Raw genomic sequence first — 110,754 nt, forward strand, 5'->3', positions numbered from 1 at the left:
CCCCCAAGCGATCGGGGATAAGCCGACGATCAAGGATATGTGACCCGTCCTGCACAAAATCTACGCGTCTTCGCCGATTTGCCGGCGTAATCGTGGATTTTATCGGACGCGCGCGGGGAACCGCTGCGATCGAAGGGCCGGGAGCCAATCCATGATAACCAGACGCGGGTTCCTGCGCTTCATCGGCGGGTCGTTCGTGACGGCCGCCGCGCTTGGCGCCTATGCCGTCGGCATCGAGCCGATGCTGCTGACGCATGTGAAGCGCTATGCGCTGACGCCGCCGCATTGGCCTGATGGCCTGAAGCTGCGGGTCGTCGCGCTCGCCGATATCCATGCCTGCCGGCCGTGGATGACACCGGAGCGGATAGCCTCGCTTGTCGAGGATGCCAATGCCCTGCAGCCGGATGTGATCGTTCTGCTTGGCGACTATATCGCCGGCATGCGCCTGGTGACAGGCGGGGTGACGCCATCGCAATGGGCGTCCGCTCTGTCGGGGCTCAAGGCCCCGCTCGGCGTGCTGTCGATCCTTGGCAACCATGACTGGTGGCACGACGGCTTCGCGCAGCGGGCCGGAGCCGGTCCAACCATAGCGCGCAAGGCCTTGGAGAAGGTCGGTATCCCGGTGCTGGAGAACGATGTCGTGCGCCTGGAAAAGGATGGGCACGGTGTGTGGCTCGCCGGGCTGGCCGACCAGCAGGCCCTGTTGCCGACCAAGGAGCGTCCCGGATTGACGGGGCTGGACGATCTCGACGGTACGCTGGCCAAGGTCAGCGACACCGCGCCGATCATCCTGCTCGCCCATGAGCCTGACATTTTTGCCACCGTGCCGTGGCGGGTGTCGCTGACCCTGTCGGGCCACACCCATGGCGGGCAGGTGCGGCTGTTCGGCTATTCGCCCGTCGTGCCGTCGCGTTTCGGCAATCGCTACGCCTATGGCCATGTCGTCGAGAACGATCGCAACCTGATCGTCTCGGGCGGCCTTGGCTTCAGCATCATGCCGGTTCGTTTTGGGATGCGACCCGAAATCCTGCAGATCGACCTCGGCTGATCTGAAGAATAGCTCTCAGTAAAGTGACCGGATCACGTCCATCACATCGGGTTCGGCCTTGTCGCCGTTGAATGCGTCGACGATGCCGAAGGCGCCGCCATAGCTCCACACCGACCATGAGAAGCCGTGCGCCTCGGCGCGGGCGGCCATATCCTTGACATAGGCGGCGCGGTATTCGGCGGGCATCACATAGGCATTGCCGTATTCCTGGCGGATCATGCCGAACTCGCCCAGCGTGATGTTTTCCGGCTTGATGCCGTTGGCCTTCGCCCATGCATCAACTTTCGTGAACGGCGCATCCATCAGGCCAAGCAGCTTGTCGGGGCTGTCCATGCTGGCGACCTGCTCGTCGAGATAGGCAAGCAGGCCGCTCTGCCGTGTCCAGGGCGCCTCGGCCTTGATCCGGGCGCGAATCGTGTCGAGCGTCACATCGAGCTGCGCCTTCGGCACCGCGGTCAGCGGATAGGGCAGGCCGGTCACATAGGGGATGAAGTCGCCGGCCCAGGTCGCGCCCTGATGGGTGAGCAGGAAGGGATCGTAGGAGTGGAAAGTCCAGATGACATTGTCGTCGGGGATCGCCTTGGGATCGATCTTTTCCAACGACGAGGCGGCGGAATAGCAGGCGCCGGTCAGCACCAGCGTCAGTTTTGTCGCCGAGGAACGGGCCGCGGCGAACAATTTCTGCTGGCGGTCCGGCCACAGGCTGGTGCCGTCGCTGTCGCAATCGACGATCGGTTCGTTCATCAGTTCGAAGGCGACTTGTCTGGGATCTTCGCCAGCCAAAGTGCGACCCATCTTGCGCACCATGTCGACGTAGAGGTCGAAGGTCTGCGGATCGTCCATCACCTCAGCCATGCCGATCTTGCGGCTGCCGCCGGCCGGGATCAGATGCATGTCGACGATCACCTTCAGGCCGGCGCGGTTGATCATGCGCACTGAATCCAGCACGCTGGCATAGAGGTCATCACGCAACGCTGTTGTCTGGTCGGACAGGAAGAGCGAGGGGTCGACAGGCATGCGCAGGAAATCGAAGCCCGCTTCCTTGAGTGCCTTGAGATCGTCCTCCTTGAGGAACTTTCGCCATTCCGGATAGGGCAAGATCGCCTTGGCGTCGCCCCATTTGTCCTCGCTTGGCCAGGTGACCCACTGGTCGAGATTAAGGCCGCGCTTCATCGAGAATGTCGCCGCCTGGCTGGGCCACGCCAAAGCCAACAGCACAAGCAGCGCCGCCATCAAACCCTTGATCATCGCCGTCAACAGTGCCATCCGATGCCATGTCACGTGAGGACAGGTGCCTCGTCGAGACCGAAAAAGGAAGCGCAATGGGCGATCATGGTGAATCGGCGACGCTGCTGGCCGGGCTTTCCGGCGCACTGACGACGTTCGGCCACCGGCTGATGGCGCGGGTCTATTATGCCGACACCGATTTCTCGGGCGTCGTCTACCACGCGCGCTATCTCGAATTCCTCGAGCGTGGCCGCTCCGACTATCTCAGGCTCACCGGCGTGCATCACACGGAACTCGCCGACGGTAAGCATGGCGAGAAGATCGTGTGGGTGGTGCGCCGCATGGAGATCGACTTCCGCATCCCCGCCCGCATCGACGACATCCTGACCGTCGACACCCGCACCGACAGCATTTCCGGCGCGCGCATTTTCATGGCGCAGCAGCTCAAGCGCGGCGACGAGGTGCTGGTTGAGGCCAGGGTCGAGGCGGCGATCATCGGCGAGAATGGCCGGCCAAGACGCTTTCCCAAGGAATGGGTGGCAGCCTTTATGCCCAAGTCTCATGCTTCAGCTGATTAAAGTGGTATGACAGTGTCATACATTGTGCTATTTGGGAGGACAAGGAAACAAATCGCCATGAGAACCAGCAAGCCCATAAGCGTGACGCTCGGACGCCAGCAGAGCAGCGTCGACACTCGCTTGGCGTCGGGAGCGTACGAATCCGCGAGCGAAGTCATGCGTGCCGCGCTTCGCGCCCTTGACCGCGAGGAGCAGGTCATCACCGCCATTATGCGGGCCAAGGTGCAGGAAGCTCTCGACGATCCGCGCCCGGACATCTCGGCCGAAGACGTGTTCAAGGCATTGCGCGAGCACCATGCGGACCGCATGAAGGCCGCCAAGCGTGACGCATAAGGTCGTCTTCAGACCCTCGGCGCGGTCCGACCTCTTTGCCATTTACAACTACATCGAAAAGGAAAGCAGCGCCGCGCGTGCCGGGGGCTACATCGACCGCATCGAGGCGGCGTGCATGGCGCTATCCACGTTCCCGGAACGTGGCATCGTTCGCGAAGCCATCGGACCTGGGATTCGGGTCGTCGGCTTTGAACGGCGCGTGTCGATCCTGTTCCGGGTCGACGAAGAGCAGGTGCTCATCCTGCGTGTCCTCTATGGCGGGCAGGATTACCCCACCCACCACGTGGACGAAACCGACTCCTAACAACATCGGCACAAATCTTATGCCTGTGCCCCACTGCCGGGCGCGGCAATGCGCCGCGCCTTATCTACTAACCCATCCTTAACCATAACGGTTCATGAAGAGATTGGCGAAGATTGGCGCGATCCTGCGCCTTCCTTTCACCAATATTTGCCCCGAAAAGGCCGCTAACGGCACAGTTTGGGGTTGTTCCGGTAGCTTCGTGCGAACCGACCACAAGGGATGCCATGGGCCAGCCGCCAGCTTTGCCCGGAAAATCTTAAGGACGTAACGATGGAAAATATCGCACTCGCCGATCCGGGCGCGCAATTGTCGGTTTGGTCGCTGTTCCTTTCGGCCAGCTGGGTGGTCAAGCTGGTCATGATCGGCTTGCTCTGCGCCTCGGTCTGGACCTGGGCGATCATCGTCGACAAGCTCGTCTCCTATGGCCGCATGCGGCTGGCGCTCAACCGGTTCGAGCAGGTCTTCTGGTCGGGGCAGTCGCTGGAGGAGCTCTACCGCACGCTCGCCGACCGCAAGACATCAGGCATGGGCGCCATTTTCGTCGCCGCCATGCGCGAGTGGAAGAAGAGCTTCGAGAAGGGCGCCAAGACGCCACTCGGGCTGCAGACCCGCATCGACAAGGCGATGGACCTGGCGCTGACCCGCGAGATGGAGAAGCTGGAGGGGCGCCTCGGCTTCCTCGCCACCACCGGTTCGGCCGCCCCCTTCATCGGCCTGTTTGGCACGGTCATCGGCATCATGACCTCGTTCCAGGCCATTGCCGGTTCCAAGAACACCAGCCTGGCGGTGGTTGCGCCCGGTATCGCCGAGGCGCTGCTGGCGACGGCCATCGGCCTGCTCGCCGCCATCCCGGCGGTCATCGCCTATAACAAGCTGTCATCGGATGCGAGCAAGATCGCTGTGCGCATGGAAGGGTTCTCCGACGAGTTCTCCGCCATACTCTCGCGCCAAATCGATGAAAAAGTCGCGCCGAAGGCCTGAGGAGTAACGAGATGGGTATGTCCGTAGGCATGGGAGGACGCGGCGGGCGCGGCCACCGGCGGCGCGGTCGTCACCACGCATTGATGTCGGAAATCAACGTCACGCCGATGGTCGACGTGATGCTGGTGCTGCTGATCATCTTCATGGTCGCGGCGCCGATGCTGACGGTCGGCGTGCCGATCGACCTGCCTGACACGCAGGCCAAGGCGATGAATGCCGACACGCAGCCGATCACCGTCTCGATCGATGCCTCCGGCAAGATTTTTCTCCAGGAAACCGAAATTCCGATCGATGAGCTGGTGGCCAAGCTGCAGGCTATCTCGAAGACCGGCTATGAAGAGCGCATCTTCATCCGTGGCGACAAGTCCACCGACTATGGCACTGCGATGAAGGTCATGGCCCGCATTTCGGCGGCTGGTTACAAGAATATCGGTCTGGTTTCACTGCAGGAACAGGATCAGTAGACGCGCGATGAAGACCGGCCTCACCACATCGGTGATCTTGCATACGGCGGCGCTGACCTTCGGCCTGTTCACGCTGACGGCGCCGGCCGCGCTTCCGTCCGCCGATGCCGAGTCGGTCGCGGTCGAGATCGTGCCGATGGAAGCCATTGCGCAGACGCTGCAGGGTGACAAGAAGGCCGTGATGCATGAAAAGCCGGCGCCGTTGCCGACGCAGCGCCCGGATATCGTGCCGGCTTCGCAGAAGGTCGGCGAAAACAGCGTCGACACCGACAAGCCGATAACGCCGGAAGCCAAGCCGAAGCCCGTCGATACGACCTCGGCCCCACCACCCGCGCCGACCCCAAAGGAAACACCGAAGACCGAGGACGTGCCAAAGCCGCAGGAAAAGCCGAAGCCCATTCCGGCGACGGAAGTGGCGCCGGCACCGACGCCCAAGGAAGAGGTCAAGCCTGAGCCGGTCAAGCAGACCGAGCCCAAGCCGACGCCGGCCAAGCCAGCGCCGACCCCGCCGCCACAGGACAAGACCGCTGCCATCGATCCGACGCCCGAGGTCAAGCCGGATGCCGTCGCTGAGGCCATAGCCAAGGATCCGCCCACCGAAGAGACGCAATTGCCGAGTTCGGCGCCGGCGCCGGAAGCGCGGCCGAAGCCGCAGCCGGCACAGGCTGAAAGCGCAAAGGCGCCGGACCGCAAGGATGCCGAAAAGCCGGTCAAGGAAGCGTCGTCGAAGCCGAAGTCCGACGACAAGCAGTTCAACGCCAACGAGATCTCCGCACTCCTCGACAAGCAGAAGCCGTCGGGCGGTGGCGCCAAGCGCTCGACGCAGCAGGCGTCGCTCGGTGGCGACAAGGATCAGGGCCAGAAGCTGTCGAAGTCGGAGCAGGGCGCGCTGGAGAGTCAGTTGGGCGGTTGCTGGACCTTGCCGGTCGGGCTGGAAGGTTCGGAGGATTTCGTCGTCGTCGTGCGCTTCAACCTGGACAACTCCGGCAAGCTCGATGGTCGACCGTCCGTCGAAAAGTCGAGCGGTAACCGGCAGTTCGATGAAAGCGCGGTGCGCGCGGTTCAGAAATGCGACGTGGCTGGCCTGCAGGTTCCTGCCGGCAAGCAGGACATCTGGAACGACATAAGGGTCACCTTCGACCCAAGGGAGATGCTGGGCCTCTAGGCCCTGACATCCGAAAATCAGTATGAGAAGCGAGAAGACATGAAATCAATCCTCAAGCCGCTCCTGATGATCGCAGCAATGGCGATGGGCATGACCACTGTCGGCACGCTGCCGGCGCTGGCGCTCGTCGAGCTCAACGTCAACAAGGGCAATGTCGAGCCGCTGCCGATCGCCATCACGGATTTCCAGGGCGGCGATGCACTTGGCGCCCAGATTTCCCAGATCGTCACCGCTGATCTGAAGCGCTCCGGGCTGTTCGCGCCGATCGACAAGAGCGCCTTCATCGAAAAGATAACGAACCCGGACGCCGCGCCTCGCTTCGACGACTGGAAAGTGATCAACGCCCAGGCGCTGGTCACCGGCAGTGTCAGCAAGGAGGCCGATGGACGCATCCGTGCGCAGTACCGGCTTTGGGACACTTTCGCCGGACAGCAGATGGCGGGCGAGCAGTTCTTCGCCAACGACGCCAATCAGCGCCGCGTTGCCCACATCATCGCCGACGCGATCTATGAGCGGCTGACCGGCGAGAAGGGCTATTTCGACACGCGTGTCGTCTTCATCGACGAGTCCGGCGCCAAGAACGCGCGCAAGAAGCGCCTGGCCATCATGGACCAGGACGGCGCCAACGTCCGCTACCTCTCGGATGGCAAGTCGATCGTACTGACCCCGCGTTTCTCGCCGAACCGGCAGGAAATCACTTACATGTCCTACGAAAGCGGCCAGCCGCGGGTCTATCTCCTGCAGATCGAGACCGGGCAGCGCGAACTGGTCGGCAATTTCCCCGGCATGACGTTTGCGCCGCGCTTCTCGCCCGACGGCCAGAAGGTGATCATGAGCCTGCTGCGCGACGACGGCAATTCCAACATCTTCGCCATGGACCTGCGCAGCCGCTCGACGACGCGGCTGACCAACTCGACCGCCATCGACACCTCGCCCTCTTATTCGCCCGACGGCAGCAAGGTGGTGTTCACCTCCGACCGCGGCGGCCGTGCGCAGATCTATGTCATGGGCGCCGACGGCTCGGGCCAGACCCGCATCTCCTTCGGCGACGGCGTCTATTCGACGCCGGTGTGGTCGCCGCGCGGCGACCTCATCGCCTTCACCAAGCAGACCGGCGGCGAGTTCCAGATCGGCGTCATGAAGACCGACGGTTCGGGCGAGCGCATCCTGTCGTCCGGCTTCCAGCAGGAAGGACCGACCTGGGCGCCGAACGGCCGCGTGCTGATGTTCTTCCGCGACTCCGCTGGCGGCCCGAAACTGGTTTCCGTCGACCTCACCGGCCGCAACGAGCAGCCGATCCCGACCGCGAACTTCGCCTCGGACCCGGCTTGGTCGCCGTTGTTGGAATAGGTTCGGCTGAATTGCCACACATGCTGAAAAGGGGCCGTTTCGGCCCCTTTTCCATGCATTGGTCGCGTTTTGGCCGTATTTCCGCCTAGGGTCCGCGCCAACTGTGGCCTCGGATCAAGAGGTTGCGGACGGGCAGCCTAAACCAGCCTAAACCAAATTTTAACCGTGTTTCTTGAATGCCGGTTAACCCAAACGTGGTTACTGGGTGATCAACGAAATCACTCGAATACGATCACTCGAAATACGAAGGAGAGGCGGCATGGGCCGTATCGCAGCACTTACCAGAAACCCGGCCATGATCGCGCTGGTGGCGTTGCTCGCCATCACCGGTTGCGCCTCGAAGAAGACGCCGAACAACGCCGCTGACCTTGGCCTCAACGGCGCCGGTGCTGCAACGCCCGGTTCGGCGCAGGACTTCACCGTCAATATCGGCGACCGCATCTTCTTCGATACGGACTCGACCTCGATCCGGGCTGACGCACAGCAGACGCTTGCGCGCCAGGCGCAATGGCTGAACCAGTACAAGCAGTATGCCATCGTCGTCGAAGGCCATGCCGACGAGCGCGGCACGCGCGAATACAATCTGGCGCTCGGCGCCCGCCGCGCCGCCGCCACACGCGACTTCCTGGTCTCCAAGGGCGTCTCTTCCAGCCGCCTGAAGACCATTTCCTACGGCAAGGAGCGTCCGGTCGCTGTGTGCGACGACATCTCCTGCTGGTCGCAGAACCGCCGCGCCGTTACTACGCTTAGCGGCGCTGGTTCCTGATCGGCAAAAATACAACACAGCTTTGCGAAAGGCGGCCCTTGGGCCGCCTTTTTCATATCCTGATGCCTGAAACAAAATTTGGCCGAAGTCTCGCGCCCTGCTATGAGCCGAGGGCGCTTGGCTGGTCCCACTCTGGTTGGAAGGCGCGAAACAGACCAACGACACACGGCGAGAGGCACATGCATTTGAGATCGGTTCTGAGCGGCACGCTTGCGCTGCTGCTCCTATCAGGCGTCACCGCCCCGGCTAGCGGCCTGGGGGCCAGCGGCACAGGGCAATCAACCGACAGCGGCTTTTCCTTCCATCTGCCCAGCATCGAGCTGCCCAGCCTTTTCGGTGAAAAGAAGAAGCCGGATCAGGTCCAGATGGTGCAATCCGATCCTACTGCCGTCACCAGCCTGGAAGACCAGCTGCGGCAGATGAATGGCAAGATCGAGGAACTCAATTTCCAGGTCCTGCAGATGCAGGAGCAGATCCGCAAGCAGCAGGAAGACAACGAGTTCCGCTTCCAGCAGCTGGAAGGCGGCTCGCAGGGCGGACAGGCACCGGCGGCACCGAAGAAGAAGTCCGACGCAACCACCGACACCAACACCGACGTGGCCGCGGCCCCGGCAACCCAGGCGCCGGCTGATGCCGGCGCCGCTACCGGCAGCGATCAGTCGACCGGCGGCAAGACGGTTGAGGATGTCATCGTCGAATCACCCGATGGCGATCCCGGCAAGGTGATCCCCGGCACGGGAGCGCCGGAAAAGACTTTTGGCTCGATCACCGTCGACAAGAACGGCAATGTGATCGATGCCGGCGGCAACACCCAGGCAACTGCGCCGGCGCAAGATGCGGCCCCTGCCACCGGCGCTCCGGCCAAGGCCGGCAAGTCCAATGGCACGATCGTCGCGGCGCTGCCCTCCACCAAGGACCCCGAAGAGCTCTACCGCAATTCCTATCAGTTCATCCTGTCGGGCGATTACAGCACCGCCGAACAGGGTTTCCGCGATCATATCTCGCGCTTCCCCCGCGATGCGAAGACGGCGGACGCGCACTACTGGCTGGGTGAATCGCTGCTTGGCCAGCAGAAATACCGCGACGCGGCCGAAGTCTTCCTCGCCGCCAGCAAGGACTACCCGAAGGCCAAGAAGGCACCCGACATGCTCTTGAAGCTAGGCGTGTCGCTGGTCGGACTCAAGCAACACGATGTCGCCTGCGCCACCTTCAGCGAGGTCGGCAAGCGCTACCCCGATATCTCCAATGCACTCAAGGAACGCGTCAAGCAGGAGAAGGCCCTGGCTGCGTGCTGATTTTTCCTACGCATGTCTCAGTCCCAAAACCGGGACCACTTTTGAGTGACATGCGTTGATGCTCGCGACTGAGCCTGATCTTTCGACCAGCCTTCTTTCCGATACGAAGAGTCTTTTTTCGCATATCGATTTTACCCACGGCGCCGTTGTGGCCGTGTCCGGCGGCAGTGACTCGACCGCCCTGCTTCTCCTTCTCAAACTGCATCTCGATCGAACCGCGCCGTCCGTGAAGCTGCTGGCCTTGACGGTCGACCATGGCCTGCGACCAGGTTCTGCGGCCGAGGCGCAGACCGTGGCGAAGCTTTGCGCCGAGCGCGGCATTGCCCACCGCACCTTGGCCTGGGCCGGAAGCAAGCCATCGACCGGACTGCCGGCGGCGGCGCGGGAAGCGCGCTACCGGCTGCTGGCCGAAGCGGCGCGCGCGGAAGGCATCGGGCTCATCGTCACCGGCCATACCGCCGACGACCAGGCCGAGACGGTGCTGATGCGTCAGGCGCGGGATGAGGGCCGAGAGTTTGCCGAAATGGCAAGCCGGGGGCTTGCTGAGATGGCAGGCCGCGGGCTTGCCGGCATGGCGCCGGCCACCCTCTATGACTGGCGCGAGTGGATCGCTCGCCCGCTTCTGGGCACGCAGCGCTCAGCACTTCGCGATTTCCTGCGGCGTGACCATGTCGGCTGGGCCGATGATCCGACCAACACCGACGTGGCCTTCGAGCGGCCGCGTGTGCGCGCCGCGCTTGCCGGCGAGAGTGTCGAGTCCATCGAGGGCAGGCTGCTGCTCGCCGGTCAGGCCGCCGTGGAGCGCAGGCAGCTTGGCGCCGGCGCCGCCGATCTGATCCATCGCTTCGCCAACCAGCCGACCACGGGTCTCATCCGCCTCGACCCGCGCCTGCTTTCGGCCGGCGACGATCAGGCGGCCATCTACGCGTTGCGTATTTTGCTGGCCACCGCCGGAGGCGCTGCCTTTCTTCCGGACCAGGCGCGCAGCGAGGCGTTGTTCGATCGGCTGAAGGCCGGCTTTCTTTGCGCCACATTGTCGCGGACCGTGGTTGATTTTCGGCGTGCCGGCATCTTCCTGCGCCGCGAGGCGCGGGGTTTGCCGCCCGCCGCTGCAGTTGTGGACAGCACCATCTGGGATGGCCGTCGCCACATCACATTGAACGACAGGTCAGACGCATTGTTGATCGCTCCGCTGGGTGCGGCCGCAGCGAAGCGCGTGGCGATCGATGATGGAAAGACCCCGGCAAGTCTGATGTGTGCCGCATTGGCTGCGGAACCGACATCCCAGCAAGCCCTTGAAAACCCGAGGTCGCCAGGGTTCGTGGTGCGGCCGGTCGTGTCGCCTTTTGCCCGCTTCCTGCCGTCCTTCGATCTGGCGCCGGCGCGGGCCGTCGCCGAGCTGATCGGCGCGCCGCCGCTGCCTGCTCTGCCATTGCTCGGCCACAGTGCCGATTGATGGTTGGTCGAAAGCTTAACCCAGACGTGCTGTTATGCTTGGCAAGGCGAGACGCTCTCCCTATGTTAGGCGCAAGTTTCCTCTCATGATGCTGTCCGTCCGCGGACGCCAACGGGACAATTGATGAATCCGAACTATCGCAACCTCGCGCTCTGGGCGATCATAGCGGTCCTGCTCATCGCACTCTTCAATCTGTTCCAGACGCCGCAGACGCGCGGGGCTTCGAGCGATGTGCCTTATTCGCAGTTCCTGCAGGAGGTCGCCGGCGGCCGGGTCAAGACGGTGACCATAGCGGGCGCTCGCATCACCGGCACCTACACCGACAATTCCACCGGCTTCCAGACCTATTCGCCCGGCGATCCCTCGCTGGTTTCACGGCTGCAGGACAAGAACGTCACCATCAATGCAAGGCCAGAGGCCGACGGCTCCAATTCGCTGTTCGGCTATCTGATCTCGTGGCTGCCGATGATCCTCATCCTTGGCGTCTGGATATTCTTCATGCGCCAGATGCAATCCGGATCCGGGCGCGCCATGGGTTTTGGCAAGTCGAAGGCCAAGCTTCTGACGGAGGCGCACGGCCGCATCACGTTCCAGGACGTTGCCGGCGTCGATGAAGCCAAGGAAGATTTGGAAGAGATCGTCGAGTTCCTGCGCGATCCGCAGAAGTTCCAGCGCCTTGGCGGCAAGATACCGCGCGGCGTGTTGCTGGTCGGTCCTCCCGGCACCGGCAAGACGCTGCTCGCCCGCTCGGTCGCCGGTGAGGCCAATGTGCCGTTCTTCACCATTTCGGGTTCGGACTTCGTCGAGATGTTCGTCGGCGTCGGCGCATCCCGTGTCCGCGACATGTTCGACCAGGCCAAGAAGAACGCGCCCTGCATCATCTTCATCGACGAAATCGATGCCGTCGGCCGCCATCGCGGTGCCGGTCTCGGCGGCGGCAATGACGAGCGCGAGCAGACGCTGAACCAGTTGCTGGTCGAGATGGACGGCTTCGAATCCAACGAAAGCATTATCCTGATCGCCGCCACCAACCGTCCCGACGTGCTCGATCCCGCGCTGCTCAGGCCGGGCCGTTTCGACCGCCAGGTAGTGGTGCCGAACCCCGACATCGTCGGCCGCGAGAAGATACTCAAGGTGCATGTACGCAACGTGCCGCTGGCGCCGAATGTCGATCTCAAGGTCGTTGCGCGCGGCACGCCGGGCTTCTCCGGCGCGGATCTGATGAACCTCGTCAACGAATCCGCGCTGATGGCGGCCCGGCGCAACAAGCGCCTTGTCACCATGGCCGAGTTCGAGGACGCCAAGGACAAGATCATGATGGGCGCCGAGCGCCGCTCGTCGGCCATGACCCAGGCTGAGAAGGAGCTGACCGCCTATCACGAGGCCGGCCACGCCATCCTGGCGCTCAACGTGCCGTCGGCCGACCCACTGCACAAGGCCACCATCATCCCGCGTGGCCGGGCGCTCGGCATGGTCATGCAGTTGCCGGAAGGCGACCGCTATTCGATGAGCTACAAATACATGATCTCGCGCCTCGCCATCATGATGGGCGGTCGCGTCGCCGAGGAGTTCAAGTTCGGCAAGGAGAACATAACCTCGGGCGCTTCCTCCGACATCGAGCAGGCGACCAAGCTGGCGCGCGCCATGGTCACGCGCTGGGGCTTCTCCGACAAGCTCGGCCATGTCGCCTATGGCGACAATCAGGAGGAAGTGTTCCTCGGCCATTCGGTGGCGCGTACGCAGAACATCTCGGAAGAGACCGCGCAGATCATCGACGCCGAAGTGCGCCGCCTGATCGACGAGGCCTATGTCTCGGCCAAATCCATCCTGACCAAGAAGAAGAAGGAATGGATCACGCTGGCGCAAGGCCTGCTCGAATACGAGACGCTGTCGGGTGAAGAGATCAAGCAGCTGATCGCCGGCAACAAGCCCGCACGTGACCTCGGCGACGACACGCCGCCGAGCCGCGGCTCCGCCGTGCCGAAGTCCGGCCGCCGCAAGAAGGGCCCCGAGCCCGAGGGCGGCATGGAGCCTCAGCCGTCAAGCTGAGCAGACATGATAGAAGTGCAACAAACGCTGCGGCTTTGTCCGCAGCGTTTTTGTTTGTGGCGGCATCGCCGGCGGTTCGCCCAGCCAAGGGCCGGCCAATTGTTAAAGTCGGCGCCGCCCCTCATTGCCCTGCCGGGCATTTCTCCCCGTATAGTGACGGGGAGAAAGTAGCTTGCCGCAACGTCGGCGCTCTTTTGCGACGTTAGTGATTGGCGAAACTATAGATGAGAGCGCCCCTCTCCCCGTCACTATACGGGGAGAGGATGCCGGCAGGCAGGTGAGGGGCAGCGCAAACACGTGTAGATCGCTCGGCAAAGAAAGCCGCGAACCTTGCGGCTCGTGGGCCTTTCTTCGTTGAGCTATTGCTGGCGATCAGGTCTTCAGCTTGGCATTGCACAGGCTGTAATAGCCGCCACCCTTCTGGATCCACTTGAGGCCGCTCAACGTTCCTGCATCCTTGTTGCTATGGTAGCCTTGGAGGCAGGTCTTCATTCGCGCCTTGGCGGGTTTCTCGGCCTGAAACTCGGCCGCGAGCGTGGTCGGGAACGTCACGCCACCCGGCGCTACGGTTGGTGCGGTCGCCGCGCTGGCTTCCTTCTTCGGCTGTTGTGTCGCCGTGTTCGCCTCGGCACTTCCCGTAGCGGACGTTGCGCATTTATCCTTGCGGAAAGCGTTCCAGTCCATGCCGTTCAGGGCGCCGCTTTCCTTGGCGGTCCGATAGGTCTCGCCGCATTCCTTCATCGTCATTGCGTTTCCCGGGATAGCACCCCAGGCAATAAAAGTCGTTGCAGCCAGCGCCGTCAATTTCAAGCCAGACATCAAACCCTCCATATCGAGTACAGATTGAACATCTTTTGTATACTGTTTGTTCTTCTTATGTTCAACTAGAATCTTCTGCCTCACCCAGAAGACCTCCCGCACCCGGCTGCCGGGCGTGGGGCGACCACGCTATCGGTTCAAGGCTTTCGCGGTAGCGGAAGCAGGGCCATTGAGCTTTTCAACGCAACGAAAAGCCCGCGAACCTTGGGCTCGCGGGCTTTGTTTTTCAGATGATGCTGTCGATCAGCTCTTCAGCTTGGCGTTGCACAGGCTGTAGAAGCCGCCGCCCTTCTGGATCCACTTCAGGCCACCAAGCGCGTTGGCGTCCTTGAGGACATAGTACTGGTCGAGGCAGGTGTGCATGCGGCCCTTTCCGGGGGTCTCGCTGGCATATTTCGCCGAGATCGCGGACGGGAATTTGACGCCCTTGGGCGCAACCGTCGTCGGCTTTGCCGGCTCCTTGGTGTAGCTTGCTTCGCTCGGAGCAGGCACGCTGTCGTCATCCGAGGCGCCGGCCCCGCATTCTGCCTTGCGGAAGTCGTTCCACTTCTGACCCTTCAGCGTGTTCGCCGTCTTGGCAGCCTGGTACTTGGTGCTGCACTCGGCCATGGTCAGACCCTTGCCGTCGGCGGCGGCCGCGGCGGCCTTGGTGGTTGCCGGCTTGGTGGTGTCGGCGGCGGCCGATGCACCAGCGGCGCATTCGGCCTTGCGGAAGTCGTTCCACTTCTGGCCGTTCAGCGTGCCGGCAGCCTTCGCCGCCTGGTACTTGGCACTGCATTCCTTGGCCGTCAGGCCCTTGGCCGTGCTGTCAGCCGCCGCGGCCGCAGCCTTGGTGGTCTTGGCCGGTTTGGTTTCGGCTGCCTTCTTCGTGTCGGCCGGCTTGGTGTCCGTGGTGGCGGCGGCGTCGGTGCCGCATTGTGCCTTGCGGAACTGGTTCCAGGTCGCCCCGGCAAGTGTCCCCGCGTCCTTGGCGGCGTTATATTTCGTGCTGCACTCGGCCATCGTCAACGCGTTGGCTGGCGCGGCCAGGAACAACGTCGCTACGGCAAGGCCGGTCAAAGTGGCAAGTCGGTGGATGAGCATAGCGTTTCTCCGTTGCAGCAGCCCATTATACGTCCCCGCGAATCAATAACGCTCAGCGGTCGGTTGCGCCAGATGCTATGTGGCGTATATATCGCCCAAAGCTTGCTCCTCCCGATAAGGTGATGAAGTTGTTGTCGCCTACCGGGTCAAAAACAAGATTTTCCGCGTGCATCTGCGTCGAATAGCTCGCCGAGCTGGTATATTGCAGTGCCACATGCCGCCATGTTGGAGTGCGGCTCTGTCGTGTGCAGTGCACAACAATGATTTTCTAAGGATTGGTAACATATAATCACACAATGTGATCATGGCGCATCGGCCAATTGTGGCATGAGATGCCGGCAAAGAACCGTCAGGGACTATAACTAGCATGGCAGGAAATTACTTCGGCACCGACGGCATCCGCGGGCGCGCCAACAAGTTTCCGATGACCGCTGAAATCGCCATGCGGGTCGGTATGGCCGCAGGGCTTTCGTTCCAGCGTGGCAGCCACCGCCATCGTGTCGTTCTCGGCAAGGACACCAGGCTTTCCGGCTACATGATCGAGAATGCGATGGTGGCCGGTCTTTGCGCCGCCGGCATGGATGTGTTCCTGCTCGGGCCGATCCCGACGCCGGCCGTCGCCATGCTGGTGCGTTCATTGCGCGCCGATATCGGCGTCATGATCTCGGCTTCGCACAACCCCTATTACGACAATGGCATCAAGCTGTTCGGTCCGGATGGCTACAAGCTCTCCGACGAGATCGAAGAGCGCATCGAGAGCATGCTCGACAAGGATATCGAACTGGCACTCGCCGATTCCGACGGGCTTGGCCGTGCCAAGCGCGTCGACGGCGTGCATGACCGCTACATCGAATTCGCCAAGCGCACCTTGCCGCGCTCGATGTCGCTTTCGGGTCTCAGGATCGTCGTCGATTGCGCCAATGGCGCCGCCTACAAGGTGGCGCCGGCCGCCCTTTGGGAACTGGGCGCCGAGGTTATCGCCATCAATGTCGAGCCGAACGGTCTCAACATCAACAAGGAATGCGGCTCGACCCATCCAGCCGGCCTGCAAAAGAAAGTGCACGAAGTGCGTGCCGACATCGGCATCGCGCTCGATGGTGATGCCGACCGTGTCGTGATCGTCGACGAGAATGGCACGATCGTCGATGGCGACCAGATCATGGCGCTGATCGCCGAGTCCTGGCACCAGAGCGGACGGCTTGCCGGCGGCGGCGTGGTTTCGACGGTCATGTCCAATCTCGGTCTCGAACGCTTCCTCGGCGACATGAAGCTGCAATTGCACCGCACCAAGGTCGGCGACCGTTATGTCGTGGAGCATATGCGCGCGCATGGTCTCAATGTCGGCGGCGAACAGTCGGGCCACATCGTGCTGTCGGATTTCTCGACCACCGGCGATGGCCTCGTATCGGCGCTGCAGGTGCTGGCCTGCATCAAACGGCAGGGCCGTCCGGTCAGCGAACTGTCGAAGAAGTTCGAGCCGGTGCCGCAGCTCTTGAAGAACGTCCGTATCGCCGGCGGCAAGCCGCTCGAGGAAGCGCCGGTCAAGGCGGTCATCGAGGATGCACGCCACCGTCTCGGCAAGGCCGGGCGGCTGGTTATCCGTCCGTCCGGCACCGAGCCGCTGATCCGCGTCATGGCCGAGGGCGACGATCCGCAGCTGGTCGAGGCCGTCGTCAACGACATCGTCGAGGTCATCTCGGAGACCCGCAGCGCCGCCTGATCCCTAGGGCACCCAAAGGGTGTCGCGACCGGCGCGCCCAAACGGCGTCACGCCGCCGCTCTCCGGTTGCATCCAAGCCCGCCCCTCCGGCGGGCTTTTTTGTTGACCGGAACCGACCCCCTGGGTGTCGAAATCATCCCCGAATCCTTCGAATTTTAGAGATTCGTGGTTAATTGACAGGGTTAAACGCCTTTTAACTTTTCCAATTCATTATCCACGCTTGAAAGCCAATCTCATTCGGACACGATCGCCGTTCCGAGGGTTCCTAGGGGTGACAAGCATGTTCAATACAGCAAGAAAGGCCCTGTTCGCGTTGCTGTTCGCGGGCTTGGCCTGGCCAGTTTTCGCAGCCGACCTGCCCGAGCCGCAGGTCGAAGAGGCACCGCCGCCGGTTTACGAGCAGCCGGCTGACATCGGTGGCTGGTATATCCGTGGCGACATCGACTATCACAAGTCCGATGTGCGCGGCATCGACTACATGACCTACACCGTCGATCCTTGTAATTGTACGGTGACGCCGGGCGGCAAGAGTTTCGACTACGGCAAGCTCAAGGGCGGCTTCTCGGTCGGCGGCGGCGTCGGCTACAAGATCAGCGATCATCTGCGCGCTGACGTGACCGCCGACTACTGGTTCAAGTCGAACTTCAACGGCGGTACCTCGGATCTCCTCACATCTTCGGTCGAAGTGTCGAAGATGAGCGCCCTGTTGCTGCTCGCCAACGCCTATGTCGATATCGGCACCTGGCACGGCATCACGCCTTATGTCGGCGCCGGTATCGGCGGCGCGCATGTCAAGTGGGATACCGTCTACGACCCGAACACCGCTGAGACCAATCCCGGAGCATCCAACTGGCGCTTCGCTTACGCTCTGATGGCCGGTGCCTCCTACTGCCTGACCGACAAGGTCATCCTCGATGCTGGCTATCGCTTCTCCCATATCCAGGGCGGCCGCATGTTCGAGTGGGATGTGACCAGCTCCGGCCCAGGCTTCGACCGCGGCATCAACACCCACGAAGTGCGCGGTGGCCTGCGCTATCAGTTCGGCGGCAACAATGGGTGCAGCGCACCGGTGGTTGCCTACCAGCCCGAACCCGAGCCGGTCTACACCAAGTAAGACCTTCACTGCCCGGAATACACGCGAACCGCCCGGCTTGACCGGGCGGTTTTCGTTTCAGCTGTCGCCAGTGAAGTATCTGGAAAGGAACGCCAATTCAGGGCGTCATGCATTAGCTGGAATGAATTCGCTAACGCTCTGTTAGCCTTAACCGTGACTTAACCACTATGGTTAACAATGCTCCTTGAAACGATGGCTGCCGCGTTCATTGCAGGTGTCGCCAAATCCGGGAGTCGGGACCATGACACTCACATCGCGTATTGTGCTGGCGCTTGCCGGACTTGGCGTCTTGCCGCTGGCCCCCGCATTCGCCGCCGACTATGACCCGCCGATCTATACCGACCAGGCCCCCGACTATGTGCCGGTCGAAGTCGGCTCGGGCTGGTATCTGCGCGGCGACGTCTCCTATCTGGCGCAGAAGAGCTTCAAGGAGGATGATTTCGCCTTCACGCCGGCGAGTTTCAGCGACAAGGAAGACCCAATCTTTGCCAGCATCGGCTTCGGCTATCACTTCAACGATTATCTGCGTGCCGATCTCAATCTCGGCTATCTGCCCGGCAACAAAATTGGCGTTGGTTACGACGACACACTGACCGTCGTATCGCCGGCAACCGCCACCGTGGCATCGGCGAGCCTGAAGAATTACGCGTATTCGCTCATGCTCAACGGCTATGTCGACCTTGGCACCTATGTCGGGATCACGCCCTATGTGGGCGGTGGCGTCGGTGTCGTGCAGAGCACGCACAAGCTTTCGGCGAGCTATTTCACCGACAATAACGACCCCACCGACGATTTCGTCCAGGGTGACGACAAGACCAAGTACTCCTTGGCCTATACGCTGAATGCCGGTCTGGCCTATCAGGTGACGAAGAACGTTTCCGTCGACCTGGGCTATCAATATTTCTCCGCCCCGGATGCCGAATATGTCACGGCCGCAAGCCTGACCTCCTATCCGGTCAAAAAGGGGATCAGCAATCACCAGGTCAAGCTCGGGCTGCGCTACGATCTCTGGTAGGCCTGGGGACGAACAGGATTTTGGCGGCGGATCCCTGCGGTCCGCCGTTTGCGTTTGAAATCACGCGATCCTGATCGCGGATCGCCGGTATCCCGGCAGCGACAAAAAATTTCCTCTTGACGCCCGAAGCCTGAACGCATATCGCCGTCCGTGGGCCACCCCTCCCCAACGAGGGGCCACTATCTGGAAGGATAGACCACGATGACGACGCATACGAAGCCCGGACTCCGTCCGGCAAACCCCAATTTCTCCTCAGGTCCCTGCGCAAAACGTCCCGGCTGGTCGGTCGAGGCGCTGAAGAATGCTGCGCTCGGTCGTTCCCATCGCGCCAAGATCGGCAAGACCAAGCTCGAACAGGCGATCGAGCTGACGCGCGAAATCCTTCAGGTCCCGGCAGACTACCGCATCGGTATCGTGCCGGCGTCGGACACCGGTGCTGTCGAGATGGCGCTGTGGTCGCTGCTCGGCGAGCGCGGCGTCGACATGGTCGCCTGGGAAAGTTTTGGCTCCGGCTGGGTCACCGATGTGGTCAAGCAGTTGAAGCTCGCCGACGTGCGCAAGATCGAGGCCGGCTATGGCGAGTTGCCGGATCTGGCCAAGATCGATTTCGACCGCGACGTGGTCTTCACCTGGAACGGCACCACGTCGGGCGTGCGTGTGCCGAACGGCGATTTCATCCCTGCGGATCGCAAGGGACTGACCATTTGCGACGCCACTTCGGCCGCCTTCGCGCAAAAGCTTGATTTCGAAAAGCTCGATGTCGTCACCTTCTCCTGGCAGAAAGTGCTGGGCGGCGAGGGCGCGCATGGCATGCTGATCCTGTCGCCCCGCGCCGTCGCGCGGCTGGAGAGCTACAAGCCTTCATGGCCGCTGCCGAAAATCTTCCGCCTGACATCGGGCGGCAAGCTGATCGAGGGCATCTTCAAGGGCGAGACCATCAACACGCCGTCGATGCTGTGCGTCGAGGACTATCTCGATGCGCTCCACTGGGCGAAATCGATTGGCGGCCTCGATACCCTGGTCGCCAGGGCGGATGCCAATGCGGCCGTCCTCGATGGCTTTGTCGGCAAATCATCCTGGCTCGGCCATCTCGCCGTCCAGCGGGCGACGCAGTCGAATACCTCGGTCTGCCTGGCCTTCACCGATCCGGATATCGCGGCGCTCGACGCCGACGCGCAGGGGGCTTTCGCCAAGGGGCTGGTTTCGGTGCTCGACAAGGAAGGCGTCGCCTATGACATCGGCTCCTATCGCGACGCGCCTCCCGGCTTGCGTATCTGGTGTGGCGCGACGGTCGAGACCTCAGATCTCGAAGCGCTGCTGCCCTGGCTCGACTGGGCTTTCGCCGCGCAGAAGGCGTCGCTGAAAGCGGCGGCCTGAGATTTCATGGCGGCCCGCGGGCCGCCATTTCCCCGACAATCCCTTTTCAAGGAGGCCGCCATGGCGCCCCGCGTTCTCGTCTCTGACAAACTCTCTCCCACTGCCGTGCAGATCTTCAAGGATCGCGGCGTCGAGGTCGACTACCTGCCCGACCTCGGCAAGGACAAGGAAAAGCTGCTTGAGGTGATCGGCCAGTATGACGGCCTCGCCATCCGCTCGGCGACCAAAGTCACCGAGAAGCTGATCAACGCCGCAACGAACCTCAAGGTCATCGGCCGCGCCGGTATCGGCGTCGACAATGTCGATATCCCGGCGGCGAGCCGCAAGGGTATCATCGTGATGAACACGCCCTTCGGCAATTCGATCACGACTGCCGAACATGCCGTAGCGATGATCTTCGCCCTGGCACGCCAGATCCCGGAAGCCAACGCCTCGACCCATGCCGGCAAATGGGAAAAGAACCGCTTCATGGGCGTCGAGATCACCGGCAAGACGCTGGGCGTCATCGGCTGCGGCAACATCGGCTCGATCGTCGCAACGCGCGGCGTCGGCCTGAAGATGCATGTCATCGCCTTCGACCCGTTCCTGTCGGACAAGCGTGCCGAGGAACTCGGCGTCGACAAAGTCGAACTCGACGAGTTGTTCGCCCGCGCGGACTTCATCACGCTGCACACGCCGCTGACCGACAAGACGCGCAACATCATCGATGCCGGGGCAATCGCCAAGATGAAGAAGGGCGTGCGCATCATCAATTGCGCGCGCGGCGGGCTGATCGTCGAGGCCGATCTGATCGCGGCGCTGAAGAGCGGCAAGGTGGCCGGCGCCGGCATCGACGTGTTCGAGGTCGAGCCTGCCGAACAAAACGAGCTGTTCGGCATGGAGAACGTGGTGGCGACACCGCATCTCGGCGCCTCGACGGCGGAAGCGCAGGAGAATGTCGCGCTGCAGGTCGCCGAGCAGATGTCGGACTATCTGATCAAGGGCGCCGTCTCCAACGCCATCAACATGCCGTCGATCACGGCGGAGGAAGCGCCGCGGCTGAAGCCGTTTGTCAAGCTCGCCGAAGTGCTCGGCGCCTTTGTCGGCCAGGTCACCGAGGATCCGATCACCGAGGTCGAGATCCTGTTCGACGGCTCGACCGCGACGATGAACACGCGCGCGCTGATCAGTGCGGCACTTGCTGGGCTGATCCGGCCGCAGGTCGCCGACGTCAACATGGTGTCGGCGCCGATCATGGTGAAGGAGCGCGGCATCATCGTCGCCGAGGTCAAACGCGACAAGTCGGGCGTGTTCGACGGCTATATCAAGCTGACCGTCAAGACCGAGCACAGGACACGCTCGATCGCCGGCACCTGTTTCTCCGACGGCAAGCCGCGTTTCATCCAGATCAAGGGCATCAATCTCGACGCCGAGGTCGGTCAGCACATGCTCTACACCACCAATGCTGATGCGCCTGGCATCATCGGCCTGCTCGGCACGGTGTGCGGCGAGAACGGCGTCAACATCGCCAACTTCCAGCTTGGCCGCAACCGGCCGGGCGGCGACGCCATCGCGCTGCTCTATCTCGATGCACCGTTCCCGGAAAAAGTGCTGGAGCAGGTGCGGGCGCACAAGTCGATCGACTCGGCCAAGCGGCTGCAGTTCGACGTGGGCGGGGTTTGATCCCTGGCTTGTTATGAAAGATCAGAAGGCGCGGCCTCGGTCGCGCTTTTTTGCTGCTCAGCGTGTCTTGGCTGGTGACCGCATCGCCATCTTGCGCCCGCTGTACTCGGCAAGCGCGATGCCGCTCAGCACGAGGGCCAGTGCCAGAGCCTGATAGAGCTGGAACGTCTCGCCGACGATCAGCAGCGAAAGCAGCGTGCCGAAGATCGGCACCAGATTGATGAACAGGCCGGCGCGATTGGCGCCGATCAGCTCGTTGCCCCTGATGTAGAATATCTGCGAGATGACCGAGGCGCCGATCGCGGTATAGACGATGACAGTCCAGCCGCGCGCATCGGGCACGATGACCTTGCCGGCGGCGATCTCCCACAGGAAGAAGGGCAGCGAGGTGATGAGTGCTGCGATCGACATGGCCAGCATCAGGCTCTGCCAATGCATCACCGGCTTCAGCCGCAAGCCGACCGAATAGCCGCTGTAAAGGATGACCGCCACCAGCATGATGGCGTCGCCGAAATTGAGCTCCAGCGTCAACAGCCGACGCGGGTCGCCATGGCAGGCGGTCAGGACGACGCCGGCAATGGTCAGGACGACGCCGGCAATCTGGGCCCAGTTCACGCGCAGCCGGAAGAAGACGAAATTGGCGACAATGATCAGGATCGGCATCGCCGCCTGTTCGATCGAGACGTTGATCGCCGTCGTGTAGTTGAGCGCCGTGTAGAAGATGGTGTTGAACAAAGTGAAGCCGCTGGCGCCAAGCGCCGCCAGGACGAACCAGTGCCGGCGCACCACGAGCCAGTCCTGCTGGATCGTGCGCCAGCCGATCGGCAGCAGGATCGCCACGGCCAGCACCCAGCGCAGGAAGACCAGCGTCATCGGCGAGACGTGATCGACCGCCAGCTTGCCGGCCACCGAATTGCCGCCCCACAACAAGGTGGTGAGCAGCAGGAACAGGTAGGCGCTTCGGTGCATCGCGGGATTCCCGCCGCGGCGGATGCGCAGCGGTGTTTGCCGGCCTATTGCCCCCGTCAGCCCAAGTAAATGATGACAAAGCCGAAAATTGTTGTGCCTCAGGGCATTTTCGGCGGCAAAGAAAGGTCGCACTCGCGAGGTCTTGACGCTATAGAGGCCTGTCGTTTCGAACCATATCCAAGCCGCTCGGCGGCGTCTCAAGGGAAAAGAAACATGGCCAATGTGGTGGTCGTCGGCTCGCAATGGGGCGACGAAGGCAAGGGCAAGATCGTCGACTGGCTGTCGGAGCGCGCCGACGTCGTGGTGCGTTTCCAGGGCGGCCACAATGCCGGCCACACGCTGGTCGTCGACGGCAAGGTCTACAAGCTGTCGCTGTTGCCGTCCGGTGTCGTGCGGCAGGGCAAGCTGTCCATCATCGGCAATGGCGTGGTCTTCGACCCGCATGCGTTCGTGGCGGAAGTGGCGAAGCTCAAGGCGCAGGGCGTCGAGGTTACGCCGGATCGCCTGAAAATAGCCGAAAACACAGCGCTTATCCTGTCGCTGCACCGGGAGCTGGACGGATTCCGCGAGGACGCCGCCTCAAATTCCGGGACAAAGATTGGCACGACCCGTCGGGGCATCGGTCCCGCTTACGAGGACAAGGTGGGTCGGCGCGCGGTGCGGGTGATGGATCTGGCGGATTTGGAAACACTGCCCTTGAAGATCGACAGGCTGCTGACGCACCACAATGCGCTGCGGCGTGGGCTTGGCCATGCCGAAGTCACGCATGACGCGATCATGAGTGAGTTGACCTCGGTCGCCGACGAGATCCTGCCCTATATGGACCGTGTCTGGAAAATCCTCGACGACAAGCGCCGTGCCGGCGAGCGCATCCTGTTCGAGGGTGCGCAAGGCACGCTGCTCGACATCGACCACGGCACCTATCCGTTCGTTACTTCGTCGAACACCGTGGCCGGGCAGGCGGCCGCCGGCTCCGGCGTCGGTCCGGGCGCCATCGGCTATGTCCTGGGGATCACCAAGGCCTACACGACGCGCGTCGGCGAAGGTCCGTTCCCGACCGAACAGAAGAACGAGGTCGGCGAATTCCTCGGTACGCGTGGCCATGAATTCGGCGTCGTCACCGGACGCAAGCGCCGCTGCGGTTGGTTCGACGCGGTGCTGGTGCGCCAGGCTGTCGCCGTCAACGGCATCAAGGGCATCGCGCTGACCAAGCTCGACGTGCTCGACGGGCTGGACGAGATTAAGGTCTGCACCGGCTATCGCCTCGATGGCGAGATGATCGATTACCTGCCGGCAAGCCAGGGTGCGCAGGCCCGTGTCGAACCGGTCTATGAGACGCTGGAGGGGTGGAAAGGCACCACTGCCGGCGCTCGCAGTTGGAACGATCTTCCGGCCCAGGCGGTCAAATATGTCCGATACATAGAGGAGCTGATCGGCGCGCCGGTCGCACTCCTCTCCACCAGCCCGGAACGGGACGACACGATACTTGTGACCGATCCGTTTCAAGACTAGTTTCTGAAGCCTTTCCGGGCATCGCGGCTGATTTGCGGGGGCCGGCGCGGAAGCAAAAATACAGGTCGACTGAAGCATGGCAGATTTTGTTGCTGTTCTGAAAAAGGCGCTCGACAAGTATGGCGAGCCGACGCCCGAGACGCGCACGCGGACCTATGACGGCGCGCGTTCCGCGCTGGTCAAGAAGCTTGCGGAATTTTCGCCACCGCTGTCGCCCGACGTCGTGGCCAAGCAGAAGCGTTCCCTGGAAGACGCGATTGCGAGCGTCGAGCGCGACTATGCCAAGAGCGTGCCTGAAGCCGATCCGCTCGCCGAGCTCGAGCACATCTTTTCCTCGATCGACCGCAACAAGAACCAGCCGAGCCACACGCGCCAGCCGGTGAAGGCGGAGTCGGCGTGGCCGGCGCCGCCGGCCGCCAAACCGGAACCCTACAAGCCGGAACCCTACCGCCCCGCGCCGCCGCCCGCCGCCAAGACCGAACCAAGCTGGCAGAAGGCCGCGCCGGTGCAACCGTCGGCTCCTGACCTTGCCGACCATGCCCTGCCGGGCATGGATGCGGACCAGGACGATGACCGCGCCGATGTCTTCCCGAATGACGACGAGCCCGCGGCTGCCGACACCTTCCAGCGTCTGCGTCCGGCCGAGCGCAAGCGCAGCTATGGCGGGCTGATCGCCGCTGTCGTTGCCCTGCTGGTCGTTGCCGGCGGCGGCTATGGCGTCTGGCTGAACAAGGACGCCTTCAGCAAGATGCTGGGCCTGGGCGGCAGCAAGGTTGTTGCCAAGACCGAACCGGTGAAACCGGCGCCGGCCAAGCCGGCGACCGACGCGGCGGCGACGCCGCCGGCGCCCGCGGCTGGTGCCGAAGGGACGAAATTCACGCAGCGGCTGACGCCTGAAGGTGGCGAAACCGACCCCGGCCCAGCCGGTGGACAGACCGGCATAGGCGAGGGTGAATCCGTCGCCGCGCTGACGACGCCGCCGACCGCTACGAATGCGCCGGTCGCGGCGCCACCGGCTGCAGCCGCGCCCGCCGCGGCGACACCTGCTGCTGCGGCACCTGCCGAGACCGCACCCGCAGCGGGCACCGCGCCCGCCGCAACCCCGCCTGCCAACGGAACCGCACCCGCGGCGCCGGCCGATGCGGCCGCCACGCCGCCGCCCGCTCCGGCAACCGTTACACCGCCCGCAGCCGCCACGCCCGCGGCGCCGGCGGCCGCTCCGGCGACGGCGACTTCGGTGCCGGTCGGCCAGAAGGCGATCTTCTATGAGGAGCGCACCAGCACGGCGCAGGGTTCGGCCGAGCCCGGCAGCATCGTCTGGTCGCTGGTGCAGGAATCGCCCGGCGGCGACCTGCCGCCCGAGCCGGCGATCCGCGCCGAAGCAACCATCCCCGGCAAGGACATCCAGTTGCGCATGACCATCCGCCGCAACACCGACCAGACGTTGCCGGCCAGCCATATCATCGAGATGATCTTCCTGACGCCCGACGGTTTCGAGGGCGGCGGTGTCGACAACATATTGCGCGTCGCCATGAAAAGCTCCGAGCAGGACGCCGGCAGCCCGTTGATCGGCATTCCGGCCAAGATCGCCGACGGCTTCTTCCTCGTCGCGCTCAACGACACCAAGGCCGACGAGGACGCCAACATGACCTTGCTGCGCGGCCAGGACTGGATCGACGTGCCGGTGGTCTACAAGACCGGCCGGCGGGCGCTGCTGACCATGGAAAAGGGCATTCCCGGCGAGAAGGTGTTCGACGAGGCGATCAAGGCCTGGCAGGCGAAGACGGCGGGCTGATAGGGCACGCCGTAGAGGCTGCCTTCGCTCAGAAGCCCTGAAATAGCATGTCGAGCGCGGCGACGATGTCGTCGTGGTGCTTCGTCAGGTTGAGCCGACTTTCACCCAATTCGCTCGCCGGAACGGTGGCAATAAGGTGTGTCGCCATGACCAGCTTCCGGCCGTTGATCTCGAAGATCGGGTGAAGTTTTCGCATCGGCGGCGGCACCGCTGCAATCGGAAGAAGCGGGACGACCACCCGTGTCTTGAAATTGTCGAGCAGGTCGGATTGAACGTCGAGCAGATAGTTGCCTTCGATGCGACCGGCGAAGACATCATAGCGGGCCATCAGAACTGCCGGTACTCTTCCAAAGGGATGCCGTTTTTCTCCACATAGTCGTTCCACGCATCCATCGTGGCCCGGTTCTCAAGCTTCCACAGCCGCGTTTTTTCAGCGGCCACCGCTTCCGCGATGCCAGCTTCTGCGGCGCGCGAGACATTGACGTCTAGCCCCTTGGCTTCCCGCATGAGGTTGGAATCGATCGACAGATTTGCTGGCTGACGGATCGCATTCAAGGCAATCTTACGCATAATGGCCTCCGCAACATGCGCATAATGTATGCGCATTCTCGTGCAGGGGCAATCGGGCGGCTCCGATGAGAGGTGCGGACGCCCGGCCCTACGCTATGGCTCCCAGCCCTCGGGCGAGCGCTTCTCACCCCTCCATCTCTTCCCGAAGCATCTCGAGTTCCAGCCATTCCTCCTCGAGCGCCGCCAGCGTCGCGCGCTCCTTGTCGAGGGCCGCGATGGTCTTCTGGAACGAGGCCGGATCGCGCTCGTAGTAGGCCGGATCGGCGATGTTGTTCTCCAGCCGTGAGATCGACGCCATCACCGCCTCGATCTTCTTCGGCAGTGATTCCAGCGCAAATTTCTGCTTGAAGGACAGTTTCTTCGCCGGTCCTTTTGAGGCTGCCGGCTCGCTCTTGCCTGGCGCCGGCGCATCGCCGACTTCGGCCTTGGTGCGGGCCTTGCGGTCGTCGAGACGGGTGCCGCCGCGCTGCGCCAGCATGTCGGAATAGCCGCCGGCATATTCGATCCAGCGCCCGTCGCCGTCCGGCGCGATCAGGCTGGTCACCGTGCGGTCGAGAAAGTCACGATCGTGGCTGACCAGGATAACGGTGCCGGCAAAACCGGCGACCAGTTCCTGCAAAAGTTCGAGCGTCTCCATGTCGAGATCGTTGGTCGGCTCATCGAGCACCAGAAGATTCGCCGGCCGCGCCAGCACGCGCGCCAGGATCAGCCGCGCCCGCTCGCCGCCGGACAACTCGCGCACCGGCGTGCGGGCCTGCTCCGGCTTGAACAGGAAGTCCTTCATGTAGGAGACGACATGGCGCTGCTCGCCATTGATCACGAGGTTTTCGCCGCGTCCATCGGTCAGGTATTGCGCCAGCGTCTCTTGAGGGTCGACGGCCTCGCGCTTCTGGTCGAGCGTGGCGATCTCCAGATTGGTGCCGAGCCGCACCGAGCCGGCATCCGGCTTCATCTCGCCGGTCAGCATCTTCAGCAAAGTCGTCTTGCCGGCGCCGTTCGGGCCGACGAGACCGACGCGGTCGCCGCGTTGGATACGGGTCGAGAAGCCCTTGACCACGGTGAGATCGCCAAAGCTCTTCTCGATGTTTTTTGCTTCGATCACCAGCTTGCCGGATTCGGCGGCGTCGCTCGCCACCATGGTGGCGTTGCCTTCGGCGCCGCGATGACCGCGAAAATTCTTGCGCATGGTCTGCAATTCGCCGAGCCGGCGCATGTTGCGCTTGCGTCGCGCGGTCACGCCATAACGCAGCCAATGCTCTTCGCGCACGATCTGGCGGCCGAGCTTGTGCTGCTCGCGCTCTTCTTCTTCCAGCACCAGATCGCGCCATTCCTCGAAATGGCCAAAGCCCTTGTCCAGCCTGCGGGTCTGGCCGCGATCGAGCCAGACGGTGGCGCGCGACACGCGCTCGAGAAAGCGGCGGTCGTGCGAGATGACGATCAGCGCCGATGAGGTGCGGACGAGTTCCTCTTCCAGCCATTCAATGACAGACAGGTCAAGATGGTTAGTCGGCTCATCAAGCAGCAGAATATCGGGCTCGGGCGCCATGACGCGGGCAAGCGCGGCGCGCCTCGCCTCGCCGCCGGAGAGATCGTTCGGCCGCTCCTCGCCCGACAGGCCGAGATGCTCCATCAGATAGCTGGCGCGGTAGGGATCGTCGGCGGGTCCGAGCCCGGCCTCGACATAGGCGCGTACGGTGGCAAATCCTTCCATGTCGGGCATCTGCGGCAGATAGCGGACGGTCGCCGAGGGCTGGCGGAAGACCTCGCCGTCCTGCGGTTCGATCAGGCCGGCGGCGATCTTGAGCAGCGTCGACTTGCCGGAGCCGTTGCGGCCGACCAGCGCAATCTTGTCGCCGGCCGAAGCCGTCAAGGCGGCGCCGTCGAGCAGCGGCGTGCCACCAAAGGTCAGTTTTATCCCGTCGAGATTGAGAAGGGGCGGGGCCATGTCAGCTTTCAGGCAAGGGATAGGGATGGGCGAGCAACAGTGCGCGGCCGTGGCCGAGCGAGATGTCGAGGCGGCCCCCGGTCTTTTCGAGCTTGACCTCGTTGGAGATGGTCAGCGACGAGCCGAAGGCCACTTCGACCTGGTTGAGCGGCCATTTGGCGCCGGTGACGGTCAGGCCGGCCAGTTCGGAAAAGCCGAGGATCGAAAACAGCGTGCCGTCGGCATAGTCGAAGCCGGCCTTTCCCAACAGCAAGGGCACGCCTTCCTGGGCGCCGCTGGTCAGCAGCACGTCCGTTCCAGCCTCGGCCAACCGCAGGGCAAGCGCCAGATGCAGGAACGCGTGGTCGGCACGCTTGCCGCCAAAGGCGCCCGCCAGCACCAGGCTGGTCGCGCCGCGCTCGAGGGCTGCAGCGATCGCCAGTTCGCCGTCGGTCTTGTCCTTTTCCGCCGGAAAGGTCTGGCGGGGCACAGCGGCGAGATCGTTCGGCAGATTGGCCGGCACGGAATCGAAATCGCCCACCCACAGTTCCGGCACAAGGTCGAGCATCCGCGCATGGCCGATGCCGGCGTCGGCGGCGATAACGCGGGAGCCCTCGACCTGGCGGTCGAGCCGGGGCGTGCGGATGAGATCGCCGCCAAGCAGGATGGTGAATGTGCTCATATCTGGTGGCCTGTACCAGCCCGGCAGCGGAAACGGAAGGCCGGCAAACTGCCACTTGCGTGGTTCCTCGGCCGGGCCTATGTGTCGAGACGCTCTAACGGGGTGCCGGCTGCGATCTTCGCGGACCGGCTGAGAGGCAATCTCGCCAACCCGCTGAACCTGATCCGGTTTGTACCGGCGGAGGGATTAGACGTTTCGGACAGTCCGACGCCTCAATTCCTTTCAATTCGAACGAAGGAGGCGCCGATGCGCACGCTTTTATACGCTCTTGTCTCAACGATGGTCGTGACGTTGTCCGGGCCGGCCTTGGCCAAGGACAAGCTCACCGTCTACACCTATGAAAGTTTCAGCGCCGACTGGGGTCCAGGCCCGGTGGTGAAGAAGGAATTCGAGGCCGAATGCGGCTGCGACGTCGAGTTCGTCTCGGTCGCCGATGGCGTCGCCCTGCTCAACCGCGTCAAGCTCGAAGGCGCATTGACCAAGGCCGATATCGTGCTCGGCCTCGACACCAATCTGACCGCCGATGCCAAGGCTAGCGGGTTGTTTGCCCCGCATGGCGCGGTCTCCGATGTCAACGTGCCGGGCGGCTGGACCGACGACACTTTTGTTCCCTTCGACTACGGCTATTTCGCTGTCGTCTATGACACGCAGAAGCTGAAGACGCCGCCCAAGAGCCTGAAGGATCTGGTCGAAGGCAGTGCCGACGACAAGATCGTCATCCAGGATCCGCGCACGTCGACACCCGGCCTCGGCCTGCTGTTGTGGGTGAAGTCGGTCTATGGCGACAAGGCGCCGGAGGCCTGGGCCAAGCTCAAGACGAAGGTGCTGACGGTGACGCCGGGCTGGAGCGAGGCCTATGGCCTGTTCACCAAGGGCGAGGCGCCGATGGTGCTGTCCTACACGACGTCGCCGGCCTATCACATGGTCGCCGAGAACACCGAGCGCTACCAGGCGGCGTCTTTCGAGGAAGGCGAGTATCTGCAGATCGAAGTCGCCGGCATCACCACCACGGGGGCCAAGAACCCGCTGGCGGCGAAGTTCATGGCCTTCATGACCGGACCGAAATTCCAGGATGCCATCCCCGAGACCAACTGGATGTTCCCGGCAGGGAAGACCGACAAGCCGCTCAACCCGGCCTTCGACAAGCTGGTCAAGCCGACCAAGACCTTGCTGTTCAGCCCCGAGGAGGTTGCCGCCAATCGCAAGGCCTGGGTGGATGAATGGCTGGCGGTGATGAGCAAGTAGGCAACGCGATGGTGCCGGCGCATCCCACGGACCATCGTGTCGGCGCCGGCATCCTGGCGCTTGCCGCAATCGCGCTGCTGATCGGCGGCGCGTTTGCCGGGCTGCTTGTCGAAGGCGCCTATGATCTTTCGGGCGCCTGGGCGGCTTTCGACCCCTATCTCCTGCGCGTCGTGCGATTCACGCTCTGGCAGGCAATCCTTTCGACGCTGCTTTCTGTCGGCCCGGCACTGTTCGTTGCGCGTGCCCTGTTTCGGCATCCGCGCTTCTTTGGCCGCGCCTTCATCCTGCAGCTCTTCGCCGTGCCGCTGGCGCTGCCGGCGATCGTCGCGGCGCTCGGCATCCTGGCGCTCTACGGCCGCGCCGGCTATTTCGCCGGCCTGTTCAGCGCGGTTGGCGGCCAGGGCTGGCCAGGCATTTACGGCCTGTCCGGCATTCTTGTCGCCCATGTCTTCTTCAACCTGCCGCTCAGCGTCCGGCTGTTCCTCGAGGCGCTGCAGACCATTCCCGCCGACCAATGGCGGCTGGCGAGCCAACTCGGCATGGGCGCGCGGCCGGCCTTCCGGCTGATCGAATGGCCGACGCTGCGCGCCGCCTTGCCGGGTGTCGCCGGGCTGGTCTTCATGCTGTGCATCACCTCCTTCACCATCGTTTTGACCCTTGGCGGCGGACCGGCCGCGACGACGCTGGAGGTCGGCATCTATCAGGCACTGCGCTTCGACTTCGATCCCGCGCGCGCGGTGACGCTGACATTGCTGCAGATCGCGCTGACCTTTGTCGTGGTGCTGGCGCTGACGCGGCTAGGCACCAATGTCGTCGGCGACACCAACCTGCCGGTGGCGCAGCGCCGCTATCTCTCGGTCGTTGGGACCGAAACCGTGTTCAACGCTGCGCTGATCGTGCTGGCGCTGCTGTTCGTTGTCGGGCCGATGGCGGCCACGGTGATCGCCGGGTTAGGGGCCGATCTCGGCCGGCTCGCCGGCGAAGCGACTGTCCGGCAGGCAACGCTGACCAGCGTCGTGCTCGCCTTCCTGTCGGCGCTGCTTTCGGTGATGCTGTCGCTGGCCCTGACCATGGCGCGGCGGGCGTTGGCGCTGGGCCGCCGCGCCGGTGCAAAGACACTGCTTGAACATGTAACCGATACCGGCGCCGGCTTTGTCCTGGTCGTGCCGCCTATCGTCATCGGCGCCGGCTGGTTCCTATTGCTGCGCCACGTCGGCGACGTCTTTGCCATCGCCCCGGTCATGGTCGTCACCGTCAATGCGGTCATGGCCATGCCTTTCGCGCTGCGCGCCGTGCGTCCCGCCTATGATGCGGCGAGCGAGCGTCACGAACGCCTTTGCGCGCAGCTGGGCATTTCCGGCTGGGCCAGGCTGCTTCTGGTCGACTGGCCGTCATTGCGGCGCCCGCTCGCCACCGCCTTCGCCTTCGCCATGGCGCTGTCGCTCGGCGATCTCGGTGTCATCGCGCTGTTCGGCAGTGATTCCGTGCAGACCTTGCCCTACCTTCTGCTTTCGCGCATGGGCAGCTACCGCACCGAGGACGCCGCGGGCCTGGCGCTGTTGCTTGGTCTGGTTTGCCTCGCCTTGGTGCTGGCAGCAGACTGGTTGGGAAGGGAAAAGGCCCGCAATGTCTGACGGGGCGATGAGCAGGAAGGGCGTTCCGGTGCGGCTGGACAAGGTCTCGTTCAGCTATGGCGAGGCATCGCACGCCTTCGATGTCGAATTCAATGCCGCAAAAATCACGGCCATCATGGGGCCGAGCGGTTCGGGGAAGTCGACGCTGCTCAACCTGGTCGCCGGCTTCGAGACACCGCAATCCGGCCGCGTGCTGATCGGCGGGGCCGATGTCGGCGCCGCGCCGCCGGCGGCGCGTCCGGTGTCGATGGTGTTCCAGGAAAACAACCTTTTCGCCCATCTTTCCGTCGAGCAGAATGTCGGGCTTGGCCGTTCGCCATCGCTGCGGCTGACCGAGACCGATCGGATCGCCATCGCCGAGGCGCTGGCGCGCACCGGTCTTGCCGGCAAGGAAAAACGGCTGCCGCGCGAACTCTCCGGCGGCGAGCGCCAGCGCGTCGCCCTGGCGCGCGTATTGGTGCGCGATCGCCCGGTGCTTCTGCTCGACGAGCCCTTTGCTTCGCTCGGGCCGGCCTTGCGCGACGACATGCTCGATCTGGTTGCCGGCCTCCATGCCGAGCGCGGCATGACCGTGCTGTTCGTCACGCACCAGCCTGAGGACGCCCGCCGTATCGGCCAGAATGTGGTGTTTCTGGACAATGGCACTGTTGCCGCCACCGGCACGGCGGACGATTTCTTTGCCGGGGCTGGCCCCGAGGCGTTCCGACGCTATGTTGGCACAAGCATCCAGACGGCTGGATCACGAGATATTGCCCGGAAGCGGACATAATTTACGCCCAAACCGGTCCGAGGCGATATGGCGCTTGCTTGCCATGACTGGAGTAGTGTGGCTAGGTCCGCTCAATACCGGTCCGGCATACGCCGTGATTTGCCTACAGCATCCGCCGTCCGCCCTGAGGGACGTGCGACGGATGCTGTAGCAGTTTGAAGTAGCGCGTGACACTCTTCGAAGATCGCCCCCGATCGTCGTCGTCATGCGCCGGGACCCGAAAGGAAGCCGTTCTGGCGATCGGCGTTGACAGGCTCAAAATGAATCCGCTGGCGCGCTTTCTGGCGCTGGCCGGTTTTACCGTGGCCTTGGCAAGCTGCCAGATGTTCACGCCTCCGGCGGTCCAGGAATCCGGCTTCCAGCCTTCCGACAAGCCGATTACGGTCGACAATGTCGGCGCCAACAACAAGCTCGCGGAGCTCGCCAAGGCGCAGCATCCGCGCATCCTGGCGACCTATGGCGGCGAATATTCCGATCCCAAGCTCGAGCGCATGGTGGCCAAGGTCGTCGGCAATCTGACCGTGGTGTCGGCAAACCCGACCCAGACCTACCGCATCACCATCCTCAATTCGCCCAACGTCAACGCCTTCGCGCTGCCGGGCGGTTATCTCTACATCACGCGCGGCCTGCTGGCGCTGGCCAATGATTCGTCCGAGCTCGCCGCCGTCATCGCGCATGAGATGGGCCACGTCACCGCCAATCACGGCTTGCAGCGTCAGCAGTTGGAGGCCGAGGAAGGCCTGGCGACGAAGGTTGTCTCGGATGTGCTGGGCGACAGCCCGACCGCCAAGGCGGCTTTGATCCGCGGCAAGCTCCGGCTGGCGCAGTTCTCGCGCAACCAGGAGCTGGAAGCCGACGCCATCGGCATCAAGTCGATCGGCGAAGCCGGCTACGATCCCTATGCCGCCGGCCGATTCCTGCAATCGATGTCGGCCTATACCGATTTTCGCTCGATCAGCGGCGCCACCGATGCCAGCCTCGACTTCCTGGCGACGCACCCCAACACGCCGCAGCGCATCGACCTTGCGCAGCGCCATGCCCGCCAGTTCGGCGCGCCCGGCGTCGGCACGCGCGACCGCGATTCCTTCCTCGCCGGCATTGACGGCCTGCTCTATGGCGACACGCCGGAAGAAGGCTATGTGCGCGGCGAGACCTTCCTGCATCCGGGCCTCGGCGTGTCGTTCACGGTGCCGGACGGCTTCATCATCGACAATTCGGCGGCGGCGGTAACGGCGACCGGCCCTGGCGACATAGCCATCCGCTTCGACGGCGTTTCGATCGACAAGAACCGCGCCTTGACCGACTATATCAGAAGCGGCTGGGTGGCTGGCCTCGACGACAGCACGGTCAAGCAGGAAACCATCAACGGCAATGAGGCCGCGACCGCGCATGCCGGTGCCGAAGGCTGGCAGTTCGACATCGCGGTGATCCGCGCCGGCGGCCAGGTCTACCGGCTGCTGACGGCGGCACCCTCTGCCAGCACCTCGCTGGAGACGGTGGCGCGCTCGGTCAGCGGGTCGTTCCGTATCCTCAGTCCCGCTGAAAAGGCGGCCTTGAAGCCGTTGCATATCCGCGTGCTCACCGTGCAGCCGGGCCAGACCATGGGCTCGCTCTCCGCGCAGATGGTCGGCGTCGACCGCAAGCTCGACCTGTTCCGGGTGCTCAATGCGCTGTCACCGGGTGCCGCGGTTTCGGCCGGCGACAAGGTCAAGATCGTCACCGACAAGTAAATCGGTGTCGGCGTTCAGTCGGCTGCGGAACAATCAATTTCGACACTGTCTGTTCCGACGATGCGCCCATGGCATCGCTGTCGTCATCCGTCACTGCCGCCACCGCTGGTGCTGTGGTCGGAGTTGCCGCCGCCATTGCCGCGCCAGAGCACTGGTCCGGTTTCACTTGGCACTGTCGGGGCCTTTGGCTTGGCGATCTTCGGCCGCGGCGGTTTTGGCACGGGTGTACGGATCACCTTTGTCTTCGTGATGACTTTGATCACCACCTTGGGCGTGCACGCCGCGACTGTCAGCGTGCTTGGCCTGGGCGAAAGACCGAGAATGCCCATAGAATAAGCCTCTTGCCGTTCGATGCCAGCCTTGAGGAAAGCCAAGGCACGGGCCGGATCGGCGGGCACGCCATTGCGGCCTTCCTGGAAGATCATCGCAAGATCGTTCATGGCGTTGATATGCCCCATCGCTGCTGCCTTGAGCATGAGGTCAAGCCCTTTGCCGGTATCGCGCTGGACGCCGACGCCATCGAAAAGGGCCTGGCCCCACGCGCTCATGGCGTAGGGGTCGCCTTTGTCGGACGCTTGCGAATAGAAATCGTTCCCCTGCGTGGCATCCACGGGCATCCCTATTCCCGAGGCGGCGAGGTAGCCGAGCTCGTAGACGGCGCGGACGTGTCCCTTGTCGGACGCCTCCTGGATCGCCTTCCTGGCCTCGTCGATGTTGCCGGCGACCAGCAGCGCCCGCCCGAGTTCGTAACGGAAGCGGGCGACATCGGGATAGGCTTTCACCGCCGCCTCGCAGGCCTCGACCGCGCCGTCTGCGATCTCGTTCGGTAACCGGCCTGGGACGACGCCTTGCAGGTCGAGCGGCTCGCCAGCGGCCTGGTCGCAGGGGTCAACGCTCGGCGACAGCTTCATCTTAGCCCGTTTCGACGTGTTGCCGGCGCGGATTTGAAAGTTAATCTCGACGGGAGCGGTCGAGCCGATCTGCGGCTCGTAGCGCAATTGGTCGACTTCAGCGGCCATCAGGCTCGACTGCGGCGATAGGACGCGATCCGGCAGGGACAGCGTTCCAGCTGCCGGATAACCGGCAAGTTTGAGGCTCGTCGAGACATCCTTGGCCGGAAAATCCAGCTTCAGCGCAACCGGACCGACGCCGACCGGGACGCTGATGTCGCGATTTTCGATAGCTTCGGCGGCAGTGCCGACCTGGATTCCGCGCTCCGCCACCTGCTGGTTTTGCTGGGCGTCGGGCGCCGCCAGCGTGGATTGCCCCGCCGCGCGCATCAGCACGACATCGTCGATCAGCGAGGAATTCTCCCACGGAACCTGCCTGCCATTGGTCGCCTTGACCACATCGCGGCGCACGGCGGCCATGACGGCGCGGATTTCCTGGTTCGGCGCCAGCGCGCGGCGCGAAAAGGCGGATGAGAAGGGGCTAAGATCGCCGGACCCGTCATAAGCGACAGCGCCGGGCCCGGTGGCAAAGGCAATCAGCGCATTCTGCGAGCCGGTCACCTCCGCGAGCCCGGTGCCGCCGGAGACGATCAATTGGTCGCGCAGCCAGTAGTCCTTGCGCGGGAAAGGATTGTTGCGGCAGGCATCGAGGATGATCAGCTGGACCTTCGACTTCGGCCGCAATTGCTGCAGTATGTCGTCAAGCCTGATGGTCTGGACCTCCATGTCGGCCGCATCCTTCAACGACGCATCGACCGGGATCAGGAAATTCTGGCCCCCGATCTGAAAGCCGTGGCCGGAATAATAGACGACGGCGAGATCGGCGCCGTCGGCTGCGGCCAGATAGTTGCGGAACTTCTCTTCGAATTGGAGCTTGGTCACGTCCTTGGCGACGAAGACGTCGAAGCCGGCCTGCCGGAACGTGTTCGAAACGTCCTCAGCGTCCTTGTTCGGATTCTTGAGGGCCGGGATTTCCCGATACTGCGAATTGCCGATCACGAGCGCAACCCTTCGATCGGCGCGTGCGTCGAATGTCGACAGGGTCATGAGGATCAAGGCAGCAAGGAACGCGCAGCGTTTCAGCATGGCAAAACCCATAGTTGTTATGGTCTTGTAGCCTAAAGAGGCTTTTTGCCATGCTTTGGTCTTTTAGAGAAATCACAATCCTCAGATTAAAAAGAATAGATTCTCCCGTGATCGTGGAATATCTTATTTAAGATAAATCTTATGTTTTATATCTCGAATCTCTGTATTGGGATCAGGCGGCTGTCGCCAGAAATTCCGGGTTCTGTTTCACCAGCGCGACCTTGAGCTTTTCCATGGCGCGGGCCTCGATCTGGCGGACGCGTTCCTTGGAAATGCCGAGCGTCTCGCCGAGTGCTTCGAGCGTGGCGCCGTCATCGTTCAGCCGGCGTTCCTCGATGATCCTGAGTTCCCGTGCATTGAGCGCGTGAAGGGCCTCTTTCAGCCACAGCGAGCGACGTGCGACATCGATCTTGTCGCCGACAATCTCATCGGGCAGGGGGTCGTCCGAGACCAGGAAGTCCATCCGCTCGGTGGCGCCCGCATCGTCGGCAAGCGGCGCGTTCAGCGAGGAGTCGGGCGCGGAGAGCCGTGAATCCATCATCGCCACGTCAGCCTCGGAGACGCCAAGCGCAACCGACACCTCGCGGTAGAGGCTTGTGTTGGAAAGCGGCTCCGCGCCGTTCGCCAGCCGGGCACGCAACCGTCGCAGGTTGAAGAACAGAGCTTTCTGCGCAGAACTCGTCCCACCGCGCACGATCGACCAGTTGCGCAGGATGTAATCCTGCATCGAGGCGCGGATCCACCACGTCGCATAGGTCGAAAACCGCACTTCGCGTTCGGGCTCGAAGCGGGCGGCGGCCTCGAGCAGGCCGACATGGCCTTCCTGGATCAGGTCGCCGAGCGGCAGGCCGTAGTGACGGAATTTGGAGGCCATGGAAATGACCAGCCGCATATGGGCGACGGTGATGCAGTGCAACGCGTTCTGGTCGTTGTCTTCCTTCCAGAGCAAGGCCAGCCGATGTTCCTCGTCCCGTTCGAGGTAGGGCGCCTTCATCGCCGCGCGGACCATGATCCGTCCTGCCGTGTCTTGCATCATGAGGTGCTCCCTGGCTCAGGCGCTATGACTGAGGTTACGAACTTGGCAGGGCACCGGTTGAAATCGCGGCGTCGCGCCCTAGAACAGCCAAAACGTGTGGTGTGCGGGAATGGTTCCCTGGCTGTTGCCAGGCGGATCATCTTGCTTGAGCGATGTCAGCACGGGCCAGTAACGACTTCGAATGTCGCCAAGAAACGACGTTTCGAGAATCTGATTTCGGAAATGCTCTGTTTTTGAAATTCAGTTCCTTATTTTTTCCGGTTGCATCTGCCATTTTCCAGCCCTCACAACATGCCGGGCAACCGGCCAAGGACGGGATCACAGAAAAATGAAATGGCTCAAGTCGTTTATCGTCGCTGGAACGCTGCAGGTTCTGGCTGTCGCATCAGGCCATGCCGGCGCCAATCTTGATCAGATCAAGCAGGCCGGCACCTTCAAGGTCGGCACCGAGGGCACCTACGCACCCTTCACCTATCATGACGCTTCGGGCGCGCTGGTCGGCTTCGATGTCGAGATCGCCAAGGCAATCGGCGACAAGCTTGGCGTCAAGGTCGAGTTCCTCGAAGGCAAATGGGACGGGTTGATCGCGGGCCTCGACGTCAGCCGTTATGACGCCGTCATCAACGAGGTCGGCATCACCGACGCCCGCAAGGCAAAGTACGACTTTTCCGATCCCTACATCGCCTCCAAGGCCGTGCTGATCGTGCGCGGGGACAACACCGACATCAAGACCTTTGCCGATCTCAAGGGCAAGAAGTCGGCGCAGTCGCTGACCTCGAACTTCGGCAAGCTGGCTGAGACGAACGGCGCCGAACTGGTCGGCACCGACGGTTTCGACCAGTCGATCCAACTGCTTTTGACCGGCCGCGCCGACGCCACCATCAATGACAGCCTGTCCTTCCTCGACTTCAAGAAGCACAAGCCCGACGCCAATGTGAAGATCGCCGCGCAAGAGGAAAACGCCGACTATTCCGGCGTCATCGTGCGCAAGGGCGATCCCGAGCTGGTCGCCGCCATCAACAAGGCGCTGGCCGACATCAAGGCCGACGGCACCTACAAGAAGATCGCCGACACCTATTTCGGCCAGGACGTTTCGAAGTAGTTTTTCGAGGCGGGGTTTGATTGTCGCCCTGCAAGGCATCCAGCGGCGAGCCGTCTTTGACGGCTCGCCGCTTTTGTCGTGATATGGCGCCTGAATTCGCATTTCGACCATTCATTCTGGAGGGCCTTTCGTGCCGCACTGGCTGCAACTGATGCTGGAGTCGCTGCCTTCGCTGCTCTGGGCCGCTCTGATCTTCACCGTGCCGTTGACGCTGTTATCCTTCGTCCTCGGCCTGACGGTTGGCCTGGGGGCAGCGCTTGGCCGGCTGTTCGGGCCAAAGCCGCTGGTCGCGCTGGTGCGCTTCTATGTCTGGATCTTCCGCGGCACGCCGCTCCTGGTGCAGCTGTTCCTGATCTTCTACGGCCTGCCGTCGGTCGGCATTCTGCTCGACGCTTTCACGGCAGCGTTGATCGGCTTCACGCTCAACATCGGCGCTTACACGTCGGAGATCATCCGTGCGGCGATAGGCTCGGTGCCGAAAGGCCAGTGGGAAGCCGCCTATTCGATCGGCATGACCTGGAGCCAGGCGATGCGGCGCACCATCCTGCCGCAAGCCGGCCGTGTCGCGGTGCCGCCGCTTTCCAACACCTTCATCTCGCTGGTCAAGGACACCTCGCTGGCTGCCGCCATCACCGTGCCGGAGATGTTCCAGGCAGCACAGCGCATCGTCGCCACCACCTATGAGCCGCTGATCCTCTATGTCGAGGCGGCGATCCTCTATCTGGCGCTGAGCTCGGTGCTGTCGGCCCTGCAGACAAGGCTGGAAACCCGGCTCAACCGCTATGGCGGCTTCTTGGAGGCACGCTCATGATCGGCCTCAGCAACATCGAAAAACGCTTCGGCGACAATCTCGTGCTGAAGGGTGTCACCGTTACCATCGCCGAAGGCAGTGTCACAGCGCTTGTCGGTCCTTCGGGCGGCGGCAAGAGCACGCTCTTGCGCTGCATCAACCTGCTCGAGATCCCGACTTCTGGCACGGTGCGCATCGGCGACGAGACGCTCGAATTCCGCCCAGGCGGCAAGGTCGCGGCCAAGGATATCCAGCGCCTGCGCCTGCAGACCGGCATGGTGTTCCAGAATTTTCAGCTGTTCCCGCATCGCACGGCGATCGAGAATGTCATGGAAGGCCTGGTGACGGTGCTGAAATGGCCGACGGAGAAGGCGCGCGAGCGGGCGCTCGCTTTGCTGGAAAAGGTCGGGATGGCGCACAAGGCCGATGCCTGGCCGGCGACGCTGTCGGGCGGCCAGCAGCAGCGCGTGGCGATCGCCCGTGCGCTCGCGCCGTCGCCGAAGGTGCTGCTCTGTGACGAGCCAACTTCGGCGCTAGACCCGGAACTGGCGCAAGAGGTGGTCGACGTGCTCGGCAAGCTTGCCAGCGAGGGCACGACCATGGTGATGGCGACGCATGATTTGCGGCTTGCCTCCAAGATCGCGCAGGAAGCGGTGTTCCTCGATGCCGGCGTCATCGTCGAGAAAGGGCCGTCCGCCGTGCTGTTCGGCAATCCGGAGCAGCAGCGGACGAAGCGGTTCATCGCGACGCTAAAGCAGGAGGCGGAGAAGGAAGGCGGCGGTCAGGCGTAGACGCGGCCCTCGTTTCGCCTGTTCGAAAAACAAAAACCCGGCGCGAGGCCGGGTTTTCTAAATTCAGAGACGAAGGGATCAGGCAGCTTCTTCCTGCTCGGCTTCCTCATTGTCGGCCTTGGCGCCGCGCTTAGGGCCCTTGTTGAGGTTGACCTCGATCAGGCGCACGGCTTCGGTTTCCGACATGCGGTTGACGGCCGCGATCTCGCGGGCCATGCGGTCGAGTGCCGCCTCATAGAGCTGACGCTCGGAATAGGACTGCTCCGGCTGGTTGTCGGCACGATAGAGGTCACGCACGACTTCCGAGATCGAGATCAGGTCGCCCGAATTGATCTTGGCATCATATTCCTGGGCGCGGCGCGACCACATGGTGCGCTTGACGCGGGCGCGGCCCTGCACAACCTTCAGCGCGCGCTCGACATAATCCTCTTCCGACAGCTTGCGCATGCCGATGGAGGTCGCCTTGGCGACCGGCACCTTCAGGCGCATCTTGTCCTTCTGGAAGTCGATGACGAACAGTTCGAGCTTGTGGCCAGCCACTTCCTGCTCGTCGATCGACACGATCTGGCCAACGCCGTGCGCCGGGTAGACGATGTACTCGCCGGTCTTGAAACCATGACGCGCACCAGTGGACTTCTTCTGGGGGGTGATCGTTGCCATTACGCCCTGAACTCCTTGTTGTGGTACCGGCGTCCTGCCGGCCCGAACTCGTGCGACCGGGGGAACCGATCGTTAGCCGCACAACAGATGAACCCCACCGGAAAGGCCGGGACCGGCAAACCGCACGAACTGCGACCGCCTGGCCCAGATCGCTCTGGTCCGGAGTGGGATCTTCACCTTTCAGTGATTTGGGGCGTCTGCGCCATAAATCGACGTTGTGTCACCGGCATGTTTCGCTGATGTAGCACAAAAAGTCGGAAGAATCAAGGTTTTGCTGCATTCGCGAAGGCCACAACCAATCGCCGCCTGTCAAGGCGGTTCATCCGACGTGCCTGTTACGCTGCGTCATACAAGCCTTTACGGCCGACTTGTCAATCGCCCTCGCCGGGCTCGGCGGAGAAGTATTTCTCGAACTTGCCGGCCTCGCCGTCGAAGGTCTTGGCGTCTGCCGGCGGCTCCTTCTTGGCGGTGATGTTGGGCCATTTGTCGGCATATTCGGTGTTGATCTGCAGCCATTTGTCGAGGCCGGGCTCGGTGTCGGGCTTGATCGCGTCGGCGGGGCATTCGGGCTCGCAGACGCCGCAGTCGATGCACTCGTCGGGGTGGATGACGAGCATGTTGTCGCCCTCATAGAAACAGTCGACCGGACAGACTTCGATGCAGTCCATGTATTTGCATTTGATGCAATTGTCGGTCACGACATAGGTCATCGGTCGGCTCCGGGACGTCCCAGCTTATTGGGCCAGTTTTCTTGGGCTTTTTCCGTGAGGTAACGCCTTTGTCGGTCGCTTGCAAGGGTTGCCATGCCCGGCAGCTTCGGCGTTTCCGGAATGGAATTCCAGACAGCAAGCGCGCCAGGGGCGTGCGATGTCGCGTCGAGCGTCTTGTTTGCCGGGTTCGGTTCCGTCGCGCCTCCGCCGTCGGCCTGAGATCGCGGCCCCCGTTCCGCTCGGCAAGCCTCAATCTTCGCCATGCAAGCGGTCGGTCTGGCGGCGCTCTCTTTTGGTCGGGCGGCCGCTGCCGGCCTCGCGCAGCGCCGGGATAGCATCGGGAAGGGCTTCGCCCTTCGGTGTGGGTGGCGGCGACATGTCCTCATAGAGGGTGCGGGCTTCCTCGGCCGGGCCGCGCCGGACGCCGGCGGCGAGCACCTTCCAGACGAAGATGCGCCGGTCGAGCGTGATGGTCAGGACGTCGCCCGGCTTGACCAGATCGGAGGCCTGCGCTGCTTTGTCGCGATTGATGCGCACCCGCCCGGCAACGACCAGCTTTGCCGCCAGCGAGCGCGATTTCACCGCGCGCGAGAAGAACAGCCATTTGTCGATACGCTGGCGGCCTTCAGCAACCATCGAACCCGCCTAGAGCATGATGCCGAAAAGTGCGAAGCGGTTTTCGGGCGACATCATGCTCCATCTCTTAGCTTAGAGGCGGATTCAGATTCAGGTCGATTCGACCTGAAATCATCCGGCTCTGGCTTACTTCTTCAGCTGGTCGCGCAAGGCGGCGAGCTTGGCGAAGGGTGAGTCCGGATCGAAGCGCACCGGACGTTCCTCGCGCGGCTTTGGCTGGAAGGCGGCTTTTGCGCCACCCTGATCGGGGCGACCGCCCTTGCCTTCGGGCCTGCCGCCCTTCCAGTCGGGCCGGCCGTCACGACGCTCTGGACGCTCGCCTTGCGGGCGGCCGTCGCGGCGCTGTTCGCCTTCGGCCTGCGGCTTGGGCTTGAACTTCGAGCGGTCGAAGCGCGGTTTGCCGGCGCCGTCGCGCCGCCCTTCATGGGCCGGGCGTTCGCCTGGCGTGGCCGCTGCCGGTGCGCCGGCGGCATCGGCCGGCGCATTGCTGCGTCCGCCGCGTGCCTGACCATTGCGCTGGCGGTTGTTGCGGCCTTCGTGATGACGGGGGCGCTGTTCGAAACGGCCCTGACGCCACAACAGGATCGGCTTGGGCGCTTCGGCTTCGGCGGCAGGCGCGTCGGCGGCCGCCTCGGCGGGTTCGCTGGCCTCACCCTCCCCCTCGTGGGGAGGGTCGGCGCGCAGCGCCGGGGTGGGGGCAGCGGCGGCTTCGTCAGCACCACCCGTATCGTCAGCGCCATCACCCCCACCCGCGTCGCTTCGCGCCGCGACCTCCCCCATCAAGGGGGAGGTGAGAGCGTCGGCGCTTTCGGCGACGACGATGTCAGTGATGGCTTCCGCTTCCGGCTCGGCAGCAGGTTCAGCAGCCGCTTCGGCGACAGCCTCCGTTGCGGGCTCTTCCGTGGCTTCTGCCGGAGCTTCGGTTGGCTCCTCAGCGACAGGCTCTGCTGCCGTTTCAGCGATGATTTCGGCCGGCGCTTCGACGGCGACCTCGGCGGCAGCCGGTTCCGAACCCTCGACTGCTGCCTCCGCCGCCGCATCTGTTGCGGCAGCCTCAGCAGCCCTGGCCTGCTCGGCGCGTGCAGCCTCTTCCGCTGCGAGCTTGGCTGCTGCGGCTTCGCGTGCGGCAGTGTCCTGCGCTTCCAGCCGCGCCTTGACCTCCGCCGGCGGCTTCGGCTCGGCGCGATAGCCGAGACCCTTGAGGATCTCTTCCATGTCATCGGCGGTGGCGCCGAGGATCGACATCATTGGCGGCGTCACCATGAAGGACTGGCCGTCATAGGCGCCGTCCGGACGCTGGCCGAGGCCGGGCTTCCAGTTGGTTGCCGGACGGATGAGATCCGCCAGCCGTTCCAATATGTCGATGCGCACGGCGCGGCGGCCGAGATTGCGGTAGCCGGCAAGCTTGTAGAAGGCCTTGTCGAAGGTCGGATCGATGACCACGGAGGTGCGGCCCGACGCCAGCGCGTGGACCACGTCGCCGAAACCAGGCTTGTCCTTGCCGTCGTTCGTCAGCGCCCATAGTAAGGTCACCAGTCCAGCGGGCGCCGGCTTGATCAGCGCCGGCACGAAGACATGATAGGCGCCGAAGCGCACGCCGAGCCGGCGAAGCGCTGCGCGACCTTCCTGGTCGAGCGACTTCATCTCCTCGGCGATGTCGCGGCGGTTGATGAGGCCGAAATTCTCGACCAGCTGGAAGGCAATGCCACGGCCGATGCCGGAAATCTGGTCGGCGTTCTTCAGGTCGACCAGCGGCTTCAGCAGACTTTCGATCTGGAAATTGACGAAACGTTCGGCGCGCGCGGCGACCTTGTCGCGCGCCGGGCCGGTCAGCTGTTCGTCGGCCAGCAGCACAAGGCGCGGCTTCAGCGCGTCTTCGCCGGAAACCAGCGTGCCGATCGGCGCGCCGATCCAGCGCAGCGTGCCGTCCGAGCCAAGTGCCAGGTCGCCATTGGCGCAGGCACCGAAACGTTCGGCTCGCGCCTCGAATTCGGCGGCCAGCGCTTTTTGCGCGGCCGTGCGCACGGCCTTGGCGTCTTCGCCGCCGGCGGTCTGGTCGGCGGTGAAGCGGAACCCTTGCAACTCGCCGACATGGTGGCCTTCGACAAGGACGGTTCCGGTAGGACTAATTTCGGCTTCAGGCATGGTATTTTCTCTAAGGCGCCGCATGAGGACGGAAGTCCTGCGGTCTACGAAGCGTTTCGTCAACCGCTCATGCAGCGCATCCGACAATCTGTCTTCGATTTCGCGCGTCTTTTCCTGCCAGTGTGCCTGATCGGCCAGCCAGCCGGGCCGGTTCGACACGAATGTCCAGGTGCGGATCTGGGCAATGCGGTGCGACAGCGTGTCGATGTCGCCCTCGGTGGTGTCGGCGCGGCGCACCTGCTCGGCCATGTAGTTTTCGTCGACATGGCCATGGCGGGCAAGGTCCATATAGATCGAGGCGATGAGGTCGGCATGCTGGGCCGGCGCGATCTTGCGGTAGTCGGGCAGCGCGCAGGCTTCCCACAGCAGCGCCACGCGCTTGGCATCGGTGGCGAGCGCGCGGATGTCCTCGTCGCGGGAGAGATATTCGAGCGCCTGCGCGTCCACCGCCGGCAGCGCGCGCGTCAGGCCCTCGACCGGCGCGTTGGTCTCGATCGAGCGTTTCAATGCGTCCAGACTGGCGAAATCGAAATGCGCGGTGCGCCATTGCAGCACCTTCACCGGCTCGAAATCATGGCCTTCGATCTTCTTGACCAGGTCTTCGTCGAGCGGGTCGACCTGGCCGGTGACGCCAAAGGTGCCGTCGCGCAGGTGCCGGCCGGCACGGCCGGCGATCTGGCCGAGCTCGGCCGCCGTCAGATTGCGATACTGGTAGCCGTCGAACTTGCGGTTCTGGGCGAAGGCGACATGGTCGAGATCGAGGTTGAGGCCCATGCCGATGGCATCGGTGGCGATGAGATAGTCGACATCGCCTGACTGGAACAGCTCGACCTGCGCATTGCGGGTGCGCGGCGAGAGCGCACCCAGCACAACCGCTGCGCCACCCTGCTGGCGGCGGATCAGCTCGGCGATGGCATAGACCTCGTCGGCGGAGAAGGCGACGATCGCCGTGCGGCGTGGCAGACGGGTCAGTTTCTTGGAACCGGCATAGGCGAGGTGCGACAGCCGCGGCCGCGTCACCACCGAGACGCCCTTCAGCAGGCGTTGGAGAATGCCGTGCATGGTGGCCGCGCCTAGCAGCAGCGTTTCCTGGCGGCCACGCAGATGCAGGATGCGGTCGGTGAAGATGTGGCCGCGCTCGAGATCGCCGGCCAGTTGCACCTCGTCGATGGCGACGAAGGCGGCGTCGGTTTCGCGCGGCATGGCCTCGACGGTGCAGACCGAATATTTCGCGCCCGGCGGCTGGATCTTCTCCTCGCCGGTGATCAGCGCCACCTTGTGGGCGCCGACCTTTTCGCAGACGCGGCTGTAGACCTCCCTGGCCAGCAGCCTGAGCGGCAGGCCGATGACACCGGTCTCGTGCGCCACCATGCGCTCGATGGCGAGGTGGGTCTTGCCGGTGTTGGTCGGGCCAAGCACTGCAGTCACGTCGCGGCCCGACAGGATCAGCGGCTGGGTTTGTTTCGGCTGGATGTTCATCGGCTCGGAAATAAGGCTTTCTGGCCTCTGGTTGTCGGGAGCGTGCCTCAACTGGCGCGTATGACAGCCGACACATAGGGATTTCGGGCGCGAAGCGAAAGCGGAATGTTCCGCCAGCGGCTCGAAGGCCTCTCTGTCAAGCCCTTAAGTGGTTGCTGATTAAGAGTTGGAACGAGTCTGGAACGAATCGGCGACGAATCAGTGACTCCGGCAGATTCAGCTTTTGTTCACGGCTACATGTGGATTTTGTGGCCATGAGTCTCACCACATGCTGAATCGCCGAACTGGCCCGTTTTATGCAAGGCGAGCTTCGTCCTTAATCTTTGCCGGGAAACCACAGAGCCGGCCCGAGGTTGGACGATTAACATTATGAAATTGTTAATCTTTCTGAACCGGGTGTTAAGCAACCACAGGCGATTCCGGGCCATTAACGTTAACTTCCGCTCAAAGCCGGAACGAATCGGCGACAAAACAGAGCCGGCGGTATTTTCCCGTTTTGTTCCGCCAATATCTTGTGTTGTGAACAGCTTATCCACCGAGAATTCACAGGCTTGCCCACAGGGTTCGCACAGGCGGCATTGCCGCCATTAACCTTTGCGTGCCGGATTGGGGCACATCCCCAAATTCAATGCGCGTCGTGACCCATGGCGTAGCGTTGCAATACGGGGCCGACATTTCGGATGATGTCTTCGTGGGATAGCGCGACCACCGGCGCAAGCCGTAACAGGTATCGGCACATGGCGAGACCCAGCAACTGACTGGCAACCAGCCCGGCGCGCCGGCCGGCATCCGCTGGGTCGCCGATCGAAGCGACCATGGGCCTCACCTGGTTGGCGAAGACATCGCGGACCTTGTCGGCTGCGTGCTCGTTCGAAGCCGCCGAGCGCAGCAGGATTATCATTCCGGGTCCGTTGGCCGGACCTTCCCAGTTCACGAGAAAGCGCCTGATCAGCGTTTCGCCGATAGCGGCTGGATCGATCCGCTGATCGGGCAGTTGCAGGTTCACGACTGCCGCCCTGGCGAACAACTCGTCCTTGCTGTGGAAATAACGGATCACCATCGCCGGATCGATCGAGGCCTGCGCTGCTACGTCTCGGATGGAGGCGCCGTCATAGCCGTGCTCGGCGAAAAGTTGGCGCGCGGCTTCGAGGATTTGAGCCCGTGTACGGTCTGACTTGGTGATTTTTTTCGGCTGATTCTCGGTCATGAAGATGCATATGCCAACGCCTGTTGACAAATGCAATGCGGTTTATTAGAAAGTCAACGGTTGTTGATAAATGCAGATGGGAAAATGCTGTCTGAAAAAACTGAAGTCCTGATCATCGGTGCCGGTCCGACCGGCATGGCGCTGTCCATTGCCCTGCACCAGGCCGGTGTCGATCACGTGCTGATCGAGAAGCTTGCTCACGGCCTGCAGACGTCACGCGCCGGTGTGATCCATGCGCAAACACTGGAATCGCTCGAACCGCTCGGCGTCACCCAGCGGCTGAGCGAGCTTTCGGTGAAGCTGAAAGATTTCGCCATACGCGACCGAAACAGGGCGCTGCTCAAGCTCGATTTCGGCAAGCTCCCATCAAGATATCCTTACTTGATGATGCTGCCGCAGAATCTGACCGAGCAGGTGTTCGCCGAACGGATCTCCGCACTTGGCGGCACCATTCATCGCGAAGTCGAGGCTGTGGCGATTGCTCAAAACAGTGACGGCGCGCGGGTGACAGTGGTTGAAAACGGCCAAGAGAAAATCATATCGGCGCGCTACGTCGTCGGTGCCGACGGCATGCAAAGCCTGGTGCGCAAGTCGACAGGCATCGAGTTCGACGGCGAGGCCTATGATGGCTCGTTTGTGCTGGCAGACGTTCGTCTCGACTGGCCGGTGGGGCCGACTGAGGTGTCGCTGTTCTTTGCCCCGGCCGGACTGGTGGTGGTGGCGCCACTTCCGGACGGATCGTATCGTGTCGTCGCGACAATGGATGAGGCGCCGGAAAAACCTGATGTCGCCGACATCCAGGCGCTGCTCGACAGCCGCGGACCGACCAGAAGGCGAGCCCGGGTGCTTGGCATCACCTGGAGTTCGCGATTCCGCGTTCATCATCGCTTGGTCCGGGCCTATCGCAAGGACCGGCTGTTCCTGATGGGCGATGCCGCCCATGTCCACAGCCCGGCGGGTGGGCAAGGTATGAACACAGGCATCATCGATGCGGTCGTGCTTGGCCAATTGCTTGGCGATGTGGTGAACGGCGTTCGTTCCGAGGCGGAACTCGAGCTCTATGAAACGCTGCGCCGCCCGGCGGCTCAGGAGGTCCTCGACCTTGCGGGCAGGATGACCGACATGGCGCTTGCCCGCAATCCGGTGAAGCGGTTCCTGCGCAATCTGGCGCTTTCCGTGGTGAACCTCAGCCCGCTGCTGAAGCGTCGCATCGCGCTGAAACTGTCAGGGCTAAGCCGGGCGCCGCTGGCCCGGCTTCCGGCGCCTTCGGGCAAGCCGGGATCAGTCGCGGCCAGCAAGTCTGAAGCCGGACCCCAACTGAAACTGGCCGCCTGACAAATCGCGATTGTCAGGCGGCTGCCGAGCGTCGGGAAGCCTCAGGCGAAATACTGGCCGCCGTTGGCCGTGATGGTCGAGCCGGTGATGAAGCCGGCATCTTCGGAAGCCAGGAAGACGACGCAGCGCGCAATCTCCTCCGGCTCGCCGAGGCGGCCGACGGGGATCTGCGGGATGATGCGCTCGTTGAGCACCTTCTCGTCGATCGCCTTGACCATTTCGGTGGCGATGTAGCCGGGACAGATGACGTTGACGGTGATGCCAGCGCGGGCGCCTTCCTGCGCCAATGCCTTCGAGAAGCCGATGTCGCCGGCCTTGGCGGCGGAATAATTGACCTGCCCGGCCTGGCCCTTCTGGCCGTTGATCGAGGAGATGGTGACGACGCGGCCGAACTTGCGCTCGCGCATGCCGTTCCACAGCGGATGCGTCATGTTGAAAACGCCAGACAGATTGGTGTCGATGACCTCTTTCCACTGGTCGCGCGTGATCTTGTGGAACATGGCATCGCGGGTGATGCCGGCATTGTTGACCAGCACCGAGACCGGGCCGAGGTCGGCCTCGACCTGTTTGATGCCTGCGGCGCAAGCGTCATAGTCGGCGACCGACCATTTGTAGACCGGAATGCCGGTCTCGGCCTTGAACTTCGCCGCCGCCTCATCGTTGCCGGCATAGTTCGCGGCAACCGAATAGCCGGCGGCTTTCAAAGCGATCGAGATCGCCGCGCCGATGCCGCGCGATCCACCCGTGACGATTGCAACCTTGGTCATATGTCCTCCCTTTTTTGTCACTGAAGCGAGTAGCGAATAGCGATTTGATGTCCCATCGCGCCGACGCCGTTCTTCCCTATTCGCTACTTCCTATTCGCTATTTGCTCAGAGTGCTTCGATGCACAGGGCGACGCCCATGCCGCCGCCGATGCACAGGGTGGCGAGGCCCTTCTTGGCGCCGCGGCGGCGCATCTCGAAAACCAGCGTGTTGAAGATGCGGGCGCCCGAAGCGCCGATCGGGTGGCCGATGGCGATGGCGCCGCCATTCACGTTGACGATCGACGGATCCCAGCCCATGTCCTTGTTGACGGCGCAGGCCTGCGCGGCAAAGGCCTCGTTGGCCTCGACCAGATCGAGATCGCCGACCGACCAGCCGGCCCTTTCCAAAGCCTTGCGCGAGGCGGGAATGGGTCCGGTGCCCATGATCGCCGGATCGACGCCGGCGGTTGCCCAGGACGCGATGCGCGCCAGCGGGGTGATGCCGCGCCTTACCGCTTCCGCTTCGCTCATCAGCAGTGCGCCGGCCGCACCATCATTGATGCCGGAAGCGTTGGCGGCGGTCACGGTGCCGTCCTTGTCGAAGGCCGGCTTCAGCTTGGTCATGGCATCGATCGTGGCGCCGTGGCGGATGTATTCGTCCTGGTCGACAATGGTGTCGCCCTTCTTGCCCTTGATGGTGAAGGCGACGATCTCGTCCTTGAATTTGCCGGCCTTCTGCGCCGCCTCGGCCTTGTTTTGCGAGGCCAGCGCAAACTGGTCCTGGTCGTCGCGGGTGATCTGGAACTGGCGGGCGACATTTTCGGCGGTGTTGCCCATGTGATAGCCGTTGAAGGCGTCCCACAGCCCGTCCTTGATCATGGTGTCGATCATCTTGTAGTCGCCCATCTTGACGCCGGCGCGCAGGTGCTCGGCGTGCGGCGACAGCGACATCGATTCCTGACCGCCGGCGATGATCACCTTGGCGTCACCCGTGGCAATCTGCTGCATGCCGAGTGCAATGGCGCGCAGGCCCGAGCCGCAAACCTGGTTGAGGCCCCAGGCGGTGGTTTCCTTGGGCAGGCCGGCGATGATCGAGGCCTGGCGGGCCGGGTTCTGGCCCTGGGCTGCGGTCAGCACCTGACCGAGGATGACCTCGTCGACTTCGGCGGCCTCGACACCGGCGCGCGACAAAAGTTCCCTGATGACGACGGCGCCGAGCTCATGCGCCGGCGTGGCGGCGAAGGCGCCGTTGAAGGAGCCGACGGCGGTGCGCGCGGCGCTGGCAATGACGATGGAATCGGACATTTTCTTCTCCAGACTTCAAGGGTGTTGTTCTGTCGTTGAGGACTTTTCTTGCCCTTTCCCAACCCCAAGTCAAACCGGAAATCGGCATGGCGCCCATGCGCAGCAAGCAGGTCGCGCATTGCTGCGCCCGCAGGCAGGCCGCTGCTGCGCAGCATATTTTGCCTGCTATGCAGCATTATGTGATCCCGCACTGCACAAACTGCTTGGAATTATGAGGCTTTTGCGCATATCCTCAAAAAGGGCGCAATCGTTACCGGCTGCTTACTCAGGCGTGCCGGTGTCCGGGGAGGATGCAGATGGCCGCAAAAGACGATCCGATCATTATCAAGAAATACGCCAATCGCCGCCTCTATAATACGGGGACGAGCACCTATGTGACGCTCGAGGATCTGGCCGAAATGGTCAAGAGGGGCGAGGAGTTCACCGTCCAGGACGCCAAGACCGGCGATGACATAACGCATCCGGTGCTGACCCAGATCATTTTCGAGCTGGAGAACAAGGATGGGCAGAACATGCTGCCGATCCCGTTCCTGCGCCAGCTGATCGCCTACTATGGCGACCAGATGCAGATGATCGTGCCGAGCTTCCTCGAACAGTCGATGCTGGCCTTCTCCAAGGAGCAGGAGCGCTTTCGCGAGCAGATGAAGGGCGCCATCGGCAAGTCGCCGCTGGACGTGATGAAGATCGCGACGCCGATCAAGGCGCTGGAAGAACAGACGCGCCGCAACATGGAAATGTTCCAGAACGCGATGCGCCTGTTCACGCCGTTCCCGCCAGCCAGCTCCGCGCCAGCCGCGGCCCCGACCGAGCCAGCCAGGAAGGAAGCGCCGGAAAAGTCCGACGACCTTCAGGAGTTGAAGAGCCAGATCGCGGCCATGCAGCGCAAGCTCGACACGATGTCGTAAACCGACCAGCCGGTAAGGCTTGGGCCAACCCGGCCGTGCCTTATCCGTCGGTCGTCATCTGCCACAATTCCCAGATCTCGTCGGCCCGCCCGTCAAGCGAGCGATAGAAGGCCTTGGCCGGCATGTTGGATCGCAGCACCGTCCACTTGATGGCGGATGCGCCTATGGCGACGGCATGGTCGCGGAGCCGTTTCACAAGGGCATGGCCGACCGACATGCCGCGCGCCGCCTCGGCTACGTAGAGTTCCTTCAGCACCACGACCGGCTTCAGATCATAGGTCCAGGGGATGAGATAGTGGACGGCGATGCCGACAATCGCCCCGTCGACTTCCGCCACGAACACGCCGAAGCGAGGTGAAGGCCCCAGCCCGTGTTCGACGATGTCCGCCTCGGTAACACGGAACTTGTCGTCATAGCCCTCGAATACGGCGAGCGCCCGCATAAGGACGAGCACCGCGCCGACATCCGGCTGCTCGAACGGCCGCACGATATCAGCCGCTTTGCGCGCTGGGCTCCGAGTTTGGATCATGCCCGCAGAGTACCAGGCTCCTTGCCTGAAGCGAAAGGAAGCTCTTCGTCCTGCCAGCCTGTTATGCCGCCGATCATGATCTTCACCGGCAGGCCGAGGTTGGCGAGTTTGAAAGCCGCCCGGTCCGCGCCATTGCAATGCGGTCCGGCGCAATAGACGACGAACAGCGTGCCTGCCGGCCATTCTGCCATCCGCTCGGCCGATATCTCGCGGTGCGGCAGATGCAGTGCACCCGGCACATGGCGGCGCTCATAGGCTTCCGGCGAACCGACGACGTGCAGAAGGACAAAGTCCGGCTCTCCGCCGCGCAGCGTCGCGGCAACGTCGGAACAATCGGTCTCGACGGAAAGCCGGCGCAGGAAATGGTCTCGGGCGATTTCCGGCGGGGCCGCCGGAATGTCTGTCACGTAGCTCATCCACGTATCTCCGTTGCTGATGCGGAGGAGATAAAGCACGAGGCCAAGTGATTGCAGCTGGCAGCTTTGCCATATATCGTCAAGATCATGCCAAATGTGCCCAATCGGCCCCTTAGCAATCCGCTGGTCGTTGCCGTCGCCTATGACGGGCTGTGCACGTTCGAATTTGGCGTGGCGGCCGAGGTGTTCGCCTTGCCCAGACCGGAGATGGGTGCGGACTGGTACCGGTTTGCCGTCGCCGGCATAGACGCGGGTGAAATGCGCGCGATGGGCGGCGTGCGCATCGTTGCCGATGGCGGACCCGACCTGATCGGCGAGGCCGGCACGGTGATCGTGCCTGGATGGCGCGGCGTGGATTGTCCGGTGCCGCGAGTGCTGATCGACGCGCTTCGCAAGGCCAATGAGCGGGGCGCACGCATTCTGTCCATCTGTTCGGGCGTCTTCGTGCTTACCGCCGCAGGCCTGCTCTCAGGCAAGAAGGCAACCACGCATTGGCGCTACAGCGAGAGACTGAGGGAGATGTATCCCGACATCACCGTGGTCCCTGACGTTTTGTACATCGATGAGGGAAATGTCCTGACTTCGGCCGGCAGTGCTGCCGGCATCGACCTGTGCCTGCACCTGGTGCGGCGCGATTTCGGCACCAAGGCGGCTAATATGGTGGCGCGCCGCCTGGTCGTGCCGTCGCATCGCGATGGCGGCCAGGCGCAGTATATCGAGAGTTCCGTTCCCGAGCCGCACGAACGCAGCCGGCTGGGGCCTTTGATCGACAGAATGCGCGCCGATATTTCCGCCGACTATCCCGTTGCCACCCTGGCCGGCCTGGCCGGGATGAGCGAGCGGACATTTCTGCGCCGGTTCGCGGCGGCGACCGGCGTCACACCGGCGCGCTGGCTGCTTTCGGAACGGCTTTCGCGGGCGCGCACGCTGCTGGAAGACACCGCCATGCCGATCGAGCGGATTGCCGAGATCTCCGGATTTGGTGCTGCGGCGACCTTGCGGCATCACTTCCGTCAGCAATTCGCCACGACGCCCGCCGCGTACCGGGCGCGGTTCGGGACCAATGCCAACGCCGCCTGACGACTTCATACGTTGTCAGGGCAACAGTCCCTCATAGCGGCCGCGTGGCCGGATGATGCTGCCGCTGACGATCTGCTCGACCATATGCGCGGCCCAGCCGACGCTGCGCCCAAGTGCGAACAGATGGAACGGTGCATCGCGCGGCAAGCCAAGACTGCGCGTCAGCACGGCCAGGGCAAAATCGATGTTCGGCTGGGCGCCGGTCGCGGCAATGGCGGCGGTTTCCAGCGACCGCAAGGTCTCGTCGGGGTTGCCGATGGCGGCCAGAAGCGCCGTGGCGCGGGGATCACCCTCGGGATAGAGCGGATGGCCGAAGCCCGGCAATGGCCGGTCATGGCCCAGCCAGCGCCGGATTGCGGCATCGGCGCCATGCCGCGCTGCATCCTCGGCAAGCTGCATCACCGCTTCGCCAGCACCACCGTGGCGTGGGCCGGACAGTGTCGCCAGGCCCGCCAGCAGGCAGGCGGCGGGTGAGGCTCCAGTCGAGGCCGCGACGCGGGCCGCGAAGGTCGATGCGTTGAGCTCGTGATCGGCGAGCAGCACAAGCGCACGCCGGATCGCATCCGCGCCGCCATCTTCGACCGACCAGCCCCGCGCCAATCGCCGATGCACCGGATCCGGCCCCGCCTCGGCACCGAGGGCACCGGCCAGCACACCGATCGCGCGTGCGGCGTCGGCGCACAAAGAGGCGGCGTTGCGGCCAAGCGAAGGCCGGCCCTGGCCGGCCAGCAAAGCAAGCTGCGCAAAGGCCGGGGCCCGGCCGAGTTGACGCGGTGCATCCGGCTGCGGCGCTTCGAAACGCACCGGCTCAGACAAGGCCCAAAGCAGAGCGGCGGTTTCTTCCAGCGTGGCATGGTCGGACAGCGCAGCGGCGTCCTGGCCGCGATAGATGAGTTGGCCGTGCCAGACGGTCGAAACCGCCGTGACGATCGACGGCTCACCCCAGGCAATGGCGCTTTCGGCGATGGCCGAGGGGCTTCGTCCGCGCGCCCGGCGCGTTGCGAGTGCGGCGATATCATCGGCGCGATATTCGCTGCGGCGCGGATCGGCCCGGTCCGGGCGCATGCCGATGCGCCCACGGCTGACATAGGCGTAGAGCGTCTGCGGCCTCACTTTGAGCCTTTCCAGCGCCTCTTCCCGCGACAACCATTCGGACATGATAGCTCCGATATTGATTCTATTGATCAAGATTGATGCTTGTATCGCCCAGCCTTATCTCCGATCCGGAAAAGCTTCAAGGAGACAAGGCTATGGCGAATGGGCTCGATGATGTGGTGGCGGCTGAAACCGTGCTGTCCGACGTGGATGGTCTGGGCGGCCGCCTGACGATCCGAGGTCATTCGCTGCCCGAGTTGGCCGGACGATGGACCTATCCGCAAGTGGTTCACTTGCTGCTCGATGGCTTCTTCGAGGATCTGCCTGGCGACACCGAACTGGCGGAGAAACTGGGCGAGGCGCGCGTCGAGGTGTTCGACCGCCTCCAGCCGTCGCTGCCCTTGCTGGCGCCGCTTGAAATCTACAGCGCCATGCGCGCCGGCATGGCCCTGTTGCCGGACGGCGAGACGCTGACGGACGCCTTGCGGCTGATCGCGGCGCCGGCGGTGCTGACGCCTGCCTTGCTGCGCCTGCAGCGTGGCGAGCAGCCGATCGCGCCGGACGGCAAGGCCGGTCATGCCGCCGACATGTTGCGGATGCTCAAGGGATCCGTCCCGTCGCCGGCCTTGGCTAAAGCGCTAGACACCTATCTGGTGACCGTCTGCGATCACGGCCTCAACGCCTCGACTTTCGCCACTCGCGTCGTTGCTTCGACATTGGCCGGGCTGACCTCGTCGGTGCTGGCAGGCCTCGGTGCGCTGAAGGGGCCGCTGCATGGCGGCGCGCCCGGCCCGGTGATCGAGATGTTGGATGCCATCCAGGCGCATGGCGATGCGGCCGGCTGGCTGCGCGACGAGATCGCTGAGGGCAGGCGCATCATGGGTTTCGGCCATCGCATCTACCGCGTGCGCGATCCGCGCGCCGATGTGCTGAAGGCGGTGGTGCGGCAACTCGGCAGCGAGGGCGAAACAGGTCGCCGGCTGGCCTTCGCCGAAAAGGTCGAACAGACGGCGCTCGAGGTGCTGCGGATCGCCAAGCCGCAGCGCGCGCTGCAGACCAATGTCGAGTTCTACACCGCCCTGGTGCTGGAAGCGGCGGGTTTTCCGCCGCGAGCCTTCAGCAATGTCTTCGCCGCCGGGCGCGTTGCCGGCTGGATCGCGCATGCGCGTGAGCAGCAGACGACCGGACGGCTGATCCGTCCGCAATCGCGCTATGTCGGTCCGGTGCCGGATCTCGTCGCCTGAAGTCCCAGCCTGTTTCGAAGGACCGGGGCCTCTCCGCATTGAAGCGGAGGGGCTTTTCGGCATGACCGAAATTTCATGTGATCACGCGACCGTGTTCGTGTTCTTGCCTTGGTCCGTCCTTATATGCTGCACTGCAACATAGAGCGTCAGTAGCTGCTTCCCTCCAATGACGTTGGGGCAGGCCGGCGCATCAGGATGACAGGAACGCCATGACCAAGAACGGCAAGGCGGAGGAAACGAAGAAGATCAACATCGCGCTTCAGGGCGGCGGCTCGCACGGCGCCTTTTCCTGGGGCGTGCTCGACCGGCTGCTGGAGGACGGCAGGCTGGAGATATCGGCGGTTTCCGGTACCAGTGCCGGCGCCATGAACGCGGTGGCGCTGGCCGATGGTTTTGTGCGCGGCGGGGTCGAGGGCGCGCGCAAGAAGCTCGACGATTTCTGGCGCGCGGTGGCGGCGAAGGGCCGGTTCAGCCCGGTGCAGCGCATGCCGTGGGATGTCGCCTGGGGCAACTGGTCGATCGAGAACACGCCGGGCTATGTCATCTTCGACACCATGTCGCGGGTGTTCTCGCCCTATGTCGCCAACCCGCTCGGCCTCAATCCGCTGCGCGATGTGGTGGCGCAGGAGATCGATTTCCGGAACGTCCGCGCCTGCAAATCGATGGAATTGTTCATTTCCGCCACCAATGTCGAGACCGGGCAGTTGCGGGTGTTTTCCGATGGCGAGATCGATCTCGACACGGTGATGGCCTCGGCCTGCCTGCCGCAACTGTTCCGCGCCGTCGAGATCAAGGGCGTTGCCTATTGGGATGGCGGCTATGGGGGCAATCCGGCGCTGTTCCCGTTCTTCAAGACGGCGGCGACGGAGGATGTGCTTTTGGTGCAGATCAATCCGGTGGTGCGCGAAGGCACGCCAAAGAGCGCCAACGAGATCCAGAACCGCATCGACGAGATCACCTTCAATGCCGGGCTGCTGAACGAATTTCGTTCGATCGCCTTCGTCAAGGAACTGATCGCCGCCGGCCGGCTGCCAAATGGCGAGTACCGCGACATCCGCATGCACCGCATCGATGCCGATGAGGCGTTCAAGGACCTGTCGGCGTCGTCCAAGGTCAATGCCGAATGGGCGTTCCTGAGCTATCTCAGAGATCTCGGCCGCACAGCGGCCAGCGACTGGCTGGAGGAGAATTACGACGCCGTCGGCAAGCGGCCGACGCTCGATCTGTCGAGCGAACTCGACGACGGCTTCAAGCCGGTGCGAGGGCCGGCGCCCGGTCGTCGGGTCAAGGAGTTTCTTGCAGCGCGCAAGAATCCGGAGGCGGAGCGCCGCCGGGCCTGAACCCGCCGGGTGCCGAAGAAGCGATAGCCGATCTGCGTCAGGCGCTGCCCGGCTATCCTCGGATCGATCAAGACCATCAGCGAGGTCTTCCGGAAGTCGGACTAGGTTTCCAGGGCGATCCGGCAAGGCAGCAACCTTTGCGTGCGGAGAACGCTTCATCATGCTGACGCCTGCTGCCACCGGCATGCCGACGATGCCGCGCGGTGTTGCTTGTAGATGAATAGCGGAACGACAGACACCGCTCCTGCAAATGGCGCGGAAAATCGTCCCGGTTTCCGCAGCCGCCCCGTGCACGTGGCAAGTCATGAACTGGTGAGCCACGCCGATCCGAGACATTCCAGTGCACGGGTACCGATGGTCTCGACGCTGGGTTCCATGTCAACGAACTGGCCTCCGGGCAGTCCCGACCTGATGGGTGTGCCTTTCCATTTTGCAAGCAATTACAATGCATTGACCAAGCTCTACTGCTCCGAGGTTTGATGTCCTCCGCTGACCAGAATGACTTGGCCCGTAGGCCAAAATCGTGGTCCTGATCAAGCCCCCGGCGGTCGATGGCGGCTTGTATTTCGGGGAGCAATGCGCAGCCTGTCGGCGATGACAGACCGATCGTCCGAGGTTGGTCATGAGAGGCCGATCTTGAGCCGGCTGCGAGGCCGCTGAACCGGTATTTTAGCAGATCGAAAGAGTTTCGCGGCGGCCAGACCTTGCCCGGCTACGCAATGCTGCTGCAACTTTCGGACTATATTGCGGTGCAACTTTGATGTAGAAGCGCGCTCGCCTATCACGGCAATTTGAACACGGTCAGGCGCGCACCCATATCGGCGACGCGCCCGCGTCATGAAGGCGCGGTGCTGGCCGAACCCGCAACGGAAAAAACGACGATGCCGAGAATCAGGTTTCACAAGCTTGCAGCCATTGTTGTGCTCATTGGTTTCGCGGCGTGGATGGCGACAGGTGAATTCTCGTCGGTCGGCAGCGTAGCGGCCAACAAGGCCAAGGCGGCCGAAGTCGAGCAGGGCAAGGCGCCGGACGCGAGCAAGCCGAAGACGGCGGAAGCCGAACCGAAGGCGCCGTTGCGCACCGTTGCGGTGGTGACGCCGCCACGCAAGACCTATGCGCGCGCCATCCGCATTTCCGGGCTGACCGAGGCCGACAAGCGCGCCGTGCTTGCCACCCGCGTCGCCGGCGTCATCGACAAGCTGCCGGTCAAGCAAGGCGATCACGTCAAGACCGGTGACCTGGTGCTGATGCTGGCCGCCGAGGAAAAGATCTCGATGGTGGACAATGCCAAGCAGCTTGTCGCGCAGCGCCAGGCCGAGCTGGAAGCGTCGCTGCGGCTGATGAAATCAGGCAATCTGCCCAAGCTGCAGCTCGACACCGCCCGCTCCAATCTGACCCTGGCGCAATCGCAGCTGGACACCGCGCAGGCCGAGCTCGACCGCAATGAGGTCAAGGCGCCTTTCGACGGCGTCATCGACCGGGTGCCGGTGGAACTTGGCAGCTCCGTCATGCAGGGCGGCGAGGTGGCGACCATCCTCAAGCTCGATCCGGTGATCGCGCGCGGCGAGATCAGCGAGCGTGACCTCGGCTATCTCAAGATCGGTGACAAGGCCGGCGTTCGGCTGGTCAGCGGCCAGACCGTCCAAGGCACCGTGCGCTATATCAGCCGCGACGCGTCGTCGGCGACCCGCACCTTCCGTATCGAGGTTGCCATCCCCAATGCCGACGGCTCGGTGCCGGCCGGCATGACGGCGGAAATCCAGCTCAGCGCGCTGCCGACCGACGCAGTCCTGCTGCCGCGTTCAGTGGTGACGCTGGGCGACAAAGGCGATCTCGGCATCCGCGCCGTCGGCAAGGACCACAAGGTGGCGTTCTTCCCGATCGACCTGGTCGACGACACGCCGACCGGCCTCGTGCTCGGCGGCATCCCGGCCGATGCGCGCATCATCGTTGCCGGCCAGGAACTGGTGAAGGAAGGCGATGAGGTCAAGCCGGTTGAAGCCGACCAGGCGACCATCAACAAGCTGATCGGCGAAGCCACCGCCGGCACGCAGTAGCGCTGTCTACGAAGGGATACTCCGGGCGGGGTCAATCGGCTGCGACGCAGCTTCTGAAATTCAACGACAGGCGTTAGCCATGGATATCGTCAAACTCGCGATCAACAACGCCCGCCTGACCATCTCGGTGCTGGTCTTCCTGCTGCTGGCAGGCTGGGTTGCCTATCAGTCGACGCCGAAGGAAGCGGAACCCGACGTTCCGATTCCGATGATGTATGTCAGCCTGATCTATCAAGGCATTTCGCCGGAGGATTCCGAGCGGCTTCTGCTGCGGCCGATGGAAAGCAAGCTGAAGAGCCTCAAAGGCCTCAAGGAAATGCGCTCGGCCGCGTTCCAGGGCGGCGGCTATGTGCTGGTCGAGTTCCAGCCACAGACCAACCTGGCGACGGCCCTGCAGGATACGCGCTCCAAGGTGCAGGACGGCAAGGCCGACCTGCCGCAGGCGGCCGAGGAGCCTGTCGTCACCGAGGTGAACATTTCCGAGTTCCCGGTGCTGGTCGTTACACTGTCGGGCGATTTGCCCGAACGCGTCTTGACCGCCGCGGCGCGCGAATTGCGCGACCGCATCGAAGAAGTACCCGGTGTCCTCGAAGGCTCGCTGCAGGGCTCGCGCGACGATCTCGTCGAAGTCGTCATCGATCCGATGAAGCTGTCTTCCTACGGCCTGCAGCTCGACCAGCTGATTGGCGCCGTCGGCGCTTCAAACAGTCTGGTCGCGGCCGGCAACATCGAAGGCTCGGAGGGCAAGTACGCCGTAAAGGTGCCGTCGCTGATCGAGACGCCCGAAGATGTTGCGTCCTTGCCGGTGGTTGCTGGTCCCAATGCCGTCGTGCAGGCCAAGGACATCGCGACGATCCGCTCGACCTTTGCCGATGCCACGACAATCACACGCCTCAACGGCAAGCCAGCCATCGCCATTGAAGTGAAGAAGCGCATCGGCGCCAATCTGATCGACACGCTGGCCAAGGTGAGGGAGGTGTCCGACGGCTATATCAAGACGATGCCCGAGGGAATGCACGTCACCTATACGCAGGACAAGTCGGTCTTCGTCAACCAGCTGCTTGGCGACCTGCAGAACCACGTGATGATCGCGGTGATCCTGGTGTTCATCGTCATCCTCTACGCGCTGTCCGGGCGAGCCTCGCTGCTGATTGGTCTCGCCATTCCGTCGTCTTTCCTGATCGGAATATTGCTGCTCGCCATGATGGGCTACACGATCAACATGATCGTGCTGTTCAGCCTCATCCTGGCGGTCGGCATGCTGGTCGATGACGCCATTATCGTCACCGAGTTCGCCGAGCGACGCATGAGCGAAGGCATGCCGAAGGCGGAAGCGTTTACACTCGCCGCCAAGCGCATGGCGGGTCCCGTCATCGCGGCCACGATGACGCGCATCGCCGCGTTTTCGCCGCTGCTGTTCTGGCCGGGCATCATCGGCGACTTCATGAAATACATGCCGATCACGCTGATCGTCACGCTCTCGGCCTCGATGCTCTATGCGTTGGTCTTCGCACCGACGCTGGGGGCGCTCTTCGCCAAGGCCCCCGAGCATCATGAGGAAGGCAATCGGGACGGGTTGTACATGGCCATCGTCAAGCAGGCGGTGCGGTTCCCCATAACCGTGGTCCTGCTGACCGTCGCGCTGCTGTTTGGCGTCGGCTACGCTTATTCGAAATATGGCGCGGGTGTCGAGTTCTTCCCCAGTGTCGAGCCCGACTACGGCCTGCTCTATGTGCACGCGCGCGGCAATCTTTCGCTGGCTGAAATGGACACCGCGACGAAGATTGCCGAGAACAGGATGCTCGGCTGGCCCGGCATCAAATCGGTCTACACGCGCGTCGGCAAGACGCAAGGCGGCGGCCAGGATGTCCCCGAGGACGTGGTCGGCGTTATCCAGTACGAATTCATCGACTGGCGCGAACGCAAATCGGCGAACCAGATCCTCAGTGATCTGCGCGTCGTCATGGCCGGGATTCCCGGCGTCGATGTCGAGGTCCGCGTGCCGGAGGCCGGTCCGCCGACCGGCAAGCCGATCCAGATCAGGCTTTCGGCCATCGATCCAAAAGGCCTCGACGACAAGGCGCGCGCTGTCGCGGCACGCATCGCCAAGGTGCCCGGCGTCATCGATATTTCCGACGGCCTGCCGCCGCCCGGCGTCGACTGGGCGATTGAGGTCGACCGCGCCAAGGCGGCGCAATACGGCATCAGTCCAACCGCTGTCGGCACCGTGGTGCAACTGGTGACGAATGGTCTGAAGCTTTCGGAATACCGGCCAGCCGGGGCGGACGACGCCGTCGACATCAGGCTGCGCCTGCCCGAAGACAGGCGCACCCTGTCGACGCTCGATGAACTCAGGGTGCAGACCGCGCAAGGCTCGGTGCCGATCTCGAACTTCGTCGTGCGCAAGCCTGAGCCGACCGTCGGCATCCTCAACCGCATCGACGGCGCACGTACGGTAGTCGTTCAAGCCAACGTCGCCGCCGGCACGCAGGTCGCTGCCGTGCAGCAGGAGGTCACCAAGGCCGTCGCTGACATGGATCTCGGTAGCGGGATACGCTGGAAGCTGGCCGGCTCGAACGAGGACAGCGCCGAGGCAAGCGCCTTCCTTGGCAAGGCATTCGGGGCGGCGATCTTCCTGATTTTCCTTGTGCTGCTGATGCAGTTCAACAAGTTCACCAGCGTGCTGATGGTGCTGTCGTGCGTGGTCATGGCGACGGTGGGTGTGTTCCTTGGACTGCTGATAACAGGCGAGACGTTCGGCATTGTCATGTCGGGCATCGGCGTCATCGCGCTGGCCGGCGTGGTGGTGAACAACAACATCGTGCTGATCGACACCTATGACCGGCTGCGCGAAGAAGGCTGGGACAAGATGGACGCGGTGCTGCAGACCTGCCGGGAACGCGCCCGTCCTGTCGTGCTGACGGCTGTGTCGGCGATCCTCGGCGTGTTGCCGATCGCCTTCGGCCTTGGGCTGGAAATCTTCCATCACGAGACGACGATCAATGCGCCGTCGACGCAGTGGTGGATCTCGCTGTCCTCGGCGATCGTTTTCGGCCTGTCCTTCGCCACCCTGCTGACGTTGGTGGTGACACCCTCGATGCTGATGATCTTTACACGCAGCAAGAACAGCCGCTTCTATGCGTTTTTCCGCCGGGTATTCCGGCGCGGCAAGGGCACGGTTTCGTCGACCGAAACGCCAGGCCGGGATGTGGATGCCGAGCCTGCGATCGCCTTCCCGAAAGCCGCCGAATAGGCACACTGCATGATTTGACCGGCAAAGGCCGCTCGGAACAACCGGGCGGCCTTTTGCATTGTTCCCCCGGGGCAATGTGAAGACATTGCCCCGAAACAATGCGCGGGGAAGTCTCATGCCAATCACCACCATCGTCATCATCGTCCTGATCCTTATCCTCATCGGTGCGGTGCCGGCCTGGCCGCATTCGCGCTCCTGGGGCTATGGACCGTCGGGCATTCTTGGCGTGGTGCTGGTGGTGGTTCTGGTGTTGCTGCTGATGGGACGGCTCTGAGCCGGCCCGCCGCCTCCAGCGTTGGTTCAAGCAGCTTTCGACGTGCCCTTCGCAGTGGCGATGCCGATATCCTCGAGGGCCTGGGCGACCGCTTGATCCAGCGGCGTGTGCGGGATTTCGCCGATGATGCCTTCCAGCCGCGTCGAGGCCAACTGGTGCGGCTCGAAGCGCAGATAGGACATCGAGACGATCTCGCGCCACATCGCGACGAACGGGCTGCCGGCGCGCAGCACCCACCAGGGCATCGAGGTCATCTTGAGGCGACGTCCGAGCGCCTTCTCGGCGGCGGCCTTTATCTGCAGATCGGTGATGGCGTGACCCGGAAAGTTCAGCGCCTCATAGGAGCCGAGCTTGTCGAGATTTTTGGCCAGCGCGACGAAGCCTACGGCGAAGTCCGGCAAATAGGCCCATTCATGCACCAGGTCGACCGGGCCGGGCGCGGTGTAGATGCCCTTGCTCATCTTCTCGGCGACGACTAGGTCGAACCAGGAGCCGCTGCCGGTGCCGCCGAAGAAATCGCCCGCGCGCAGCAGAATGGTGCGCACCCGGCCAGCGTCCGCCTCGCGGCGGAACAAATCCTCCATGGCGCAGCGGATGCGGCCCTTCTCGGTGGTCGGATGGAATGGTGTGTCTTCGGTGATCACCGCCGGCATCGGCGAGCCGTAATTGTAGACGGTACCGGGGAACAGATGCAGCGCGTCATTGGCGTGGCAGGCGGCCATGACGTTTTCGGCCATAGGCAGGCATTTGCCCCAGTCGGTGTAGATCGGGTTGAGGCCGTTGAAGATGATATCGACACCTTCGGTGGCGCGGATCAGTGACTGACGGTCCAGCGCATCGCCGGCAACCGCCGTGGCACCTTCGAGTTCTGCCGGCACCTTGCCGCTGCGGGTGATGGCGCGGACGTCGAAGCCGGCGTCGATGAAGGCTTTGGCAACCACGCGGCCGAGCCGGCCATTGGCGCCGAGAATTGCGATCTTGGTCATTTGAGTTCTCCTGGTTGAAATCCGTTTCGGTGTTTGCAGGGCGAATATGATTGCCTCATCGATGAATTAAAATTGACCATAGATGCAGATTTGATATTCATTATTGAATGGCTGACATCGACTGGAATCTGATCAAGAGCTTCGTCACGGTGGCGGAAACCGGCAGCCTGTCGGCGGCCGCGCGAAAGCTGTCGGCCAGCCAGCCGACGCTTGGCCGTCACATCGGGGAGTTGGAGCAGGCGCTCGGTGTCACGCTGTTCCGGCGTGGGCGGAGCGGCTATGCGCTGACGGAAGCCGGCGCCACGCTGTTCGAGCGCGGCAAGGCGGTCAGCGAGCAGGCGAGTGCCTTTTCACGCCTCGCCCTGGGCTCGGTCGAGGCGATCGAAGGCACGGTGCGCATTGCCGCCAGCGAGGTGGTGGCGGCCTATGTCCTGCCCGATATGATGGCGCGGCTCGGTTTCGAGGAACCCGGCGTCGAGGTCGAGATCGTCGCCTCGAACCAGGTCGAGAACCTGCTGCGTCGGGACGCCGATATCGCCATCCGCATGGTCAAGCCGGCGCAGAACGAACTGGTGGCGCGCAAGGTCTGCGATATCCCGCTCTGCGCCTGCGCGGCCATTTCCTATCTCGAGAGGCGCGGCCGCCCGCTCGGGCCAGCCGACCTCGTCGACCACGCCCTGATCGGCTTCGACCGCAGCGACGAGATGATCAGGGGCTTTGTCCAGAATGGCATCCCTGTCACCCGCGGCAGTTTCCGCTTCAGGGCCGACAACCAGATCGTCCTGTGGGAAGCGGTGCGGGCAGGGAATGGTATTGGCCTTGGCCAGGAGCCGCTGGCCGATCGCGATCCGCTGGTGGAGAAGGTGCTGCCCGGCCTGCCGCTGCCAAGCCTGCCGGTGTGGCTCGCCATGCATCGCGATGTGCGCAGCAGCGTGCGCATCCGCCGCGTGGCGGATTTTCTCCACGAGGAGCTGAAACGCTATTCGGCGGGGGCGGCGGCGAATTCGGCGCGGTGAGCGAGGCCCGCCATCAGCAGGACGACGATCAGCAGCACCGACATGGCGATGAAGATCGGCCCGAAGCTGGAATGCTCGGCGACGAAGCCGATCGCCGACGGCGCCACCAGAATGCCGGAATAGCCCATGGTGGTGACGACGCTCATGCCGGTGCCCGACGACATGCCTTCCTGGTTGCCGCCGGCCGAAAAGAGGATCGGCACCATGTTGGCGATGCCGAAGCCGCAAAGCGCAAAGGCGGCGATGGCGAGCCAGGGCGACGGCGACAGGCCGGCGACCAGCATGCCGACGGCGGCGACAATGGCCGAGCCGCGCAGCGTCGTCACAGCGCCGAAACGGTTGCGCACGCCGTCGCCGAAAAAGCGCATGATCGCCATGACGCCGGAAAAGGCGGCGTAGGCAAGACCGGCGACGGCAAGGTCGGCGCCAAGCTCCTGCCGGAGATACAATGCCGCCCAGTCGAGCACCGCGCCTTCGGAGACCATCGTCAGCAGCGCCATCAGGCCGATCAGGTAGACCAGTGGGTTTGCCGGCAGCGTGAACTTATGATGCTCGGCCGCCTGCGGCTTGTCCTCGGCGACGAGATACCCGACCGCCATCGCGATCGCCGCGAAGGCAAGCGCGGTCACGACCGCGGCGTGGGCGAGGTGGCCATAGTGCTGGATGGCAAAGCCGCCGAGGGCGCCGCCGGCGAAACCGCCGAGGCTCCAGAAGCCGTGTGAGGACGACATGATCGCGCGGGACAATTTTCGCTCGACCACCACCGCATTGGCATTCATGGCGACATCCATGCCGCCGATCGAACCGCCGAAGATGAACATGGCGATGGCTGCCAGCGGCACGTTGGGCGCCAGCGCCACGACCAGCAGGCCGAGGCTGCCGCAAAGGCCGAACCAGCGCAGCACGGTGCGCGAGCCGTGCTTCGAGATCAGGTGACCGCACCAGGTCATGGCGGTGACCGCGCCGGCGCCGAACAAAAGGATCAGCAGCCCAAGCGTGAATTTCGAGATGTCGAGCCGGGTCAGGAACACCGGGATCTGCGGCGCCCAGCTGCCGGTCAGGAAGCCATTGGCGAGGAAAATGGCCGCCACGGCCCATCGCCCGCGAATGGCAGTCTGCATAGCGCTTTGCGCGTTCATAAGGCGAATCCGGTCAGAAAATGGCTTTGTGCGGCAAATTAGATCGATTCAATTTCTAGTCAAGAACCGGACTTCAGGAAGTGCTTGGACCAAAGGGCAACCGGGATCGGTACCGCTCATGTAGATTTATCCGACGTTGGAGATTGGCGAAAACGCCCCTCCCTTCGTCATCCACGGGCGGAGCAAGGAGCGCAGCGACGCGGCGCAGACCCGAGGATCCATGCCGCGACTTGCGTGCGATGCTACGGTGCAGAACCAGTCGCGGTGAGCGCGACCTTCATTCTGAGCCGCGTGCTCTTGGCAACTGTCGCGGCATGGATCCTAGGGTTTCCGCGACGTCGCTTCGCGACTGCTCCACCCTAGGATGACGAAGCTGCGTTGTATTGGTCGGCAACGCCCGCCGGTGTGAACTCAGTGGTCCTTCGGCCGTCTTGCCTCGAATTCGGCCTTCTTGGCATCGGAGGCTTCGGTCTGGTTGAGCGCCTGCCATTCAGCATAGGGCATTCCGTAGACGATCTCACGCGACTGGTCCTTGGTGAGATCGACGCCGTCGGCATTGGCCGCTTCGCGATACCAGTTCGACAGGCAGTTGCGGCAGAAGCCGGCGAGGTTCATCAGGTCGATGTTCTGCACGTCGTTGCGTTCCCGGAGATGCTCGACCAGCCGGCGAAAGGCGGCGGCTTCGAAATCGCGCTTCTGCTCGTCGCTGAACTCAGTCATCGAAACCTCCATCATAACGGCCCGGTGCGCGAGCCGAACATCTCAACCGCATGTATATCGGGACGGCGGTCGATGGCGTCAACGATCGGTGCCAGACGCTCGGCCCAGGCAAGCGCCCCCTTCTGGTCCGCTATCAAATCCTGGCGGATCTCGATCAGCGCGTGGGCATAGCCATTGACGATGGCGTGTTTGAACATGGTGTCGCCGCGCAGTGCGCCGTCATAAGGCTCATTGTCGCCGACGACGAGGTTTCTGTCCTCGGCCAGCATATCGATCAGCGGCCGCGCCACCCGATCGTCCAGATCCCAGAGAATGCCGACATGCCAGGGACGCTGCCTGCCCTGCATGACCGGCGTGAAGGAATGCACCGAGAGGATGAAGGGCGCCTGGCCGGAAGCCTGGGCGACGGAAGCGATCATGGCGCCGACGGCGTCGTGATAGGGCCGGTAGAAGCGGTCGAGCCGTCTTTCGCGTTCCTCCGGCGCCATGGGGTAATTGCCCGGTACGACCGTGCCATCATAGAGCTGGCGAATGAGCGTCGGGTCGTCCTCGCCGCGATTGGGGTCGATCAACAGCCGCGAAAAGTTGGCGATCAGCGCTGGCACGCCCAGCGAAGCCGCGAGTTCGCGTGTCACCGCCTCGACGCCGATATCGTAGGCGATGTGGCGGTCGAATTCCGCCGAGGATAGGCCGAGGCTGCCATAGTCCTCGGGCAGGTCGCGGCGGGCATGATCGGCCAGAAGCACGATGCCCCGCTTGCGGTCGCCCTCGACAATGTCGAAAGGCGCGAAAACTGTGGATCGGGTCATTGGCGGGAAATGGTCTGTTCGCTGGCTTCCGGGGAGGGTGCTATCGTCATTCCACGAAGACGACGCGTGTGCAATGCCGTTGTTTGGCCAAGGTTTCCCGGGAAATCTGGCGCAGGGCGACGGATAGTGCGCCGGGAGCCTTCCTAAATCGATTGGAATTGATCAAAACGGCGCGTTGACATGCGCCCGGACTTTTCCGAAAAGGGGCGCAGAGAGATGCTGATGTGGTTGTTGAGGGGTTTTGGGATGAGGTCCGCCGGCAGGCAGCGCATGCGCTCTGCCTTTGCCATGCCGCTCCTGACCTTGACCGTTGGCCTGTCGGCGATGGTCATGGCCTCGCCGGCGCGTGCCGATTTCCGCGTCTGCAACGCCACGCAGAACCTGGTCGGCGTCGGCATCGGCTATCGCGCCAAGGCCGGCTGGATCACCGAAGGCTGGTGGCACATCGAAGGATCGAGCTGCAAGACGTTGATCGAAGGGCCGCTGTCATCAAGGTTTTACTATCTTTATGCAGAAGACGCTGAGCGCGGTGGACGCTGGGACGGCCCGATCAACATGTGCGTGGCTGAAAAAGAGTTCAAGATCGCCGGCGTAAACGACTGCGTCGCCCGGGGCTTCCAGCGCGCCGGATTTCAGGAATATGACACGGGCGAACAGGCAAGCTGGATGGTCCAGCTCACCGATGAGCCCGCAACGGGAGGCGCTCCAGCAGCCGCCCCGGGAACCAACAGTCAATGAGACGCAGCCGCAAGGTCAAGATCCTAGCCACAATCGGTCCGGCATCCTCTTCCGAGGAGATGCTGCAGAAATTGTTCGAAGCGGGCGCCGATGTGTTCCGCATCAACATGAGCCATACCGACCACGAGCTGATGCGCACGCTGGTCGGCCGCATCCGTGCCGTCGAGGAGAAAGTCGGCCGGCCGATCGGCATCCTCGCCGACCTGCAGGGTCCCAAGCTGCGCGTCGGCAAGTTCGCCAATGGCAAGGAAGTGCTGACACAAGGCCAGACCTTCACGCTCGACGACAATCCCGAGCCCGGCACCTCGACCAGAGTGTACCTGCCGCATCCGGAAATCCTGAGCTCGGTCGAGGCCGGTCACCGTCTTTTGATCGATGACGGCAAGCTCGAGCTGAAGGCGGTGAAGAGCGACGGCAAGTCGATCGTCTGCACGGTTGTCGCCGGCACGACGATTTCCGACAAGAAGGGCGTCAGCCTGCCCGATACCGACCTGCCGGTCGGCGCGCTGACCGAGAAGGACCGCAAGGACCTCGACGCGGTGCTCGCCACGGGCGTCGACTGGGTCGCGCTGTCCTTCGTGCAGCGGCCGGAAGACTTGGCCGAGGCGCGCAAGATCGCGCGCGGCCGGGCGCTGATCATGGCCAAGATCGAAAAGCCGCAGGCCGTTGCCCGGCTGGCCGAGATCATCGAACTGTCCGACGCGCTGATGGTCGCCCGCGGCGACCTCGGTGTCGAAATGCCGCTCGAAGCCGTGCCTGGCATCCAGAAGCAGATCACGCGCGCCGCGCGCCGCGCCGGCAAGCCGGTGGTGGTCGCCACGCAGATGCTGGAATCGATGATTACCGCACCGGTGCCGACCCGCGCCGAAGTCTCCGACGTCTCGATCGCCGTTTTCGAGGGCGCCGACGCCATCATGCTGTCGGCCGAATCGGCGGCCGGTGCCTATCCGGTCGAGGCCGTGGCGATGATGAACCGCATCGCCGCCAAGGTCGAAACCGACCCGACCTATGCCGGCATCATCAATGCGCAGCGCTCGGAACCGGAAGCGACCGGCGCAGACGCCATCTCACTGGCTGCCCGCGAGATTGCCGAAACGCTGAAGCTGGCGGCGATCATCACCTACACGGCGTCCGGCACCACCGGCCTGCGCGCCGCTCGGGAGCGTCCGCAGGTGCCGATCATCGCGCTGTCGCCGATCCTCAACACGGCGCGGCGGCTGTCGCTTTTGTGGGGCACGCATTGCGTCGTCTCGCCCGATGCCAGCGACCTCGACGACATGGTCAATCGCGCGTGCCGCATTGCGCTGGAAGAAGGCTTCGGCAAGCCGGGCGACCGCGTCATCATCACCGCCGGTGTGCCGCTGAGGACGCCAGGCTCGACCAACATGCTGCGCATCGCCTATGTCGGCTCGGAAGCGCAAGCCAGCCGGTAAGCTGGCCTCAAGACATGTGTCCGTTGATGAGCCTCGCGTGAAACTCATCAAGGGCGTGTGCTAGAGCTGCTCCACTTCGTTGTAGTTTCGAGCGCTCTTGCCGCCGCTTCGGCGTGGTCTGTTCGCTGAAGAAACCGGCGTGCACGTGGAACTGCGTCATAGAGGTACTGATCCGGGCCAAGCATCTTTCGCCGATTCAATTCCGTTCTGTCGAGCAAGTCGAAATCGACCTTTTCGATCGTGCAGTGCCAACCGGCACTGTGGGAGGCCCAGCCCCTCCGATGATGCTGCAGGAGCCGCTCGCGGCTGGAGTATCCGTGGTAGTCGAAGGCGATCCTGCCGTTCGTCACATAGACATGGTTTCCCGAAAAGGTTTCGTCCGGGATGATCCGTTCTGCGTGGAAACCTTCAAGCGGGGGATGCTTGAGGAAAACACCTGCAAGAATGTGGCATGCGCCGTAACCGAAAAAGATGCGATCCGGCAGCGCCCATCGCTTCTCCGGGTTTCTCTTTATGCTATGCTTGAGGACATACATGTCAGGTCGGCGCGAGCTCGGCCTGTGGCTCTTTGATGTCAGCGCATTTGCCCACGCCATAGGTGTCGCCGGCGATCCGCGCTTCCACTGTCTTGGCCATCACCTCCAGATCGACATCCTTGCCCGCGACCTTCTCGATGGCGCCGACGACGAGGTCGGGGGCGATCCAGTCCGGCTTATGGCCGAGATTGTGCACCCAGACGAGTTCGGCGCCTGCTATGTCGCGCACCAGGCCGACGGAATGGATATGCGCGTAGACGACCTTGTCGCGGTCGCCGGAGATGACGACTGTCGGTGCGGTGATCTGGTTGTAGTGCGGTGCGGCGCCAAGCGCATAGGCATAGAGCCCGGCAACGTCGGTGGCGTTGGCGCGAAAGGCTGCCGGCCGCAGCACCAGCGGGATCGAGGCAATGCTGAGATAGTTGTCCGGCACCTTGTTGGGCGAGAACACGCAGGTCGTGGCATCGGCCATCTGCAGCGTTCCGGCCGGATAGGTCAGTGTCTCGGAGAACAGCCGGCCGATCACCGGAATGGTGGTCAGGTCGTAGTACCAGGACGTCGCGCCGCCCGGCCAGGGATGCGTCGCCGGCGCCAGGAAGACGAGACCGAGCGTCTTGTCGGCATGCTCGCGGCCGAAAGCCGCCGTCACCACGCCGCCGAAGGAATGGCCGACGATGATCGCCTTCTTGATGCCGAGACGGTCCATCAGGGCGGCGATGGTGACGGCCTGCGCCGAGGGGTCCTCATTGTTGCCGGGCCCGCGCTCGGACCAGCCAAAGCCCGGCCGGTCGAAGAACAGCATTTCGGCGCGGCCTTCGAGCAGTGGCCGGAGCGGCAGCATCTGATCGTTGAGATTGGCGCTGGCGCCATGGATGAAAACGATCGGCGGCAGGTCCGCATTGGCAGGCGCCGGAATATGAACGTAGTGGATGCGGGCGCCGTTGATGTCTGCGAATTCACCAATAGGAGGATCGCGGCGCTCGATCAGCCACGAGCCGACGCGGGTGACGCCGACAAGGGTAAAGATGAGTGCGAAAAGGAAGGCGAGCGCGGCGTAAATCAGGTTCATGCGGGGATATACGGGGGTGGAGGGGGATTAGTTCTGGAAGGCAGTAGGGCAGTAGGGCAGTAGGGCAGTAGGGCAGTAGGGCAGTAGGGCAGTAGGGCAGTAGGGGCTTGTGTTCCGCAGGTGCAATCTACCCCTACTGCCTTACTGCCCTATTGCCTTACTCCCTTCAGGGATCAAATGCCTTCGCCGGCAAGCTCTTCCGACAGCGTTGCGACCTGGTCCTGGGCGCTGCGCATCATCGGATAGATGGCCAGCACCTTCTGCCAAGCTTCGAGCGCCGACTGCTTGTGGCCGGTCAGTGCCATGATCTGCGCCAGACCCGACAGCGCACCGAAATGGCGCGGCTCGAGCTGCAGCGTGCGGTCGATGTCGGACATCGACTTGCCGTAGTTCTTCATCATGAAATGCACGGTGGCGCGCCGGTTCCAGCCCTCGGCGTAGCCTGGCTGCAACGTCACCACCTGGTCGAGGAAATCGAGCGCGACGTCGAATTTCTGGTTGTCTATCGCCTTTTGCGACCACAGCATCATCAGGTCGATCGAGGCGCTGCCGGACTGGAACCATTCGGTCCAGATATTGCCGGCGATGCGTTCGGCGGCCTTTTCATTGCGTTCGCGCTTGAGGTCGGAGAACAGCTTGTCGAGCCGGGCCTGTTTGGTCATCGGCGCGGCTGGAGCGTCCGGGGTGGCCGGTGCTGCCGGCTGATCGTCCGCGGCTCTGGCCGGCAAGCTGATGGCGCCGGAAACAAGCAGAGCTGTCAAAAATGCAAAAAGAATCCGCATCGCCCGATCCTAGTCCCGGGCGGCGGAACAGCAAAGTGATTTTAGCGTGAGATGGTCGGCAGGCCGACAAACATCAATTGGCGGAGGCAAAAAAGCCTCCGGCCGAAAACTCAGCCCTGGCGCGCCTTGTATCGCGGAGCGGTCTTGTTGATGATGTAAACGCGGCCCTTGCGGCGAACCAGCTGGTTGTCGCGATGACGCGCCTTCAGCGCCTTAAGCGAATTCTTGATCTTCATGGTCTTGCCTGTCGGTGTGGACCCGGACCCGGGTCGAAATTTTAAGGCGCGCCAGAAGACGCGCCTTTTCAACTGGGGTGGCTCATAAACGAGGAGCCTTGTCCCTGTCAACCGCAAGCGTGCTCCACACCCCCATATCATCAAATATCCGCCATGTCGGTCGTGCGGCATTGCGCGGCCATGGGCCGGCTGGGATGATGCCGTGTATTTCAAGTGATTTGGGGACGACGATGCGCCGAATACTCCTGTCTGCCTGCCTTGTCCTGCTGGCGGGAGCGTCGGTTGCCCGCGCACAGGAATGCGACCGCTCCGACGACAGCCAGCAGATGATGAACATCTGTGCCGGCGAGGACTATCAGGCCGCCGACGCCAAGCTGAATTCGGCCTATCAGAACCTGATCAGTTCCGACGATGCCGATGCCAAGAGATTGCTGCAGGCAGCACAGCGCGCCTGGATCGCCTTCCGCGACGCCGAATGCGCGCACAACACGGCCGCCAGCACAGGCGGCTCCATCCACGCGATGGAGGTTTCGCAATGCCTGACAAGGCTGACCAATGAGCGTATCAAGCAGCTCGCCGCGTCAGCCAATTGCGAGGAAGGCGATGCGAGCTGCGCCAATTCCGACGAGGATAGCGACGAGGTGCAATAGGCACGTTTCCGGGATTAGGTACGCGGGCTGATCCGGGTGAAATGGCCCATCTTGCGGCCGGGCCGGGCCTCCGCCTTGCCGTAGAGATGCAGCATCAGGTCGGGTTCGGCCAGCAGGGCCGGCACACGCAACACGTCGTCGCCAATCAGGTTTTCCATCACGCAATCGGAATGGCGTTTCGGGTCGCCGAGCGGCAGGCCGGCCACGGCGCGGATATGCTGCTCGAACTGCGAAACGATGCAGGCGGCCTCGGTCCAATGGCCGGAATTGTGGACGCGCGGCGCAATTTCATTGGCCAGCAGCGAACCGTCAGCCAGCACGAAGAACTCGACCCCGATGACGCCGACATAGTCGAGCGCCGACAGGATTTTTGCCGCCGCTGCGCGCGCCGCGTCCGCCGTTTCAGGCTTGATGGCGGCCGGCAAGGTCGAGGTGTGAAGAATGCCGTGGCGGTGGACATTCTCGGCCGGATCGTAGGCCGCGACCGTACCGTCCAGCCCGCGCGCCGCGATCACCGAAATCTCGCGCTCGAAAGGCACGAAGCTTTCCAGGATCAGCGGCACATTGCCCATCGCCTCGCAGGTGCCGGCGAAGCCGCCCGTCTCCATGTTGCGGAAGACGCGCTGGCCCTTGCCGTCATAGCCCATGCGGCGCGTTTTCAGGATGCCGCTGCCGCCGAATGCCTTCAACGCCGCCGTCAGCTCGTCGTCAGTGTCGACCGCACGGAAATCGGCGGTGGCAATGCCGATGCCGTTGAGGAAGGTCTTTTCGCTCACCCGGTCCTGCGCCACGTCGAGCGCGCGCGCCGGCGGATAGACCGGCACCTTGGCGGCGAGCGAACTGGCGGCTGCCACCGGCACGTTCTCAAACTCGTAGGTAACGACGGCACTTGCTGCCGCCAACTCGGCAAGAGCAGCCGGGTCGTCATAGGCGGCCGTTATCTGCCGGTTGGCGACCTGTGCTGCCGGGCAATCCGGCTGCGGCTCCAGCACGATGGTACGGTAGCCGAGGCGAGCGGCAGCCATCGCCAGCATGCGACCGAGCTGGCCGCCGCCAATGATGCCGATGGTCGATCCGGCGGGCAGGCTCACGGCGTATCCGTCGGCTCAGTCGCGACCTTGGCAGTCTGCGCGGCACGCCAGGCATCGAGGCGCTGGGCAAGCTTGTCGTCGTTCAGCGCCAGCACTGCGGCAGCCAGCAAGGCAGCATTGGCCGCACCCGCCTTGCCGATGGCCAGTGTGCCCACGGGAATGCCGGCCGGCATCTGGACAATCGAGAGCAGCGAATCCTGGCCCGACAGTGCCTTCGATTCCACCGGCACGCCAAACACCGGCAGCGGCGTCATTGCCGCCGTCATGCCGGGCAGATGTGCCGCACCGCCGGCGCCGGCGATGATGACCTTGTAGCCGGCGGCCTTGGCGCCCTTGGCGAAATCATAGAGGCGGTCAGGGGTGCGATGCGCGGAGATGATCAGCCGTTTGTGCGGGACGCCGAGCGCCTCCAGCGTTTCGGCCGCATGGCGCATGGTTGCCCAGTCGGACTGGCTGCCCATGATGATGGCAACGTCGGCGCGTTGATCGTCCAAGTTCATGCTCCCCGGCGACAAAGGCGCGCCTTAGCGGAATTCGGCAGCGACGGCAAGGATGGGCAGGCATGCTTGCCGTCTGGCAAGGCGGAAACCGGCCCGCTAGATGCCTTGACGCTCGGCCTCCGGCGTCGAGACCAGAAGGGCCGAAGCGGCGTTGGCTGCGGTGACGGCCGCTCGCATACCCTCGCCACGGGCAAGTGCCGCGGCCAGCGCGCCGACGAATTCGTCGCCCGCACCATGCGTGCTGACGAGCTTGACCGGGATGGCCGGCAGCGCGAAGGCCTCGCCGGTCCGATCGCAACAGGCGACACCCTCGCCGCCTGCGGTCACGATCACCACGGGACAGAGATCGACCAGACGCCGTGCCGCTTGCGCGGCGCCGTCGAGCGTCTCGACCACCGCCATGCCAGCCAGGAATTCCGCCTCGATGGCATTGACCACGAGGATATCGACCAGCCCGATCAACTCTTCTGAGAGTTTGCGTGCCGGGGCGGCATTGAGCACGACGCGGCCGCCTTGCGCCTTCACCGCGCGAGCGGCGGCTATGTTGGCTGCTTCCGGCACCTCGTTCTGCAACAGGAGCACCGCCGTCTGGGCAATCATTCCGGAAGCGCCTGCGATATCCTTTTCGCCGAGCGTCAGATTGCTGCCCGAGACGATCACCGCGCCATAGTCGCCGCCTGCGTCGAAGATCGCCACGCTCATGCCGGAGCCGGCGCCGGCGGCTACCCGCACGAAGCGGCGGTCGACTTTGGCGCAGTCGAGATTGGCCAGCAGTGCGTGTCCGAAATCGTCGTCACCGACGGCGCCGATCATTGCGGATCTGGCGCCGGCCCGTGCCGCTGAAACCGCCTGGTTGCCGCCCTTGCCGCCGCATTTCGGGTGCCAGGCATGGCCGGTCACCGTCTCGCCTTTGCGCGGGCGGTCGGGGGCGTCGACCATGATGTCGTAATGCAGGCTGCCAAAGACAGTGACGAGTGGGGTTGTGGACGGCGTCATGAGCCCCGGTCTTTTCGTTTCGATGTCACCGCCGACATGGTGCGGCCGAGATTGCACTCCGCCGCCTGGTAGTCACGCTGCGCCACTGCCACGAACAGCGCGTCGAGTATGTTGAGCTGGGCGATGCGCGCCGCCGCGTTCTCGCCCATCAGCGGGGAGCCCTGCGCGGTCGAGCACAGCACGATGTCGGCGACCTGGGCCAGCGGCGAGTTGTCGTAATTGGTGATGGCCAGGGTGCGGGCGCCATTCTTGCGGGCGAGCTGGATGGCGTCGATGACAGCCGACGTGTTGCCCGAATGCGAGAAGCCGACGGCGATGTCATCCGCGCCGAGCAGCGAGGCCGACATCAGCATCATGTGCGAATCGTCGTAGACCGACGCGCGGATGCCGATGCGCAGGAATTTGTGCGAAACGTCGCGTGCGATCTGCGCCGAACCGCCAACGCCGTAGAAATCACGGTTCTTCGCCCGGAAGAGCAGCTCGGCGGCGCGGTCGAAATCCTCGATATCGAGGATGGCGAGCGTCTCCTCCAACGCCTGGATCGAGGTGCGGAACACTTTTTGCACGATCTCGGCCGAACTGTCGTCGGACGACAGTTCCTGATGCATCTCGGCGGTCGGCAGGCGGCTGTATTCATAGACGGCGGTGCGGAAGTCGCGATAGCCGGAGAAGCCGAGCTTCTTGGCGATCTTGACCACCATCGCCTCGGACACGCCGGATTCCTCGGCGATCTGCTTCAGCGGAATCGTCTCGTCGAAGCCGCGCCGTCCGAAGACGGTTTCCACCACTTTCGCCTCCAGCGGGGTGAGGTGGGGCATCATCATGCGGATGCGCGGTCCCACCGCTTTCCGGTCCAGCCCGCTCAAAGTCATCCACGCCCCCTCGTCACGCGATCGATCCGAGCATGATCTCCTGGACGATGGCCTGCGTGGCGACCGCGTCCTGGCGGTCGATGGCGGAGGACAGACGGTTGTCCTTGTCGAGCCGCTCGACGACGCCGAGCATGCGCTTGACGGTGGCGATGTTGACCTCGCATTCGCGCACCGGATCGAGCCCGGTCATGTCGGGAAAGGTGTCGAAGTAGATGGCGCCGGCGTAACCGTCGCGGCGGATCTGGCGCAGCAATTCGATCGTCTGCAGCGTGTGCACGGCGCCGACCATCAGGCCGTCGTCGCGCTTGGCGTAGCCGTCGTTGAGATGCACGCCGAGCAGTTTGCTGTGCCGGGCGACGAGGGCGGCGGCAAAGGCCGGCTGCTCGTCGGCGTAGAGAACATGGGCGAAGTCGAGGGTGACGCCGAGATTGGGCAGGCCGACCTCGCGGATCGCCAGCAAGGTGGTCGCGGCATCCGGCATCAGCGAGTAGGAACGCGGCTCGTTGGGCTTGTACTCGAGGCTGATCTGGCAGCCGGGGTCATGCGCGGCCACTTCACGGATTCCGTCGATTTCGTGTTGCCAGAGCGTCGCATAGTCGGCCTGGAAGGCATAGTCGAAGCCATCCTGTCCCAGCCACAGCGTCATCAGGCTGGCGCCGGCTTCACGCGCGGCGTCGATGCCGGCCTTGGTCAGGTCGATGGCCTCACGGCGCACCGCCGGATCGGGATTGGTGAAGGCGCCGAGCTTGAAGGCGGGGTTGGAGTAGTAGCGCATGGCAAAGCCATTGATGGAAAGTCCGAGATCGCCCAGTTTGCGCGCGATTTCCGCAGGCTTTTCACCGACATGGTCAGGAAAGTTGAGGTCGAGATCGGTAAGCCCCTCGACCTTGGCGGCGCGCGCCGCCATCTGCATCAGCGACGGCTTGCCGGTAAGATCGGGCCATTCGGCCTGCGACCGCGAGGCAAAGGAATTCAGGCGCGTGGCGAAACGATGGGTTGTCATGGACGATCCTTCAATCACCATGACTTCACATAAATATGAATATTTGTAAAGTTATTGTTTTGAAGGAAGCCGCGAGGCGAGCGATCTGGCTTGCAACCGGAGTTGAGCACGCACGGGCGCGCCGGCAGTTTCCCGGTCGGGCGACTGCCTCCTCAGAGCGTTAGGATCAACAATGGGGCTGGACTGCCTTCACACCGCCGCCTTGCGGAAGCGGGCGACGAAGTCGTCGAGTTCGGGCCGTTCCATGTCGGAGATCGCCCAGTAGGAGAAGGCTCCGTCGCTCCAGTGCACCATCGAGAAGCCGCCGGATGACAGGTCGTCCGGCTGGGTGGTCTTGCTGCCTTGCTGGGGCTCGGCGACCAGCGTGATCAGGTGCTCGCGGTGACGGTAGACCAGGGCCGGCACCGGCCGACCTGAGATCACTTCAACCCGGCCGCCGATCAGCGCGAAACCGTCCTGGGCAAGGTCGGGCGCCGGCGGCGAGACGCCGATGCGGGCATCAAGCCATGGCTTGACCGTATGGCGGTCGGACGAGACGATGTCGATCGGGCTTGCGGCAAGCAGGCTGCGGCGATGGCCGCTGGCGACCGCGGCGGCAAAGCCGTCATCGACGCCGCTCTGCATCACCCATTGTGTCGCCCCGCTGGCCAGCACCGCACTGATCATGATCGACGCGGCCATGGCGCGCCAGTCGAACGAGCCGAAGCGGCGCGCCCTTGGCAGCAGCCGTGTCTGGGAGGGTCGTGTTCCGGTTTCTCGTCTCTGGCCGCCGCCGGCGCCCGCAATCAATCCCGGCAGGGCCGACGGTGCGCCCCTCTGCGGCTCGTTCGCCTCGGCTGGCGCCGGCTGTTCGGTGCCGGCCATGCCGATTGCCGCAATGCGGGCGCGAAAGTCATCGCTGACATCGGGGCGCGGCAAGCGGTTGACAGCGCCTTGCAAGGCGACAATGCGGGCATGCTCGGCGGCAAGCCGGGGATCGGCGGCGATGCGCCGTTCCAAGGCCAGTGCTGCCGCTGCATCGAGTTCACCATCTACCAAAGCATGGATCATCAGCCTGATGCCTTCGGGATCGTTGGGCAGTCCGTCGTCGTGCGTCATGACGCTCTCCCCAGTTCAGACGCAAGCAGGCCGCGGGCACGGGCCAACCTCGACATCACCGTGCCGATCGGCACGGTCAGCATTGCAGATATTTCGCGATAGCTGAGGCCGTTGATATCGCGCAGCACCAGTGTTTCGCGATAGGGCTGCGGCAGGGCAGCGATCGCCGCCTCGAGTGCCGCCGTATCGGCCCTGGCAATCAGGCTGGCCTCCGGGCCATCCTCGTCGGGCAGGCTGGTGCCGTGTGCCGCCGCCATATCGTCGAGATCGCCGAGGTCGCCGACGGCCATCATGGCGCGCGGCCGGTTGCGCGACATCCAGGTGTAGGAGGTGTTGCGCACGATGGTCAGCAGCCAGGCACGGGCGTTGCCGCCGGCATAGCCCGAAATGCCGGCATGCGCCTTGATGCAAGCGTCCTGCACCACATCCTCGGCGTCGGCGGCATTGCCAGTCAGCCAGCGGGCAAGCGCCAGCGCATCGCCGAGATGCGGCAGCACCACCTGGTTGAAGCGTTCTGCCAGGGCCCTCTCGCTCAAAGCGGCACCATGATCCGATACTCCGGGCCGGGCCGCCTCAAGATGCGACGGCGACCTTGCTTTGCTCGCAGGGGCAAAGCCCCCGGAAACAGGCAGAGCCGCCTGCCTTGCCGAAACTGAATTCATCTGCGTCACCGGTGTCAAGCGCCATGGAGGAGAGACTGATGACGATCATGCGCGCCAGCATATGGTCACGGCCTGTGCCGCAGCCATGGTCGCTGTTCTCGCAATGACGGGGCATGTCGATCTCCTCAACGCCAGCCGTGGCGTATGTCGAGGAGACCTGTCGCGGCGCCGATTTATTCCCGCTTGCATCTCTTTCGTGATCACGGTGTCGTGATCTTCGGTGTCTCGCGCCTAGGCGAAGATACAGCGAACAATCCTCTGGCAATCAAGGAAGTTGAATATGTTGCGTGAAATGCAAGAACTGATCGGGTTCTTCATCCCACATGTCCGCGACACCGAAACCTTGGAACGCCTACTCCGAATGATCGATGACCGTGGTTCTTGGCCCAAGGCCCATCACCTCTTTGATCACATTCGGCACAAGACGCTACGCGCACATCGTGGTCAGGATATTCAGGCCCAGGCGCAATTCATGTTTGAAGAGGCCTGCGCCAAAACGCTGTTCAATCTTACCCACAGCACTGCACCGTTCGATTCCGACTCACCATACTGGATCGTGCCGAATGCTCTGACCTGTGCACAGAAGCTTCGGCTGGATCCGATGGATGTGGTCAGGATTGTTGCCAGGACTGACTGACACGCATTGCAATACGGCGGCGAAATGCTCTGGCGAGACCTTAGTGTTGCTTGGTGCGCATTCAATCCGGCCAGCGCAAGACGCCGGATGAATCTTTGCGGGCAACCTTCATCGCATCGGCGGGACGGTCCTTCGCGGTCAATATGGCGCGCAGCCGTTCGGCGACGATCTCCGCCTCGCCGGGATGAAGGTTGCAGGGGTCGAGGAAGAAATGGCCGCGCTCGATTTCGTGGTTGCGCACGATGATCGGCGGCGAGCCCGCCGCCAGCGCCGAGGTGAGGCCGGCGGCGCTGAAGCGGCTTTCCGGCGATACGAAGATTTGCAGCCGATCGAGCGGATTGGCTGTCGGGTCTGGAATGATCTTCGCAAAGATGCCCCGCAGCCCCTGCAAAGCGTCCTTCCACAGATTGAGTGCCGCCTCCTCGCGCAGGCGGATGCCGGCGTGGTCACGCTTCTCCCAGGCTTCGAGTGCGGCCATGGTGCCGGCGATGCTTTCCTTGCCGACCTTCATGGCGCGGGCGACGCCGCGGTTCTGCAGATAGGCTGATCGCACCAGGTCCTTGCGGCCTGTGACGATGCCGCTGGTCGGTCCACTCAGGAATTTGTGGCCGCTGTAGATGACGACATCGGCGCCGCGCGCCAGGAAGCCGCGCAAATCGTATTCCGACGCGGCATCGACGATCACCGGCACGCCCTTGGCGTGGCAAATCTCGCAGAATTCTTCCAGCGACAGCATGCCGTACTGCACGGTGTGGTGGGCAACGACGTAGAGGCCTGCCACTGTCTGGTCGTTGATCGCTTCGCGCACATGATAGTCCTGCGTCACGCTGACCGTGCCGGCGGGGATCACCTTGGCGCCGGCGACGCGGACCGACTGGTCGATCGGGGCGCCGTAATTGACGATGTGGCCAAGCTGGATGACGACCTCCGACTTGAGATCGCCGGTATCGTCAGGCAGGCGTTCGATCGCAAGCAGGTTGTTTCCCGTCATCGCACCGGCGATCGCCATGGTGATGCCGCTGGCGCAGCAGGCGGTGATGAAGCCGGCCTCGCCGCCGGTGAGGCGCGCGACGACCGTGCTCGCGGCGCGCTGCAGATCGTCCATCTCCACCCATTGCGAAGCCATTTCGGCCATGGCGCTGATCGCCTCCGGAACGATGATCGACGCGCCGAGCGCGGTCATGGTGCCGGAGACATTGATGATCGGGCGAAGGCCGAGCCGTTCGCGGATGGTGGTGTTGGAGCCGGCGGCGGAAGTGGTTTTCATGTCAGCAGATCCCGTGGGTGGCAGGTCAGGCAGCGATTTCGACGACCGCTTCGATTTCGACAGTGATGTTTCCAGGCAGCGAGCCGACGCCGATCGCCGAGCGGGCGTGGCCGCCAATATTAGCAAACACATCGGCAAAAAGATCGGAACAGCCATTCACGACTTTGGGGTGGTCGCTGAAGGTCGGCGTGGCATTGACGAAGCCGAGAAGCTTGACGACGCGCACGATGCGGCCGAGATCGCCGGCGGCGGCATGCATAACGGCAAGCAGGTTGAGCCCGGTCAGGCGCGCATGCTCATAGGCCTGCTCGACGGTGACGTCCTCTCCGACCTTGCCAGTGCAGAGCGTGCCGTCGGCGCGCAGCGGCCCTTGGCCGGACAGGAAGATCAGCCGGCCGCTCTCGGCATGGGTGACGAAATTGGCGATGGGCGTCGGCGGCTCGGGCAGCGTCAGGCCGAGTTCGGCGAGCCGGATGTAAGGCGTCATGGAAGAAGGCTCCCTTGAATGGCTTCGGCCATCCGATGTCAGAAATAAATGGCGTCAGCCGTCCAGTGTCAGAAATGCGAGGCGCGGAAGCGCGCCAGGAAGGTGCGGAGGCGCTCGTTGCTGGTCTCCGCCGCGAGGATCTCCTTGGGTGGGCCGACAGCGCTGACGCCGCCATCGGCCATGAAGACGATGCGGCTCGAAGCGTCGCGGGCGAAGGCCATTTCATGCGTCACCATCAGCATGGTCATGCCGTCCTCGGCAAGGCTGCGCACCACGGCCAGCACCTCGCCGACCAGTTCAGGGTCGAGCGCCGAAGTGATCTCGTCGAGCAGCAGGATCTTCGGCTCCATCGCAACGGCACGGGCGATGCCGACGCGCTGCTGCTGGCCGCCGGAGAGTTCGGCAGGCAGGCTGTCGGCCTTGTGGGCGAGGCCGACACGGCCGAGCCAGTGTTCGGCGGCCTGGCGCGCCTCGGCCTGGCTCTTTCCCCGCACCTTGGTGAGGCCGAGCATGATGTTGCCGGCAGCGGTGAGGTGCGGAAACAGGTTGAAGCTCTGGAACACCATGCCGGTCTCGGCGCGCATGCTGGCCAAGTCGCGCTCGCTGCGGCGCTGGCGCGTTCCAGCCTCGCGATAGCCGACCTCCTTGCCGTCGATGCGGATCGAGCCGCTGTCGTAGCTCTCGAGGAAATTGACGCAGCGCAGCAGCGTGGTCTTGCCGCTGCCGGAGGGACCGATGACGGTCACCACCTCGCCGCGGTTGACCTGAAGGCTGACGGAACGCAGCACCTCGACGGCGCCGAAGGCCTTGGAGACATCGCGCACGTCGAGCAGCGCGGGACTGGCGTTTGTGGCATCGGACATCGTGCTATTCCCGAATGAAGGCAAAGCGCCGCTCGAGCCGCCGGCTGGCGAGCGAGAGCGCGTAGTTGACCGCGAAATAGATGAGCGCGCCGAGGATATAGAGCGGCATTGCCTCATAGGTGCGGCCGATGACCTGGTTGATGGCCTGCATCAGATCGGTGATGCCGAGCAGCGACACCAGTGCGCTGCCCTTGACCGCATCGGTGACGCCGTTGATCCAGGGCGGCAGGAAGCGCCTGAAGGCCTGCGGAAAGATGACGTAGGTGAGCCGTTGGCGGAAGGTCAGGCCGATCGCCATCGCGGCTTCGGACTGGCCTTTCGGGATCGAGCCGACCGCGCCCCTGAGATATTCGATGACCTGAGCCGTCTTGAACAGGGTCAGCGCCAGCACGGCGGCCCAGAAAGACGGCAGATGCAGGCCGATGGCGGGCAGGCCGTAATAGACGAAGAACATCAAGACTAGGATCGGAATGCCGCGAATGGTGTCGGAGAAGATGCGCACCGCCCAGCGCAGCGGGGCAGGGCCATAGACCAGGCCGACACCAAGCACGACGCCGGCGATGAGCGACAGTGTGACGACCAGAAGCGACACCCACAGGGTCAGGGCGAAGCCTTTGGCGAGGAAGGGCAGGGCGTAGAGGATCTGGCTCAGCATGTCAGCGCGCCGCCCTGAACCGGCGCTCGACGAGCCTGAGCCCGAAAAGCAGGATGTAGCCGGTCACCAGATACATCGCCGTCGTCACCAGATAGACCTCGACGATGCGGAAGGTGTTGAAGTTGATCCACTGGGCGCCGAAGGTGAGCTCGGGCACCGAGATGACCGAGGCGATCGACGTGTCCTTGAACAGCGAGATGAAGGTGTTGGAGAGCGCCGGCAGCGTGATGCGCAGCATGGTCGGCAGACGCACGTGGATGAGCCTTTGCCAGGGCGTCAGGCCGATCGCCTTGCCGGCATCGAGCTGGCCGCGCGGGACGGCTTCTAGCCCTGAGCGAAACACCTCGACCAGATAGGCGCCGCTATAGACCGACAGCGTCAGGACGAACGATGTCGGTGCGCTGTAGGCGAGATCAACCACGGTCGGCAGGCCGTAGAAGACGAGATAGACCAGCAGAATCAGAGGCACGTTGCGGATGAATTCGACATAGGCGGCGATGATGGTGCGCACCGTGCGTCCTGCCGAGACATACCAGACCGCCAGCACCAGGCCGATGAGGACGCCGATGGCGATCGAGATCACCGCAAGCTCGAGGCTGAGCAGCAGGCCGCCCCAGAGCTTGTCGAAATGCCGCCAGATCAGATTGAAATTGAGGGCATAGCCCATGCCTAAGCCTTAGCACACAGCGGACCGTCGGGAGGCGGAAGGGCGCCGGGGCGCCCTCCCGCCTGATGCAGATCAGATGGCCGGGAAGCCGGGATGGCGTGCCGGCGGCTCCTGTCCGAAATAGTCCTTGAATGCCGCGTCGTAGAGGGCGTTTTCGTGGCCGAACATGGCGATGGTGAAGGTCGCGTTGACGAAGGACAGCCAGTCGAGGTCGCCTTGCCGGAGTGCTGCACCATACAGCATGCTCAGCCAGCTCTTGCCGGCGTCGAAATATTTGTCCGGGTTGCGCGAGGCGAGCCAGCGCACGGTGGACAGATCGACGGCGGCTGCGTCGACGCGTTTCGATTCCAGTGCCTGAAGCACGTTGGCCTGGGTATCGATCTGCATGACCTGGCACTGCGGCAGCACCGAATGCACCTGTGCCTCGGCATCGACATTCTGCAGAATGGAGATGCGTGTTGCGGCGCCGCCGGCGAGCAGCTTGTCGAAGGTCTTGTTCTCGGCGGTCGGAAGGCTCAGCAGGGCAACGCCCTCGACATAGTAGGGCCGGGAGAAATTGACCAGCTGCGAACGCTGGGCGCTCATCGTCATGAACTGGATGGTGATGTCGACCTTGTTGGTGGTGACGTTGGGAATGCGCTGTGCCGGATCCTGCATGACGAACTCGACCTTGGTCGGATCATCGAACAGGCCCTTGGCCAGAATGCGCCCCATGGTGATGTCCATGCCGACCAACTCGCCGGCATCGTTCTCGAAATGCCAGGGCGCGTTGGTGCTGCCGGTGCCGACGATCAGCTTGCCGCGGTCGAGCACGGTGCGCAGCAGGCTGTCGGATGCGGCCTGCGCGGCGGCCTTCTGGGCATCGACGGTGGCCAGCACGCCGGCGGTGGCCAGTCCCGCCATTCCCAATTTCAGAAAATCACGTCTTCCGGATGTGTCGTTCACGGCGACCTCCTTTCGTGTTGTGTTCCCCTATGCACAGGCAATACACGCGACGGTGATTTCAAAGCGATTGTCTCTTACAAGAGACGCATGTATCCTGTACAAGACAGATACTAACACCAGGAATCGACAATGCAAGATGGCAATGCCTTGGCAGTTTCAGCCGACGAAAAGACGACAGCTTCTCGCGAGAAGGGGCTCAACCGGGTGCTCGAAATCCTGGACTTTCTGCACACGACGCAGCGGGCGATCGGCATCGGCGACCTTGCCAAGGGGGTGAACGCTCCGCGTTCCACGACCTACACGCTGGTGCGATCACTGGTCGACGCCGGCCTGCTGGAAATGGAAGGCGACGGCAACCGCGTCTATTTCGGCAAGAAGCTCTATCTCTACGGAATGGATTATGTGCGCGGCAACGATTTGCTACGGCGCGGGCGCCAGGAGGTCGACCATCTGTCGCGCGAGACCGGCGAGACGTCGGAACTGTGCATGCTGCAGAGCGGCCGCTACACCATCGTCCACGCAAGCCCAGGCACCAGGCCGTTCCGCATCAGCTCGGCCACCGGCCTGCAGATACCGCTGCCGTGGACCGCGTCTGGCAGGTTGCTGTTGGCAGGGTTGGAGCGGGCTGAGATCGAAGCCATGGTGTCTGACGACGATCTCTTGCTACCCGATGGTCGCAAGCTGCGGCTCGATGATTTCATCGACGATATCGCCAAGGCAGGGGTGACCGGCTACTGCGTCACTTCGGGCTTGGTCGATGCCTACACGAAATGCCTTGCGGTGCCGGTCTTTTCAGCGCCGGGCAAGGTCGAGGCGACGATGTGCCTGGTGGTTCCCATCGACACGTCCGATGAGCGGACCGGCAGTCTCATCGGCCTGCTGCGCGACCGCGCGTCCAGGCTTTCGATCGGCGGATAGGCGAAAGACGGCTAAGCGATGATGTCTGGAATGATCTTGTCTTCCAGGGTCATCAGCCGGTCCTTGAGCGCCAGCTTCTTCTTTTTCATGCGCTGAATCTGCAGCGGGTCGCAGTTGGTGGCGATCATCGCGTTGATCGCGGCGTCGAAATCGGCGTGTTCCTGCTTCAGCCGGGAAAATTCGAGGCGAATATCGGCCTTTTCCTGATCGGACATTCTCTACCGTCTGCACGTCTGCGGCGCCCAAAACTGGGCCTGGTTGGGCGGGGGCGGCAATTTCTGCCACCGGCGCGCAGCCAATATCACATTTCACATTGTCGTGGAATGCTACCACGCAGCATTCGACATCCCGGTCGGAAGGTGGCAAAGTGTCATCGTGCCGTCACAGAAGCGACCTGCGGTGGACGTGTCTTTGACGGCTGCAATCGAGGAAACCATGAAAGGGAGAACCAATCATGTCTCTTGCATCCCATCTTGATGAGTTGCAGCGGAAACACGGCGACATCGAACGCGAAATCGATGACGCGATGAACCACCCATCGGTGGACGACCTCGAAATCGTGAATCTCAAGCGACGCAAGCTGGCACTCAAGGACGAGATTGAAAAATTGAGGGCGACCACGCATTGACGCTCAACTGATATAGCCGCTCATCATTTGCGGTCTTTCTTGCCGGCGGCAACCGCCGCCGGTGTCGTGGTTTTGATTTTGTCAACGGCTATGAGCCATGGCTAATATTATATCTTCAAGCTCCTTCTGACCAAGCCATTTGCGATCCTGACGGCGGCCATTTCTGGCCAGTGGCGACCTGTCGCCATTGACAAGCCATCTTTGCTCCTCCACCTCATGCCCGAACCTCAGCGCATCGGCCCCGGGGAGTGCTTGTGCGTCCAAGCGGACGCACGGAGCTTCAGAGACAAAAGGCTGCCGGCATGACCGGATATTTTTCCTTTCCTTTCCCCCGCCGCACCTCGGTCGGCGTCGATGTTGGCGGCGTGGTCGTTGGCGGCGGCGCCCCGGTTGTCGTGCAGTCGATGACCAACACCGACACCGCCGATATCGACCAGACCGTTGCGCAGGTCGCGGCACTGCACCGCGCCGGCTCGGAGATCGTACGCATCACCGTCGACCGCGACGAAAGTGCAGCCGCCGTGCCGCGCATTCATGAACGGCTCCAGCGTCTCGGCATCAATGTGCCGCTGGTCGGCGACTTCCACTATATCGGCCACAAATTGCTCGCCGATCATCCTGCTTGTGCCGAGGCGCTGGCCAAGTACCGCATCAATCCCGGCAATGTCGGCTTCAAGGACAAGAAGGACCGGCAGTTCACTGATATCGTCGAAATGGCGATCAAACACGACAAACCGGTGCGCATCGGCGTTAACTGGGGCTCGCTCGACCAGGAGCTTCTGACCCGGCTGATGGACGACAACCAGGACAAGGGTTTCCCGCTGACGGCGCAGGAGGTGATGCGCGAGGCAATCGTGCAGTCGGCGATCCTGTCGGCCGAGATGGCCGAAGAAATCGGCCTCGGTCGGGAAAAAATCATCCTGTCGGCCAAGGTCAGCGGGGTGCAGGATCTGATCGCCGTCTATACCGAGCTTGCCACCCGCTCCAACCACGCGCTGCATCTTGGTCTCACCGAGGCCGGCATGGGCTCGAAAGGCATCGTCGCCTCGTCCGCCGCCATGGGCATCCTTTTGCAGCAAGGCATTGGCGACACCATCCGCATCTCGTTGACACCGGAGCCGAATGGCGACCGCACGCGCGAAGTGCAGGTGTCGCAGGAACTGCTGCAGACCATGGGTTTCAGGCAGTTCGTGCCGATCGTCGCCGCTTGCCCCGGCTGCGGTCGCACCACCTCGACCGTGTTCCAGGAGCTGGCGCAGAACATCCAGGCGGACCTGCGCAAGAACATGCCGGTGTGGCGTGAAAAATATCCCGGCGTCGAGAACCTCAAGGTCGCGGTGATGGGCTGCATCGTCAACGGCCCGGGTGAGTCCAAGCATGCCGATATCGGCATTTCTCTGCCCGGCACCGGCGAGACCCCGACGGCGCCCGTCTTCGTCGACGGCAAGAAGGCGGCGACGCTGCGCGGACCGTCGATCGCGGCGGATTTCGAGAAAATGGTCGCCGACTATATCGATCAGAGGTTCGGTCGTGGCGGCAAGGCCGCGGCAGAGTAGACCAGATGCAGCGTTTCCTCTGGGCGGCGCTGATAGTCTTGTGCGGTATGGCCTGGTCGACGCTTGCCGGGGCCGATCCGCCGCAATCGGCCAAGCAGCGGCTGATCGACAAGGTCTGCAACCTGATCCAGGCCCATGCCGACCAGAACGGCCTGCCCAGGGATTTCTTCGCCCGGCTGATCTGGAAGGAAAGCCGTTTCGACCCCAATGCTGTCAGCCCCGTCGGCGCCGAAGGCATCGCCCAGTTCATGCCGGGCACCGCCAAGATGCGGGGGCTCGAAAATTCCTTCGACATCAACCAGGCGATCCCGGCCTCGGCGAAATACCTCGCCGAAATGAAAACCAGCTACGGCAATCTTGGCCTGGCGGCCGCCGCCTACAATGCCGGCGAAAGCCGGGTGTCGCGCTGGCTGGGCTCGGGCGGCTTCCTGCCGATGGAGACCGAGAGCTATGTCTTCGACATCATGGGCGAGCCAGCGGACAAGTTCGCCGATACCAGCTATGCCGGAACCATCCAGCCGCTCGACAAGAAGGCGAGCTTTGCGGTTGCCTGCCGCAAGCTACCGGTGATCATGTCGCAGACCGTGGCGATGGCCTCGATCAACATAAAGCCGTGGGGCGTCCAGGTCGCCGGCAATTTCAGGCGCGGGGCGGCGATCAACCAGTGGCTGCGGGTGAGGAGCCGGTTTCCGGCTCTGCTCGCCGGCCATGATCCAGTGGTGAGCCGGGTGCGCACGCCGATCGGCCGGCGCGGCATCTATGCCGTCAGGATCGGCATCGACGATCGTGCCACCGCCAATGTCATCTGCCAGAAATTACAGAGCGTCGGCGGGGCCTGCGTGGTGGTGCGCAACCGGTAGTCCGAAGGAGCATCGGCGTGAAAGCCAGGATCGTCCTGCTCAATGGCGTCGGCAGTGCCGGCAAAAGCTCGATCGCCAGGGCGTTACAGACAATAACCGCCGCCCCTTTCCTGCATGTCCAGATGGACAGTTTTCTCGAGATGCTGCCCGATGCCTTGCAGGACCATGCCGATGGTTTCTCCTACGAAACCGTTCAACAGGGCGGCAAGCCGTCGGTGGTGATCAGGGCCGGACCGGTGGGCGAAAAAACCCTGCGCGGCATGCGCCACGCCGTCGCCGCCATGGCCGGGCAAGGCAACAACCTCATCGTCGATGAGGTGCTGTGCAATGGCGATATGTCGGACTATGTCAAACTCTTGTCTGCCTTCGATCTCCATCTGGTCGGCGTCATGGCGCCGCTGGAGGTTCTGGAAGCCCGAGAAGCCCGGCGAGCAGACAGGCTGCCGGGCCTGGCGCGCTGGCAATATGAGCGCGTGCACCGGGATATACGCTACGATCTCGAAGTCGACACCAGCCGGTTTACGCCGCTCGAATGCGCCCAGCGCATCCAGCAAAGATTCCATCTATAGCGGCCGGCATCTTCTATCGCGGCGACAGCTTTCGCCATTCAACAACAATGCCGATAGCTGATGTTGCAGCAAGCGTCGGTCGGAGTGGCGTCGATTAAATCTTAATAATTTCTGCTATAGCAAAGGCAGGATCAGTATTTCCGGCGCAGATATGTTCGCGCCCTTTGACCAGGGGGCATTATACCGGTGGCAAATTTCCTCAAAAAGATTGTCGGCGAGCTCGAAACGCCCCGCTCCAAGCGGCCATTCGGTTCCGGCTGGCTGTCCGGGTCGATCGGCTTGCTTGCCGGGGTCACCGGCCTGCTGATGGTCATCGTGTTGCGCTACCCGTCGCTGACCTCGATGCCGGATCTGGCGCCTATCCATCAGATGCTGTTCTTCAAGCCGGTGCTCTATTTCGTGCTCATCTCCGGCTATATACTGGCCATATTGAGCATGATGCTGCGCAGGGAAAAGACGCTCGGCGCGGCGGCGATGTTCACCGTGCTCCTGGCATCGCTGCTCGGCATGCTCCCGGTCCGTCATCAGCTGCAGATTGACGGCGTCTTCTTCGGCCTCGATTTTTTCATTCTGAACGCGCTCTTCATGGGCGTGCTGTTCGTTCCGCTCGAACGCATTCTTGCCCGCAACAAGGACCAGACAGTGTTCCGCGACGAATGGCGCGAAGACCTGTTTTACTATCTGGTCTCGTCGCTGCTGGTGCAGATACTGACCTACCTGACCCTGGCGCCGTCCACTCTGGTCAACGCGCAGGGCGGCCTTGGTTCGGTGCGTGCCTGGGTCCACGACCTGCCTTGGCTGGTGCAGTTGGTGGCGGTGATGTTCCTGACCGATCTTGCCCAATATTGGGTGCACCGGGCCTTCCACCGCATCCCCTTTCTGTGGAATTTCCATGCCGTGCATCATTCAGCCAAGTCGATGGACTGGATTGCCGGCGCGCGGATGCATTTCCTGGAAATCATCGTGCTGCGCAGCCTGACCGCCACGCCGATGTTCGTTCTGGGGTTCGATGAATCTGCGATCCAGACCTATATCCTGATCGTCTACGTCTATTCATCTTTCATCCATTCCAACATCGGAACCAGTTTTGGCCCGGCCGAAAAACTGCTGGTGTCGCCGCGCTATCATCACTGGCATCACGGCCTCGAGAAAGAGGCGATCGACGTCAACTTCGCCATCCATTTCCCGCTGCTCGACCGGCTGTTCGGCACCTACCATCTGCCGGAGGGACGGTGGCCGAAGGGCTATGGCATTCATGGCCACCCCGTGCCGAAAGGATATTGGCGGCAATTCCTCTACCCCTTCCGGCGCGGCTAAGGCGTTCACAGGTTTCGCGGAACAGGCGAGCAGCTCCATCTCCAGCACGCCCGTCGCATCCAGCAGAAATTTCGGTTATAGGCCGCTGCCATGACCGACAGACTCTACAGCGACCCAGACCTCGTCCAGTTCTACGATATCGAGAACACAGGCGGCGACGATTTCAATTATTGTGTCGGTTTCGCCGGCAATGCCCGCTCGGTTCTTGATCTCGGCTGCGGCACCGGGCAGCTGGCCGCAGCGCTCAGCCAAGGCCGTAGCGTCACCGGCGTCGATCCGGCATCGCCGATGCTCGATGTCGGGCGCGGCAGGCCTAATGGAGATAAGGTCGACTGGGTTGAGGGAGACGCGCGAACAGTTCGGCTCGGCCGACGCTTCGATCTGGTGTTGCTGACCGGGCATGCCTTCCAGGTGTTTCTGACGGCCGAGGATCAGTCAGCTGTGCTGCGCACCATCGCCGAACATCTTGCAGCGGATGGCCGCTTCATTTTCGACAGCCGAAATCCCGTTGCGAAGGAATGGCTGGAATGGACGCCGCAGCGCTCCGAAAGGATCGTGTTGCATCCCCACCTTGGCGCGGTGAAATCCTGGAACGACGTTGAGCGCGATGCCGTGACCGGCATCGTCACCTACTCGACGTTCTATGAAATTCCAGGTGGCAACGCGGTTCTGAGCGCCGAATCGAAGATCGCGTTCCCGGCAAGGGAAGATCTTGCCGGGATGCTCGGCGAGGCCGGCCTGCTGGTCGAGCAATGGCTCGGCAATTGGCACGGCGAACCTTACGTCGATAGCGCGCCGGAAATCATTCCGATCGGCAGGTTGCGCTGATCCGGCAGCCCGACCGGGTGTATCTCACGCCGTCTTGGCGATCACCGTTTCGCTGAGCCATGTGCCGATCTTGGCGCCGAGGCGATCGGGCGAAACCGGCTTCGGCAGATAGTCATCCATGCCGGCCTCGATGCACTTGTCGCGATCGCCCTTCAGCGCATGCGCGGTGACGCCGATGATCGGGATGTGGCCGCCCGATGAGGCCTCGATCGCCCGGATGGCGCGGGTTGCCTCGTAGCCGTTCATCTCCGGCATCGAGACGTCCATCAGGATCAGTTTCGGATGCAGCGACCGGTACATCTCGACCGCCGTCCGGCCATTGCCGGCAATGCGGTAGCTCAGGCCGAGCCCATTGAGGATCTGGCCGAACACCAGCTGGTTCACGTCGTTGTCCTCGGCGATGAGGATGTCGATCGGGCCGTTGGGCGTGGCGGTCGATTCCGGTGCGGTCGCGACCGGTATTGCGGGGCCACGGATGACGGTGAAGGCCGGCGGTGCCGGCTGCGGCATCGGCTGGACCGGCTCGCGGACGAAATGCGCCTTGCCGACCTGTGAGCGGGCCTTCTGGATGACCGAGATGACCGTGCCGAGCAGGACCGCCGAGCGCGCCGGCTTGGTCAGATGCGCTGATATGCCGAAGTCGATGATCATCTTGCCGAAATCGACCTGGTCGACCGAGGTCAGGATGACGATCGGGATGGCCGACAGCCGGCTGTCGGCGGCGATGGCCCGGGCGACATCGGCGCCGTTCATGCCAGGCATCTGGTAGTCGAGGATGATGCAGTCGACGCTGGCGCCCAACTGGCAGGCGCGATCGAGGAAGGCCAGCCCCATGGCGCCGCTTTCAGCCGCAGCGCAGTCGAAGCTCCAGCTCCTGAGCTGCTCGAGCAGGATCTCGCGGTTGACCGGATTGTCGTCGATGACCAGCACGCGCGCGCCGGTGACGTCGACCGGCACGATCGCGTCGCGCGCCTCGGCATGGTGCACGGGCAGCGGCACTCCGAACCAGAAGACGGAGCCGCGTCCGATCTCGCTCTCGACACCGATCTTGCCAGCCATCAAATCAACAAGGCGGGCGGCGATGGCAAGGCCAAGGCCGGTGCCTTCGTGGCGGCGGGTGGAGGAGCCATCGACCTGCGCGAATTTCTCGAACACGTTCTGCAATTTCTCGGCCGGAATGCCGATGCCGGTGTCTTCGACGCGCAACTTGAGCTGGACGACGCCGTTGACGGTTTCGCCGCCGACATCGATCAGCACATGGCCCTTCTCGGTGAACTTCACCGCGTTGCCGACCAGATTTGTGACGATCTGCCGGAAGCGGCCGGCGTCGCCGATGACATGGGCCGGCAGGCGCGGATCCACACGCACGATCAGTTCGAGGTTTTTTTCGGCGACACGCGCCGAGACCAGCGTCGCCACATCCTCGACCGCTTCGGTAAGGCGGAAAGGGGCAGGGTCCAGCGTCAGCTGTCCGGCATTGATCTTGGAGAAATCGAGGATGTCGTTGATGATGGTGAGCAGCGCATTGCCGGATTTGACGATGACTTCGGTGAAGGTCTTCTGGCGTGGGGTCAATTCGGTCTTGGCCAGGAGTTCGGCCATGCCGAGCACGCCGTTCATTGGCGTGCGGATCTCGTGGCTCATATTGGCCAGGAATTCAGACTTGGCGCGGTCGGCGGCCTCGGCCTTGAACAGGGATTCGGCCGATTGGGCAAAGGCGTGGCGGATCGCCTGTTCCATCGGTCGGAAGACCCAGAAAGCGACGATGGCCAGGACAGCGAACAACAGGCCGCTCGCCCACAGCAGCAACCGGTCGCTGGAGGCGTCGGCCAAATGGCGCTCGTCGTCCATGGCGGTGCGGACGCGGACCAGCATCGGCTGGACGAACAGGTCGTTCTGGTTGCGGATTTCCCGATAGCTCCATTCATCGGCCTTCTGCGCCACCGACATCAGGTTGAAGTTGCGCACCATGTCGTGCGCCGACCAGAACAGGTCGCCGTTCACCGATGCGGTTTCGAGTTCGCTGATGGTCTGGGCCGACAGGCGTGAGCGTATCGCGGCGAACTGGGCGGTCAGCGTGTCGATCTCGCCGGTCAGGCGTTCGGAATGGTCGCGCGCCGAAGCGGTCAGCGCGTCGCGCGTTTCGTTGCGCCAGGCGGATCCGGTTGTCTCGGCAAAGCTGGTCGCGTTGCGCAGGTCGCGGGTGAAGACGACGAGGTTGCTGCTCAGCGCATCGATCTCATGACGGAAGGAATTGACACGGTTGAGCGCAACCATGACGGCCGTGGAAGCCAGCGCGAAAATCAGCAATCCTGAAAGATAGCGAATCCGGACAAACCGGATGAAGGAAGAATATTCCGGCATGCGCAACCCCAACACATACGCATTATTTTAACGACCGGGATTACGCTTCATTTACATTAAGATTTCGTTCGCCCGACCGGCTTGTTGGTTTGCAGCAAGCCAATGCAATGTTCCGGCGGACACAGTCATCCGCCGGCCAGGGGGAACTCGTTGGCGATCGTGACGTGATGGTGGATGCGGCCCTCGAAGTATCTGGTCAGAACGGCCTCGGTCGCGGCGCGCGATTCAGCGCGGACGGGGCTGGCAAGGGCCGCGTCGACGGCCGCCATGTCGCGATAGTTGATCGCCAGGATCAACGGGAATTCCGGCGCGCCGTCGTCACGCTTTTCGGCGAAGCTGACGCGCACGTCGAGCGCGCCGGGGAACGCCTTCCACTTTGGCAGCACGGTGTCGAGGACAGCCTGGCGGAATGCCGGGGTCTCACCGTCCTTCACCTTGCCTTCAAACAACGCATAGCGCGTGATCATGTCTCGTTCTCCTGGTCGTTGTTGCGTTGGAAGAATTCCATCAATGCGGCCTGATCCTCGCCGCCCAGCCCGGCCGCCGTCAGCAGCCGGTGTATTTCGGCGCAGACGGCCGTCAGCGGCATCGCCGTGTGTGTGCGCCGCGCCAGATCCTGTGCGGCGTTGAGATCCTTGACCATGTTGTCGATGCGGCCCGTGCGCCGGTAGTCGCGAGTGGCGAAACGGGGCAGATATTCCTGCAGGATGGCGCTGTCGGCGCGGCCGCCTTTCAGGGCCTGCGGGATCTTCAGCACGTCGACGCCGGCGTCGATCGCCAGCCGCGTCGCTTCCGCCACGGCCATGAAATTCAGCGCGCACAGCACCTGGTTGACCAGCTTGGTCGTCTGGCCGGCGCCGGCCGGTCCCATATGGGTGTAGTTGGCCGACACGTGGCGCAGCACCTCGTGCGCGTCGGCGACGTCCTGCGTTTCGCCGCCGGCCATCAGTGTCAATTCCCCGGTCGATGCTTTCGGCGCGCCGCCGGAGAGCGGACTGTCGACCCAGCGCAGCCCTTTCTCACTTGCGTCGGCCGCCAGCTGGCGAGTGGCGTCGGGGTCGATGGACGACATGTCTATGATCAGCGTGCCGGGCTTCGCCCCGGCAGCCACGCCGCCCTCGCCGAACACCGCGCGGCGCACGATCGCCGCTGAATTGAGGCTGAGGATGACGCAGTCGGCAGCGCCGGCGGCCGCGGCCGCAGTCACCGCAGCCGCGGCGCCCTTGGCGACCAACGCCGCCACCTTGGCTTTGTCGAGATCGAACACCAACAGGCGATTGCCGGTGGCGAGCAGGCGCTCGCCGATCGCCCCGCCCATGGCGCCGGCGCCGATCAGTGCGATGGTCTTGGTCATGACGGTGGAACCCCGATCCTGGCTGTTATGTCGGCAACAATCCGGTCGAGCGGCGCGTCAATCGCTATGGCGATCGCGTTCTCGTCCTTTCCCGGCACCTCCAATGTCGCGAACTGGCTGTCGAGCAGGCTTGTCGGCATGAAGTGACTGGTGCGCTCGCGCATGCGCCGGGAAATCAGTTCGCGCGAACCGTCGAGATAGATGAACAGGACCGGTGCTCCGGCCCGTTCGATGATGAAATCGCGATAGGCCCGCTTCAGCGCCGAGCAGCCGACGATGGCCCGCGTGGTTCCCGGCTTCAGGATTTCGCCGACCCGCGCCAACCACGGCCACCTGTCGGCATCGATAAGCGGGATGCCGGCGCTCATCTTGGCGATGTTGGCGTCGGGATGCAGCAGGTCGCCGTCGACGTATTCCGCGCCGATCGCGCGGGCGAGTGCCTCGCCGATCGTTGTCTTGCCCGAACCGGCAACGCCCATGACGACCATGCGGCGCGACGGATCAGATTGAAGCTGTGATACCGCCATCGACATAGAGGATGTGCCCGTTGACAAAGGATGAGGCGTCGGAGGCCAGGAAGACACAGGCCCCCACCAATTCTTCGACCTTGCCCCAGCGGCCGGCCGGCGTGCGCTTTTCGAGCCATCCGCTGAATGCCGGGTCGGCGACCAATGCCGCATTGAGCGGCGTGTCGAAATAGCCGGGTGCGATGGCGTTGCATTGCAACCCATGTTTGGCCCAGTCGGTCGCCATGCCCTTGGTCAGGTTGCCGACCGCGCCTTTCGTCGCCGTGTAGGGGGCGATGCCCGGGCGGGCGAGCGCGGTCTGCACGCTGGCGATGTTAATGATCTTGCCGCGGCCGCGCCTGATCATGTGGCGCCCGACCGCTTGGCCGACATGAAAGACGCTGGCGATATTGGTCTGCAGCAGGCGCTCGAACGCATCGGCGGGAAAGTCCTCCAGCGGCGTGCGGAACTGCATGCCGGCATTGTTCACCAGTATGTCGATCGGCCCACTGGTTAGCTCGAAAGCGTCGATGGCGGAGCGCACCGCGTCATGGTCGGTCGCGTCGAAGGCGAGTGTTCGCGCCTCTTGTATCCGCGCCGCAGCCTCGGCGAGCTTTGCCTCGTCGCGGCCATTGAGGATCACTTCTGCACCGGCTTCGGCCAGCCCCTTGGCCAGCGCAAAGCCGATGCCCTGGGAGGAGCCGGTAACGAGCGCCATGCGCCCGGTGAGATCGAATATATTGGACGACATTTTTCCGATTGCCTCTCGTCGCTGAGCGTCTTATGTTATCGATAACATCATCTGTCAAGTCAAGTGGAGCGAATACCGATGCAGCGGCCTCACATCCTTCAGGTTGGACCCTATCCCGCGTGGGATGAAGAGCCGCTCAACGAAGCCTTCACAGTGCATCGCTACTTCGCGGCCGACGACAAGGCGTCGTTCCTCGGCGAGGTCGGTCCGCTTGTGCGCGGCATCGCCACGCGCGGCGAGCTCGGTGCGAACCGCGCCATGATCGAGGCCTGCCCTTCGCTCGAGGTCGTTTCCGTCTACGGCGTCGGTTTCGACGCGGTCGATCTCGCGGCATGCCGGGAACGCGGCGTGCGCGTCACCAACACGCCGGACGTGCTGACCAATGACGTCGCCGATCTCGGCATCGCCATGATGCTGTGCCTGTCGCGCGGCATGATCGGCGCCGAACGCTGGGTGCGCGACGGCAGCTGGGCCGCGAAGGGGCTCTACCCGCTCAAGCGCCGCGTCTGGGGCCGGCGTGCCGGCGTGCTCGGCCTCGGCCGTATCGGCTACGAGGTGGCCAAGCGTCTCGCCGGCTTCGGCATGGACATCGCCTACAGCGACGTCGCGGCGAAGGACTTCGCCTCGGATTGGACGTTCGTCGCCGATCCGGTCGAGTTGGCCAGGCGTTCGGACTTCCTGTTCGTGACGCTTGCCGCTTCGGCCGCGACGCGCCACATCGTCAACAAGGATGTGATCGCCGCGCTCGGCGAGGACGGCATGCTGATCAACATCTCGCGCGCTTCCAACATCGACGAGGAGGCGCTGCTCGATGCGCTCGAGAAGAAGGTGCTTGGCACCGCCGCGCTCGATGTTTTCGAAGGCGAGCCGAAGCTCAATGAGCGCTTCCTGGCGCTCGACAATGTGCTGCTGCAGCCGCACCATGCATCCGGCACCGTCGAAACGCGCAAGGCTATGGGCAAGCTTGTGCGCGACAACCTTGCCGCCCATTTCGCCGGCCAGCCGCTGCTTTCGCCGGTGCTTTAGCCTTGTCTTACTCAGATCCGAACGGAAAACCGTCATACACTTTTCCTGGAATTGCCCGAGGAGTTCGCTAACCATGAAGTCGATCGTCATCCACGCCGCCAAGGACCTGCGCATCGAGGACCGGCCGGTCGAGGCGCCGGGCCAGGGTCAAGTGCTGCTGCGGCTGGCCACCGGCGGCATCTGTGGCAGCGACCTGCATTACTACAATCACGGCGGCTTCGGTACGGTGCGGCTGAAGGAGCCGATGATCCTCGGCCATGAGGTCTCCGGCGTCATTGAGAAGGTCGGTCCCGGCGTCGACGGGCTGCAGCCCGGTCAGCTGGTCGCGGTCTCGCCGTCGCGGCCCTGTTACAGCTGCCGATACTGCCGGGAAGGGATGCACAACCAGTGCCTCAACATGCGCTTCTATGGCAGCGCCATGCCGTTCCCTCATATCCAGGGCGCGTTCCGTGAAATGCTGGTGGCGGACGCGCTGCAATGCGTGCCGGCGGACGGGTTGAGCGCTGGCGAGGCGGCGATGGCCGAGCCGTTGGCGGTCTGTCTCCACGCGACGCGCAGGGCTGGTGAGATGCTCGGCAAGCGCGTTCTGGTGACCGGCTGCGGGCCGATCGGCCTGTTGTCGATCCTCTGCGCGCGGCGCGCCGGAGCCGCCGAAATCGTCGCCGTCGACATCACCGATTTTACCCTGTCCATGGCCATGCGTGCGGGCGCCGACAGGACGATCAACACACGAACCGATCCAGACGGGCTGGCACCCTATCTCGCCGACAAGGGGACGTTCGACATCCTCTATGAATGCTCGGGCGCGGCGGCGGCGCTGGCGCAAGGCATCGCTGCGCTGCGCCCGCGCGGCACCATAGTTCAGCTCGGCCTCGGCGGCGCCGAGATGGCACTGCCGATGTCGGCAGTCACCACCAAGGAACTGTCCATCAACGGGTCGTTCCGCTTCCATCCTGAATTCGCCGTGGGTGTCGAGTTGATGCGCAAGGGGCTCATCGACGTAAAGCCTCTGATCACCCACACCGTAGCATTCGCCGAGGCGCTGTCCGGCTTCGAAATCGCCAACGACCGCAGCCAGGCGATGAAAGTTCAGATCGCCTTCGCGTGAGTCACGGCGGTGCGTTGCATTCCGTCGTGATATCGATAACGTACGGCCATGCAGCCTTCGCCAAAACGGCCCACCATGGCCGATGTCGCCAGTCGCGCCAACGTCTCGACGATGACCGTGTCGCGCGCCTTCAAGCGCGATACCTCGGTCAGCGCCGACACGCGCGACCGCATCATGCGGGCAGCGGAAGAGCTCGGCTATGTCTTCGACAGCATCGCCGCCAATTTGTCGTCGCGCCGGTCCGGTTTCGTCGCGGTGACGATACCTTCCATCAACAACGCCAATTTCGCTGATACGCTACGCGGTATGACCGAGGGTCTGCGCGACAGCGGATTGGAAATCCTGCTCGGCTTCACCGACTACAATGTCGAGGAGGAGGAGCGCCTTGTCGGCCAGTTGCTGCGGCGGCGGCCGGAAGCGATCATCGTCACCGGCGGCCGGCATACGCCGCGCTGCCGCAAGATGCTCGAGAATGCCGGTGTCCCGGTCGTCGAGACCTGGGACCTGCCGGATGATCCGATCGGTCATGTCGTCGGCTTCTCCAACGCCGAAGCCGGGCGGCTGATGGTCGATCATTTCGTCGCGCGCGGTTACTCGAGGCTTGGCTTTATCGGTGGCGACACATCGCGCGACACGCGTGGTCTCGATCGCCGGCGTGGTTTCGTCGCGGCACTGCAGGACCGCGGCCTCGACGCCTCGCGCATTATCGCCTCCGGCGTGCCGCCGATATCGATGCGCGAGGGCGCCACCGCCATGGTCGAGATGATCTCGCGCTGGCCGGACACGCAGGCGGTGATGTGCGTGTCGGATCTTTCGGCTTTCGGTGCGCTTATGGAATGCGTGCGGCGCGGCATCCGTGTCCCCGAGGACGTCGCGATCGCTGGCTTCGGCGCCTATGACCTCGCTGAGCAGTCGGTGCCATCGATCACCACGATCGATGTCGACGCGCATGAGATAGGCATCCGTGTCGCCGAACTCGTGCTCGACCTGCTCAATGGGCGCCATGCGCCTGACGACCGGGTGATCGTCGGCATGACGCCGAAGGTGATCGCGCGCCACACCGCTTGAGCTTCGGCGAAAACATAACGGCCGGCGGGATGACCGCCGGCCGTTGACTGCGTGTTGGGACGGGTGACGCCGTCGGCGCCTATTTGCCCCAGATCTTCTTGTACGCGTCGCGGTAGCCGTTGCCGGGGTCGAAGGCATTGTTGGGACCGCCGTCAAACTCGACATTGTCCGCCGTCACGACGTGCAGTGGTGACAGATAGCCGGACCATTTTTCGCCGGCGATGGCGCGGTTGAGCTCATCGACCAGTTGCCAACCCTGCAGGTTGAGCGGCTCGGCGACTGTGACCTTCTGGAACTGGCCGGCACGGATGCGCTGATAGGCCGATTCCGAGCCATCACCGGCGGCGACATTGATCGGCGCGTCGGTGCCCGACTTGCCGGCCGCCGCCAGCGACGGGCCCATGAAGTCGAAATAGAGGTCGTTGATGGCTAGCGAGTGCGTCCACTGGTCGCCGTATTTCTGCAGCAGCGAGGTGGTAAGCTGCGGCATACGCTGCGAGGTCTCGGCGATCGGCGTGTCGACATATTCGAGCACCTTGCCGCCCAGCCGCTCGATCTCCGCCTTCATCTTGTCGGCCTTGGCGATGGCGATGGCGTAGGTCGAATCGGTGAAGATGATGACGCCGGGCTTGCCTTTGGCATCGGCATAGGCCCAGTCGGCCGCAGCGGTGGACACCTGCATCGCGTCGGTCGAGACGTTGGCGAAGACGCCGTTCTTTTCGTCGGGGCCGATCACCGGTCCGGCATGCCAGGAAACCAGCGGAATGCCGGCCGCCTTCGCCTGTTCCAGGGCCGGCGCCTGCTCGACCGCGTCGAAGCCGTTGATGACGATGCCATTCGGCTTTAGCGCCATGGCTTGGCCGAAGGCGGCGGTGCGGCCGCCGATCGATCCGGCGCCGTCGATCACCTTGACTTCCCAGCCGATCGCCTTAGCCGCCTCCTGGACACCGTTGGTGACGCCGAGAATGCCACCATTCTTGAGGTCGCCGGCGAGCACCACGATCGTCTTGCCCGGCTGTGCCTTCGGCCCGGTGGTCGGGCCGTCCCAAGTGGTGACCTTCTGGGCGTATTTCTGCACGACCGCCATGGCGTCGGCCATGGCGTCGGCGCGAGCCTGGCCGGCAAACAGGCCCGGCGCGGCGATGGTCATCGCGAGTAGGGCGATGGACGATTTCAAGAATGTTCTGCGTTGCATGGTGGTACCTCCCTTGGTTTCAAAAATTCGTGGCCTTCCGGCCGAGCGTCAGCGTCATGTCACCGTGCCGAGATGTCCTGCCACCGGACCCGACCCGGCTGGATGCGCGTTGACATAGATGGAATAGAGCGACGTCTGCGCGGTGATGTAGAGCCGGTTCCGACTCGGGCCGCCGAAGCAGACGTTGGAGACAAATTCCGGAACCAGGATGCGGCCGATCAGCGTACCGTCCGGCGAGTAGACGCGGACCGAATCGGCGCTGGAGGCCCAGATGTTGCCGTCTCGATCAACGCGGAAACCGTCGAAGATGCCTGCTTCGCATTCGGCAAAGATGCCGCGTGCCTGGGTCGAACTGCCGTCGGCCGCGACATCATAGGCCCTGATGGCGCGCGGCAGGCCGGGCACATGGCTCTCGCCACTGTCGGAGATATAGAGGATCTTTTCATCAGGTGAGAAAGCCAGACCGTTGGGCTGGACGAGATCGGTGACGATCGCGGTGGCCTCGCCGGCGGCTTCGTCGAACCGGTAGACATAGGATCCGCCGATCTCCGGCCTGGAGATCGTGCCTTCATAGTAGCCCTCGATGCCGTAGACTGGATCGGTGAACCAGACCGTCCCGTCGGATTTGACGACCACGTCGTTAGGCGAATTGAGCCGCTTGCCCTTGACGGTCTCGACGAGGGTGCGCCAGCGCCCATCATGCTCGAGCCGGGAGATGCGCCGTCCACCTTGCTCGCAGGCGACGACGCGGCCTTCGCGATCAAGTGTGTGGCCGTTCTGGTTGTTGCAATGCGTCTGGAAGACGCTGACGGAACCGTCGCCTTCGTCATAACGCAGCAGCCGGTCGTTGGGGATATCCGACCACAGCAGATGCCTTGCGGCCGGGACATAGACCGGTCCTTCCGCCCAGCGGCTGCCGGTCCACAACCGTTCGAGCCTGGCATGCCAGATCGTCAGCTTGCGGAACCGATCGTCCAGAATCTCGTAGTCGCTCATGCAATGGTATCCCAGATACCTATGGAGAGCCGGCGATCCCGATGATCGCCGGTCCCGTGGGTTGCGATCAGGCAACGCCCCAGATCTTCTTGTACTCGTCCCGGTAGCCATTATCGGGATCGAAGACATTCTTTGGGCCGCCGTCGAACTCGATGTTCTCCTTGGCCACGACATGCAGCGGCGTGACATAGCCGGACCATTTCTCGCCGGCGAAAGCCCGGTTCATCTCGTCGATCAACTGCCAGCCTTGCAGACTGAGCGGCTCGGCGACGGTCACCGCCTGGTACTGGCCGGTGCGGATGCGTTGATAGGCCGATTCCGACCCATCGCCAGCCGCTACCGACTTAGGGGCGCCGTCGCCGGGAACTCCCGCCGAGGCGAGAGCCGGCCCCATGAAATCATAGTAGATATCGTTGATCGCCAGTGAATGCGTCCATTGGGCGCCGAAGCGCTGCAGCAGCGACACTGTCAGCTGACCCATACGATTGGAAACATCGGCAATGGGCGTGTCCTCGTAGGAAAGCACCGTGCCGCCTAGCTTCTCGATCAGCGCCTTCATCTTCTCGGATTTGGCGACCGCGAAGGTGTAGTTGCTGTCGGTGAAGATCACCACGCCCGGCTTGCCGCCGGCGTCGAGATAGGCCCACATTGCCGCGGCGGTCGGCACGCCAGACGGATCGGTGGTGACGTTGACCTTGATGCCGGTGCCTTCGATCGGCCCGATAACCGGTAGAGAATGCCACGAGATCAGCTGGATGCCAACCTTGTCGGCCTGCTCGAGTCCGGGCTTCTGCTCGGTCGGGTCGAGGCCGACGACCAGGATGCCGTCAGGCTTGAGCGTGATGGCCTGGTCAAGGGCGGCGGTGCGGCCCGAGACCGTGCCGACGCCGTCAAGCACGCGGATATCCCAGCCGATAACCTTGGCGGCCTCGCTGGCGGCGTCTATGGTGCCGCGCACGCCGCCATTCTTCAAATCGTTGGCCACGATGGCGATGATCTTACCCTTGGTGGCCTTTGGACCGGTGGTCGGCCCATCCCACTTGTCCTGCCGCGATGCATATTTGGCGATGATGGCCTTGGCGTCATCCATCGAATCCGCCAGCGCGATCCGGGTAAAGACCGGCAGCGAAACGCCAAGCGCTGCGGCCTGTAAAAGAAACTGCCTGCGATCCATTGTTATTTTCCTCCCAATTGGTTGCCTTCCGGTCACTTCGCGGCTTGTGCAACAGTCTTGATCTTGGCTCTCTGGGCGGCGCCGCGCTTGCGCTGGGCGTAGCCGGCAATGCCGATGGCAACGAGCAGCGTCACGCCGTTGAACAGAGGCTCGACGAAGAACGAGCCGCCAAATTGCTGGATGCCGGAAATGCCGACTGCAAGGATGATGACGCCCGTCATCGTGCCCCAGACATTGACGCGCCCGGGCTTGATGGTGGTCGAGCCGAGAAAGGCGCCGACCAGAGCGGGCAGGAGATATTCGAGCCCGACACTGGCCTGGCCGATGCGCAGCTTGGAGGCGAGCAGCACCCCTGTCAGCGCCGTCAGAAAACCCGATGAGACGAAGGCGCCGATGACGAAGCGGCGCACTGGAATGCCGTTGAGGGCGGCGGCCTTGGGATTGGCGCCGATGGCATAGATGTAGCGGCCGATCGGCAGATACTCGAGGATGATCCACAGCGCGACGGCGATGCCCAGAACGTAGAGGCCGGTGATCGGCAGCCCGAACACCATGGTGCCGTTGAGCGCGTAGAAGCCGTTGGGCAGCACGCCGACAACCTGCCGGCCGCCCGTGTGCCAAAGCGCCAGCGCATAGAGCACGGTGCCGGTGCCGAGCGTGGCGATGAAAGAATCGATGCGGGCGACTTCGACCAGCAGTCCGTTGAGGAAGCCTGTCGCGGCGCCGAGAAGCAGCACGATCATCACCGCCAGCGGCCACGGAATGCCGAACATGGTCTGCAGGCTAATGGCCAGGATATGCCACAGCACGATGCCGTAGCCGACGGTGAGGTCGATGCGACCGGACGCCATCGGGATCATCGCCGCCAGCGACAGGAGCGCAATGATCGCCTTGTCGGAGATGATCGAGCGCAAATTGAGCAGTGTTGGAAACGTGTTGGGTAGCAGGATCGAAAACAAAACGATCAAAAGCACGGTCAGGATCACCAACCCATAGACCGGCAGCAGCCGGATGATCTTCTGCCCGGGGGACAGATTTGCCATCTCACCGCGGGTCGGTTCGAGTGCACTGGATTCGATCGATTGCATGGGCTCGCTCCCAGAAAAAATCAGGCGGCTTCGGAAGCCGATGCCGCGGTGATCACGGCGGATGTGGTGAGGTCGTCGCCGATGAGTTCACGCACGATTCGTCCGCGCGAAAACACCAAGGCACGGTGGCAGATATGGGCGATCTCCTCGAAATCGGTCGACACGACGACGACGGCGAGACCGGCTTCGAGCGCATGGCCGATCAGACGGTAGATCTCGGCCTTGGCGCCGACATCGACGCCGGCGGTCGGATCCTCGGCGATCAGCAAGGTGCGGCCGGTGTGGAGCCAGCGCCCGACGACGACCTTCTGCTGGTTGCCACCTGACAAAGCCTCGATCGGCAGGTTGGGATCGTTGGGGCGCAGCCCGACCGAGCCGCCAATCACTTGCGCCAGCGCGGCCTCCTTGTGTGGCGCCAGGAAGGAGAACAGGCCTCGCTTGCCGGCACCGGGATTGAGGAAGCTGTTTTCGCGGATCGAAAGGGAGCCCGCGATCGATTCTTCGGTCCGGTCACGTGCGATCAGACCGACGCCGGACGACATCGCAGCGATCGGGCTCGACAGATCTGGCGTCATATCGTTGATCGTCACCGAACCTGAAAATGCCTGGCAGCCGAACAGGGCGCGACCGATCATTTCCTGCCCGGCGCCGCGCAGCCCGACCAGGCCGAGCAGTTCACCTTTGCGCACGTCGAAAGACACCGGACCGGCGCCGGCGCAGATCAGGTCGCGGACAGCGCAGATCGTCTTGCCGACCTCGGTCTGCGCCTTGGTGAAAACCTGGCTTACCGGGCGGCCGACGATCATCTCGACGAGTTCGTCCGGCTTGGTGTCGGCGACCTTCTTCTGGCCGATAAGCTTGCCGTCGCGCAGCACGGCGACGCGGTCGGCGATGCGGAAAATCTCGTCGAGGCGGTGCGAGACATAGATCATGCCGACACCGCGCTGCTTGAGCGGGCGGATTGCATCGAACAGGCGGTCGACTTCGTCGGCCGGAAGGCTGGCGGTCGGTTCGTCAAGCACCAGCACATCGGCTTCGGTGGCGAGCGCGCGGGCGATGGCGACCAGCGACTTTTCGGTGCGAGTCAGATCCTGAACGCGCGTCGTTGGGTCGAAGTCACAGCCGACCAGCTTCAGCGCCTCGCGCGCCCGCTCCTCGGTGGAACGCCAGTCGATCAGGCCTGAGCGCAGCGAAAACCCCTGGGCGAGGCCAACATTCTCGCCGACGGTCATCCATTCGATCAGACCGAGATCCTGGTGGATGAAGGCAACGGACTGACGCTGGTTCGGCTGCGGCGGGCGATGGTGATAGGGCTCGCCGCGAAACAGAATGCGGCCGCCATCCGGCCGGTAGATGCCGGCGAGCGTCTTGATCAGCGTCGACTTGCCAGCCCCATTCTCGCCCAGCAGCGCCACGATCTCGCCCTCTTGAACGTCGAGCGAGACCGATTTCAGCGCCATGGTGCCGCCGAAGTGCTTGGTGATGTCGATGAACTCGATGAGCTTGGGTCGCATTTTCTGGCCTCCTCCCAAGCCAAACAATCGGACTGAACTGCGACCAATGTTATCGCTAACATTTTTGCACGTCAAGTCTTGAAAACTGCTCCCCGCGAAGGCTAACGATAGGCCGGTTTCATGGAGGACAAGGCATGTTCGGAGACATAGAGGGCGCAGGCTTCGAGGTTCTCGATGAGCGTTTCGAGAGCTGTTTCGTCGGCCATGTGGCGGTCGAGCGGCTGTGGACGGGCGGGCGCTGGCTGGAGGGCCCGGCATGGTTCGCGGCCGGGCGGTATCTGGTGTTTTCGGACATCCCGAACGACCGCGTCATGCGCTACGACGACACCAATGGCGTGGTCTCGGTGTTCCGCTCGCCGTCCAGCAATGCCAACGGCAACACCGTCGACACCGAGGGGCGGCTGGTGACCTGCGAGCACCGGGCGCGGCGCGTCACCCGCACCGAGCATGACGGGTCAATCACCGTCATCGCCGACAGTTTCGAGGGCAAACGGCTGAATTCGCCCAATGACGTGGTGGTACGATCGGACGGCACGGTGTGGTTTTCCGATCCGCCCTACGGCATCGCGACCGACTATGAGGGCGACCGCGCTGAGCAGGAGATCGAGGGCTGCCACGTCTACCGCGCCGACCCTGCAACGGGCGCGGTGACACGCGTCGTCTCGACGATGGCGAAGCCCAACGGCCTCGCCTTTTCGCCGGACGAGACCATCCTCTATGTCGGTGACACCGGTGTCACACACCAGAAGGACGGACCCAGACACATCCGCAAGTTCGCCGTCGAGGGCGCCTCACTGAAAGAACTCGGCGTCTTCGCCCCCTGCACGGCCGGGCTGTTCGACGGGTTCAGGGTGGATATGTCAGGCCGGGTATGGGCAGGTGCCGGAGACGGCGTCCATTGCTTCGATGCCGACGGCACGCTGATCGGCAAGATCCGCATTCCGGAGACGGTGGCGAACCTGACCTTTGGCGGCCCGAAGCGCAACCGCCTGTTCATCACGGCACGGCAGTCGCTCTATTCGGTCTTCGTCGTGGCGAATGCCGCGGGGCGGGGGTAAACCTGCCTGCCTTGCCAGGCCGGTTGTTCGAACCTCAACTCAGCTCTTGCGGGTGGCGATGAAGGTCGCGGCTTCCTTCAGCAGCGCTGCCTTGTCGCCATAGGGTTCGAGCAGCGCGTGCGCTTGGTCAACGAGGCCGTGAAGCTGGCTGCGCGCCCAGTTCACGCCGTGCAGCGCCACCAGCGTTCCCTTGCCGGCGGCGGCGTCCTTGCCGGTCGCCTTGCCCATCTGGCTGGTGTCGGCGGTCAGGTCGAGCAGGTCGTCGGCAAGCTGGAAGGCAAGGCCGATCGCGGAGCCGAATTCGGCCAGTCTTTCGCGGTCTTCGGCCGAAGCGCCGGCGATGATGGCGCCCGCTTCGCAGGCGAAGCGGATCAGCGCGCCGGTCTTCATCGCCTGCAGCCTTATGATGCCGGACTCGTCGGGCGGTGTCTGTTCGGCTTCGAGGTCGAGCTTCTGGCCGCCGACCATGCCGCCGGCGCCTGCGGCGCGGGCAAGCGCCAGCACCAATGCCGCTCGTCGCTCGGCCGGCAGCACGGTCGCCTCGCCGGCGATGATGTCGAAGGCCAGCGTCAGCAAGGCGTCGCCGGCCAGGATGGCTGTCGCTTCGTCGAATGCCTTGTGCACGGTCGGCTGGCCGCGGCGCAGGTCATCGTCGTCCATCGCCGGCAAATCGTCATGGATCAGCGAATAGCAGTGCACGCATTCAAGTGCGGCCGCGACGCGTAGCGCGGCTTCGCCATCGGCGGAAAACAGGGCAGCACTTTCCATGACCAGGAAGGGACGAAGGCGCTTGCCGCCGTTCAGCACGCCATGCCGCATCGCCGACATCAGCCGCTCGGGTCGCGCGATCTCGCCCGACAGCGGGCGGTCGTCGAGCAACCGCCGCAGCAGCACCTCGACGGCGGCCGCCCGCCTGATGAGCGCCATTTCGAACGCCATTTCGTCGTCATTCGTCATGGCCGGGAGCGGTAGCCGACACTCAGACGTTGCGCAAGAAGGCAAGCGCCATTATGCCGGAGCAGGCAGATATACGGGTTGGGCGGCTTGGCGGAACCGATCGTCGATCATGAAACCGAAGAGCTGGACATGGCGACGAGATCGCGCGGCGTGAACCGCCGCAGTCTCAGGCGCTGGGTCCGGCGCGGCATTGTCGTGGCCGCCGTGCTGGCATTGATCCCGACAGTGCTGACCTTTCTTTACCTGCCGTCCTTCGTGCATCCGGTGTCGACGCTGATGCTGAAGGACCTGGCGACCTTCTCCGGCTATGACCGGCGCTGGGTGTCGATCGACGATGTCGCGCCGGTATTGGCCCATTCGGTCATCATGTCGGAGGATGGGCAGTTCTGCTTCCACCGCGGCGTCGATCTCGGTGAATTGCGCGGCGTCGTCGACGATGCGCTGGCCGGCGAGGCGACGCGCGGTGCCTCGACCATCACCATGCAGACGGTGAAGAACCTTTTTCTCTGGTCGCGCCCACTAGGCACCGTGCGCAAGGTCGTCGAACTGCCGCTGGCGGTCTATTTCGACGCGGTGATGTCGAAACGCCGCATCATGGAAATCTATCTCAACATCGCCGAATGGGGGCCGGGCATCTATGGCATTGAGGCCGCGGCACAGCATCATTTCGGCATTTCGGCAAAACAACTGTCGCGCCGGCAGGCGGCACTGCTTGCCGTCACCTTGCCCAATCCGATCGCCCGCAATCCGGCAAAACCCGGCCCGGGCTTGAGAAGGTTGGCCAATCTGATCGAGCGCAGGGCTGGCCGCTCTGGCGCCTATGTCGGCTGTCTCGAGTAGGTGTGTCGATGTTCAGGTGATGCCGGCCTGCAAACGGTGGATATCTGCGCTTCCCCGTTTCTACTGCGTCGCAGTAGAACTGAGCTCACGTACGAAAAGTACGCTCCGCTCCGGTTCTCGCTATCCATCGCTTTCGGCTTGGCCTGACCTGAACCTCGATACACCCTAACCTAGCCAACTCAAAAAAGTTCGAGGTAGCGCTGGCCAAAACGGCACAGGGCGTGTATAGGCACCCGACTTTCTCAGATTTAGGCCCCGACATGGCCCTTTCACGAGGGCGGGCGGGGCTTTTGACCATGTAGTGGAGCATATCCATGGCCGTTCCGAAACGCAAAACTTCTCCGTCCAAGCGCGGCATGCGCCGCTCGGCCGACGCCCTTAAGGCCCCGACCTATGTCGAGGACAAGAATTCCGGCGAAATGCGCCGCCCGCACCACATCGACCTGAAGACCGGCATGTATCGCGGTCGCCAGGTGCTGACCCCCAAGGAAAGCTGAGACCAGCTTTTCCCAAGGTTTGAGTTATAAAAAAGACCGGCCTCTGGCCGGTCTTTTTGCGTTTGGCGGCCCAATGGCTCGCTGCCGAAACTCGGCCAGTCATCACCGTCTCTCCAAGCCTCTGCCATTGATGCCTGCGGCCTCTGTTTGGCAGTCGACCACGCCGGGCCAAATGCCGAGCCGGAGCCATGTCAGCCGGGTAACCGGCTGACATGGTTGTTGCATCCGGTCTTCGACCGTGTAGGCGGCTTTTTACGAAAAATCTTGACGGCGTGCCCGTGGCGCATTCTACAGAAGGTGCCCCCATATGGAGACGCCAGATGTTCGGTGCCGTCCCGCTTTTGATCGTGCCTTTCATTCTCTACAATCTCGGCCTGCTCGGAATTTTCGGCGGCGGTGACGATCCGTGGGCGAGCGAGATCTTGTCGTTCCGCATGATGTCGGGCGGGGTGTTTTCGATGACGCTCGGCGATCTGATGATCCTGATCGGGCTGATCTTCCTGTTCGCCGAAATGGTGAAGTCAGCGCGCACGACCAGCGCCTCGATCATGGATCATCTCCTGTCGACGCTGGTCTTCGTCGCCTTCCTGGTCGAATTCCTGCTGGTCAAGGGCGCGGCGCACTCGATCTTCTTCACGCTGATGATCATCGCGCTGTTCGATGTGCTGGCCGGGTTCGCCGTGTCGATGCGGTCGGCGAGCCGGGACATCAACGTCAACTAGATCATTTCACCGTTTCACGGAAACGGCGAACTGCTCTAACTCTTTGTTTTGATGCAATTCCGGACGGAAAACCGCACACACTTTTCCTGGAATTGCTCTAGACTAAGGGCTCAGCCCGGATCGGCGGTGAAGCCGGCGGCCTCGATGCCGGCTATAGCCGCCGCCTCGTCATTGTCCGACGTGTCGCCTGATATGCCGACGGCGCCGATGATGGCGCCGGCCTTGTCGCGGATCAGCACGCCGCCGACGACCGGCAGCACGCGTCCGCCCGACACGTCGGAAATGCCGGCGACCAGATGCGGACGCTCCTTGGCTAAGGCCTCCACCTTGCGCGAGCCCATGCCGATGGCCAGCGCGCCATAGGCCTTGCCCGCCGACATTTGCGGGCGCAGGAACGAGGCGCCGTCCTGGCGCTGGAAGGCGACCAGATGGCCGCCGGCGTCGAGCACCGAGACGCCCAACGGCTTGAGCTTGAGATCGGCGCCTTTGGCGAAGGCGGCATCGATGATTTGCCTGGCTTTTTCGAGCGGCAGTGCGGTCATGGCAATCTCCTGTTGAAAGAGGCAATCATCGACGGCAGGCCGGCCGAAGCAATCCCGGTTTCGGTAGAAATTGCTTCTTGTGAAGCGGTGGGATGAAGGGCGGCTGTCTGTATGGCGCCGTCGGGCGGCGACAGGCGAGCTGCTCGGGTTACCGGAGAGCGGCGCGTTATTTCTTCTTGGCGCGGGCAGGCTTCTTGGCGGGCGCTGCCGGCGCGTTGGCGAGGTCGTCGGCTTCCTTGGCGAGGCGGAGCGCCCGCAGCTTGTCGGTCTTGGCCTTGCGGGCGTCGCTCTCTGCGGCATATTCCGCCATTGCCTTCTGGCGGACGGTCGCCGCTTCTTCCTGCTTCTTGAAGCGCAGATCTGCGCGCGCGCGGGCAGCATCCCGAGAGTTCTCAACCAAGACCTTATCCAATCCCGTGAATTGTGGTTTCGCTTGTTCTAGCAGAGCCGGCCTCTCAGCGGGAAAAATAGTTGGTTACGCAGCCGGGCTGGCGCTGAGAGCCTTGCTGGCGACCACGGCTTCATAGGCAGCTCGCAGGGTTGCGCGCACGGACGGGCCGGATGCCGTATCGAGCGGCGTACCCAGATGCTCATGGCGCAACTCGTCCATGAATTTCTCCCACAGTGGCGGTCCGCCCTTTTCCAGAAGCTCGG

111 protein-coding genes and 1 riboswitch (1 of these 112 cut by a window edge) are annotated in these 110,754 nt (G+C 63.4%); of the genes, 53 read left to right on the forward strand and 58 right to left on the reverse strand.

Annotated features, from left to right (window positions below; all coding sequences use genetic code 11):
- Positions 1-151 precede the first annotated feature (151 nt).
- A complete protein-coding gene (locus AC1DX4_RS18805) occupies positions 152-1,048 on the forward strand; it encodes a metallophosphoesterase (RefSeq protein WP_477221708.1) in 897 nt (298 codons plus the stop codon).
- A 15-nt stretch (positions 1,049-1,063) separates the two neighbouring features.
- On the opposite strand, the gene AC1DX4_RS18810 is transcribed toward AC1DX4_RS18805, so the two are convergent.
- Positions 1,064-2,314, reverse strand: coding sequence for a glycoside hydrolase family 5 protein (locus AC1DX4_RS18810; RefSeq protein WP_477221709.1), 1,251 nt, complete (start codon positions 2,312-2,314; stop codon positions 1,064-1,066).
- A gap of 56 nt (positions 2,315-2,370) precedes the next feature.
- Here AC1DX4_RS18810 and ybgC point away from each other — a divergent pair, with 56 nt between their 5' ends.
- From ybgC to ftsH, 11 genes are all read left to right on the forward strand, one after another.
- Positions 2,371-2,853, forward strand: a complete 483-nt coding sequence (gene ybgC, locus AC1DX4_RS18815; protein ID WP_477221710.1) for a tol-pal system-associated acyl-CoA thioesterase — start codon at positions 2,371-2,373, stop codon at positions 2,851-2,853.
- A gap of 57 nt (positions 2,854-2,910) precedes the next feature.
- Complete coding sequence (locus tag AC1DX4_RS18820; RefSeq protein WP_477221711.1) at positions 2,911-3,186, forward strand: type II toxin-antitoxin system ParD family antitoxin; 276 nt, start codon at positions 2,911-2,913, stop codon at positions 3,184-3,186.
- A complete protein-coding gene (locus tag AC1DX4_RS18825; RefSeq protein WP_477221712.1) occupies positions 3,176-3,490 on the forward strand; it encodes a type II toxin-antitoxin system RelE/ParE family toxin in 315 nt (104 codons plus the stop codon). Before AC1DX4_RS18820 ends, AC1DX4_RS18825 begins: the two co-directional genes overlap by 11 nt.
- A 270-nt stretch (positions 3,491-3,760) precedes the next feature.
- Positions 3,761-4,471: a protein TolQ gene (gene tolQ, locus AC1DX4_RS18830; protein ID WP_027059218.1), complete on the forward strand. Its 711-nt coding sequence runs from the start codon at positions 3,761-3,763 to the stop codon at positions 4,469-4,471.
- Positions 4,472-4,482: 11 nt separating this feature from the next.
- Positions 4,483-4,935: a protein TolR gene (tolR, locus tag AC1DX4_RS18835; protein ID WP_477221713.1), complete on the forward strand. Its 453-nt coding sequence runs from the start codon at positions 4,483-4,485 to the stop codon at positions 4,933-4,935.
- A gap of 7 nt (positions 4,936-4,942) precedes the next feature.
- A complete protein-coding gene (locus AC1DX4_RS18840) occupies positions 4,943-6,100 on the forward strand; it encodes an energy transducer TonB family protein (protein WP_477221714.1) in 1,158 nt (385 codons plus the stop codon).
- A gap of 39 nt (positions 6,101-6,139) precedes the next feature.
- Positions 6,140-7,450, forward strand: coding sequence for a Tol-Pal system beta propeller repeat protein TolB (gene tolB / locus AC1DX4_RS18845; RefSeq protein ID WP_477221715.1), 1,311 nt, complete (start codon positions 6,140-6,142; stop codon positions 7,448-7,450).
- A gap of 259 nt (positions 7,451-7,709) precedes the next feature.
- The gene (gene pal / locus AC1DX4_RS18850) at positions 7,710-8,216 is read left to right on the forward strand and encodes a peptidoglycan-associated lipoprotein Pal (RefSeq protein ID WP_477221716.1); all 507 of its coding nucleotides are present in this window, start codon (positions 7,710-7,712) and stop codon (positions 8,214-8,216) included.
- A 179-nt stretch (positions 8,217-8,395) separates the two neighbouring features.
- Entirely contained in the window at positions 8,396-9,511 is a 1,116-nt protein-coding gene (gene ybgF / locus AC1DX4_RS18855; protein ID WP_477221717.1) for a tol-pal system protein YbgF, read from the forward strand.
- 58 nt (positions 9,512-9,569) lie between these two features.
- Positions 9,570-10,967 carry a tRNA lysidine(34) synthetase TilS gene (gene tilS, locus AC1DX4_RS18860; protein ID WP_477221718.1) on the forward strand — a complete coding sequence of 466 codons (1,398 nt, stop codon included), beginning with the start codon at positions 9,570-9,572 and terminating at the stop codon, positions 10,965-10,967.
- A gap of 123 nt (positions 10,968-11,090) precedes the next feature.
- A complete protein-coding gene (ftsH, locus tag AC1DX4_RS18865; RefSeq protein ID WP_477221719.1) occupies positions 11,091-13,016 on the forward strand; it encodes an ATP-dependent zinc metalloprotease FtsH in 1,926 nt (641 codons plus the stop codon).
- Between the two features lie 372 nt (positions 13,017-13,388).
- On the opposite strand, the gene AC1DX4_RS18870 is transcribed toward ftsH, so the two are convergent.
- Together AC1DX4_RS18870 and AC1DX4_RS18875 are read right to left on the reverse strand one after the other, a co-directional pair.
- On the reverse strand, positions 13,389-13,835 hold the full coding sequence (locus tag AC1DX4_RS18870) for a hypothetical protein (protein WP_477221818.1): 447 nt from the start codon (positions 13,833-13,835) through the stop codon (positions 13,389-13,391).
- Positions 13,836-14,078: 243 nt separating this feature from the next.
- Positions 14,079-14,918: a hypothetical protein gene (locus AC1DX4_RS18875; RefSeq protein ID WP_477221720.1), complete on the reverse strand. Its 840-nt coding sequence runs from the start codon at positions 14,916-14,918 to the stop codon at positions 14,079-14,081.
- A 367-nt stretch (positions 14,919-15,285) separates the two neighbouring features.
- Here AC1DX4_RS18875 and glmM point away from each other — a divergent pair, with 367 nt between their 5' ends.
- The 5 genes from glmM (at position 15,286) to serA (ending at position 21,806) form a co-directional block, all read left to right on the forward strand.
- Entirely contained in the window at positions 15,286-16,638 is a 1,353-nt protein-coding gene (glmM, locus tag AC1DX4_RS18880; RefSeq protein ID WP_477221721.1) for a phosphoglucosamine mutase, read from the forward strand.
- A 280-nt stretch (positions 16,639-16,918) separates the two neighbouring features.
- Positions 16,919-17,752: an outer membrane protein gene (locus AC1DX4_RS18885; RefSeq protein ID WP_477221722.1), complete on the forward strand. Its 834-nt coding sequence runs from the start codon at positions 16,919-16,921 to the stop codon at positions 17,750-17,752.
- A gap of 241 nt (positions 17,753-17,993) precedes the next feature.
- Positions 17,994-18,767 carry an outer membrane protein gene (locus tag AC1DX4_RS18890; protein WP_477221723.1) on the forward strand — a complete coding sequence of 258 codons (774 nt, stop codon included), beginning with the start codon at positions 17,994-17,996 and terminating at the stop codon, positions 18,765-18,767.
- 201 nt (positions 18,768-18,968) lie between these two features.
- Positions 18,969-20,144, forward strand: a complete 1,176-nt coding sequence (locus AC1DX4_RS18895) for a phosphoserine transaminase (protein WP_477221724.1) — start codon at positions 18,969-18,971, stop codon at positions 20,142-20,144.
- A gap of 60 nt (positions 20,145-20,204) precedes the next feature.
- Positions 20,205-21,806 carry a phosphoglycerate dehydrogenase gene (serA, locus tag AC1DX4_RS18900; RefSeq protein ID WP_477221725.1) on the forward strand — a complete coding sequence of 534 codons (1,602 nt, stop codon included), beginning with the start codon at positions 20,205-20,207 and terminating at the stop codon, positions 21,804-21,806.
- A gap of 57 nt (positions 21,807-21,863) precedes the next feature.
- Here the strand turns inward: serA and AC1DX4_RS18905 are convergent, their stop codons facing one another.
- Positions 21,864-22,775, reverse strand: a complete 912-nt coding sequence (locus AC1DX4_RS18905) for a DMT family transporter (protein ID WP_477221726.1) — start codon at positions 22,773-22,775, stop codon at positions 21,864-21,866.
- 213 nt (positions 22,776-22,988) lie between these two features.
- Here AC1DX4_RS18905 and AC1DX4_RS18910 point away from each other — a divergent pair, with 213 nt between their 5' ends.
- Complete coding sequence (locus tag AC1DX4_RS18910; protein ID WP_477221727.1) at positions 22,989-24,287, forward strand: adenylosuccinate synthase; 1,299 nt, start codon at positions 22,989-22,991, stop codon at positions 24,285-24,287.
- A 76-nt stretch (positions 24,288-24,363) separates the two neighbouring features.
- Positions 24,364-26,082, forward strand: a complete 1,719-nt coding sequence (locus tag AC1DX4_RS18915; protein WP_477221728.1) for a hypothetical protein — start codon at positions 24,364-24,366, stop codon at positions 26,080-26,082.
- A 28-nt stretch (positions 26,083-26,110) separates the two neighbouring features.
- On the opposite strand, the gene AC1DX4_RS18920 is transcribed toward AC1DX4_RS18915, so the two are convergent.
- From AC1DX4_RS18920 to AC1DX4_RS18935, 4 genes are all read right to left on the reverse strand, one after another.
- Positions 26,111-26,410, reverse strand: a complete 300-nt coding sequence (locus AC1DX4_RS18920) for a CcdB family protein (RefSeq protein WP_477221729.1) — start codon at positions 26,408-26,410, stop codon at positions 26,111-26,113.
- Complete coding sequence (locus AC1DX4_RS18925) at positions 26,410-26,652, reverse strand: type II toxin-antitoxin system CcdA family antitoxin (RefSeq protein ID WP_056576468.1); 243 nt, start codon at positions 26,650-26,652, stop codon at positions 26,410-26,412. The genes AC1DX4_RS18920 and AC1DX4_RS18925 overlap by 1 nt, the downstream gene beginning before the upstream one ends.
- Positions 26,653-26,776: 124 nt before the next feature.
- Positions 26,777-28,597: an ABC-F family ATP-binding cassette domain-containing protein gene (locus tag AC1DX4_RS18930; protein ID WP_477221730.1), complete on the reverse strand. Its 1,821-nt coding sequence runs from the start codon at positions 28,595-28,597 to the stop codon at positions 26,777-26,779.
- Position 28,598: 1 nt separating this feature from the next.
- Positions 28,599-29,258: a thiamine diphosphokinase gene (locus tag AC1DX4_RS18935; protein ID WP_477221731.1), complete on the reverse strand. Its 660-nt coding sequence runs from the start codon at positions 29,256-29,258 to the stop codon at positions 28,599-28,601.
- An 88-nt stretch (positions 29,259-29,346) separates the two neighbouring features.
- A riboswitch (TPP riboswitch) is annotated at positions 29,347-29,461 on the forward strand.
- 43 nt (positions 29,462-29,504) lie between these two features.
- Between AC1DX4_RS18935 and thiB the strand changes: the two genes are divergently transcribed.
- From thiB to AC1DX4_RS18955, 4 genes are all read left to right on the forward strand, one after another.
- Positions 29,505-30,503 (forward strand): thiamine ABC transporter substrate binding subunit, encoded by a 999-nt coding sequence (thiB, locus tag AC1DX4_RS18940; RefSeq protein ID WP_477221732.1) that lies wholly within the window; start codon positions 29,505-29,507, stop codon positions 30,501-30,503.
- A gap of 8 nt (positions 30,504-30,511) precedes the next feature.
- Positions 30,512-32,137 carry a thiamine/thiamine pyrophosphate ABC transporter permease gene (gene thiP / locus AC1DX4_RS18945; RefSeq protein WP_477221819.1) on the forward strand — a complete coding sequence of 542 codons (1,626 nt, stop codon included), beginning with the start codon at positions 30,512-30,514 and terminating at the stop codon, positions 32,135-32,137.
- Positions 32,130-32,906: a thiamine ABC transporter ATP-binding protein gene (gene thiQ / locus AC1DX4_RS18950; RefSeq protein WP_477221733.1), complete on the forward strand. Its 777-nt coding sequence runs from the start codon at positions 32,130-32,132 to the stop codon at positions 32,904-32,906. The genes thiP and thiQ overlap by 8 nt, the downstream gene beginning before the upstream one ends.
- 260 nt (positions 32,907-33,166) lie before the next feature.
- The gene (locus AC1DX4_RS18955; RefSeq protein ID WP_477221734.1) at positions 33,167-34,636 is read left to right on the forward strand and encodes a M48 family metalloprotease; all 1,470 of its coding nucleotides are present in this window, start codon (positions 33,167-33,169) and stop codon (positions 34,634-34,636) included.
- An 83-nt stretch (positions 34,637-34,719) separates the two neighbouring features.
- On the opposite strand, the gene AC1DX4_RS18960 is transcribed toward AC1DX4_RS18955, so the two are convergent.
- Both AC1DX4_RS18960 and AC1DX4_RS18965 read right to left on the reverse strand, forming a co-directional pair.
- Positions 34,720-36,672, reverse strand: a complete 1,953-nt coding sequence (locus tag AC1DX4_RS18960; RefSeq protein ID WP_477221735.1) for a caspase family protein — start codon at positions 36,670-36,672, stop codon at positions 34,720-34,722.
- A 172-nt stretch (positions 36,673-36,844) separates the two neighbouring features.
- A complete protein-coding gene (locus AC1DX4_RS18965; protein ID WP_477221736.1) occupies positions 36,845-37,708 on the reverse strand; it encodes an RNA polymerase factor sigma-32 in 864 nt (287 codons plus the stop codon).
- Between the two features lie 328 nt (positions 37,709-38,036).
- Between AC1DX4_RS18965 and AC1DX4_RS18970 the strand changes: the two genes are divergently transcribed.
- The 3 genes from AC1DX4_RS18970 to AC1DX4_RS18980 all read left to right on the forward strand — a co-directional run bounded on the left by AC1DX4_RS18970 (position 38,037) and on the right by AC1DX4_RS18980 (position 40,391).
- Complete coding sequence (locus AC1DX4_RS18970) at positions 38,037-38,810, forward strand: amino acid ABC transporter substrate-binding protein (protein WP_477221737.1); 774 nt, start codon at positions 38,037-38,039, stop codon at positions 38,808-38,810.
- 130 nt (positions 38,811-38,940) lie between these two features.
- Positions 38,941-39,621: an amino acid ABC transporter permease gene (locus tag AC1DX4_RS18975; protein WP_027041978.1), complete on the forward strand. Its 681-nt coding sequence runs from the start codon at positions 38,941-38,943 to the stop codon at positions 39,619-39,621.
- Positions 39,618-40,391 carry an amino acid ABC transporter ATP-binding protein gene (locus AC1DX4_RS18980; RefSeq protein WP_477221738.1) on the forward strand — a complete coding sequence of 258 codons (774 nt, stop codon included), beginning with the start codon at positions 39,618-39,620 and terminating at the stop codon, positions 40,389-40,391. The genes AC1DX4_RS18975 and AC1DX4_RS18980 overlap by 4 nt, the downstream gene beginning before the upstream one ends.
- A 78-nt stretch (positions 40,392-40,469) precedes the next feature.
- On the opposite strand, the gene AC1DX4_RS18985 is transcribed toward AC1DX4_RS18980, so the two are convergent.
- The 5 genes from AC1DX4_RS18985 to AC1DX4_RS19005 all read right to left on the reverse strand — a co-directional run bounded on the left by AC1DX4_RS18985 (position 40,470) and on the right by AC1DX4_RS19005 (position 47,228).
- The gene (locus AC1DX4_RS18985) at positions 40,470-41,051 is read right to left on the reverse strand and encodes a CarD family transcriptional regulator (protein WP_010911999.1); all 582 of its coding nucleotides are present in this window, start codon (positions 41,049-41,051) and stop codon (positions 40,470-40,472) included.
- A gap of 371 nt (positions 41,052-41,422) precedes the next feature.
- Complete coding sequence (gene fdxA / locus AC1DX4_RS18990) at positions 41,423-41,761, reverse strand: ferredoxin FdxA (RefSeq protein ID WP_027041976.1); 339 nt, start codon at positions 41,759-41,761, stop codon at positions 41,423-41,425.
- 249 nt (positions 41,762-42,010) lie between these two features.
- A complete protein-coding gene (locus AC1DX4_RS18995; RefSeq protein ID WP_477221739.1) occupies positions 42,011-42,397 on the reverse strand; it encodes an RNA-binding S4 domain-containing protein in 387 nt (128 codons plus the stop codon).
- A gap of 126 nt (positions 42,398-42,523) precedes the next feature.
- Positions 42,524-46,021, reverse strand: a complete 3,498-nt coding sequence (locus tag AC1DX4_RS19000) for a helicase-related protein (protein ID WP_477221740.1) — start codon at positions 46,019-46,021, stop codon at positions 42,524-42,526.
- Positions 46,022-46,646: 625 nt separating this feature from the next.
- The gene (locus AC1DX4_RS19005) at positions 46,647-47,228 is read right to left on the reverse strand and encodes a TetR/AcrR family transcriptional regulator (protein WP_477221741.1); all 582 of its coding nucleotides are present in this window, start codon (positions 47,226-47,228) and stop codon (positions 46,647-46,649) included.
- An 84-nt stretch (positions 47,229-47,312) separates the two neighbouring features.
- Between AC1DX4_RS19005 and AC1DX4_RS19010 the strand changes: the two genes are divergently transcribed.
- Complete coding sequence (locus tag AC1DX4_RS19010; RefSeq protein WP_477221742.1) at positions 47,313-48,563, forward strand: FAD-dependent oxidoreductase; 1,251 nt, start codon at positions 47,313-47,315, stop codon at positions 48,561-48,563.
- 41 nt (positions 48,564-48,604) lie between these two features.
- Here AC1DX4_RS19010 and phbB read toward each other — a convergent pair whose 3' ends face one another.
- Complete coding sequence (gene phbB / locus AC1DX4_RS19015) at positions 48,605-49,330, reverse strand: acetoacetyl-CoA reductase (RefSeq protein ID WP_477221743.1); 726 nt, start codon at positions 49,328-49,330, stop codon at positions 48,605-48,607.
- Positions 49,331-49,435: 105 nt separating this feature from the next.
- Complete coding sequence (locus AC1DX4_RS19020) at positions 49,436-50,614, reverse strand: acetyl-CoA C-acetyltransferase (RefSeq protein WP_477221744.1); 1,179 nt, start codon at positions 50,612-50,614, stop codon at positions 49,436-49,438.
- A gap of 296 nt (positions 50,615-50,910) precedes the next feature.
- On the opposite strand from AC1DX4_RS19020, the gene phaR reads away from it, so the two are divergent.
- Positions 50,911-51,519, forward strand: a complete 609-nt coding sequence (gene phaR, locus AC1DX4_RS19025; RefSeq protein WP_477221745.1) for a polyhydroxyalkanoate synthesis repressor PhaR — start codon at positions 50,911-50,913, stop codon at positions 51,517-51,519.
- A 40-nt stretch (positions 51,520-51,559) separates the two neighbouring features.
- On the opposite strand, the gene AC1DX4_RS19030 is transcribed toward phaR, so the two are convergent.
- Together AC1DX4_RS19030 and AC1DX4_RS19035 are read right to left on the reverse strand one after the other, a co-directional pair.
- The gene (locus AC1DX4_RS19030; RefSeq protein ID WP_477221746.1) at positions 51,560-52,048 is read right to left on the reverse strand and encodes an N-acetyltransferase family protein; all 489 of its coding nucleotides are present in this window, start codon (positions 52,046-52,048) and stop codon (positions 51,560-51,562) included.
- Positions 52,045-52,464: a rhodanese-like domain-containing protein gene (locus AC1DX4_RS19035; protein WP_477221747.1), complete on the reverse strand. Its 420-nt coding sequence runs from the start codon at positions 52,462-52,464 to the stop codon at positions 52,045-52,047. The genes AC1DX4_RS19030 and AC1DX4_RS19035 overlap by 4 nt, the downstream gene beginning before the upstream one ends.
- 87 nt (positions 52,465-52,551) lie before the next feature.
- Here AC1DX4_RS19035 and ftrA point away from each other — a divergent pair, with 87 nt between their 5' ends.
- Positions 52,552-53,544 carry a transcriptional regulator FtrA gene (ftrA, locus tag AC1DX4_RS19040; protein WP_477221820.1) on the forward strand — a complete coding sequence of 331 codons (993 nt, stop codon included), beginning with the start codon at positions 52,552-52,554 and terminating at the stop codon, positions 53,542-53,544.
- A 15-nt stretch (positions 53,545-53,559) separates the two neighbouring features.
- Here the strand turns inward: ftrA and AC1DX4_RS19045 are convergent, their stop codons facing one another.
- The gene (locus tag AC1DX4_RS19045; RefSeq protein ID WP_477221748.1) at positions 53,560-54,702 is read right to left on the reverse strand and encodes a citrate/2-methylcitrate synthase; all 1,143 of its coding nucleotides are present in this window, start codon (positions 54,700-54,702) and stop codon (positions 53,560-53,562) included.
- Positions 54,703-54,794: 92 nt separating this feature from the next.
- Between AC1DX4_RS19045 and AC1DX4_RS19050 the strand changes: the two genes are divergently transcribed.
- The 5 genes from AC1DX4_RS19050 to AC1DX4_RS19070 all read left to right on the forward strand — a co-directional run bounded on the left by AC1DX4_RS19050 (position 54,795) and on the right by AC1DX4_RS19070 (position 62,807).
- On the forward strand, positions 54,795-55,883 hold the full coding sequence (locus AC1DX4_RS19050; protein WP_477221749.1) for a citrate synthase/methylcitrate synthase: 1,089 nt from the start codon (positions 54,795-54,797) through the stop codon (positions 55,881-55,883).
- Between the two features lie 209 nt (positions 55,884-56,092).
- Positions 56,093-57,223 (forward strand): patatin-like phospholipase family protein, encoded by a 1,131-nt coding sequence (locus AC1DX4_RS19055; protein ID WP_477221750.1) that lies wholly within the window; start codon positions 56,093-56,095, stop codon positions 57,221-57,223.
- A gap of 881 nt (positions 57,224-58,104) precedes the next feature.
- Entirely contained in the window at positions 58,105-59,280 is a 1,176-nt protein-coding gene (locus AC1DX4_RS19060) for an efflux RND transporter periplasmic adaptor subunit (protein WP_477221751.1), read from the forward strand.
- 79 nt (positions 59,281-59,359) lie between these two features.
- Complete coding sequence (locus tag AC1DX4_RS19065; protein ID WP_477221752.1) at positions 59,360-62,533, forward strand: efflux RND transporter permease subunit; 3,174 nt, start codon at positions 59,360-59,362, stop codon at positions 62,531-62,533.
- A 115-nt stretch (positions 62,534-62,648) separates the two neighbouring features.
- Positions 62,649-62,807, forward strand: coding sequence for a DUF3309 family protein (locus AC1DX4_RS19070; RefSeq protein ID WP_172222942.1), 159 nt, complete (start codon positions 62,649-62,651; stop codon positions 62,805-62,807).
- 26 nt (positions 62,808-62,833) lie between these two features.
- Here AC1DX4_RS19070 and AC1DX4_RS19075 read toward each other — a convergent pair whose 3' ends face one another.
- Positions 62,834-63,793, reverse strand: coding sequence for an SDR family oxidoreductase (locus AC1DX4_RS19075; protein ID WP_477221753.1), 960 nt, complete (start codon positions 63,791-63,793; stop codon positions 62,834-62,836).
- Between the two features lie 107 nt (positions 63,794-63,900).
- On the opposite strand from AC1DX4_RS19075, the gene AC1DX4_RS19080 reads away from it, so the two are divergent.
- Entirely contained in the window at positions 63,901-64,809 is a 909-nt protein-coding gene (locus AC1DX4_RS19080) for a LysR family transcriptional regulator (RefSeq protein ID WP_477221754.1), read from the forward strand.
- Here AC1DX4_RS19080 and AC1DX4_RS19085 read toward each other — a convergent pair.
- The 4 genes from AC1DX4_RS19085 to AC1DX4_RS19100 all read right to left on the reverse strand — a co-directional run bounded on the left by AC1DX4_RS19085 (position 64,773) and on the right by AC1DX4_RS19100 (position 67,809).
- Entirely contained in the window at positions 64,773-65,948 is a 1,176-nt protein-coding gene (locus AC1DX4_RS19085) for an MFS transporter (RefSeq protein WP_477221755.1), read from the reverse strand. The genes AC1DX4_RS19080 and AC1DX4_RS19085 overlap by 37 nt on opposite strands.
- Positions 65,949-66,359: 411 nt before the next feature.
- Positions 66,360-66,668, reverse strand: coding sequence for a DUF1244 domain-containing protein (locus AC1DX4_RS19090; RefSeq protein WP_477221756.1), 309 nt, complete (start codon positions 66,666-66,668; stop codon positions 66,360-66,362).
- Positions 66,669-66,679: 11 nt separating this feature from the next.
- Positions 66,680-67,477 (reverse strand): N-formylglutamate amidohydrolase, encoded by a 798-nt coding sequence (locus AC1DX4_RS19095; RefSeq protein WP_477221757.1) that lies wholly within the window; start codon positions 67,475-67,477, stop codon positions 66,680-66,682.
- 143 nt (positions 67,478-67,620) lie between these two features.
- Positions 67,621-67,809: a hypothetical protein gene (locus tag AC1DX4_RS19100; RefSeq protein WP_477221822.1), complete on the reverse strand. Its 189-nt coding sequence runs from the start codon at positions 67,807-67,809 to the stop codon at positions 67,621-67,623.
- On the opposite strand from AC1DX4_RS19100, the gene AC1DX4_RS19105 reads away from it, so the two are divergent.
- Complete coding sequence (locus AC1DX4_RS19105; protein WP_477221758.1) at positions 67,748-68,215, forward strand: DUF1036 domain-containing protein; 468 nt, start codon at positions 67,748-67,750, stop codon at positions 68,213-68,215. The two genes, AC1DX4_RS19100 and AC1DX4_RS19105, sit on opposite strands and share 62 nt — an antisense overlap.
- Positions 68,212-69,648: a pyruvate kinase gene (gene pyk, locus AC1DX4_RS19110; protein WP_477221759.1), complete on the forward strand. Its 1,437-nt coding sequence runs from the start codon at positions 68,212-68,214 to the stop codon at positions 69,646-69,648. Before AC1DX4_RS19105 ends, pyk begins: the two co-directional genes overlap by 4 nt.
- A gap of 47 nt (positions 69,649-69,695) precedes the next feature.
- On the opposite strand, the gene AC1DX4_RS19115 is transcribed toward pyk, so the two are convergent.
- The 4 genes from AC1DX4_RS19115 to ykgO all read right to left on the reverse strand — a co-directional run bounded on the left by AC1DX4_RS19115 (position 69,696) and on the right by ykgO (position 72,271).
- Positions 69,696-70,184, reverse strand: coding sequence for a hypothetical protein (locus AC1DX4_RS19115; RefSeq protein ID WP_477221760.1), 489 nt, complete (start codon positions 70,182-70,184; stop codon positions 69,696-69,698).
- Position 70,185: 1 nt separating this feature from the next.
- Positions 70,186-71,253 carry an alpha/beta fold hydrolase gene (locus tag AC1DX4_RS19120; RefSeq protein ID WP_477221761.1) on the reverse strand — a complete coding sequence of 356 codons (1,068 nt, stop codon included), beginning with the start codon at positions 71,251-71,253 and terminating at the stop codon, positions 70,186-70,188.
- Positions 71,254-71,426: 173 nt separating this feature from the next.
- Positions 71,427-72,035 (reverse strand): tetratricopeptide repeat protein, encoded by a 609-nt coding sequence (locus AC1DX4_RS19125; protein WP_477221762.1) that lies wholly within the window; start codon positions 72,033-72,035, stop codon positions 71,427-71,429.
- Positions 72,036-72,145: 110 nt separating this feature from the next.
- Entirely contained in the window at positions 72,146-72,271 is a 126-nt protein-coding gene (gene ykgO, locus AC1DX4_RS19130) for a type B 50S ribosomal protein L36 (RefSeq protein WP_006327841.1), read from the reverse strand.
- 230 nt (positions 72,272-72,501) lie between these two features.
- On the opposite strand from ykgO, the gene AC1DX4_RS19135 reads away from it, so the two are divergent.
- The gene (locus AC1DX4_RS19135; RefSeq protein WP_477221763.1) at positions 72,502-72,921 is read left to right on the forward strand and encodes a lysozyme inhibitor LprI family protein; all 420 of its coding nucleotides are present in this window, start codon (positions 72,502-72,504) and stop codon (positions 72,919-72,921) included.
- A 14-nt stretch (positions 72,922-72,935) separates the two neighbouring features.
- Here AC1DX4_RS19135 and AC1DX4_RS19140 read toward each other — a convergent pair whose 3' ends face one another.
- The 8 genes from AC1DX4_RS19140 to AC1DX4_RS19175 all read right to left on the reverse strand — a co-directional run bounded on the left by AC1DX4_RS19140 (position 72,936) and on the right by AC1DX4_RS19175 (position 79,258).
- Positions 72,936-74,012, reverse strand: coding sequence for a 5-(carboxyamino)imidazole ribonucleotide synthase (locus AC1DX4_RS19140; RefSeq protein ID WP_477221764.1), 1,077 nt, complete (start codon positions 74,010-74,012; stop codon positions 72,936-72,938).
- Positions 74,009-74,506, reverse strand: coding sequence for a 5-(carboxyamino)imidazole ribonucleotide mutase (gene purE / locus AC1DX4_RS19145; RefSeq protein ID WP_475456400.1), 498 nt, complete (start codon positions 74,504-74,506; stop codon positions 74,009-74,011). Before purE ends, AC1DX4_RS19140 begins: the two co-directional genes overlap by 4 nt.
- Before the next feature lie 102 nt (positions 74,507-74,608).
- Complete coding sequence (locus tag AC1DX4_RS19150; RefSeq protein WP_477221765.1) at positions 74,609-75,508, reverse strand: PfkB family carbohydrate kinase; 900 nt, start codon at positions 75,506-75,508, stop codon at positions 74,609-74,611.
- Positions 75,505-76,380 carry a MurR/RpiR family transcriptional regulator gene (locus tag AC1DX4_RS19155; RefSeq protein ID WP_477221766.1) on the reverse strand — a complete coding sequence of 292 codons (876 nt, stop codon included), beginning with the start codon at positions 76,378-76,380 and terminating at the stop codon, positions 75,505-75,507. The genes AC1DX4_RS19150 and AC1DX4_RS19155 overlap by 4 nt, the downstream gene beginning before the upstream one ends.
- Positions 76,381-76,393: 13 nt before the next feature.
- The gene (locus AC1DX4_RS19160) at positions 76,394-77,383 is read right to left on the reverse strand and encodes a sugar phosphate isomerase/epimerase family protein (RefSeq protein WP_477221767.1); all 990 of its coding nucleotides are present in this window, start codon (positions 77,381-77,383) and stop codon (positions 76,394-76,396) included.
- A gap of 189 nt (positions 77,384-77,572) precedes the next feature.
- Positions 77,573-78,481 (reverse strand): anti-sigma factor family protein, encoded by a 909-nt coding sequence (locus tag AC1DX4_RS19165; RefSeq protein WP_477221768.1) that lies wholly within the window; start codon positions 78,479-78,481, stop codon positions 77,573-77,575.
- Positions 78,478-79,017 carry a sigma-70 family RNA polymerase sigma factor gene (locus AC1DX4_RS19170; RefSeq protein ID WP_477221769.1) on the reverse strand — a complete coding sequence of 180 codons (540 nt, stop codon included), beginning with the start codon at positions 79,015-79,017 and terminating at the stop codon, positions 78,478-78,480. The genes AC1DX4_RS19165 and AC1DX4_RS19170 overlap by 4 nt, the downstream gene beginning before the upstream one ends.
- 37 nt (positions 79,018-79,054) lie before the next feature.
- A complete protein-coding gene (locus tag AC1DX4_RS19175; protein WP_477221770.1) occupies positions 79,055-79,258 on the reverse strand; it encodes a hypothetical protein in 204 nt (67 codons plus the stop codon).
- Between the two features lie 165 nt (positions 79,259-79,423).
- Here AC1DX4_RS19175 and AC1DX4_RS19180 point away from each other — a divergent pair, with 165 nt between their 5' ends.
- A complete protein-coding gene (locus AC1DX4_RS19180; protein WP_477221771.1) occupies positions 79,424-79,780 on the forward strand; it encodes a hypothetical protein in 357 nt (118 codons plus the stop codon).
- Positions 79,781-79,841: 61 nt separating this feature from the next.
- Here AC1DX4_RS19180 and AC1DX4_RS19185 read toward each other — a convergent pair whose 3' ends face one another.
- The 6 genes from AC1DX4_RS19185 to AC1DX4_RS19210 all read right to left on the reverse strand — a co-directional run bounded on the left by AC1DX4_RS19185 (position 79,842) and on the right by AC1DX4_RS19210 (position 84,664).
- The gene (locus tag AC1DX4_RS19185; RefSeq protein WP_477221772.1) at positions 79,842-81,047 is read right to left on the reverse strand and encodes an aminotransferase class V-fold PLP-dependent enzyme; all 1,206 of its coding nucleotides are present in this window, start codon (positions 81,045-81,047) and stop codon (positions 79,842-79,844) included.
- Between the two features lie 25 nt (positions 81,048-81,072).
- Entirely contained in the window at positions 81,073-81,534 is a 462-nt protein-coding gene (locus tag AC1DX4_RS19190; protein WP_477221773.1) for a RidA family protein, read from the reverse strand.
- Between the two features lie 68 nt (positions 81,535-81,602).
- A complete protein-coding gene (locus AC1DX4_RS19195) occupies positions 81,603-82,397 on the reverse strand; it encodes an amino acid ABC transporter ATP-binding protein (protein ID WP_477221774.1) in 795 nt (264 codons plus the stop codon).
- Between the two features lie 4 nt (positions 82,398-82,401).
- Positions 82,402-83,052, reverse strand: coding sequence for an amino acid ABC transporter permease (locus tag AC1DX4_RS19200; protein WP_477221775.1), 651 nt, complete (start codon positions 83,050-83,052; stop codon positions 82,402-82,404).
- Position 83,053: 1 nt separating this feature from the next.
- A complete protein-coding gene (locus AC1DX4_RS19205) occupies positions 83,054-83,719 on the reverse strand; it encodes an amino acid ABC transporter permease (protein ID WP_477221776.1) in 666 nt (221 codons plus the stop codon).
- A gap of 72 nt (positions 83,720-83,791) precedes the next feature.
- Complete coding sequence (locus AC1DX4_RS19210; RefSeq protein WP_032937624.1) at positions 83,792-84,664, reverse strand: transporter substrate-binding domain-containing protein; 873 nt, start codon at positions 84,662-84,664, stop codon at positions 83,792-83,794.
- Positions 84,665-84,793: 129 nt separating this feature from the next.
- On the opposite strand from AC1DX4_RS19210, the gene AC1DX4_RS19215 reads away from it, so the two are divergent.
- Positions 84,794-85,582: an IclR family transcriptional regulator gene (locus AC1DX4_RS19215; protein ID WP_477221777.1), complete on the forward strand. Its 789-nt coding sequence runs from the start codon at positions 84,794-84,796 to the stop codon at positions 85,580-85,582.
- A gap of 11 nt (positions 85,583-85,593) precedes the next feature.
- Here the strand turns inward: AC1DX4_RS19215 and AC1DX4_RS19220 are convergent, their stop codons facing one another.
- Positions 85,594-85,797 (reverse strand): YdcH family protein, encoded by a 204-nt coding sequence (locus AC1DX4_RS19220; RefSeq protein WP_477221778.1) that lies wholly within the window; start codon positions 85,795-85,797, stop codon positions 85,594-85,596.
- A gap of 239 nt (positions 85,798-86,036) precedes the next feature.
- On the opposite strand from AC1DX4_RS19220, the gene AC1DX4_RS19225 reads away from it, so the two are divergent.
- From AC1DX4_RS19225 to AC1DX4_RS19250, 6 genes are all read left to right on the forward strand, one after another.
- Entirely contained in the window at positions 86,037-86,210 is a 174-nt protein-coding gene (locus tag AC1DX4_RS19225) for a YdcH family protein (RefSeq protein ID WP_013892599.1), read from the forward strand.
- A gap of 302 nt (positions 86,211-86,512) precedes the next feature.
- On the forward strand, positions 86,513-87,766 hold the full coding sequence (gene ispG, locus AC1DX4_RS19230) for a flavodoxin-dependent (E)-4-hydroxy-3-methylbut-2-enyl-diphosphate synthase (RefSeq protein ID WP_477221779.1): 1,254 nt from the start codon (positions 86,513-86,515) through the stop codon (positions 87,764-87,766).
- A 5-nt stretch (positions 87,767-87,771) separates the two neighbouring features.
- A complete protein-coding gene (locus AC1DX4_RS19235; RefSeq protein WP_477221780.1) occupies positions 87,772-88,626 on the forward strand; it encodes a lytic transglycosylase domain-containing protein in 855 nt (284 codons plus the stop codon).
- Between the two features lie 17 nt (positions 88,627-88,643).
- The gene (locus AC1DX4_RS19240) at positions 88,644-89,195 is read left to right on the forward strand and encodes a phosphotransferase-like protein (RefSeq protein WP_477221781.1); all 552 of its coding nucleotides are present in this window, start codon (positions 88,644-88,646) and stop codon (positions 89,193-89,195) included.
- Between the two features lie 186 nt (positions 89,196-89,381).
- Positions 89,382-90,512: a sterol desaturase family protein gene (locus AC1DX4_RS19245; protein WP_477221782.1), complete on the forward strand. Its 1,131-nt coding sequence runs from the start codon at positions 89,382-89,384 to the stop codon at positions 90,510-90,512.
- Positions 90,513-90,602: 90 nt separating this feature from the next.
- Positions 90,603-91,340 carry a class I SAM-dependent methyltransferase gene (locus AC1DX4_RS19250; RefSeq protein ID WP_477221783.1) on the forward strand — a complete coding sequence of 246 codons (738 nt, stop codon included), beginning with the start codon at positions 90,603-90,605 and terminating at the stop codon, positions 91,338-91,340.
- 24 nt (positions 91,341-91,364) lie between these two features.
- On the opposite strand, the gene AC1DX4_RS19255 is transcribed toward AC1DX4_RS19250, so the two are convergent.
- From AC1DX4_RS19255 to AC1DX4_RS19275, 5 genes are all read right to left on the reverse strand, one after another.
- A complete protein-coding gene (locus AC1DX4_RS19255; RefSeq protein WP_477221784.1) occupies positions 91,365-93,704 on the reverse strand; it encodes a response regulator in 2,340 nt (779 codons plus the stop codon).
- A 125-nt stretch (positions 93,705-93,829) separates the two neighbouring features.
- Positions 93,830-94,171, reverse strand: a complete 342-nt coding sequence (locus AC1DX4_RS19260) for a hypothetical protein (RefSeq protein ID WP_477221785.1) — start codon at positions 94,169-94,171, stop codon at positions 93,830-93,832.
- A complete protein-coding gene (locus AC1DX4_RS19265; RefSeq protein WP_477221786.1) occupies positions 94,168-95,058 on the reverse strand; it encodes an NAD(P)-dependent oxidoreductase in 891 nt (296 codons plus the stop codon). The genes AC1DX4_RS19260 and AC1DX4_RS19265 overlap by 4 nt, the downstream gene beginning before the upstream one ends.
- Positions 95,055-95,591, reverse strand: coding sequence for a gluconokinase (locus tag AC1DX4_RS19270; RefSeq protein ID WP_477221787.1), 537 nt, complete (start codon positions 95,589-95,591; stop codon positions 95,055-95,057). The genes AC1DX4_RS19265 and AC1DX4_RS19270 overlap by 4 nt, the downstream gene beginning before the upstream one ends.
- Complete coding sequence (locus tag AC1DX4_RS19275; RefSeq protein ID WP_477221788.1) at positions 95,560-96,315, reverse strand: SDR family oxidoreductase; 756 nt, start codon at positions 96,313-96,315, stop codon at positions 95,560-95,562. Before AC1DX4_RS19275 ends, AC1DX4_RS19270 begins: the two co-directional genes overlap by 32 nt.
- A 78-nt stretch (positions 96,316-96,393) precedes the next feature.
- On the opposite strand from AC1DX4_RS19275, the gene AC1DX4_RS19280 reads away from it, so the two are divergent.
- The 3 genes from AC1DX4_RS19280 to AC1DX4_RS19290 all read left to right on the forward strand — a co-directional run bounded on the left by AC1DX4_RS19280 (position 96,394) and on the right by AC1DX4_RS19290 (position 99,517).
- Positions 96,394-97,341 carry a 2-hydroxyacid dehydrogenase gene (locus AC1DX4_RS19280; protein ID WP_477221789.1) on the forward strand — a complete coding sequence of 316 codons (948 nt, stop codon included), beginning with the start codon at positions 96,394-96,396 and terminating at the stop codon, positions 97,339-97,341.
- 73 nt (positions 97,342-97,414) lie between these two features.
- A complete protein-coding gene (locus tag AC1DX4_RS19285) occupies positions 97,415-98,449 on the forward strand; it encodes an L-idonate 5-dehydrogenase (protein ID WP_477221790.1) in 1,035 nt (344 codons plus the stop codon).
- A 48-nt stretch (positions 98,450-98,497) separates the two neighbouring features.
- Positions 98,498-99,517, forward strand: coding sequence for a LacI family DNA-binding transcriptional regulator (locus AC1DX4_RS19290; protein WP_477221791.1), 1,020 nt, complete (start codon positions 98,498-98,500; stop codon positions 99,515-99,517).
- A 79-nt stretch (positions 99,518-99,596) separates the two neighbouring features.
- On the opposite strand, the gene AC1DX4_RS19295 is transcribed toward AC1DX4_RS19290, so the two are convergent.
- From AC1DX4_RS19295 to AC1DX4_RS19315, 5 genes are all read right to left on the reverse strand, one after another.
- The gene (locus tag AC1DX4_RS19295; protein WP_477221821.1) at positions 99,597-100,667 is read right to left on the reverse strand and encodes an ABC transporter substrate-binding protein; all 1,071 of its coding nucleotides are present in this window, start codon (positions 100,665-100,667) and stop codon (positions 99,597-99,599) included.
- Positions 100,668-100,766: 99 nt separating this feature from the next.
- Complete coding sequence (locus AC1DX4_RS19300) at positions 100,767-101,708, reverse strand: SMP-30/gluconolactonase/LRE family protein (protein WP_477221792.1); 942 nt, start codon at positions 101,706-101,708, stop codon at positions 100,767-100,769.
- Positions 101,709-101,775: 67 nt separating this feature from the next.
- Positions 101,776-102,882 (reverse strand): substrate-binding domain-containing protein, encoded by a 1,107-nt coding sequence (locus AC1DX4_RS19305; RefSeq protein WP_477221793.1) that lies wholly within the window; start codon positions 102,880-102,882, stop codon positions 101,776-101,778.
- A 32-nt stretch (positions 102,883-102,914) separates the two neighbouring features.
- Positions 102,915-103,970, reverse strand: coding sequence for an ABC transporter permease (locus AC1DX4_RS19310; protein WP_477221794.1), 1,056 nt, complete (start codon positions 103,968-103,970; stop codon positions 102,915-102,917).
- A 20-nt stretch (positions 103,971-103,990) separates the two neighbouring features.
- A complete protein-coding gene (locus AC1DX4_RS19315; RefSeq protein WP_477221795.1) occupies positions 103,991-105,484 on the reverse strand; it encodes a sugar ABC transporter ATP-binding protein in 1,494 nt (497 codons plus the stop codon).
- 134 nt (positions 105,485-105,618) lie between these two features.
- Here AC1DX4_RS19315 and AC1DX4_RS19320 point away from each other — a divergent pair, with 134 nt between their 5' ends.
- Complete coding sequence (locus AC1DX4_RS19320; RefSeq protein ID WP_477221796.1) at positions 105,619-106,542, forward strand: SMP-30/gluconolactonase/LRE family protein; 924 nt, start codon at positions 105,619-105,621, stop codon at positions 106,540-106,542.
- Between the two features lie 39 nt (positions 106,543-106,581).
- Here the strand turns inward: AC1DX4_RS19320 and AC1DX4_RS19325 are convergent, their stop codons facing one another.
- On the reverse strand, positions 106,582-107,499 hold the full coding sequence (locus tag AC1DX4_RS19325; protein WP_477221797.1) for a polyprenyl synthetase family protein: 918 nt from the start codon (positions 107,497-107,499) through the stop codon (positions 106,582-106,584).
- Between the two features lie 78 nt (positions 107,500-107,577).
- Here AC1DX4_RS19325 and AC1DX4_RS19330 point away from each other — a divergent pair, with 78 nt between their 5' ends.
- The 3 genes from AC1DX4_RS19330 to AC1DX4_RS19340 all read left to right on the forward strand — a co-directional run bounded on the left by AC1DX4_RS19330 (position 107,578) and on the right by AC1DX4_RS19340 (position 109,558).
- Complete coding sequence (locus tag AC1DX4_RS19330; protein ID WP_477221798.1) at positions 107,578-108,339, forward strand: biosynthetic peptidoglycan transglycosylase; 762 nt, start codon at positions 107,578-107,580, stop codon at positions 108,337-108,339.
- Positions 108,340-108,653: 314 nt separating this feature from the next.
- A complete protein-coding gene (gene rpmF / locus AC1DX4_RS19335; protein ID WP_008834724.1) occupies positions 108,654-108,836 on the forward strand; it encodes a 50S ribosomal protein L32 in 183 nt (60 codons plus the stop codon).
- 320 nt (positions 108,837-109,156) lie between these two features.
- Entirely contained in the window at positions 109,157-109,558 is a 402-nt protein-coding gene (locus AC1DX4_RS19340) for a hypothetical protein (protein WP_477221799.1), read from the forward strand.
- Positions 109,559-109,668: 110 nt separating this feature from the next.
- Here AC1DX4_RS19340 and AC1DX4_RS19345 read toward each other — a convergent pair whose 3' ends face one another.
- The 3 genes from AC1DX4_RS19345 to AC1DX4_RS19355 form a co-directional block, all read right to left on the reverse strand.
- Positions 109,669-110,100 (reverse strand): GlcG/HbpS family heme-binding protein, encoded by a 432-nt coding sequence (locus tag AC1DX4_RS19345; RefSeq protein WP_477221800.1) that lies wholly within the window; start codon positions 110,098-110,100, stop codon positions 109,669-109,671.
- Positions 110,101-110,266: 166 nt separating this feature from the next.
- Complete coding sequence (locus tag AC1DX4_RS19350; RefSeq protein WP_477221801.1) at positions 110,267-110,500, reverse strand: hypothetical protein; 234 nt, start codon at positions 110,498-110,500, stop codon at positions 110,267-110,269.
- 75 nt (positions 110,501-110,575) lie between these two features.
- On the reverse strand, positions 110,576-110,754 hold the final stretch of the coding sequence (locus AC1DX4_RS19355; RefSeq protein ID WP_477221802.1) for a winged helix-turn-helix transcriptional regulator. The gene runs 343 nt beyond the window's last position; the window shows 179 of its 522 coding nt (coding positions 344-522); its start codon lies beyond the right edge, outside the window; it ends in the stop codon at positions 110,576-110,578.

The sequence above is a fragment of the Mesorhizobium sp. P3_A8 genome, from assembly GCF_056402995.1.

Bases quoted from the DNA above. Each gene is read 5' to 3' on its own strand.
- AC1DX4_RS19260 (WP_477221785.1), bottom strand. From the start codon at position 94,171: ATGATCACGCGCTATGCGTTGTTTGAAGGCAAGGTGAAGGACGGTGAG.
- AC1DX4_RS19340 (WP_477221799.1), top strand. From the start codon at position 109,157: ATGTTCGGTGCCGTCCCGCTTTTGATCGTGCCTTTCATTCTCTACAAT.
- AC1DX4_RS19180 (WP_477221771.1), top strand. From the start codon at position 79,424: ATGTTGCGTGAAATGCAAGAACTGATCGGGTTCTTCATCCCACATGTC.
- AC1DX4_RS19105 (WP_477221758.1), top strand. From the start codon at position 67,748: ATGCGCTCTGCCTTTGCCATGCCGCTCCTGACCTTGACCGTTGGCCTG.
- AC1DX4_RS18890 (WP_477221723.1), top strand. From the start codon at position 17,994: ATGACACTCACATCGCGTATTGTGCTGGCGCTTGCCGGACTTGGCGTC.
- AC1DX4_RS19065 (WP_477221752.1), top strand. From the start codon at position 59,360: ATGGATATCGTCAAACTCGCGATCAACAACGCCCGCCTGACCATCTCG.
- AC1DX4_RS18920 (WP_477221729.1), bottom strand. From the start codon at position 26,410: ATGGCCCGCTATGATGTCTTCGCCGGTCGCATCGAAGGCAACTATCTG.
- AC1DX4_RS18895 (WP_477221724.1), top strand. From the start codon at position 18,969: ATGACGACGCATACGAAGCCCGGACTCCGTCCGGCAAACCCCAATTTC.
- AC1DX4_RS19070 (WP_172222942.1), top strand. From the start codon at position 62,649: ATGCCAATCACCACCATCGTCATCATCGTCCTGATCCTTATCCTCATC.
- AC1DX4_RS19160 (WP_477221767.1), bottom strand. From the start codon at position 77,383: ATGACAACCCATCGTTTCGCCACGCGCCTGAATTCCTTTGCCTCGCGG.
- AC1DX4_RS19300 (WP_477221792.1), bottom strand. From the start codon at position 101,708: ATGAGCGACTACGAGATTCTGGACGATCGGTTCCGCAAGCTGACGATC.
- AC1DX4_RS19295 (WP_477221821.1), bottom strand. From the start codon at position 100,667: ATGACCATCGCCGCGCCGGGCCTGTTTGCCGGCCAGGCTCGCGCCGAC.
- AC1DX4_RS19155 (WP_477221766.1), bottom strand. From the start codon at position 76,380: ATGACTTTGAGCGGGCTGGACCGGAAAGCGGTGGGACCGCGCATCCGC.
- AC1DX4_RS19100 (WP_477221822.1), bottom strand. From the start codon at position 67,809: ATGACCATCGCCGACAGGCCAACGGTCAAGGTCAGGAGCGGCATGGCA.
- AC1DX4_RS18915 (WP_477221728.1), top strand. From the start codon at position 24,364: ATGGCAGATTTTGTTGCTGTTCTGAAAAAGGCGCTCGACAAGTATGGC.
- AC1DX4_RS19315 (WP_477221795.1), bottom strand. From the start codon at position 105,484: ATGCGACCCAAGCTCATCGAGTTCATCGACATCACCAAGCACTTCGGC.
- AC1DX4_RS19090 (WP_477221756.1), bottom strand. From the start codon at position 66,668: ATGACTGAGTTCAGCGACGAGCAGAAGCGCGATTTCGAAGCCGCCGCC.
- AC1DX4_RS19005 (WP_477221741.1), bottom strand. From the start codon at position 47,228: ATGACCGAGAATCAGCCGAAAAAAATCACCAAGTCAGACCGTACACGG.
- AC1DX4_RS19055 (WP_477221750.1), top strand. From the start codon at position 56,093: ATGACCAAGAACGGCAAGGCGGAGGAAACGAAGAAGATCAACATCGCG.
- AC1DX4_RS19165 (WP_477221768.1), bottom strand. From the start codon at position 78,481: ATGACGCACGACGACGGACTGCCCAACGATCCCGAAGGCATCAGGCTG.
- AC1DX4_RS18965 (WP_477221736.1), bottom strand. From the start codon at position 37,708: ATGATGCAAGACACGGCAGGACGGATCATGGTCCGCGCGGCGATGAAG.
- AC1DX4_RS19325 (WP_477221797.1), bottom strand. From the start codon at position 107,499: ATGACGAATGACGACGAAATGGCGTTCGAAATGGCGCTCATCAGGCGG.
- AC1DX4_RS18810 (WP_477221709.1), bottom strand. From the start codon at position 2,314: ATGGCACTGTTGACGGCGATGATCAAGGGTTTGATGGCGGCGCTGCTT.
- AC1DX4_RS19135 (WP_477221763.1), top strand. From the start codon at position 72,502: ATGCGCCGAATACTCCTGTCTGCCTGCCTTGTCCTGCTGGCGGGAGCG.
- AC1DX4_RS18805 (WP_477221708.1), top strand. From the start codon at position 152: ATGATAACCAGACGCGGGTTCCTGCGCTTCATCGGCGGGTCGTTCGTG.
- AC1DX4_RS19095 (WP_477221757.1), bottom strand. From the start codon at position 67,477: ATGACCCGATCCACAGTTTTCGCGCCTTTCGACATTGTCGAGGGCGAC.
- AC1DX4_RS18870 (WP_477221818.1), bottom strand. From the start codon at position 13,835: ATGTCTGGCTTGAAATTGACGGCGCTGGCTGCAACGACTTTTATTGCC.
- AC1DX4_RS18885 (WP_477221722.1), top strand. From the start codon at position 16,919: ATGTTCAATACAGCAAGAAAGGCCCTGTTCGCGTTGCTGTTCGCGGGC.
- AC1DX4_RS18960 (WP_477221735.1), bottom strand. From the start codon at position 36,672: ATGCTGAAACGCTGCGCGTTCCTTGCTGCCTTGATCCTCATGACCCTG.
- AC1DX4_RS18995 (WP_477221739.1), bottom strand. From the start codon at position 42,397: ATGGTTGCTGAAGGCCGCCAGCGTATCGACAAATGGCTGTTCTTCTCG.
- ykgO (WP_006327841.1), bottom strand. From the start codon at position 72,271: ATGAAGATCAAGAATTCGCTTAAGGCGCTGAAGGCGCGTCATCGCGAC.
- AC1DX4_RS19225 (WP_013892599.1), top strand. From the start codon at position 86,037: ATGTCTCTTGCATCCCATCTTGATGAGTTGCAGCGGAAACACGGCGAC.
- glmM (WP_477221721.1), top strand. From the start codon at position 15,286: ATGGCAGGAAATTACTTCGGCACCGACGGCATCCGCGGGCGCGCCAAC.
- AC1DX4_RS19200 (WP_477221775.1), bottom strand. From the start codon at position 83,052: ATGCTGAGCCAGATCCTCTACGCCCTGCCCTTCCTCGCCAAAGGCTTC.
- AC1DX4_RS19255 (WP_477221784.1), bottom strand. From the start codon at position 93,704: ATGCCGGAATATTCTTCCTTCATCCGGTTTGTCCGGATTCGCTATCTT.
- AC1DX4_RS18935 (WP_477221731.1), bottom strand. From the start codon at position 29,258: ATGAGCACATTCACCATCCTGCTTGGCGGCGATCTCATCCGCACGCCC.
- AC1DX4_RS19215 (WP_477221777.1), top strand. From the start codon at position 84,794: ATGCAAGATGGCAATGCCTTGGCAGTTTCAGCCGACGAAAAGACGACA.
- AC1DX4_RS18970 (WP_477221737.1), top strand. From the start codon at position 38,037: ATGAAATGGCTCAAGTCGTTTATCGTCGCTGGAACGCTGCAGGTTCTG.
- ftsH (WP_477221719.1), top strand. From the start codon at position 11,091: ATGAATCCGAACTATCGCAACCTCGCGCTCTGGGCGATCATAGCGGTC.
- ybgF (WP_477221717.1), top strand. From the start codon at position 8,396: ATGCATTTGAGATCGGTTCTGAGCGGCACGCTTGCGCTGCTGCTCCTA.
- AC1DX4_RS18930 (WP_477221730.1), bottom strand. From the start codon at position 28,597: ATGGCCCCGCCCCTTCTCAATCTCGACGGGATAAAACTGACCTTTGGT.
- tolB (WP_477221715.1), top strand. From the start codon at position 6,140: ATGAAATCAATCCTCAAGCCGCTCCTGATGATCGCAGCAATGGCGATG.
- serA (WP_477221725.1), top strand. From the start codon at position 20,205: ATGGCGCCCCGCGTTCTCGTCTCTGACAAACTCTCTCCCACTGCCGTG.
- AC1DX4_RS19320 (WP_477221796.1), top strand. From the start codon at position 105,619: ATGTTCGGAGACATAGAGGGCGCAGGCTTCGAGGTTCTCGATGAGCGT.
- AC1DX4_RS19290 (WP_477221791.1), top strand. From the start codon at position 98,498: ATGCAGCCTTCGCCAAAACGGCCCACCATGGCCGATGTCGCCAGTCGC.
- AC1DX4_RS18820 (WP_477221711.1), top strand. From the start codon at position 2,911: ATGAGAACCAGCAAGCCCATAAGCGTGACGCTCGGACGCCAGCAGAGC.
- AC1DX4_RS19175 (WP_477221770.1), bottom strand. From the start codon at position 79,258: ATGCCCCGTCATTGCGAGAACAGCGACCATGGCTGCGGCACAGGCCGT.
- AC1DX4_RS19195 (WP_477221774.1), bottom strand. From the start codon at position 82,397: ATGTCCGATGCCACAAACGCCAGTCCCGCGCTGCTCGACGTGCGCGAT.
- AC1DX4_RS19280 (WP_477221789.1), top strand. From the start codon at position 96,394: ATGCAGCGGCCTCACATCCTTCAGGTTGGACCCTATCCCGCGTGGGAT.
- pal (WP_477221716.1), top strand. From the start codon at position 7,710: ATGGGCCGTATCGCAGCACTTACCAGAAACCCGGCCATGATCGCGCTG.
- tolR (WP_477221713.1), top strand. From the start codon at position 4,483: ATGGGTATGTCCGTAGGCATGGGAGGACGCGGCGGGCGCGGCCACCGG.
- rpmF (WP_008834724.1), top strand. From the start codon at position 108,654: ATGGCCGTTCCGAAACGCAAAACTTCTCCGTCCAAGCGCGGCATGCGC.
- AC1DX4_RS19265 (WP_477221786.1), bottom strand. From the start codon at position 95,058: ATGACCAAGACCATCGCACTGATCGGCGCCGGCGCCATGGGCGGGGCG.
- AC1DX4_RS19185 (WP_477221772.1), bottom strand. From the start codon at position 81,047: ATGAAAACCACTTCCGCCGCCGGCTCCAACACCACCATCCGCGAACGG.
- AC1DX4_RS18925 (WP_056576468.1), bottom strand. From the start codon at position 26,652: ATGCGTAAGATTGCCTTGAATGCGATCCGTCAGCCAGCAAATCTGTCG.
- AC1DX4_RS19190 (WP_477221773.1), bottom strand. From the start codon at position 81,534: ATGACGCCTTACATCCGGCTCGCCGAACTCGGCCTGACGCTGCCCGAG.
- AC1DX4_RS19060 (WP_477221751.1), top strand. From the start codon at position 58,105: ATGCCGAGAATCAGGTTTCACAAGCTTGCAGCCATTGTTGTGCTCATT.
- AC1DX4_RS18840 (WP_477221714.1), top strand. From the start codon at position 4,943: ATGAAGACCGGCCTCACCACATCGGTGATCTTGCATACGGCGGCGCTG.
- AC1DX4_RS18955 (WP_477221734.1), top strand. From the start codon at position 33,167: ATGAATCCGCTGGCGCGCTTTCTGGCGCTGGCCGGTTTTACCGTGGCC.
- AC1DX4_RS18875 (WP_477221720.1), bottom strand. From the start codon at position 14,918: ATGCTCATCCACCGACTTGCCACTTTGACCGGCCTTGCCGTAGCGACG.
- ybgC (WP_477221710.1), top strand. From the start codon at position 2,371: ATGGGCGATCATGGTGAATCGGCGACGCTGCTGGCCGGGCTTTCCGGC.
- AC1DX4_RS19125 (WP_477221762.1), bottom strand. From the start codon at position 72,035: ATGCGGATTCTTTTTGCATTTTTGACAGCTCTGCTTGTTTCCGGCGCC.
- AC1DX4_RS19205 (WP_477221776.1), bottom strand. From the start codon at position 83,719: ATGGGCTATGCCCTCAATTTCAATCTGATCTGGCGGCATTTCGACAAG.
- thiQ (WP_477221733.1), top strand. From the start codon at position 32,130: ATGTCTGACGGGGCGATGAGCAGGAAGGGCGTTCCGGTGCGGCTGGAC.
- AC1DX4_RS19010 (WP_477221742.1), top strand. From the start codon at position 47,313: ATGCTGTCTGAAAAAACTGAAGTCCTGATCATCGGTGCCGGTCCGACC.
- phaR (WP_477221745.1), top strand. From the start codon at position 50,911: ATGGCCGCAAAAGACGATCCGATCATTATCAAGAAATACGCCAATCGC.
- pyk (WP_477221759.1), top strand. From the start codon at position 68,212: ATGAGACGCAGCCGCAAGGTCAAGATCCTAGCCACAATCGGTCCGGCA.
- AC1DX4_RS19120 (WP_477221761.1), bottom strand. From the start codon at position 71,253: ATGAACCTGATTTACGCCGCGCTCGCCTTCCTTTTCGCACTCATCTTT.
- AC1DX4_RS18910 (WP_477221727.1), top strand. From the start codon at position 22,989: ATGGCCAATGTGGTGGTCGTCGGCTCGCAATGGGGCGACGAAGGCAAG.
- AC1DX4_RS19045 (WP_477221748.1), bottom strand. From the start codon at position 54,702: ATGTCCGAATGGTTGTCGCGGGAAGAGGCGCTGGAAAGGCTCAAAGTG.
- AC1DX4_RS19050 (WP_477221749.1), top strand. From the start codon at position 54,795: ATGGCGAATGGGCTCGATGATGTGGTGGCGGCTGAAACCGTGCTGTCC.
- AC1DX4_RS19115 (WP_477221760.1), bottom strand. From the start codon at position 70,184: ATGTATGTCCTCAAGCATAGCATAAAGAGAAACCCGGAGAAGCGATGG.
- AC1DX4_RS19305 (WP_477221793.1), bottom strand. From the start codon at position 102,882: ATGGATCGCAGGCAGTTTCTTTTACAGGCCGCAGCGCTTGGCGTTTCG.
- AC1DX4_RS19235 (WP_477221780.1), top strand. From the start codon at position 87,772: ATGCAGCGTTTCCTCTGGGCGGCGCTGATAGTCTTGTGCGGTATGGCC.
- ispG (WP_477221779.1), top strand. From the start codon at position 86,513: ATGACCGGATATTTTTCCTTTCCTTTCCCCCGCCGCACCTCGGTCGGC.
- AC1DX4_RS19285 (WP_477221790.1), top strand. From the start codon at position 97,415: ATGAAGTCGATCGTCATCCACGCCGCCAAGGACCTGCGCATCGAGGAC.
- phbB (WP_477221743.1), bottom strand. From the start codon at position 49,330: ATGACCAAGGTTGCAATCGTCACGGGTGGATCGCGCGGCATCGGCGCG.
- AC1DX4_RS19345 (WP_477221800.1), bottom strand. From the start codon at position 110,100: ATGACCGCACTGCCGCTCGAAAAAGCCAGGCAAATCATCGATGCCGCC.
- thiP (WP_477221819.1), top strand. From the start codon at position 30,512: ATGGTGCCGGCGCATCCCACGGACCATCGTGTCGGCGCCGGCATCCTG.
- AC1DX4_RS19030 (WP_477221746.1), bottom strand. From the start codon at position 52,048: ATGATCCAAACTCGGAGCCCAGCGCGCAAAGCGGCTGATATCGTGCGG.
- tolQ (WP_027059218.1), top strand. From the start codon at position 3,761: ATGGAAAATATCGCACTCGCCGATCCGGGCGCGCAATTGTCGGTTTGG.
- AC1DX4_RS19310 (WP_477221794.1), bottom strand. From the start codon at position 103,970: ATGCAATCGATCGAATCCAGTGCACTCGAACCGACCCGCGGTGAGATG.
- AC1DX4_RS19035 (WP_477221747.1), bottom strand. From the start codon at position 52,464: ATGAGCTACGTGACAGACATTCCGGCGGCCCCGCCGGAAATCGCCCGA.
- AC1DX4_RS19150 (WP_477221765.1), bottom strand. From the start codon at position 75,508: ATGACGCCGTCCACAACCCCACTCGTCACTGTCTTTGGCAGCCTGCAT.
- AC1DX4_RS18905 (WP_477221726.1), bottom strand. From the start codon at position 22,775: ATGCACCGAAGCGCCTACCTGTTCCTGCTGCTCACCACCTTGTTGTGG.
- thiB (WP_477221732.1), top strand. From the start codon at position 29,505: ATGCGCACGCTTTTATACGCTCTTGTCTCAACGATGGTCGTGACGTTG.
- AC1DX4_RS19080 (WP_477221754.1), top strand. From the start codon at position 63,901: ATGGCTGACATCGACTGGAATCTGATCAAGAGCTTCGTCACGGTGGCG.
- AC1DX4_RS19250 (WP_477221783.1), top strand. From the start codon at position 90,603: ATGACCGACAGACTCTACAGCGACCCAGACCTCGTCCAGTTCTACGAT.
- AC1DX4_RS19270 (WP_477221787.1), bottom strand. From the start codon at position 95,591: ATGTCGATGGCGGTATCACAGCTTCAATCTGATCCGTCGCGCCGCATG.
- AC1DX4_RS19275 (WP_477221788.1), bottom strand. From the start codon at position 96,315: ATGTCGTCCAATATATTCGATCTCACCGGGCGCATGGCGCTCGTTACC.
- AC1DX4_RS18980 (WP_477221738.1), top strand. From the start codon at position 39,618: ATGATCGGCCTCAGCAACATCGAAAAACGCTTCGGCGACAATCTCGTG.
- fdxA (WP_027041976.1), bottom strand. From the start codon at position 41,761: ATGACCTATGTCGTGACCGACAATTGCATCAAATGCAAATACATGGAC.
- AC1DX4_RS18985 (WP_010911999.1), bottom strand. From the start codon at position 41,051: ATGGCAACGATCACCCCCCAGAAGAAGTCCACTGGTGCGCGTCATGGT.
- tilS (WP_477221718.1), top strand. From the start codon at position 9,570: ATGCTCGCGACTGAGCCTGATCTTTCGACCAGCCTTCTTTCCGATACG.
- AC1DX4_RS19075 (WP_477221753.1), bottom strand. From the start codon at position 63,793: ATGACCAAGATCGCAATTCTCGGCGCCAATGGCCGGCTCGGCCGCGTG.
- ftrA (WP_477221820.1), top strand. From the start codon at position 52,552: ATGCCAAATGTGCCCAATCGGCCCCTTAGCAATCCGCTGGTCGTTGCC.
- AC1DX4_RS19000 (WP_477221740.1), bottom strand. From the start codon at position 46,021: ATGAACATCCAGCCGAAACAAACCCAGCCGCTGATCCTGTCGGGCCGC.
- AC1DX4_RS19020 (WP_477221744.1), bottom strand. From the start codon at position 50,614: ATGTCCGATTCCATCGTCATTGCCAGCGCCGCGCGCACCGCCGTCGGC.
- AC1DX4_RS19085 (WP_477221755.1), bottom strand. From the start codon at position 65,948: ATGAACGCGCAAAGCGCTATGCAGACTGCCATTCGCGGGCGATGGGCC.
- AC1DX4_RS19220 (WP_477221778.1), bottom strand. From the start codon at position 85,797: ATGTCCGATCAGGAAAAGGCCGATATTCGCCTCGAATTTTCCCGGCTG.